Below are 109,725 nucleotides of genomic sequence, written 5' to 3' on the forward strand. Positions count from 1 at the left end.
CAGTTCCTGGTGATGCTGGTGCTGGGCGTGATGTACGGCCTCGGCCTGTGGGCGGTCGGGCTCGACCTGGGCATCCTGATCGGCCTGATCGCCGGCCTGCTGACCTTCGTGCCGTACCTCGGCCCGGCCAGCGGCATCATCCTGGGCGTGATCGCCGCGCTGGTGCAGTACGGCGACTGGCAACACGTCGCCGGAGTGCTGGTGGTGTTCGGCGTCGGCCAGGTCATCGAGAGCTACGTGCTGACGCCCAAGCTGGTCGGAGACCGCATCGGCCTGCACCCGGTGGCGGTGATCTTCGCGGTGCTGGCCGGCGGCCAACTGTTCGGCTTCCTCGGCATGCTGTTGGCGTTGCCGGTGGCGGCGGTGGCCAACGTGCTGCTGCGCTATGCACAGGAGCGCTACCGCCACAGCAGGCTCTACGTCGGCGAGCATCCCGGAGCGCCTGATCCGCTGGCCGATCCGCATCTGGCGCCGCCGGTGGAGCCCAAGTCGGAGTGAGGTTGCAGTGAGTGTTCCGCAGCTGCCGCTGTCACTGCGTTATCCGCCGGACCAGCGACTCGATACCTTTGTCGGCGCGCCGCCCGGCGCGCTCGCGCAATTGCGTGCGCTGGCGACGCGGTCCGGTGGCGACAACGTGTACCTGGCCGGTCCGGCCGGCGTCGGCAAGACCCATCTGCTGCTGGCGACCTGCGCCGCGGCCGAGTCCGCCGGCCGGCGTGCCGCCTACTTGCCACTGATCGCGGCGGCGGGGCGTCTGCGCGAAGCCCTGGAGGCGCTGGAAGGCAACGATCTGCTCGCACTCGACGGCCTCGATGCGATTGCCGGTGACCGCGAGGACGAGGTCGCGTTGTTCGACGCCCACAACCGCGCCCGCCAGGCCGGCGCTACCCTGGTCTACGCGGCGCGGGATATTCCCGACGCGATCGGCCTGGGCCTGCCCGACCTGCGCTCGCGCCTGGGGCAGTGCACGCGCATCACGTTGCTCGCGCTCGACGACGACGGTCGCGGCGAAGTGCTGCGCCAACGGGCGCAGCGACGCGGGCTGATTCTCGAAGCGGCCGCACTGGATTGGCTGCTCAGGCGCGTCGATCGCGACCTGGCCGGCCTCACTGCGTTGCTCGACCAGCTCGATCGCGCCTCTCTGGCGGCGCAGCGGCGGATCACGGTGCCATTCCTGCGACAGACGCTTGGCGCGGACTGAACGGGTGCGCGGCACGCACGTTTACGGACAGAAGTAAAAGCAGAGCCTGTTTTCGCGGGAATGACGTTCGATGTTCTGGGAAGTCGACGAAACCCGTTGCTGGAGTCGTCGGATCGTTCAGGACTGGGAATCGCGCAGCTCCGCATCCAGCGTCGCCAACCGCTGCGGCGTGCCGACGTCGGTCCAGCGGCCGCGGTGGTGCTCGCCGGTGATGCGGTCGTCGGGCATCAACGCCTTGAGGATCGGCGCGAGCCGGAAACGCGGCGGATCGCCGTTGGCACCGGGCTCCTCCCCGGCGATGTCGCGCCAGTGCGCCAGCAGCTGCGGTCGGTAGACGCCGAGTCCGGCGTAGGTCAGCCGGTTCGCACCGTCGGCGCGCACGTAACCGTCGCCATCCAGCGCGAAGTCGCCGTGGGTAGCGTGCTCGGGGCGGTCGACCATGACCAGGTGCGCCAGACCCTCGGGCTCGTGCGGCAGTCGCGCGAAGTCGTAGTCGGTCCAGATATCGCCGTTGACCAGCAGAAACGGGTCCGGACCCAGCAGCGGCAGCGCGTGCAGCATGCCGCCGCCGGTTTCCAGCGGCGTCGGCCCCTCGAAGGAGTAGTGCAGGCGCAGTCCCCACGGTGCGCCGTCGCCGAGGGTCTGCGGAAACTGCTCGGCCAGCCAGCTGGTGTTGATCACGACCTCGTGCACGCCGAGCGCGGCCAGTTTTTCCAGGTGCCAGACGATCAGCGGCTTGCCGCCGGCGACCAGCAACGGCTTGGGGGTGTGATGGGTCAACGGTCGCATGCGCTCGCCGAGGCCGGCGGCGAAGATCAGGGCTTTCAAACGAGACTCCGATGGTTGTCTGCGGCTGTCACCCCGAGCGCAGCGAGGGGCGATGAGGCCCGCTTGCGAGCCACTGCCTCGCGGGCTGAAGAGCGCCCTTGTGCTATGCGCAAGGGCCGGGAGTATCGCAACAAAAGCAGGTCCCTCACTGTGTTCGGGACGGCAAGACAAGGATCGCCGGGCGGATGCGCGCATCGAGCAGATCGCGCAACGGTGACAGCTCCGGGTAGCGCGGCAGCATTTCGTCCAGGTAGGCGATGAAGCGCGGTGCGTCGGGCAGGTACTTGGACTTGCCGTCGCGGTAGTGCAGGCGCGCGAAGATTCCGAGGATCTTCAGGTGGCGCTGCACGCCGAGCCAGTCGGCATCGCGGCGGAATGCGTCCAGCGGTGGCACCGGTAGGCCGGCCGCCGCGGCGCGCGCGTGGTAACGCGCCAGCCAGCTGTCGACGCGCGCCAGCGGCCAGCTCAGGAACGCGTCCTTGAACAGGCTGATCGGGTCGTAGGCGATCGGACCGATCACGCAGTCCTGGAAATCGAGTACCGCCGGGCCGTCGGCAACATGCCCGCCTGGAGCCGGCATCAGGTTGCGCGGCATGAAGTCGCGGTGGGTCAGCACACGCGGCTGCGCCAGCGCGTTGTCCATCAGCCGGCGCTGCACCAGTTGCAGCTGTTCGGCTTCCTCGCAATCCAGCGCCAGGCCGAGGTGGCGGCGCAGGAACCATTCCTCGAACACACCGGCGTCGCGCTGCAGCAGGGCCTCACCGAATTCGCCCATGCCGGGCGGTGGCGCGATTGCCTGCAGGCGCAGCAGCTGTTCGATCGCGGCATCGAAATGCGCGTCGGCGTTGTCGGCGTCGAGGATCTGGGCGAGCGTCGGGCCGCCGAGGTCTTCGAGCAGTAGAAATCCGGCCTCGACGTCCTGCACCAGCACCTGCGGCACGCGCACGCCGCCTTTATCCAGTAATTCGTGCATGCGCAGCCACGGCCGCACGTCCTCCAGGTCCGGCGGCGAATCCATGACGATCACGCTGGCGGGCGTCGGGCCGCCTGCGGCGGGGTGCGCGCGCCAGTAGCTGCGGAAACCGGCATCGACGGACGCACGCTGCAATTGCAACGCGGCATCACCGGTTGCGGCGCACGCCCAGGCCAGGCGCGCGGCGTCGCGGTCGATGGATTCAACGGGGTGGGGCATGCAGTCTCCGCGCGGCGTCGGCCGCAGGCGCACAGGGTAGCGGCCCGGTGCGCGTCGGGGAATGCAGGGTGCGGAGTGTCGGAACGCCGTCAGTCCGGTCGGCCCGGACTGACGGGAATTGTTCAGGCGGCGACGGCTTCGCGCTCCAGCGACGCCAGCCATTCGTCGTCGGAGCCGTCGGCCACGCCCTCGAACAGGAACGTCGACAGGTAGCGCTCGCCGGTGTCGGGCAGCACCGCCAGCAGCACCGAGCCTTCCGGCGCGCGCTCGGCCACATTCAGCGCCGCGGCCACGGTGGCGCCAGCGGAAATGCCGACAAACACGCCTTCCTCGGCGGCCAGCCGGCGCGCGGTGTCGCGCGCGAGCACGTCATCGACCGGCAGCACCTCGTCGGCGATGGTGCGGCTGAGCACGGCCGGCAGGAAGTCCGGGGTCCAGCCCTGGATCTTGTGCGGCTGCCACTCCTTGCCCGACAGCAGTGCGGCGCCGGCCGGCTCGCTGGCGATGACCTTGAGGTCGGGGCGGGCGAGCTTGAGCACCTCGCCGGCCCCCGTAATCGTGCCGCCGGTGCCCCAGCCGCTGACGAAGTAGTCCAGGCGTTTGCCGGCGAAGTCGCGCAGGATTTCCGGGCCGGTGGTGCTGCGGTGATAGGCCGGATTGGCCTCGTTCTCGAATTGGCGAGCGAGGAACCAGCCGTGCTTCCCGGCCAGCTCGGCCGCCTTGCGCACCATGCCGCTGCCACGCTCGGCGGCTGGGGTCAGGATCACCTTGGCGCCGTACGCGCGCATCAGCTTGCGGCGCTCGACCGAGAACGTTTCGGTCATCACCGCGACGAACGGATAACCGCGTGCGGCGGCGACCAGCGCCAGGGCGATGCCGGTGTTGCCGGAGGTCGCTTCTACTATGGTCTGGCCGGGCTTGAGCAGGCCGCGGCGTTCGGCATCGAGCACGATCGCCAGCGCCAGACGGTCCTTGACCGAACCGCCAGGGTTGAACGCCTCGACCTTGGCGTAGAGCGTGACGTGCGCCGGTGCGATGCGGTGGAGTTTGACGATTGGCGTACTGCCGATGGTGTCGAGGATGCTGTCGTAGAGGGCCATGGTCGTACTCCGGGTCGGAATGGCTGGGTGTATGTCGTCATCCCCGCGAAGGCGGGGACGAGGTACCGCTGCTTGCGAGCCATAGGCTCGCGCGGCGCAGAGCGCCATTGGGCTGTGCCCGATGGCCGGGGATCGGAGATCCAGCGTCTGGGCGGCTAACCAAAGGCGCTGGGTTCCCGCCTTCGCGGGAATGACACGGTCTGGGAGGTGGTGGCAGTCGATACGTCATGCCGCTTCGGCCAGCGTCGTCGCTGCACCCAGCGGCTTGTCGCCGAACCAATGCAGTGTCTCCGCCAACGCCGCCACCTCGCCGACGATCAACAGTGCCGGCGACTGCACCGCGTGCACCCGCGCGCGTTCGCCCAGCTGCGCCAGCGTGCCAGTGATGACGCGCTGCTGCGCACGCGAGCCGTTCTCGACCAGCGCGAACGGTGTCGACGCGGCGCGGCCGTGCGCGATCAGCTTCGCGCTCAATGCGTCCAGCCCGGCCACGCCCATGTAGAACGCCAGCGTCTGCCGTTCGGCGGCAAGCGCGCGCCAGTCGAGCGTGTCGGACGAGTCCTTGCAGTGCGCGGTGACGAAACGCACCGACTGCGCGTGCTCGCGGTGGGTCAGCGGCACGCCGGCGTAGGCGGCGCAGGCCACCGCGGCGGTGATGCCGGGCACCACCTCGTAGCCGATGCCGTGTGCATGCAGCACTTCCAGCTCCTCGCCACCGCGGCCGAACACGAACGGGTCGCCGCCCTTGAGCCGCACCACGCGCTTGCCGGCGCGGGCGTGTTCGAGCATCAGCGCGTGGATCTGCGCCTGCGTGGTGTGGTGGTCCGATACCTGGTTGGAGCCAGCGACCTGCTTGCCGACCGCGATGCGCTGCGCGTCGCGGCGCACGAGCTGCAGCACCTCGGCGCTGACCAGGCGGTCGTGCAGGATCACGTCGGCCTCGTTGAGCACGCGCAGGGCGCGCAGGGTCAGCAGGCCGGGATCGCCCGGGCCGGCACCGACCAGCGCGACCGAGCCCGGCGCCGGCGCCGCGCCGTCGTCGGCCAGCGCCACGGCGAGGGCGCGCTCTGCCGCCAGCGTCTGGCCCTGTCGCAGCAACTGCGGCAGCGGGCCGGCGAGCAGGCGTTCGAAGAAACGCCGGCGCTCGCCGAGTTGCGGATAGCGCTGGCGGATGCGTTTGCGCTCGCGGGTGAGCAGCTCGGCCAGGGCGCCGAGCGATTCGTCGAGCTGTACTTCCAGTTGCTCGCGCAGGTGCCGTGCCAGCATCGGCGCGCCGCCGCCGCTGGAAATGGCGATCTGCAGCGGGCCGCGCTCGATCCGCGCCGGCACGTGGATGCTGGAGGCCTGCGCGTCGTCGACGACATTGATCCACACCCGCCGTGCCTCGCCGGCGACGGCGACAGCGCGGTTGATGGCCTCGTCGTCGGTGGCGGCGATGGCCAGCCAGACGTCGTCGAGCCAGTGCGGCTCGAATCCACCGTCGAGGTGCTCGACCCGGCCGGCTTCGACCAATCGCGCCAGCTCCGGATTCAGCCGCGGCGCCCCGACGCGGACCTGGGCCCCGGCTTCCAGCAGCGCCGCGACCTTGCGCTGCGCCACGCCGCCGCCGCCGACCACCAGCACGGCGCGGCCGCGCAGGTCGGCGAAGACGGGGAACAGGGGACTTGCAGCCGGCGGGCTGGCCATGGCGTGTGAACGTGGGTGTCGGGCGGTACCGTGAACCTAGCGAGCGGCCGGCGGCCACGGAAATGACGCCCCCGCCTGGCGATATGCCCGATAGGAATGACGTGGCGCCGGGCTGGACACGGCGGCGATGGCGGGGTAGTTTTCATCCATCCCTTTATTCGTATTGAGCGATATATATGAAGCGCGCCTGTTGCCGGATGCCGCTGAACCCGGCCGTCCACATCCGCACGCCCGCATCGCCATCGCCACGGATCGTCCCGCCATGACCCTTACCCAACTGCGCTACCTGGTCGCGATCGCCGACTCCGGGCTCAACATCACCCTGGCCGCCGAGCGCGTGCACGCGACCCAGCCGGGCCTGTCCAAGCAGCTCAAGCAGCTCGAGGACGAGCTCGGCTTCCAGTTGTTCACCCGCAAGGGCCGCAGCCTGGAAGCGGTCGCGCCGGCCGGCGAGCGCGTGCTCGCGCATGCGCGCCGCATCCTCGACGAGGCCAGCAACATCCGCGCCTATGCCGCCAACGAGCGCGGCCAGCACAGCGGCCGGCTGGTCCTGGCCACCACCCACACCCAGGCGCGTTACGTGCTGCCGACGGTGATCGCCGCGGTCAAGCGCGACTTCCCGCAGGTCAGCGTGCACCTGCAGGCCGCGGCCGACGGCGAGGTGCTGGAGCAACTGGTCCACGGCCACGCCGACCTTGCCGTGATCAGCACCGCCGGCGCCGCGCCCGAAGGCGGTGTCGCGGTGCCGCTGTACCGCTGGCGTCGCATCGTGCTGGTGCCGCGTTCGCACCCGCTGGCGTCGCTGGATCGCGCGCCGACCCTGGCCGAACTCGCCGCGCAGCCGCTGGTCAGCTACGAGTCCTCGACCCGCGCCGAGTCCTCGCTGCGCCGCGCCTTCCTCGCCGGCGGCGTCGAGCCGCAGCTGGCGATGACCGCGCGTGATGCCGACCTGATCAAGACCTACGTGCGCGCCGGCCTCGGCGTCGGCGTGCTCGCCGAGATGGCGGTCGGTATCCGCGACGACGACCTCAAGGCGTTGCCGGCACCGGCCGCGTTGCCCGAGTGCATCACCTGGGCGGTGATCCCGCGTGCGCGGGTGCTGCGCGAGTACGCACTGGCGTTGCTGCACGGCATCGCGCCGCAGCTGGACCGACGCGACCTGCGCCGCGTGCTGGAAGGCAACCTCGAGGCGAGCTGGCCGCCGGCGCCGAGCTGGCATGAGCTGAGCCAGCCGATCACGACGTGAGCGCCGCCGCTCAATCCTTCGGCAGCACCAGCAACCAGTCGACAAATGCCTGTGCGGCGGGCCGCAGGCGGCGGTGCGCCGGGTACACCGCGTAATAGCCCCAGCGGGCGGTCAGGGCCGGGCCTGGCAGGCGTAGCAAGCGGCCGTCGGCGAGGTAAGGCACGACGATGCGCGCGCGCGCCAGGGCGACGCCGAGGCCGTGCGCGGCCGCGTTCATCGCATCGGTGGTGTCGCTGAAGCTGTGGCGCTCGTCGAGTCGCGCGCCGTGCACGTTGGCGGCGCGGAACCAGTCGTGCCAGCCCTGGCGCGCGTGGTCGGAGATCAGCGGCAGGCGCGCGATGTGCGCGGCCTCGGTGATGTCGCGCACACCGGGGTATGACGGCGAGATCACCGGGAACAGGGCGTCGTCCATCAGGAAGTGTGCGGTCAGTCCCGGCCAATGCCCCGGGCCGTGGCGGATGCCCAGGTCGGGGCCGCCCTCGTCGAAACGGGTCAGGGCGATCTCGGTGTCGACGCTCAGCCGCAGCTGCGGGTGCGTCGCGGTGAAGTCGGGCAGGCGCGGCAGCAGCCAGGTGTAGGCCAGCGAGTGCAGGGTGGTGACACGCACGCGGTCGTTGTCCTCGCGCGCGGCGTGCAGGCTGCGCAGCACGCCATCGACATCGGCCAGCGCGCTGCCGGCGGCGTCCGCCAGTTGCCGGCCTTCGGCGGTGAGCGCGACGCCGCGGGCGTGACGCTGGAACAGGGCCACGCCCAGGCGCGCCTCGAGCTTGCGCACGTGGTGGCTGACCGCGCTGGCGGTCAGGTGCAGTTCTTCCGCCGCGTGGGCGAAGTTCTGGTGGCGGGCGGCGGATTCGAACGCCGTCAGTGCCGGGAGCCAGTCCGCGCGCAGGGCCATGTCGAGCCTCAAATCTGGTTTGTGCCTGTCAGCGAAAGTATGCGCTTGTCTGGGCTGCAGGCGACCCCAGAATGTGCATCTGGCAAAAGCCAGATTGTCGAAAGCGGCCGGTCGCCGCGGAGGAGTGGGGCGATGGGGCAATGGCAAGGCACGAAGGAGCTGTCTGCGGTGCAGGCGCTGCCGGTCGACGAATGGTCGCCGATCCAGGTCGGTCAGGGCTGCACGCGCCGCGACCTGCCGTCGGTGCGCGGTGTGCGCGTCTGGGTCGTCGACATGGCGCCCGGTGCGCAGTGGCCGAGCATCGATCACCACGAAACCGGCGAGTCGTACTACGTCATCAGCGGTGAGGTGATCGAGGGCGACGCCCGCTACGGCGCCGGCACCTACGTCTCCTTCGCCCCCGACAGCCGCCACCAGCCACGCACCGAAACCGGCGTGCGGCTGATCGGCCTCAACCTGGGCACCGCGGCCTTTCTCGCCGCCGGCGGCAGCTCTGAATCGATCACGCACTGCTACCACCCCACCCAGGGCTGACCCGACGCCGGGTTGGTTCGACATCCTCCCCCACGAGGTTCCAATGAACAGTGTTGCCAGCGCCACCCTTTCCGACACGCGCGAGCGCGGCTGGATGACCCCGCTCGAACTGGCCGTGCTCGGCGCCATCTGGGGCGCCTCGTTTCTGTTCATGCGGGTATCGGCCCGCGACTTCGGCGCGATCCCGCTGGTCGAGGTGCGGCTGGCGCTGGGCTCGCTGGTGCTGCTGCCGTTCCTGTGGCGTGCGCGCGCGCAGTTTCCGGCCAGGCTGTGGCCGAAGATCGCGCTGATCGGCGCGATCAATTCGGCGGTGCCGTTCGTATTGTTCGCCTGGGCCGCGCAACGTGCGCCGGCCGGCATCGGTGCGATCGCCAATGCGATGACGGTGCTGTTCACCGCGCTGGTCGGCTTCCTGTTCTTCGGCGAGAAGATCGGCGCACGCCGCGCGATCGCGTTGCTGGCCGGCTTTGCCGGCGTGGTGGTGCTGGCCAGCGGCAAGACCGCCGGTGCCAGCGTCGGCTGGGCAGTGGCGGCGGGTGCGGCGGCCGCGTTCCTGTACGGCATCGGCATCAACCTGGTGCGCCGTCACCTGACCGGCCTGCCGCCGGCGGCGGTGGCCTCGGCCACGCTGGGTACCTCGGCCTTGCTGACACTGCCGTTCGCGCTGGCGAACTGGCCGACGCAGGCGATCCCCGCTGCATCGTGGTTCTCCGCGGCGATGCTCGGGGTGCTCTGCACCGGCCTGGCCTTCGTCATGTACTACCGCCTGATCGCCCGCATTGGCGCCAGTCGTGCTTCGACCGTGACCTACCTGGTCCCGGTGTTCGGCGTGGCCTGGGCCTGGATGCTGCTGGACGAGCCGTTGACGCTGACGATGGGCATTGCCGGCGCGCTGATCCTCGGCAGCGTCGCGTTGAGCCAGCGAGTGGGAAAGTAAGCCATGGACGATGAGGCCGCAGTGCAGAAGCGCGTCGTCTTCGACTTCGAGATCGAGTTCAGCAACGGCGGCGGCCTGAAAGGCCGGGACTTCCGCCTCGACCTGCATCCCGATGAGCGCGGGGGCGACGACATCGACGATGCCGCGCTCGCGGCTTACATCGTCCGTGACCTGCGCCTGTTGATGGTTGGCCAGGTGCGCATCGACAACAAACGCATCATCGTCGAGGCGCACAAGCGCCCGCGCATCGAACCGATCGCGTTTGATGACGAGGTGGCAGCGCTGCTGGTGGCCGCCGACCTGCCGGTCGCCGATCTTGGCGGGACGGCCTCGCCGGCGCACCTGTTCGGCCTGCGCCGCAACGGCGTGCTGGTCGGCGTGGTCGGTCTCGAGCATTACGGGCGTGTCGCGCTGCTGCGCTCGCTGGCGGTGGCCGGTGCACGTCGCCATGGCGGTAGCGGCGGCGAGCTGCTGCGCCATGCCGAGAACTGGGCGGCGCGTTCGGGCGTGCAGCAGTTGTACCTGCTGACCACGACGGCGGCGGGTTTCTTCGCCCGTCACGGCTATCGCGACTGCATGCGTGACGCGGCGCCGGAGGCGATTGCCGCCACCGCGCAATTCGCCGGACTGTGCCCGGCGTCATCGGCGTTCATGCACAGGACGCTGGTTACGAGCGATCCGGGCGCTGCTGATCAGATTCGCGGTCAGGCTCCGGCAGAGGTCCGGTAGTGCTCCGCCATGTGCTCCACGAAGGCCCGGACCTTGAGCGACAAATGTCTTGAATGCGGGTACACGGCGTAATAGTGGCGTGCGCCCAACGTGTGGCTCGGCAGTATCCGGATCAATCGGCCGCGCGCGAGATCGGTTTCCACCGTCTTGAGGGTGAAGGCGGCGATGCCCAGGCCGGCCATCACAGCCGCATGCAGGGCCACGATCGTGTCGACCTTGAGCCACGTGTTGATCGCGATGCGTACCGAGTCGCCACGCGCCGGAACGAGGGTGAGTTCGCGCGCGGCATTACGCGTCGAATAGTTAAGGAAACGATGCCGGCCAAGCTCGGACGCCCTGCGCGGAAGCCCGTGCCGGGTTATGTAGGCGGGCGCTGCGACCAGGACCAGGTCCGACACCGCGAGCGTCCTGGTGACCAGCGAGGTATCTGCCAATGGTTCGCTGATGCGCAGGGCGACATCGAACCGGTTGCCGATCAGGTCGACGAAACGGTCATCGCAGGACAGATCGATGCGAACGTCCGGATAGCGCTTCTGGAACGCGGGAAGCCAGTTCTCGAGTTCCAGTGTGCCAATCGCCAAGGGAGCACTGATCCGCAAGATCCCGCTCGGCTGCTTGCCTTCTTCGGCGATGGCGTACATGGCGTGGTCGACGCGATCGAGTATCTCCACGAACAAGGCAAGGCAACGCTCGCCGGTGCCGGTCAGTGTCAGGTTGCGCGTGTTGCGGTTGATCAGGCGCGCACCGAGCTCCGTCTCCAACTGCTTGATCTGACGGGACACCGACGAGTGGGTGGTGTCCAGGCGTTCGGCGGCGGCGGAAAAGCCATTGGCCTCCACCACCGCCCGAAACGCCCGCATGGCCTGAAGTTTGTCCATGCAGCCTCAGCGCCAGTGCACGCCGCGCAGGGCGAATGAGGTGGGGTTATCGCAGCGGCAGCGACACGATCTGCGAAACAGTAAGCACATCGCCAAAGGTGTCCTCGATCTCCGCAAGGGAGGATCGGTGCAGTGTGTCCTGGTCAATGGTATCGCCATTCGCGCGGGTGATGGTGCGGGTAGCCGATGCATCGGATGCGACGATCACCTGCAAGCCATTGGGCACGGCGTCGCGGGCGGCGCCGGCCACGCAGGCATGTGTCATCAGCCCGGCGATGATCACCGTCTTGATATGGACGGTCTTGAGTTGCTCGGCCAGATCGGTGCCGGCGAACACGCTGACTGTCTGCTTCTGTACCACGGCATCGCCCGGCCGCGGTTGCATGTCTGGATGAAACTTTACCGTCTCGCCGTCGATTGCAAATACCGGCGAGCCGGCCGGCGCCACGTGCTGCACGTGATACACGGGGATGTCGGCCTTGTCCGCGAATGTAATCAGACGTCGGGTGTTGGCCAGTGCAGCAGCGCCATCCGAAATCGGCATCGCACCGGTGAAGTACTCGTTCTGGAAATCAATCACGATGAGCGCGGTCGCCTTCGGGTCGATGTGATCGGCTATAACGGCGCCCGCCATCGAACGGATGGTCGGGTGTGGGCCAGACGTGCTGGCGCCAGCGATGCTGGTTGCGGTGATGGCAAGCGCGGCAATGAGACTGGGGACGATCTTCATGATGCAGCTCTCTGCAGTAGTGTCGGGGCGCGCAGGATAGGAGGCCGGTCGTGCACGAACCACGCCGGAGCGGTTACAGGTCCTGTGCGCGAATCGCACAGACGCCTGCTGCGGATGTGCCGATAAGCGAACAGACTGTCCCGGCCCGTGCCCCCACGCGGAGTTCGCCCATGAACATTGTCCTGATTGGCGCCACCGGCGTTGTCGGCTCGGCCTGCTCAACGAAGGCCGTCGGCGCCGACGGCGACGCGCTCGAAACAGTCGGGTGACGGCTCAGCCGCTCAGCCGTTGGATCAGCGCCATCGCCGCGGCCGGGTTGCGCTCCTTCGCGGCGCTGATGAAATAGACGAACACGTCGCGGTGCGCAGCCGTCGGCATGGCCGGCGGCGCCAGCCGGGACAGGTCGTCGGGCTCGCCACCGTGCGCCCAGAGCTTGGCGCGTGCGACCCATTGCGCCAGGGCATCGCCGCTGTAGCCGGTCGCGATAGTGCTGTGTGAGCGCATCAGCCGCGCATAGACGAAGTCGGCGGTGACATCGGCGAACGACGGGTAGTCCATCGAGTCAGTGAACACCGTGGCCATGCCGTGCTGGCGCGCGAGCGCGAGGTAGTCGGCATCGACGAAGGCCGGGTCGCGCACGTCCAGCACATGGCGCTGGACGCGAGCATCCAGCGTCTTCGGCAATAGATCCAGGAACGCGGAGAAATCGTCGCGGTCAATCCGTAGGCCGGCATCGAACTGCCACACGATCGGCCCAAGGCGATCGCCGAGCGCGGCGATGCCGCCGAGAAAATCGTCGACCTGGCCGCCGGTTTTGGCAAGCGAGCGCGACTGCATGATCCGCATCGGCGCCTTGGCCGAGAACACGAAACCGGCCGGAGTCTCCGCGGCCCACTTGGCGTAGGTGGCCGGCTTCTGCGCGCCGTAGTAGGTGCCGTTGATCTCGATGCTGGTGAGCTGACGGCTGGCGAACTCCAGCTCGCGCCGCTGTACCAGGCCCTTGGGGTAGAAGTTGTCGCGCCACGGCGCGTAAGTCCAACCGCCGATGCCGACGCGGATGCCGTCAATGGGCTGGGGAGCATTGGAGAACAGGTCCATCGATCAGTCCTTTGTGCTTCCCTTTGTTTACGGAAACCCGATGCGCGGCACAACCAGTCGATCATGGCGGGGCATCGCGGTGGCTCAGGGTCGGGATCACGGTGCTGCCCTGCCGTGGTGAGCTGCAGGCATGGCAGTGTCCTGCGGCGGGAGCGGTGCAAGAATAACGTGGTCAGGTTAAGACGCAGTCGCTGCGGCACAATGGCCCGTAGCTACCAGAGGAAGACGGACATGGCGCATTACACCGGCGGTTGTCATTGCGGACGCGTGGCTTTCGAGGTTGATGGCGAGATCGAGCAGGTGCTCGACTGCAATTGTTCGCTGTGCCTCAAGCGTGGCGGCCTGCTGTGGTTCGTGCCACGCGAGGCATTCACGCTGAAGACGCCGGAGTCGAACCACGGCACCTACCGCTTCAACACGCACCGGCTTGCACACCATTTCTGCCCCGAGTGCGGCGTCGCCTCCTTCAGCGAGGGCAGCAAGCCCGACGGTTCGCCGATGGTCGCGATCAACGTGCGCAGCCTCGACGGCATCGATCTTGGCACGTTGCAGGTGGTGCCATTCGATGGACGCAGCAGGTAACTCGATCGCTCTCTCCGTCATTCCCGCATAGGCGGGGATCCAGAGGCTTTGCTTCTCTCGCGAGCGACAGCAACGCTCCTGGATCCCCGCCTTAGCGGGGTGACGCAGTAGCAAAGGCACTGGATCTGACGATCCCCGGCCATCACGCATGGCGCGATGGCGCTCAGTGCCGCGCGAGCCAATGGCTCGCAAAGCGGCTCTTCGCCCCCCGCCTTAGCGGGGGGATGACGATCTGACAAAGCCACGCGCCTTGTGCGTGGGTCAGATCGTCACTTGATCGGCTCGTCCAGCATCATCTCGCGGACGAAGCGCACCGGCGGCGCGCCGTAGGACAGCACCTGATCGTGGTAGGCCTTGGAGTTGAACTTGTCGCCCAGCTTGGCTTCCACCGCCTTGCGCATGTCGAAGAACTCCTGTGCGCCGACGAAGTAGGTCGGCAGCTGCGCCGAACTCAGCTGCGCGCGCACCCACTTGCCGGCAGCTTCGCGCTCCTGCTGGAACGCCTGCTGGGTCATCAGTTCCATCGCCTGCTCGCGCGTCCAGTTGTCGACGTGCACGCCCTGGTCGAGGATCGCGTTGGCGATCGTGCGCAGGTAGAACTTCAGCTGCACCAGGCGGAACAGCGGGTCGTTGTCCAGGTAGCCGGCGTCGGCGAGCATATCCTCGGTGTAGACCGCCCAGCCTTCGGCGAACAGGCCCGAGCGCAGCACCGAGCGCAGCGTCGAATGCGACTTCACCGAATGCGCGCCTTCCAGATAATGCCCCGGCATCGCCTCGTGGATCGACAGCAGGTGGATCATGCGGTCGTTGTACTCGCGCAGGAACGAATCGACCTGTTCCTTGGACCAGTCGTCCGGGATCGGCGAGATCGCGTAGTAGGTGTCCAGGCCCTTGTCGAGCGGGCCGGGCGAGTCGCAATAAGCCACCGCCACGCCGCGCTGGAACTCCGGCATCAGGATGATCTTGACCGGGTCGTTCGGCACGGTGACCAGGTCGTGCTTGCGGGTGAACTCGGTCGCGTCGGCCAGGGTCTGCTTGGCGAAATCGACCACCTGATCGCGCGCCGGCTTGTCGGCATAGGCCAGCTCCAGCGCGGCCTCGATCGCCTTCTGCTGCTGCGCAGGCTGAGGGCTGGTCGGAAGTTCCGGCGCATTCGGCTTGTCCTTGAGCACCGTCTGCGCGATGGCGTACATCTCGTCGCGCACGCGCTTGAGTTCGGATTCGGCGCGCTGCTTGATCTCCGCGCGCGACAGCGACGAGTTCAACGAGAACTGCAGCTTCTCGTCATACAAGGTCTGGCCGATGCGGAAGTTGCCCTTGGCATTGGGCACCAGGGTCTTGTCGAGCCACTCCTGCTGCTCGGCCACGGCCTTGCGCAGGCCGGCCACGGCGGCGTCGAGCTGCTTGCGCTCCTCGCCCTTGAGCTGGCCGGCGTTGGGCACGATGAAGGTGTCGATCAGGCTGAGCACGCCGGCGTTCTGCTTGGCGACGGTTTCGGCGTGAATCTTCGGCACACGCGCCGGGTCGAGGTTCTCGCGCATCTGCGCGTAGATCGCCGGGATCTTCTGCATGCGCGCGGTCGCCGACTTCAGCCGCTGCGGCATCGGCGCGAAGTCGCGCGCCATCAGGTTGTAGATCGCGCCACCGGCCAGGCCGCTGTACACCTGCGGATCCCACGCCCAGCCCTGCAAGGTCTCGATGTTCCAGATATCGCCGCGCAGCTGGTTGCGCAGGATCGCCGCATCGATCTGGTTCTCGCGCGAGAGCTTGCCGGTGTCGATCGCGTCGAGCTCGCCCTGCAGCTTCTTGCTGAAGTCGACCAGCTTCTGCCGGCCGGCGGCGCTGAGGTCGTCGACCTCGCGGTCGTAGTCGTGCTTGCCAATCTGGGTGGCGGCGATCGGGTTGAGCTGCAGCCAGCCGTCGAGCCAGCGCTGCGAGAGTTCGGTGAGGCTGGCGTCGAGCGCCGGGTCCGACGCGGCGGTCGTGGTCGCCGAAGGTTCGGCGGCGGTCGGGGCAGGCGTCGTCTGCGGCTGGCAGGCGGCGAGGCTGACGCCGAGCACGGCGATGGCAAGCAGGGAGGGGCGCAACGAACGCATGGCAGATCTCGAAACAGGCGGCAGGCCGCGACCCTGCGAGGATATCGTCTCGCCCGCCCTGGCCGCATGGGCCGTTGGTTGAGTCCGGCGGCGATTGTTCTTGCCGATCTTGTCCGACTGTCTTGTCAAAGACCGCGTCGGCCGCGGCATGCCGTCAGGCAATGCGCTGCGGATGGCTGTACACGTTCAGCGAATCGCCACGGGCGAAGGCAGCCAGGGTCAGTCCGGCGCGGTCGGCGGTGCGGATCGCCAGGTCGGTCGGCGCCGAGATCGCCACGACCAGGCCAATGCCGGCGGTCGCGGCCTTGTGCACGATTTCGTAGGAGGCGCGCGAGGTGATCACCAGGAAGCCGCTGTCGGGGCGAATCGCCGGGTCGTGGCTGGCGAGCGCGCCGATCAGTTTATCCAGCGCGTTGTGGCGGCCGACGTCCTCGCGCACCAGCAGCCCACCAGCGTGAGCGAAGCCGGCGGCGTGCACGCCGCCGCTGAGCGCGTTCAAGGGCTGCTGCTGCGCCAGTGCCGTGAGTGCATCGCGAATGCGCTCTGTCGACACGGCCGGTGATGCGCCCACGTTCGGCACCGGTCGCATCGCTGCCTGCAGCGATTCGATGCCACACAGGCCGCAGCCGCTGCGTCCTTCCAGACCACGGCGTCGCGCCTGCAGTGCATCGAAGCGGGCCTGCGGGATCGCCGCGTGCAGGGCGATGCCGTCATCCACGTGCACGGTATCGACCAGGCGGAACTCCTCGCGCGCGGCGACGATGCCCTCGCTGAGGGCGAAGCCCAGCGCGAAGTCTTCCAGTGATTCGGGCGTGGCCATCATCACCGCGAACGGCTCGCCGTTGTAGAGCAGCGCGACCGGCGCCTCGACGATCACGCGGTCGTCGTGCTCGCTGTGTGCCGCGCCACGGATGCGCAGCGTTCGCACCGCGCGCAAGGCATCGTTCACGTCTTCGTTCACGTCGTCCGACATAGCTGCTTGCCCTTGTCGGTCAGCCACAGCCGCTGGAGCTCGCCGTCACGGCGTTGCTCGACCAGATCGAGGCCGTCGTAGCGCGGGTCGGTGCCCAGCGCGGTCAGCAGGCGCTGCAGCTCGCTCACGCCCAGTCCGAGCCGCTTGGCGATGCGGTGGAGCGACTGGCCGTCTTCCTGCGCCAGCAACCGCAGCAGGGCCAGCGCCGTTTCATCGCTCATCGGCGCTGCTGCGGGTCAGGCGCACCGGGATCGCCTTCGATGCCGGCGTGCGCGCGCGTTCGGCGTGGTGGCCAAGCGGCACCAGCGCATTGGTTTCGGGGAAGTAACTGGCCAGGCAGCCCGGCGGGATGTCGTACTCGACCAGGCGAAAGCCGCGCACGCTGCGTTCGCCGTCGTCCCAGACCGAGGTGATGTCGACCTGCTCGCCGTCGCGCAGCCCCAGGCATTGCAGGTCGTGCGCGCTGATGAAGCAGACCTTGCGCAGCCCGTGCACGCCGCGGTAGCGGTCGTCGAAGCCGTACACGGTGGTGTTGTACTGGTCGTGCGAGCGCACCGTCATCAACTGTAGGAGCGGCTTTAGCCGCGAGCTTTCATTGCCTTCAGGAGGTGAACTCGCGGCTAAAGCCGCTCCTACGGGATGCGCCAGGGGGTGCACGTAGAACGTTGCCTTGCCGCTGGCGGTCGGGAACACGCGCTCGCGGCCCGGGTGGTGCAGGTGGAACCCGCCGGGTACGCGCACCCGCGCATTGAAATCCTCGAAGCCGTCGATCACCTGCGCGATGCGCGCGCGGACGCGGTCGTAATCCTCGATCAACCACCGCCACGGCGTCTTGCTGCGCGGCAACGTCGCCGCGGCCAGGCACGCGACGATGGCCGGTTCCGACAGCAGCTGCGTCGAGGCTGGCGGGTTCATGCCCGACGACAGGTGCACCATGCTCATCGAATCCTCGACCGTCACCGCCTGCGGCCCGCCGGTTTGCAGATCGATCTCGGTGCGGCCCAGACACGGCAGGATCAGTGCGTCGCGGCCGTGTACCAGGTGCGAGCGGTTGAGCTTGGTGCTGACGTGCACGGTCAGCGCACAGCGGCGCAGCGCCTCGTGCACCTGCGCGCTGTCGGGCGTGGCCGCGGCGAAGTTGCCGCCCATCGCGAAGAACACCGTGGCACGGCCGTCGCGCATCGCCTCGATCGCGGCGATGGTGTCGTAGCCGGGCGCGCGCGGCGGCTGGAAGTCGAAGGCCACACCGAGCTTGTCGAGAAAGGCCGGCGCGGGCTGCTCGTAGATGCCCATCGTGCGGTCGCCCTGCACGTTGGAATGGCCGCGCACCGGGCAGGGGCCGGCACCTGGCTTGCCGATGTTGCCGCGCAACAGCAGCAGATTGGCCAGCATCTGGATGGTGGCGACGCTGCGCGGGTGCTGGGTGATGCCCATGCCCCAGCACAGGATCGTGGCGCGGCTGTCGATGTAGGTCTGCGCGACACGCTCAAGCTGCTCGCGGCCCAGGCCCGATTCGCGCTCCAGCTCGCTCCACGGCGTCGCGCGCAGTGCCTCGGCGAAGGCGTCGAAGCCGCGCGTGTGGGCGGCGATGAACATTCTGTCCAAGGTCGGGCGATCGACGGCGTCGCGTTCGACCACGACCTTGGCCAGCGCCGTCGCCACGGCGAGGTCGCCGCCGATGCGTGGCTGCAGGTAGTCCGAGGTGATCTGCGTGCTGCTGCCGCCGAGCATCTCGGCCGGCGATTGCGGGTTGGCGAAGCGCTCCAGGCCGCGCTCGCGCAGCGGGTTGAAGGCGACGATGCGGCAGCCGCGCCTGGCGGCATTGCGCAACTCGCCGAGCATGCGCGGGTGGTTGGTGCCGGGGTTCTGGCCGAAGATGAAGATCGCGTCGGCGTGCTCAAAGTCCTCCAGTGTGACCGAGCCCTTGCCGCTGCCGAGCTGCTCGGTCAACGCCACACCCGACGGCTCGTGGCACATGTTCGAGCAGTCGGGCAGGTTGTTGGTGCCGTATTCGCGCACGAACAACTGGTAGAGGAAGGCGGCCTCGTTGGAGGTGCGGCCGGAGGTGTAGAAGATCGCTTCGTCCGGCGAGGCCAGCGCCTTCAATGCCGCGGCGATCCGGGCGAACGCCTCGTCCCAGCCGATCGGCACGTAGCGGTCGCTGGCGGCATCAAAGGCCATCGGCTCGGTGAGGCGGCCCTGCACTTCGAGAGTGTGGTCGTCCAGCGCGGCCAGCCAGCTCACCGTGTGCTCGGCGAAGAACTCGCGCGTCACGCGTTTGGAAGTGGCCTCGTTGGCCACCGCCTTGACCCCGTTCTCGCAGAACTCGAAGGTCGAGTGCGGGTTGCGGTCGGGCCAGGCGCAGCCCGGGCAGTCGAAGCCTTTGGGCTGGTTGGCGCGCAGCAGGGTGTTGGCGCCCTTGAGCAGCACCTCCTGCTCGCGCAGCGCCTGCCAGGAGCTCTTCAGCGCATCCCAACCGCCGGCGGGCTTGTCGTAGCGGTGGACGGTCTTGTCGTCGGACATGGCGATGGCAGCGGTGCGTCAGCCGCCATGATAGGCCGATCGCATGGGCTTAGAACCGACGGTTATGTGGGCATGGCCGCCGGTCAGTTGCCGCGTCGCTATTGCAATGCACAAATAGCCGGGTCGCCGTTTGGCGGCGCCAGCCCACTGCCCGCGTGATTCCGTCGCATCGCCAGAACCTGTGTCGCAGCCACCGCCGAATGCCCGGCGCCCGCTGCCTGTGTCGTCTCGCGACAACTGCTGCCTGACACCCTCGTTCTGTAACCATCACGCCCGAAGTCCTGCCGCCATGATCCGCTCCGCCCGCGACACCACCGTGGACGCCCTTCCCGCATCCGCCACCGAAGCCCGCCGCCTGCGCTGGCTGCAGATCGCCGGTCGCTATCCGTGTACGCCGCGGGCGATGCCCTGCCTGGGCTGAGCCTGCTCTCCGTTCATCCGTTCGGATCGGCACGCGCGTCGAAGCCACGCCGGCTTTGCGTCTGTCTCCCTCCCACGTGACTGGACTCGGTGTGCGCCGCGAGGCGTGCCGTTCCGGACGGACCTTTCTTTTCTTTCCGTTTCTCTCCCCCGGAGTTGCCCGATGTCGTCCTTCGTTGCTTCGTTGTCTCCCGCCGGCGCGCAGCGCCGGGTGCGTTACCGACGTCTGAGCCTGGCCCTGGCGGCCGTGCTGACCGCGCCGCTGGCGGCCGAGGCCGATGCGTCCGCCGATGACGCCGCCGCGGCCGATGCCGGCGTCACCCTCGATGCCGTGCAGGTCACCGGCACCCACCTCAAGCGCAGCGACGAGGCCGGCGTGAATCCGGTACTGGTGCTCGACCGCGCGCAGATCGAGCAAAGCGGCAAGGTCACCGTCGCCGACCTGCTGCGCAGCCTCACCGTCAACAGCGGTAACAGCTTCAACGAGCAGTACACCGGCAGCTTCGCCAACGGCTCGGCCGGTGTATCACTGCGCGGCCTGAGCCAGAAGAACACGCTGGTGCTGGTCAACGGCCAGCGCGTGGCCGCGTATGGCTTCGCCCAGAACACCCAGGACAACTTCGTCGACCTCAATGCGTTGCCGTTGGGCGCAGTCGAGCGCGTGGAGATCCTCAAGGACGGCGCGTCGGCGTTGTACGGCTCCGATGCAATCGCTGGCGTGGTCAACATCCTCTTGCGTCGCAAGATCGAAGGCGTCGAGCTCGATGCCAGTTACGGTGCGGCCACCGAAGGCGGCACCGACCAGACCACCGTGGGCGTGCGCGCCGGTCGCGGCGACCCCGACCGCGACGGCTACAGCGTGCGTTTCAGCCTCGACGTGTTCAACCGCGATCGCCTCGACGCCGACGAGCGCGACCTCACCCGCGACGGCGACTACCGCGATCAGCCCGGTGGGCGCCTGGCCGGCTGGTCGACGCAGGGCGGTGCCTACCTGCGCAATCCGCGCGCGCCGGTGCATTTCGATCCGTGCCAGCCGGGCACGACGCTGCGGCCGTACGCCGACTTCGGCAGCCCGCTGCCGGGCGACGCCTGCGCGTTCAACACGCAGCCGTTCCGCACCCTGCTGCCGGCGACCGAGCGTTACCAGGCGTCACTGGCCGGTGATGTCTGGTTCAACGACAACGTGCAGGGCTTTGCCGAGCTGCTGTACAGCCACGGCCACAACGGCACCTACTTCGGCGCGCCGCTGACGGTCGGTCCGGGCCTGCGCGCGTACGACGCCAGCACCGGCGGTCTGGTCGACATTCCGGTGGTGCTGCCGCTCGGCAACCCGTCCAATCCGTATGCGACGCCGGCGCCGTTCGAGTACACCTTCCTCGACCTCGGCGCGCGCTACAAGATCAACCAGTCGCAGTTCAGTCGCGCGCTGTTCGGCCTGCGTGGCCGCGGCGAGGTCTGGGACTGGGAGGTCGCGGGCAACTACTCGGAAAGCGTGCAGCGCGAGTTCACCCGCAACTTCGTCAACCGCTACGTGTTCCAGCAGATCCTCGCCGACGGCAGCTACGACTTCCTCGATCCGGCCAGTACGCCGGGGTCGCTGGACGCGCTGCGCCTGGCCACGCGTCGGCCCGGTTCGTACCACCTGGCCTCGGTCAACGCCAAGGTGTCCGGTTTCCCGTGGCAGCTGTGGGCCGGTGATGTCGGCGTCGCCGCCGGTGTCGAATTCCGCCACGAGTCGCAGAACGCCGGCACCAGCCCGCAGGTGCTGTCGGGCACCGAGCTGCGCCCGGCGATAAACCTGATCGACGGCGAGCGTAACGTCTCGGCGGCGTTCGTCGAGTTCAGCCTGAAGCCGGCCGAGCAGGTCGAAGTGCAGCTGGCCGGACGCGGCGACCACTACGACGACTTCGGCAGTGCGTTCTCGCCCAAGCTTGGCGTGCGCTGGCAGCCCTCCGACGCCTGGCTGGTGCGGTTCAACGCCTCGCGCGGCTTCCGCGCGCCGTCGTTCCCGGAGAACGCGCAGAGCACCACGATCAGCTACGGCTCGGTGATCGACCCTTACGATCCGGTGCAGCCCGGCAGTTCGCGCGGCGTCACGGTGCTGCGCGCGGGCAACCCCGACCTCAAGCCGGAGCGCTCCAGCAACCTCAACCTCGGCGTGCTGTGGTCGCCCGATGCCGACAGCAGCCTCGGTATCGATCTGTACCGCATTGAGCAGAAGGACCTGATCAGCCCCGACAACGTGCAGGCGATCGTCTCCAACCCCGACCTGTACCCGGACCGGGTGACGCGCGACGCGCAGGGCCGCCTGCAGCTGGTCGAGAACCGTTACGCCAACCAGGGCACGCTGACCACCACCGGCTTCGACCTGGAGGGCCGCAAGGTCTGGCATGCCGGCGACGCCGACTGGACGTTGGATGGCACCTGGACGCGCCTGCTCAGCTACGAGCAGCCACAGGTCGCCGGCGAAGCTGCGCGGGAAGGCGCCGGCGGCAACCGTTTCGGCGCGCTGCCGAAATGGCGCGGCATCACCTCGCTGGGCTATGCGCGCGGCGACTGGAGCGCGCAGCTGTCATGGCGTTACATCGGTGGCTACACGCAGCAGGTGGTGACGGCGAGCAGCAACCCGGGATTGGCGACGAACATCGACGACAGCAACCGCTTCGACCTGTACGTCGGTTACGAAGGTCTGCGCGACACCACGCTGTACCTGTCGGTGCAGAACCTGGCCGACGCCGATCCGCCGTTCGATCCGGCCGGCGGTGCATTGCCGTACGACATCAGCCAATACGACGCGCTCGGCCGCTTCGTCACGGTCGGGGTCAAGTACGTGTTCTGATCGACGCGGCATCCGCGCCGTCCGCCCCGGTGGCGCGGGTGCCGTGCCCACGGCTGGTCGTGGCCGACGGCGTGATGGCATAGTCGCCTCCGATCCTTGGACAGGAAAGGCGATGCGAAATCCGACCGTGGCCGTCATGGCCCTTGTGGTGGTTGCCGCGTTGACGGCGTGCGGCGGCGGCAGCCCGCAGCAGGCGATGGAGTCGGCCGGCTCCGGCGCGGCTGCGCCGGTGGCGCATCGCCCCGGGGCGATGCTGGCGTACGAGCACCATGCGCAGGTCGCGTTGCCGGCCGAACGCATCGTGCAGCGCCTGCAGCAGGTACAGGCCGCCTGCAACGACAACCGCTTCGGGGCCTGCACGGTGCTCGACGTGAGCCAGCAGGGCGGTGACCATCCCAGTGCGAGCCTGAGCGTGCGCGTCGTTCCGGCCGGGGTCGATCCGCTGATCGCGCTGGCCGGCAAGGACGGCGAGATCGGCAGTCGTCGCACCCACGCCGAGGATCTGGCTGTGGTCGTGCGCGACAACAACCTGGCGCAGCAACGGCTGCAGAACGAGCGCACGCAGTTGCTCGCGTTCCAGCAGCGCCGTGACCTGGCGGTGGCCGACATGATCGCGTTGTCGCAGCAGCTGGCGCAGGTCGAGGCGCAACTGCAGGCCGCCGAGCAGGAGGGCGCGCAGCACCGCCTGCGCATCGACACGCAGAAACTCACGATCCGTTTTGAACCTCCGCGTGGGCAGAGCGGACGCAGCGAGATCGGCCAGGCCGTGCGCGATTTCGGCCGCACCCTGTCCGCGGGCACCGCCTGGACGATCCGCGCGGCGGCGTTCCTGATTCCGGTGGCGGCGGTGCTGCTGATCGTGGTGCTGGTGATCCGGCGCCTGCGTCGCCGTCGTGGAGGGCGCTGACATGCGGCGCCTGGCCATGTTGTCGCTCGCGCTGTTGGCCGCGCCGGTGTTCGCCGGGCCATGCCCGCCCGCAGGCTGGACCAGCGAATCACTGGCGACGCTGAAGCAGTCGCAATTCGTGCTGCCCGATACGGCGGCGCAGCCGACCCTGGCGTTGGGCCTGCTCGAATGTCTCGGCGATCCCGATCCCACCCTGCGCGACGGCATTGCTTACGACGCACTGGCAGCGTGGATGCGCAAGGGTGAGTTGCCCGTGGAAACGCTGCGCACCGTGCGCGATCGCCTGTACGCGACGCTCGCCCAGCCGGACAAGAACGGCCTGCGCTGGCCGTTTGCTGCGCTGGTGCTGGCCGAGGTCGCGCGCACTGACCGCATCGCGCCGTGGATGACGCCGGCCGAGCGCGCCACGATGGTGTTGCGCGCGGTGACCTATGTCGAATCAGTGCGCGACTACCGCGGCTACGACCCGCGCGAAGGCTGGCGCCACGGCGTCGCCCACGGCGCCGACTGGCTGATGCAGCTGACCCTGAACCCGGCGCTGGACGTGCCACAGCTGTCGCGCGTGGTCGAGGCGGCCGCCGCCCAAGCCGTGCCGAAAGCCGGTCACGCCTACGTCTTCGGTGAGCCACAACGGCTGGCCGCGCCGGTGCTGTATGCGGCGCAACGCGGCCTGTACGACGAGGCCGGCTGGACCGCCTGGTTCGCCGCACTGGTGCCGCGCCTGGGCGACCCCGCGCTGGCCTGGCGCGACAGCGCCTGGCTGGCACGGCGCCACGATCTGATTGCCTTCCTGCAGGCGGTCTACGTCGAGGCCGACAACTCCGACGACGCGCGCCTGAAGGTGCTGTTGCCGGGCGTGGTCGCCGCGCTCAAGACGATGCCCTGAGGCCTAAGGTCAGTCGTCGCTCTCGAACTCGACCAGCACGTCGAGATCGAACGCCAGCGCTTCCACCGCCTCGCGCACCTTGTTGGCGGTGGACAGGTTGGGGGCCTCGATTTCCAACTCGTGCGTGCCCGGGCCGCGGTCGTCGGGCAGGCCGGCCGAACTGGAATCGGCGTCGTCCATGCGCGGCATCAGGTCGGCGACTTCTTCGACGTGCTCGATACCGTCGATGCTGACCAGCAGGTTGCCGATGGCGCGGGCATCGTCATCGCTGCCGGTCACGCGCAAGCGCAGCAGGGGCATGGCGCTACCACCTTTCTGTGTGGGATGACACGAGGCTATGCAGCGCCGGGCTAAGGCGGCGTGATGGCGGATACGGCCTGCCTCTCGACGTCATTGCGATGGAGTAGGGTGTCAGCATGGATACGACCATCCCTGTCGGCATCACCTTGCGTCCGCTCGAGCGCGGCGACCTGCATTTCGTTCATGTGCTCAACAACAACCGCAGCGTGATGGGCTACTGGTTCGAGGAGCCGTACGAATCCTTCGTCGAGCTGGAAGAGCTCTATCGCAAGCACATCCACGACCAGTCCGAGCGCCGCTTCATCGTCGAGGACGGCGGCCACGAGCGCGTCGGCCTGGTCGAGCTGGTCGAGATCGATCACCTGCACCGGCGCGCCGAATTCCTGATCATGATCTCGCCCGAGCAGCAGGGCCGCGGCTACGCCAAGGCCGCCACCCGGCTGGCGATCCATTACGCCTTCCGCGTGCTCAACCTGTACAAGCTGTACCTGCTGGTCGACGTCGACAACGTGCGCGCGATCCGCATCTACGAGGATGCTGGTTTCCAGCGTGAGGGCGTGCTGATCGACGAGTTCTTCAGCGACGGCCGCTACCACGACGTGGTGCGGATGTGCCTGTTCCAGCATCAGGTGCTGGGGCGTGGTAGCGATCCGGATTGAGGCGTCGCACAGCCGCGTAGGATGGGTTGAGCCGGAGGCGAAACCCATCGTTGCCATGATGGAATGGCTGTCCCCGTTGGCCTGCGTTGATGGGTTTCGCTTCGCCCTACCCATCCTACGTGCTTGCATGTCTAGACTATGGCCGCGCGGTTATGGACTTAGCCCCCAATTGTTCTCGTAGCGGGCGAGCGGCTCACGGTTGAGCTTGGCAAAGGACACGTCCCTGTTGTGTGGGTCTTTTCTGGTGGGGAGAGGCTTATTGCCGAACTCTCTTGCGACCGAGAAAGGAACTACCCAGGAGCGAACGGCGACATTGACTGGTAAGAACAGAAAAACAAGCCAGTCACACTCAAGCCGCTCATCAAAGATGAACCAGCTGCCGGCTTTCCAACTGGCTGTCTCGCTGCGGGTTTTGACGCTTACACGCACCAGCCCCTGGCCGGACTCGACCGCGAGGTCATAGCCGGTCCAGCCATCGGGCATTTTTGATGCGGGCTTGCCGGCAAAGGTGAACTGGCTGAGCGCGTAGTGCTCGCCCGCGTCTCCCAACATCTTTGTGGTGACGTTGCCTCCGGCTGCCGACATGTTTGCTCCTTGGCCAAACTGCACAAACGACACAGGATCGGCCGTGCTCCGGTCGAAGCCGGCGACCTTACTTGCGTGCCTTCTTCCCCTTCGCTGACGGTGCCTTCTGGGCCTGCGCTGGTGCCACCGGCGGCGCCCGCGTCGGCAACGGCACGTTGCATAGATCGATATGCCCGGCCATGTGCTTGTACCAGTCGTCGCGGCGGTTGCGGCGTGCTTCGACCAGTTCGGCGAACGCCGGCGTGCCGGTGCGCAGCACCTCGATCGCGGTGCGCTCCTTCTTCGGCACGTCGGCGGCCAGGCGGATCGCCTGGATCGGGGTGCGTTGCGTGGGCTGCACGTAGAAACCGAGCGGGCCGGTGCCGCGCGGCAGCACCGACAGCAGCTCGATGCCCTGGACGACGCGGCCGACTACGGTGATGTTGCGGTCAAGCTGGCGCGGTGACTGGCCGGTGACGACATACAGTTCGGTGCCGTTGCTGGAATCGGCGGCGACGTCGCGGCCGGCGCCGACGGTGCCGTAGCAATGCGCCATCCAGGCGGTCTTGGCGGCGGGGTCGCGCGCGGCGGGGAAACCGTCGACGAAGCCGACCTCCGGCGCCCAGCCGTCCGCATCGGGCAGCCGGTCGAACACCAGGCCGTCGCTCTTGCGCGCGAACTCGGCCGGCAGCTTGGCCTTGGCGCCGCGGCCGAGCGGCTTGCGGTCCTTGTCGTCCTCGGCCGGGTCGCCCCATTGCACGACGAAGTTGTCCTGCGAGCGGTTGATGCTCAGGCCGTTCCAGTAGCCGCTCTTGGCCAGGGCGCGGATGTTGGCGACATGGGCCGGCGCGAACGCCGGGGCCAGTTCGATGACGACGCGGCCGTTGGCCAGATCCAGGTACAGCGTGTTCTTCGGGTCGAGCGTGCGCCAGTCACCGGCTTGGGTGGCGTCGAGGATTTCCTGCATCGAACGCAGCTTGGCTGCAGGCGTCGCAGGATCCTGGCCGCCGGCATGAGCGGCGGAAAAGGCGATCAGCAGGGCGGGTGACAACAGGACGGACGACCACAGGCGTGGTTTCGACACGGCGGAATTCCCCAGGCGGATGATCGGGCGATTCTGGCCCAGCGCCGCGGCGACGACCAGTCCGGCCTGCGTGCGGGATCACAGGCGAGCGCCGTCGCCGCCGTGCCTGGTGTTGCCTGCGGTCCGGGCGACCTTGCGCGCCGTCTTGGTGGCGGCCTTCTTGGCGGCTTTGCGGGCCGTCTTCTTCGCGATCTTTTTGGCCGGGCGCTTGGCGGCTTTCTTCACGGTTTTCTTGGCCGTCTTGCGGGTGGTTTTACGCACGGTCTTGCTGGCGGTCTTCTTGGTCGCTTTCCTGGCGGCCTTGCTGACCGTTTTCTTTGCGACCTTCGTGGTCGCCTTCCTGGCGGTTTTTTTCGTGCTCTTGCGGGCGGTCTTGCTGGTTTTCTTCGCCGTCTTGCTGGCACCACGGCCCGATCCGGACTTCTTGCCGCCGCCGTCGCGCTTGTTGACCGTGGCCCAGGCGATGCGCTCGGCGTCCTCTTCCGAGCGGCCCTGTTCGCGCTCGCTGTCTTCGATGTGTTCGGCCTGGCGTTTTTGCTTCTCGGTGTAGGCGGATTTGTCGCCGCGTGGCATGTCGGGTCTCCTCGCTGCGAGGGATATCGCTGCGCGGGTCGTCTTAGCAGGTCGGGGGTCGACGCCATGAAAATGCAGGGCGGATGACTAATGGCAGGGTCGGTATATCGAAGTTAGTACTACCTTGGCGTCGAGACAGCCAGACCCGCCATGACCGACCTCGACAGCCACCTGCGGAAATTCCAGAAGGAACTCAGCGCCGGCACCGTGTCGCTGGCGTTGCTGGCCGTGCTGGGCGCCGCCAAGGAGCCGATGTACGGCTACCAGATCGCCAAGCGGCTGGAGCGCGAGGGCGAAGGCGTGCTCAGCGGCAAGCAAAGCGCGCTGTATCCGGTGCTGCGCAACCTCAGCGCGGCCGGCCTGCTCGACAGCCACGTCGAGCCCTCCCTGTCCGGCCCACCGCGCCGCTACTACCGCATCACCGACGCAGGCCGCGAGGTCCTGCGCGAATGGAGCGCCGCCTGGCGCGCCACCCGTGATTCCGTCGATTCCGTCCTTGAAGGACTGCCCAAATGAACGCGTCGAACACTTTCAACGCTGCCCTGCCGACCACGATCCCCGACTACCTCGAACGGCTGCGCAAGTCGCTGGCCGGCGCCGATCCGGCGCTGGTGCAGGACGCGCTGTACGACGCCGAGGAGTACCTGCGCTCGGAGCTGGCAGAGAATCCCGGCAAGAGCGAGGCCGAGGTGATCGCCGCGGTCGCCGGCAGTTACGGTGCCCCAGACGAGGTCGCCGACATCTACCGCGACACCGAGGTGACGGTGCAGACCGCACTGCGGCCGCCGCCGCCGCGGCCACGCGAATCCCTGCTGGGCCGATTCTTCGGTGTCGCCGCCGAACCGCGCACCTATGCCGCGCTGTTCTACATGTTGCTGTCGCTGGCGACCGGCATCTTCTACTTCACCTGGGTGGTGTTCGGCATCAGCTTCTCGGCGGGCATGTCGGTGCTGATCGTCGGCATTCCGGTGTTGATCCTGTACTTCGGCTCGGTGCGGATCCTGTCGTTGGTCGAGGGCCGCATCGTCGAGGTCATGCTCGGCGAGCGCATGCCGCGGCGACCGCTGTACAGCGAGCGCGGCAAGCCGTGGCTGGAGCGGATCAAGGACATGTTCATCGACCCGCGCACCTGGTCGACGCAGCTGTATTTCCTGCTGATGCTGCCGCTGGGTGTCGCCTACTTCGTGCTGGCGGTGATCGGCCTGAGCCTCTCTCTGTCGCTGATTGTCGCGCCGGTGGCGCTGCTGTTCGGCGCGTCCGGGTATTTCGAGCTGGACGGCATCAACCTGGTCATGCAGCACCAGCCCTGGGCCTGGCCGCTGGTCTTCATCGCCGGCGTGCTGCTGTTGTTCTGCACCTTGCATGTGGCACGCGCCATCGGCGCGCTGCACGGCCAGCTGGCCAAGCACATGCTGGTGAAATCGGCCCAGTACTACTGAGCCGACGGCCGGCGCGATGCGCGGCAGGAATGCGGCCGGGTTAACAGTACCGTCGCGCCGCCTGGCCTACCTTGCGGACGCGGGAAGTTTGCCGCGCTCATCCAAGGAGAAAGGGCATGCGTCGTATCCGGATCTTGGCAGTGGCTTTGGCGGTAGGTGTGATGGCAGCCGCGTCGTTCAGTGCGATGGCGAACTGGCAGGGCACCTGGAGGTACTACGACGAGGAAGGCGCGCTGGTCGGTTCGTGGACTGCCGGTTGCGGTGCGGCCGACGGCCGTTGGGGCGTGGCGACTGGCAACAGGGTGTTCATCCAGGGCTGCAATACCGCCACCGAGTAAGGGACGGTCTGGGTAACTGTCGAGAAGCCCCGCCGATTGGCGGGGCTTCTGGCTTCACGTCTATCGCCTCAGAAATCGAAAAGCTCGCCGAGCAGGTTCTTTTTCTTCTTGTACTTGTAATGGTCCGAATGTCCGCCGTGATGACCGCGCGTGTCGTATTGCGGCGGAGGCGGAGGGCTCTGGGGGCGTGGAGCGGCAGGCGGCGCGGCCTCGCTGGAGGCGCGCTCGATCAGCTTGTCCAGCTCGCCGCGGTCCAGCCAGACGCCGCGGCATTGCGGGCAATAGTCGATCTCGATGCCTTGGCGATCGGTCATCGCCAGTTTGACGTCGCGGCAGACGGGGCAATCCATCGGGAGTTCCTCAGGTTGAAGGACGGGAACCAAGAAGGTCTGGGCGTGACGCCGAAGAATCAAGCACCCGTGGTCGAGGCGGCCTCGGCATGGCGGGCGATGAAATCGCGCACCTGCGGATACACTTGGGTGCGCCAGCGGCGACCGCTGAAGATGCCGTAGTGACCGGCGCCGGGGACCGTGAGGTGTTCACGGTCGGCCTGGGCGATGCCACTGCACAGTGCGTGCGCGGCGCGGGTCTGGCCCTGGCCGGAGATGTCGTCGAGCTCGCCCTCGATGGTCAGCAGCGCGGTGCCGTGGATCTGCGACGGGTCGACGCGCTCGCCGTTGACCTCCCACAGCCCGCGCGGCAGCAGGTGCTCCTGGAACACGATGCGCACGGTGTCGAGGTAGTACTCGGCAGGCATGTCGAGCACAGCGTTGTACTCGTCGTAGAAGCGGCGGTGCGCGTCGGCGTCCTCGAGGTCGCCCTTGACCAGGTCCTGGTAGAAGTCCCAGTGCGACTGGAAGTGGCGCTCGGGGTTCATCGCCATGAAGCCACCGTGCTGCAGGAACCCCGGGTAGACGCGGCGGCCGTGGCCCGGGTAACTCGTCGGCACCGGGTGGATCAAATTGCCCTCGAACCACCACAGCGGCTTGTGCGTGGCCAGGTCGTTGACCGGGGTCGGGCTCTCGCGCGTGTCGATCGGTCCGCCCATCATCACCAGCGAGCGCGGCGTGGCCTCGCCACGCGCGGCCATCAGCGACACCGCCGCCAGTACCGGCACGGTCGGCTGGCACACGCTGATCACGTGCAGGGTGTCGGCGCCGATCAGGCGGATGAACTCCTCGATGTAGGCGACGTAGTCGTCCAGCGTGAACGCGCCTTCCTCGAGCGGCACCATGCGCGCATCGACCCAATCGGTGATGTAGACCTTGTGGTCGCGCAGCAGCGTCTTCACTGTGTCGCGTAGCAGCGTGCTGTGGTGGCCTGACAGCGGGGCGACCACCAGCACCGGCGGGTCGTTCTTGAGCTCGCGCAGGTTGCCGGCATCGTCGGCATAGCGCTTGAAGCGCAGCAACCGGCAGAACGGCTTGTGCAGCATCTCGCGTTCGACCACCGGGTAGGCGACGCCGTCGATCTCGAGTGAGTGGATGCCGAACTCGGGTTTTTCGTAATCCTTGCCGATGCGATACATCAGCTCGCAACCGGCGGCCAGCTGCGCGGCGCCGGGCGTGCTCGACAACCAGCTGCCGGGCGCGGAGAACATCTTGGCGCTCGCCTCGGCCCAGTAGGTCATCGGCGCCATCCAGGCGCGGCCGAGTTCGTGCATCTGGTAAAGAAACATTGCGTCGGAATCCATCTGGGCCCGCACGGGGCGACATGTTGCGGCGCAGCATAGCGGAAGGTGCCGGTGCCAACGTGAATCGGCAACAGGCCCCGTATGTGTGCCTTTCAGCCCAGCCGTTCGAGCGCGGCCAGGCCGTCGCGCCGATGCGGTGCCAGCCACAGGTGCGAACCGAGCGCGGTGAAGTCCAGCGCTTGCAGCCGCTGCCGGTAGAACTTCGCCGGCCGCCGCTTGAAGCCATCGTCGTCGCCGTCGGTCTCGTCCTCGCGGGTGTAGGTTTCGAGGAAGGCGACGCCGCCACACAACTCGGCCAAGGCCGGCAGGCCGCGGTCGAGTTCGCGCGTGTCCAGGTAATGCAGCACGTCGCTGCACACCAGCAGGTCGACCGGCGGGCACGGGCGCAGGTGCTCGAAGTCGCCGAACCGTGCGTAGCGCAGGTTGCGGCGCGCACCGTAGCGGTTGATCGCGTACTCGCTGCTGTCGAAACCCAGGTACTGCAGCTTGGGGCGCAGCTTCAGCAACGGCGCGCGCCAAGCGCCTTCGCCGCAACCGATGTCGAGCACGCTGCGGATCGGGCGCTCCAGGTGGTACTCGGCCGAAGCCACGGCCAAGGCGACCTTGCGCGCCAGCCGGGCCTTGCCGCCGATGGCGAGCTGCTTGAGCGCGGGATCGCGGTACCAGCGTTCGAAATAGGCGTGGTCGTACTGTTTGGAGATCATGAAAAATCCGTTCGCCCTGAGCGTAGCCGCGTAGCGGCGAAAGCCTGCTCTGAGCTTGTCGAAGGGTCGAAGGGCATGCCGTGACTGCCCGTGCTTCGACTTCGCGACGCTGCGCATCGCTACGCTCAACACGAACGGTGAAGGATAGGAGGGGGAACGTGGCATCCTATCGCGCTAAGACCTCATCATGCATCGAAGGGCCTCACCCGATGACCGCCTATCTCTGGACCAAGACCGCCCACCTCGTGTTCGTGATCGCGTGGATGGCCGCGGTGTTCTACCTGCCGCGGATCCTGGTCAACCTGGCCGAGGCCGGCAACGAACAGGCCGTGCGGGCGCGCCTGCTGCTGATGGGGCGGCGCCTGTACCGCTTCGGCCACATCATGTTCGGCTTCGCCTTCGTGCTCGGCCTGGTGCTGTGGTGGGGCTACAAGCTCGTGTCCGGTTTCCCGACGATGGTGGCGCCGGGCAGCGGCTGGCTGCACGCCAAGCTCGCCCTGGTCGCGCTGCTGCTGGCGTACTACATCGTCAGCGGGCGCTGGCTCAAGGGCGTCGAGGCCGGCCGCGCGCTGCCGTCGTCGAAGACGCTGCGCTGGTTCAACGAATTGCCCGTGCTGCTGCTGGTGGCGGTGGTTTACCTGGTGCTGGCCAAGCCGTTCTGACGCCACCGCCGGGGATGCACCCGGCGGGACTGCCGTTGATTCAACGCAGCCAGCCCTTGCGCTTGATGTAGATCAGCGGCAACAACGCGGCGACCAGGGTCAGCACGATCGACATCGCGAAACCGTGCTTCCAGCTCAGCTCGGGCATCACCGAGAAATTCATGCCGTAGAACGTGGCCACCAGGGTCGGCGGCAGGAACACCGCGGTGATGATGGTGAATACCTTCACGATCTGGTTCTGCTTGATGTTGAGCAGGCCGACCACCGAGTTCTGCAGATAGCGCACCTTGTCGTGCTCGAAGGCGGCGTGCTCCTTGACGCCGTTGACGTCGGCGATCAGTTCCTTGACCAGTCCCTGCAGGTCAGGATCCTTGCGCGGATCGACCTCGCCGTTGAGGTAGCGCACCACGCGTGCGAGTGCGAGCTGGCTTTCCAGGCAGTTCGAGATCAGCTCCTCGCTGTCGTTGAGCTCCAGCAGTGTTTCGGTGAGATCGCTGACGCCCAGTTCACGGCCGTCCGTGCCGGTCTCGTTGGACAGCCGTGCGATGGTGTCAGCGGTCTGCTCCAGCGCCTCGGCAATGGCTTCGATCACCTGACTGGTGCCGTCGTTGATTCCGGCCAGGATCATGCGCAATAGCGACTTGGCGTCAGTGGCCTGCTGCGGCCGCCGTGCCAGGCGCTGCATGGCGCGATTGAGCGGGGTGAACTCGGCAGTGTCGTGCAGGGTCACCAGCACGCGGTCGCCGAGCACGAAGGTGACCTTGTGGAACTCCGGCTCGCGGCGCTCGTCCATCGCCACGATCTCGGCGAACAGGTACAGGTACTCCTCGTCCTCGTGGACGCTGGTGTGCGCGAGCTGCGGATCGACGTTGTAACGGACGCGCAGTTCGGCCAGCGTGTCGGCATCGGACTGGCCGACGTCGATCCAGAGGAAGCCGCCTTCGACCGGCAGTTCGGCGATGCCGGCGCGGGTCTCGATCTTGTCGTGGTTGCGGTGGATGGAACGGATCATCGCGGGCTCCTCAATTCTTGTTCTTGTCTGCTGCAGTGGTATCGGCGGCTGTCTTCGCGTTCGGGGCGGCAGGTGCCTTCCGCACGGGCTCACCATGTGACGGCGAGGTTGAAGACGTCACCGTCTCGGTACCGCTCGGCATCGCGAAATGGATCGCCAGCAGGGCGCCGGACAACAGCAGGTACAGGATCACCACGGCGAGGATCACCTCGTTCTCCAGCCGCGACTTCTTCGCGGCGCTGCGTTCGCGCTTGATGTTCATGGGAAGTTTCCTGGAGTGCTCAGTTCGGTAGCAGGACGTTGAGGCCGACGGTCAGCCAGGGCGCGTGTTTCATGCCGTCCTGGTGGCCCAACATCAGATCGAGGCTGGCGCGGTCGTTGAGGGCGCGGCGCACGCCGAGTTGCGCGGTGAATCCGCCGCGGTGGTCGCCAAAGGCCTCGGCCAACAGCGTCCACTCCGCGGCGAGCACGTGCTCGATGCCAAGGCCGCCGGTCAGTGCGTCGGGGCCGTTGCGCGGTTCGCTCCAGCCCAGATTGGCGTGCAGCACGGTGCGTCGCTGCGGATCGAGCGCGACGCTGGCCGGGACGTTTAGCGCCCAGCCCTCGCCGTGGTTGTGCGCGCCGTTCCAGGTCGTGGCGAGCGAGACGCCGAGGCCCCAGTCGTGAGTGTCGAAGTCGCGCAACAGGTGCTTGAGCCCCAGGCTGGCAATCGGGCCGTGCGAGGGATGGGCGTACTGGCTGAGGCCGAGGCCGAATTCGGTACCGGCCAGGTTGCAGGCCGGCACCGCGGTGAGTTCCTGGCCGGGGGCATAGGCGCGCGCCCAGGCTTCGACCTGGCAGTGGCCGGCCGGCGTGATGGCTGCGTCATCGACGAGCAGACTGGCGCCTGCCCGTGCGTCGCCGACGGGTGTGGTGATCAACGCCATCACGATGGCGAACGGAAACTTCAAGGGCATTGGCAATCTCCGGACAAACGGAAATGCCAAAGACCTCCCTCTCGGGGTCTTTACCGAACCAGCGTTGCTTGTGTGGAGATTCGAGGCTCGAACCTGGCGGCTCGAACGATTCGGCTCCGTCCTGCGCGGACGGCGCCGACCTGGGACTTATCCAGACCTGATGCGTTCCGTCAGCGCGTGGGCTGCAGCGAAGGTCTAGATCGACTGTCCAAGGTGAGTGGCCTCTGGGCGGGTTGAGTGCGGCGCGCATGATCGACCCGTGCGCCGCCCGGGTCAACCCCAATGCGGATGTTTTTATTCAGAAGTTACGCGCGGCGCATGTCGATTGCGCCGCGCAGATGCTGCGCGGCTCAGCCTTGCTTGAATTTCTCGGGCTTCGGCAATTCCACCGGCACGCCGTTGCGATCGCAATCGCCGGCCTCGCACAACGTGGCGCGCAGCTGCGGCATCGCCTGCAGCAGAAAGTGGAAGATCGTGTTCTGTTCGACGCTGCCGCGCACCGCTTCGCTGCCGGGGCCACGCGCCCAGATGCCGACATCGTCGCCGCCGTGCGATTCGGCGCTGGTCGGGACCAGCGCTTCCTGCAGGAAATCCGGATGCTCCGTGTCGACCTTGCTCAGGTCGGGGCGGCCGTGCTCGGCCACCTGCGTGCCGCTGGCGTGGTGCGGGAAGCGCTTGGGGCCTTCCGGCTGTTGCGCACTGGCGCCGACGTAGCCAGGGCCGTTGCTGTAGTTGAGGGTGGTGTAGGGCAGGCCGAGCGCGTCGCGCGCGTATTGCGTGGGGTCGCCGTCCTCGCCGCTGCCACCGCGCACCTTGCCGAGCATCGGATTGCCACGCACCGGATAGCCGACGAAGCTCAGCGTGTGGGCGTGGTCGGCGGTGACCAGGATCAGGGTGTCGTCGGCGGAGGTGAGTTCGTTGGCGGCCTGCACCGCCTCGCTCAGCGCGATGGTGTCGGTGAGCGCGCGGTAGGCGTTGCCCTGGTGGTGGGCGTGGTCGATGCGGCCGCCTTCGACCAGCAGCACGTAGCCGTTCGGGTTCTTGTGCAGGCGCGTGATCGCGGCACGGGTCATCTCGGCCAGCGTCGGCTCGCCGGCGCCGTCCTGCGGCCGGTCGTGCGAGTACTGCATGTGGTCGGGCTCGAACAGCGCCAGCAACGGCGCATCGGCCGGTGCGGCGGCGAGCTGCTGGGCATTCCACGCATAGGCGCCGTTGGGGTGACGCTGCTTCCAGTCGGCGATCAGGTCGCGGCCGTCGAGGCGCTGGCCGACCTTGTCGTCGTACTCGGGGTCGCGCTGCTCGACCGTCATGAAGTTGCCGCGGCCGCCGCCCATCAGCACGTCGGGGCCATGACCGAACGGCGATTCGATCATCTGCCGGGCGATATCGGCGCAGCCGGCGGCCTTGGCGTCTTCGGGCAGGTCGGTGTCGTTCTCCCAGTTGCGGTCGGCCGAGTGGCTGAAGGTCGCGCCGGGCGTGGCGTGGGTGACGCGGGTGGTGGTGACCACGCCGGTGGCGAAGCCGCGGCTGGCGGCCAGCTCCCACAGGGTCAGGATCGGCGTGGCCTGGGCCTGCGCGCAATTGCCGCGCGCGGCCTGCTGACCGATGCTGAGCACGCCGGCACGGGTCTTCACGCCGGTCGCCATCGCGCTCATCGTGCCGGCCGAGTCGGGCGTCTGCGAGTCGGTGTTGTAGGTCTTGCTCAGCGCGGTCGCCGGGAAACGCTCCCAGCTCAGCCGGTTCTCCTCGCCCGGGCCGCCCTTGCGCTGGCCGTCGAGGATGCGCGCGGCGGCGACCGTGGTCAGGCTCATGCCGTCGCCGACGAACAGGATCACGTTCTTCGCCTTGCCGGCCATCGCGCCGCGCTGCGCGGCCTGGGCGGCGCCGTCGCGGAACCACCACGCCGGGGTTTCCGCGTCGGGGTGGCGGATCAGCGGCACGTCGACCTGCAGGGCGGAGCCAGTCGCATCGGTGCGCACCGGCGCGGTGCCGGCGCAGGCGCTGGCGAGCAGCGTGGTGGCGAGGGCGAGGGCGAGGCTGACGCTGGGCAGTCGTGACATCGGCAAGGCTTCAGATCGGGTAAACCGCGATTATGCCGTGTGTTATTGCAACCAATAGGACACCGGTGTTGCATTGACGGGGTCGTCGGCGCGTCCCGGCTCGGCTATCGTGCAAACTCGACAGAATAGGTAAACCCCTGAGGTCTCGATGAAGCTGGTTTCGGCCTGGTTGCGCATTCCGTTCTGGCAACGCGTGCTGGCGGGCTTCGTGCTCGGAGCCCTGGCGGGCTGGTTGTTCGGGCACTCGGCCGAGACCTGGTTCGGACCGCTCGGCACGATCTACGTCACCCTGATCAAGATGATCGCGGTGCCGCTGGTGTTCTTCGCGGTGATGAACGCGATCGGCAGCCTGCATGGGCAGAAATCGGTCGCCGCGCTTGGCGGCCGCACCTTCGTCTGGTTCGCCATCACCGCCGCGTTGGCGGTGGGGGTCGGCCTGCTCGTGGGCTGGGTGCTGCAACCTGGCAAAGGCCTCACCGGCCTGACCATGGCGCCGGACTACAGCGTGCGCCAGCTGCCATCGCCGTTGCAGGTACTGCTCGACGTGGTGCCGGGCAATCCGTTCAAGGCACTCAGTGAAGGCAAGATCCTGCAGGTGATCGTGTTCGCCGGCCTGGTCGGCTTCGCCCTGGTCAAGCTCGGCGAAAAAACCGCCGGCCTGCGCAAACTGGTCGGCGAGGCCAGCGACACGATGGTGCAGGTCACCCGCTTCGTGCTGGAAATGACCCCGCTGGGGACCTTCGGCCTGATCGCCTCGCTGGTCGGCGCCTACGGCTTCGAGAAGCTGCTGCCGCTGGGCACGTTCGTGTTCGCGCTGTACCTGGCCTGCGCGATCCATATCGTCTTCGTCTACGGCAGCCTGGTCGCGTTGCACGGGCTCAACCCGCTGAAGTTCTTCCGTGGCGCGGCGCCGGGCATGCAGGTGGCGTTCGTGGCCTCGTCGAGTTTCGCGGCGATGCCGGTGGCGATCCGCTCGGTCACCCACAACCTCGGCGTCGATCGCGACTACGCCGCGTTCGCGGTGCCACTGGGCGCCAGCATCAAGATGGACGGCTGCGGCGCGATCTATCCGGCGCTGACCTCGATGTTCGTCGCCCAGTACTTTGGCCTGCAGCTGGAGCCGAGCCAGTACTTCACCATCCTGATCGCGTCGGTGCTCGGCAGCTTCGGCACCGCCGGCGTGCCCGGCACTGCCATCGTGATGGTGACGCTGGTGCTGTCGGCAGCCGGCCTGCCGCTGGAAGGCATCGGCTATCTGGTCGCGATCGACCGCGTGCTCGACATGATGCGCACCATGACGAATGTGACGGGGCAGATGCTGGTGCCGGTGCTGGTGGCCAAGGAGACCGGCCTGCTCGACCGTGAGGTCTACGAGGCCGCATCCAGCAATGTCGGCATTGCCGAGGGCGAGCGGGCCGAGATCGGGCCGGTCAAGGACGTAGCCTGAGTGACCGCCGCTGGTGCCGACGCCATCGAGTTGCTCGAGCGCTTTCCCGGTGTCGACGACTACTGCCGGTTGCGTGTCGAGGCCGGCATGTCGGCACGTAGTGTCGAGGCCGCCGCGCGTGGCCTGCCCCATACGCTGTATGGCGTGAGCCTGCTGCACCAGGGCCGGGTGATCGGCATGGGCCGCATCATTGGCGATGGCGGCTGTTTCTTTACCGTGGTCGACATCGCCGTGGCACCGCAGCATCAGGGTCGTGGCCTGGGCAAGCGCATCATGACCACGCTCGATGCCTGGCTGCGCGCCAACGCGCCGGTGTCCTCGGTGGTGTCACTGGTCGCCGATGGCGACGCCAGGCACCTGTATGCCCAATACGGTTTTGTCGAGAGCGCACCATACGCGGTCAACATGGAGTACCGGGTCGGCCCTGCATCATCGTAGTGAGCTGCGGCATACTCCGGCGAACTCAACGGAAGGGGATGGCATGAGGCCGCTGGTCATTGCTTTGGGCATCGTGATGCTTGCGGGTTGCGCAATCACCCCGGTGATGCAGGATGATCCTTCACGCGCCGGCAATGTCGGCGTCACCGACATCACCCGCTTCGTACCAGCCAACGCGCGCATCGTGCTGGCCGAGAACGAAACCTTCCTGGTGGCGATCGACGACGCCGCCAACGCGCCTCCCGTCTATCCAGAAGCACTGCTGGCGCGCCAACTCCCGCCACGTACGGTCTGCCTGAGCGTCGGCATCGCCGAGGACGGGCAGGTCATCTCGTCCACACCGGTGGATCAATCGCCGGACTGCCCCGGCCCAGACGCCGTGGAAGCAGCATTCTTCGCTGCAGCGGCACAGGCAGTGCAGGGTTGGCGTTACGACCCGGCCCTGCGCTGTGTATTCCCGGACGCCATGACCAAGGCCGACGCCAATGCCAGTTGCAGCGGCGGTCGCGAAGTCGCGCAGGCGGTGAGCCTGGCCTATCGCTTTGTGTTCGAGCAGCGCGACGGGCGTGGCTCGGTGCGGATGTCGCAGTAAGCATCCGATGACCATCGGGGACATGCGGCACCGCGCGTTGTTGGTCGATTTCGACGGCGTGCTGCGGCATTGGCCCGACAACGACCATGCGATCGAGCGCGAGCATGGTCTGGAGGCCGGCGCGATCCGTCGGGTAGCGTTCGATCCAGACTTGCTGGCACGCGTCGTCTCGGGAGGTCTGTCGGATACGGCCTGGCGTAAGGCCATCGTCGACAGGTTGTCTGGGGATTACTCGGATGCCAACGTCCAAGTTGCGGTTGAGCAGTGGTCGCGTCCCGTGGGCGTGTTGGATGAGGACGTTCTGGCGTTGCTGATTCGAGCGCGGCGGCGCGTGCGCGTGGTGTTGGTCACGAATGCCTCGACGCGACTCGATGCGGACCTGCGTGCACTGCGGCTGGACAACACCTTCTACGCGGTGGTTAATTCCAGCCAGGTCGGCGTGGCCAAACCTGATCCGGCGTTCTTCGAGGTGGCCTTGTCACAAGCGGGAGTCGCTGCAGAGCGCGCGCTTTATGTCGACGATGCAATCACCAACGTCGCGGTCGCTCGCGAGCTTGGCATCACGTCGAAGGTTCATGATGATGCTGAATCGCTGCACGCCTTCCTGCTCGAGCATGGCGCACTCGTGATCGAGCCTTAGCGAGTCATAGCCTCGAGTACGACCACGACACCATGCGTCCGTCGCGGTACGGCATCACGCCGTGGAACGGGCGCGGGTCGTCGTCGAACACCAGCGGCAGGAAGTTGCGGTCACCTTCCCACATCGGCAGCTCATGCAGGCGCTCCAGTGGCACCCATTCCAGCGTTCCCTCCGGATTGCTGGCGAACGGCGTGCCGTGGAAGCGGGTGATCACGAACACGAAGCCGAGCCAGTCCTCGCCGTGCTTGCCGAAGCCGGGCCAGCTGATCGTGCCGCGCAGGGTCAGCTCCTCGCAGTCGATGCCGGCCTCCTCATGGATCTCGCGGCGCATGCCGGCGAGCACGTCCTCGTCCGGCTCGAGCTTGCCGCCGAGGCCGTTGTACTTGCCGACCTGGTGGTCGTCCGGGCGCGCGTTGCGGTGGACCATCAGCACCTCGCGGCCGTCGGGCGAGAGCACGTAGCCGAGCGTGGCGACGATCGGTGTGTACGGCATCAGCGCTTGTCTCCGCGCTGCTTGCTCAGTTGCGCGTCGAACGCTTTTTCAGCGCGCTCGGCGTAAGTGCTGCAGGTCATCGGCGACTTGTGCGGTGCCGCCGTATTGGCCGGCGTCCAGCCGCTGGCGTCGGGGTGTGGCGTCAGCAGCAGGTCACAGGGCAGCGTGCGCACGGCGGCGAAGCCGCGGCGGTAGTCGTCGACGATGTGCGGGTAGCGCGGGTTGTCGATCAGCTGGTAGTCCGGCGCGCTGAGGCTGTCGGTGTAGGCGATGCGCAGCGGCTTGCCATCCTTCCGGTCAGTCCAGGTCCAGCTGATGCTGCCGGGTGTGTGCGCCGGGGTGAAGTGCGCGGTGAAGTGCAGGCCGCCGAGCTCAACCGTTTCGCCATCCATGACCAGGCGATCGACGCGCGGCGCCGGATACAGCAGGCCGTCGCCGTAATGCAGGTCGTTGCTGCCGCCGCGCGCCAGCAATGCGGCCGATTCGGCGTTGCTGAGCAACTGCGCACCGGTGGCGCGTTGCACTGCCGCCAGCGGGCCGGCGTGGTCGGCGTGGGCGTGGCTGTGCAGGATCAGCTTGAGTTCGGAGGGGGCGATGCCGAGTTCGCGCATCCGCGTGAGCAGCATGTCCGCGGCCTGCGGCATGCCGCCATCGATCAGCACCGCGCCGGCGTCGGTCTTGATCAACAGTGCGCTGAGACCCTCGGTGCCGATGTACCAGCTGCGGTCCGCGATCGCGAACGGTGCGACCGGTTGCCGCCAACTGTCGCGCACTTCGTACGCCTGCAACTGCGGCAGCACGGGTTCGGCGGCGTGGACGGGCGCGGGGCTGGCGATGGTGGCAGCGACCAGCAGGGCGACCGCGAGGGCAGGTGTACGCAGCGACAGCATCGGCAACGGCTCGCACAGGGCGGCACAGTGTCGGCGATCCATGCCGATGCGGCCAGTCTCGCGGAATGCAGATGCGGCAGGTGCAGCCGCGCGGCTCAGAGCCGCGGCAGCGTGGTGCGCCGGTACACCAGCCTGACCGCCACCAGCGCGACCGGGATTGGTAGCAGCAGACCAATGATCGCCAGCCAGGTCGGGTGCGGCACTTTCATGATCATGCCGACCACGCCCGACATCACCACCAGTGCGACCAGCAGCGCGGCTGCGGTCTGATGGCGCGCGATCCGGGCGGCGGCCAGTGCGCCGACGAAGCTGCCGAGTGTCCACGCCAGCGCCAGCATGGCCTTGCCCGCGAACGGCATCGCCGCGACGAACTTGGCGAACGCGGCCTCGTGCACCGGGTTCAACGGGTCGAGTCCGGCCGGTGGTGGGTAGAAGCGGTGGCCGACGGCTTCCACGGCCACGATCACGGCGATCGCGACCACTACGCCGACCAGCATGCCCAGGATCGTTCGCCCCATCGGTGGTCTCTCCCGCTGTCGTAGTGCGGGAGCATCGCGCGTGCCGCGGGATGCGACAAGCGCCCATGCGTGCGCATAATCGGGAGCCGCCATGGAGAACTGCATGACCGCTCCCGCTCCCCGCCTGCTGGCCTTCGCCGGCGCCTTGCGCCAGGGCTCCTACAACCGCCGCCTGATCCACGTGCTGGCTGACGGTGCCCGCACCGCCGGCGCGCAGGTGACCCTGATCGAATTGCGCGACTACCCGTTGCCGGTCTACGACGGCGACATCGAGGCCGCGGGCATGCCCGACGCGGTGCGCGCGCTGCAGCAGCTGATGCGCGAGCACGACGGCCTGCTGATCAGCACGCCCGAATACAACGGCTCGATGCCGGCGCTGGTGAAGAACACCCTGGACTGGATCTCGCGGCCGACGGCCGACGGCCGCTCCGGCGTGGCCCTGTTCCAGGACAAGGTGGCCGGGATCGTTTCCGCTTCACCGGGACCGCTGGGCGGGCTGCGGTCGCTGCTGGTGCTGCGCGACGCGCTGGCCAAGCTCGGCCTGATCGTGGTGCCGCAGCAGGTCGCGGTCGGCCAGGCGGCCGACAAGCTCACCGATTACGGCGTGCTCAACGATGACCGCATGAAAACCAATGTGCATGGCGTCGCCGCGGCGGTGGTCAGGCACGTCACGATGCGGGTGGGAGTGGCGGCATGAGCGGACAACAGCGCGAACTGAACCTGCGGTTCCTGGCCGAGCCGACCGACGTCAATTACGGTGGCAAGGTCCACGGCGGCATGGTGATGAAGTGGATCGACCAGGCCGGCTACGCCGCCGCGGTCGGCTGGAGTGGCAAGTACAGCGTCACCGTCGCGGTCGGCGGCATCCGCTTCGTCGCCCCGATCCGGATCTCCGACCTGGTCACCGTCCACACCAAGCTGGTGCATACCGGTACCACCAGCATGCACTTTGCCGTCGACGTGAAGGCGCGCGACCCCATGGAGGACCCGACCGAGGACCGGCTGTGCACGCACTGCGTGATCGTGTTCGTCGCCCTCGATGCGGTCGAAGGCAAGCCGACGCCGGTGCCGGTGTGGACGCCGGTCAACGACGATGACAAGCACCTGGCCGAGTACGCACTCAAGGTGATGGAGCTGAGCAAGGGCATCGAGCAAACGGTCGAGCGCCTCGCCGCGCTCAATGACGGTGCTTGAACCGGGCCCTGAAACGACGCAGGCCGCCTTGCGGCGGCCTGGGCGGGTGGCGATGACGCGACGGCTCAGATGCCGTCGACGCGCCGCGCCTGCATGAACTTGTTGCTCCAGTAGCCGGTGTCCAGGCTCGACACCTGCACGTCCTTGCCACGGCTGGGCGCGTGCACGAAGCGGCCCTCGCCAACATAGATGCCGACGTGGTCGACGCGGCCTCGGCGGCCGAAGAACACCAGGTCGCCGGCGTTGAGCTTGGCGCGGTCGGTGACCAGCTCGCCGCTCTTGGCCATCTCGCGCGAGACGCGCGGCAGCTCGATGCCGAGCGCGTTGCGGAACACGTAACCGACCAGGCCGCTGCAGTCGAAGCCCTTGTCCGGGTCGGTGCCGCCCCAGCGGTACGGGGTGCCCAGCAGGGCCAGGGCGCGTTGCAACACGGTCTTGATCTTGCCCTGTTCGGCCGCCGGCAGACTGGCTGCCGCCACGGCATCGATGGCGCCCGGGGCGAGCAGGCGGTTGAGGTCGGTGGCGAGCAGCAGGGCGCGGTCGGACAGGTTCATCGACTCGGGCAGCATGGCCCGGGTCACCGGCGCCGGGGCGTCGGCGGAATCGCCGGCCAGCGAGGAGCTGGGCATCTGCTGCGCGAACGCAGGCAGGGCCAGGGCGGCCAGGGCGATTGCGAAAAAGAGACGGGAAACAGCCCGGGGCGGGCGGGAATAAGCAGCGGCGGCTGGGCGGCCTGAGCGGGGCGGGTTGAGCGTCACGCGGTCATCACGAAGTCGTCGACCGCGGGATCATGCCTGCCGAATGGGTAAGGCAGGTTCATATTTCGTTATTTATTCGTTAATCATGACGCGAAATGTCACAAATCCGGCGCCGCCTCATTTCAGCACGCGCTTGGCGCCGCTGTAGTGATCGCGCCAGTACGGGCCGTCGAGGTGGTCGAGGCGGACCGTGCCACCGCTGCTTGGTGCATGCACGAAGCGGCCTTCGCCGACGTAGATGCCGACGTGACTGACGTTGCCGGAGCTGCCGAAGAACACCAGGTCGGCGGCGGCCAGCCGCTCCGCGGCGATCTTCGGCCCCTGGAAGCCGGCCAGGTCGCGCGAGGTGCGCGGCAGGCGCAGGTCGAGCGTGTCGTGGTAGACGTAATTGACCAGCCCGCTGCAGTCGAAGCCGCCATCGGGGGTGTTGCCGCCGTAACGGTAGGGCGTGCCGACCAGGCTGATGGCGCGCATCAGCACGGCGTTGGCCGCGACCGGGTCCTGCGCTGCGACCACCGGCCATTGCCGGCCCGCAGGCGGCGACTGGCGCACGGCCTCGCGTCCGCCGCCGCAACCGACGAGAACGGCGCACAGCAGCGTCAGCAAAGGGAGGGCGCCGCGCGCTGGCGCGGGGGCGGGCTTGCCGGGATAATGCGCGGCCTTCGTCACGGCCGACAGCTTGGCCGTTCGCGTCGCCGGCGGCAACCCGTCGCTCCTTCCCTTGCTGCCCATCGGCGGCAACCAGCCGAGTCCTGCAATGAAAATCGAGAAAGATCGCGTTGTCCGCTTCCACTACACCGTGTCCGAGCAAGGCCAGGAGCCGCTCGAGAGCTCGGAAGGCCGCGATCCGCTGGCGATCCTGATCGGCCACGGCAACATCATCCCGGGCCTGGAAAAGGCGATGGACGGCCGCGAGGCCGGCGAGAAGTTCGAGGTCGACGTGGCCGCCGCCGATGCCTACGGCGTGCGCCAGGACGGCCTGACCCAGCGCGTGCCGAAGAAGCACTTCCAGGGTGCACGCCTGGAGCCGGGCATGCAGGCGGTGCTGCCGACCAACTTCGGTCCGCGCGCGGTGACCATCCAGAAGGTCGGCATGAGCGTGGTCGATGTCGACCTCAACCATCCGATGGCCGGCAAGGACCTGCACTTCGCGATCGAGTTGGTCGAGGTGCGCGAAGCCAGCGCGGAAGAGCTCGAGCACGGCCACGTGCACGGCGAGGGCGGCCACCAGCACTGAGTGCTGCGCCCCTGTGCGGTTGATGCGACGGCCCGCGCGAGCGGGCCGTCGCCGTTTGCGGCCGTGTCGGGTCGTCGCTGCCATCGTCGCCGCCAGCGGTCATGGCGATGCTGGTCAAGTCGCTTTTACTCGTCATTCCCGCGAAGGCGGGGCCTTTGGGCAGCCATCCGGTTGCCCAGGCGTGGAGGAGGTTGGCTGCGGGACCGGCTCCCGCCGGCCGCACGACACTGATCAATTACCCGATGCAATCGATGGTCGGCCGGTGTTCTACGACTGCGGTCTCGGCCTTCATCTATTGGCGGTGGCCGCCGATGCGGCGCGCGGCCGTGCCGGCCACGTAAACTGGCCGCCATGAAACAACACGAAGATGTGGTGATCGTCGGCGCCGGCGTAATCGGTCTGGCCAGTGCCTTGTCCCTGCTCGAAGCCGGTCGCCGGGTACGCGTGATCGACGCCGGCCGCATCGGCGGCGGCAGCTCGCACGGCAACTGCGGCACCATCACGCCGAGCCATGCCACGCCGCTGGCCGCCCCGGGGGTGATCGTCCAGGCGCTGCGTTGGATGCTGACGCCGGATGCGCCGCTGTACGTGCACCCCAAGCTCGATCCGCAGCTGTGGAGCTGGCTGCTGCGTTTCGCCGCGCGCTGCAACCAGCGCGACTGGCGCGCCAGCGCGCAGGCCAAGTCGGCCCTGCTCAACGATTCGCGCGCGCGCCTGGAGGGCTGGGTCGAGCGTTATGGCCTGGTCTGCGAATTCGACACGGCCGGCGTCGACTACGTGTTCCGCGACAGAAAGGCGTTCGAGAGCGGCCAGTTCGAACTCGACCTGCTGCGCGAGTTCGGCATCAACGTGGCGGTGCTCGACGGTGCCGCCTACGAGGCCCAGGACCCGGCGTTCAAGCCGGGCGTCGCCGGTGCGATCCGCTTCGATCACGACGCCGTGCTGCGCCCCGATCGCTATGTCGCCGAACTGGCGCGCACGGTGCGCGAGCGCGGCGGCGAGTTCACCGAGCAGTGCGCGCTGCGCAACCTCCGCTGCGATGCTGCTGGCGTCGAACTCGATACCAGCCTCGGCCCGCTGCACGCGCGCGAGGTCGTGGTGGCGCTGGGCGCGTGGACGCCGAAGCTGTCCGCCGCGATCGGCCTGCCGTCGCTGCAACGCGCCATGCAGCCCGGCAAGGGCTATTCGATCACCTACGACCGTCCGCCGGTGACGCCGCGTCGGCCGGTGGTGCTGCGCGAGCGCAAGGTCTGCGTGACGATGTGGGACAGCGGCTTCCGCCTCGGCAGCACCATGGAGTTTTCCGGTTACGACGAGAGCCTCAACCCGCGCCGGCTGGCGGCGCTGGAGCGCGGCGCCGCCGAGTACCTGCACCACCCGGTCGGCCCGGCCGAGCGCGAACGCTGGTACGGCTGGCGGCCGATGAGTGTCGACGACGTGCCGCTGATCGGCCGCGTGCCCGGCTGCGACGGTCTCTGGCTGGCCACCGGCCACGGCATGATGGGGGTGAGCATGAGCGCCGGTACCGGCCAACTGGTCGCCGACCTGATCAGCGGGCGTGCGACCGCCATCGACCCGCATCCCTACCGGCCGGAGCGTTTCGTGTGAGCACGCCGAGCGGCAAGCCCGATGCCAAGGCGCATTTCGACCTGGTCGTCATTGGTGGCGGCTCCGGTGGCCTGGCCGGCGCGTTCCGTGCGGCCGAGCACGGCGCGCGCGTGGCGCTGCTGGAGCCGCACCTGCTCGGCGGCACCTGCGTCAACGTCGGTTGCGTGCCGAAGAAGGCCATGTGGCTCGCCGCCGAGGCGGCCACCAGGCTGCAGTTCGCGCCGACCCTGGGTTTCCCGGTCGCGCCCGCGCCGCTCGACTGGGCCGAGTTCATCGTCCATCGCGAGCGCTACATCGCCAACATCCACGCCAGTTACCGCCGCCGTCTCGACGCGGCCGGCATCGCGGTGCTGCCGGCGTGGGCGCGATTGCTCGACGCGCGCACCGTCGAGTGCGAGAACGGTGTGCGCCTGCACGCCGATCGCATCCTGATCGCGACCGGCGGTCGTCCGCTGCGCCCGGCCATTGCCGGTGCCGAGCTGGGCGGCGTCTCCGACGACTTCTTCCAATGGCGTGCGGCACCGGCGCGCGTGGCCGTGGTCGGCGCCGGTTACATCGCAGTGGAACTGGCCGGGTTGTTGCAGGCGCTGGGCAGCCAGGTCGAACTGTTCGTGCGCGGCGACCGCCTGCTCAAGGAGTTCGACCACGAGCTGACCACGCAACTGGCCGAGGACTACCGCCAGTCCGGCGTGCGCCTGCATTTCGGCCATCACCTCACCGCGGTCGAAGCGGCCGGCGAGGGCGTGCGCCTGCGTGACGGCGATGGCGCGCTGGGCGAGCGTTTCGATGCGCTGCTGTTCGCGACCGGACGCCAGCCAAACAGCGACCGCCTGAATCTGGACGCGGCCGGCGTCGCCGTTGATGCGGCCGGCCATATCGTCGTCGACGAGCGCCACGCCACCAGCGTCGAGGACCTGTACGCGGTCGGTGACTGCACCGCCAACGCGGCGCTGACGCCGGTCGCGATCGCCGCCGCCCGCCGCTTGATGGACCGCCTCTACGGCGGACGTGAGGCCGTGCTCGACCAGCGCGACATCCCGACCGTGGTGTTCTCGCACCCGCCGATCGGCCAAGTCGGCTTGACCGAGGCGCAGGCGCGCGCCCTGCATGGTGATGCGCTCGTGCATGTCTACCGTGCCGGCTTCCGGCCGATGCTGTACGCGTTGGCCGACATGCCGCAGCGCAGTGTTTTCAAGCTGGTCTGCCTCGGTGACGAACGCCGCGTGATCGGCATCCACCTGATGGGCGAGGCCGCCGACGAGATCCTGCAGGGCTTCGCTGTAGCGCTCAAGCGCGGCATCACCCTCGACGACCTGCGCGACACGGTCGCAATCCACCCGACCAGCGCCGAAGAAGTGGTGCTGATGCGATGAATACTGTCATCCCGAGCGGAGCGAGGGATCTGCTTTTTTCAGTTGATGTCAGCGAAAGCAGATTCCTCACTGCGTTCGGAACGACAACGCCATGAGCATGGACATCTACACCCTGCACCGCGGCGATGCGCCGCTGTTGATCAGCCTGCCGCACGACGGCAGCGCCATCCCGCCGGAACTGGCCGCGCGCATGACGCCGGAAGCCCGGCGTGCGCCGGACACCGATTGGCACGTATCGCGCTTGTACGCGTTCGCGCGCGAACTGGGCGCCTCGATCATTGCCCCACGCCATTCGCGCTACGTCGTCGACCTCAATCGTCCGCCGGACGACACCTCGCTGTATCCGGGCCAGAACACCACCGGCCTGTGCCCGGCGGTGCGCTTCAGCGGTGATCCGGTGTACCTGGACGGCCAGGCGCCGAGGCCCGACGAGATCGCCAGCCGCGTCGAACGCTACTGGCGGCCGTACCACCATGCGCTGCGCGACGAGATCGAGCGCATCCAGGCCGCACACGGCCGGGTGGTACTGTGGGAAGGCCATTCGATCAAGGGCAGCGAGCTGCCGTTCCTGTTCGAAGGCCGCCTGCCGGACTTGAACCTCGGCACTTCGAGCGGCACCAGTTGCTCGCCCGCGCTGCAGTCGCGACTGCAAGCGGTGCTCGGCGGGCAGGGCGACTACGATTTCGTCGTCAACGGCCGCTTCAAGGGCGGCTACATCACCCGCCATTACGGCGCGCCGGCACAGGGCATTGGCGCGGTGCAACTGGAGATCAGCCAGCGCAACTACATGGACGAGGGCAGCTTCTCCTATGACGACACCAAGGCCGCGCGGCTGCAGGCGGTGATTTCACAATTGCTGCGGGCGGCCTTGGAGGGTGCGGCCCGCGGCGCATGAGCGACACGCGCGCGCTCAGTCAGACGCAGGCGCGCGCGCTGCATCTGGCCGCACAGGGCTTGCTGTTGCGGCCGCGGCGGCGGGCACGCAAGGCCGATGTGCTGGCCGCCATCGTGCGCATGCAGCTGCTGCAGATCGATTCGATCCATGTGGTCGCGCGCAGCCCCTACCTGGTGCTGTTCTCGCGCGTCGGCGCCTTTGCGCCGCAATGGCTGGACGAACTGCTCGCGCAGCGGGCGATCTTCGAAGTGTGGGCGCACGAGGCCTGCTTCGCGCCGATCGAGGACTACGTCCTGCACCACAGTGCTCCCGAGCGGCGTGCGCACCACTGGGCAATGCGCAATGCGCTGAAGCACCGCCACGAAATCAATCAGCTGCTCGCGCATGTGCGCAGCCGCGGCCCGGTGAAGGCATCCGACTTCGAGCGTGCTGCCGGCAGCAGCAATGGCTGGTGGGAGTGGAAGCAGGAAAAAATCTGGCTCGAGAGCGCTTTCGCACTGGGCGAGCTGATGGTGGCGCGGCGCGAGAACTTCCAGCGCGTCTACGATCTGGCCGAACGCGTGATCGGCGCGGTGCGCAGCGACTGGAACAGCACGCGATTGACGCAAGCGCAGGCATGGCGTGCCACCGTCCTGAAATCGGTGCATGCGCTCGGCATCACCCAGGCGCGCTGGATCGCCGATTACTACCGCAGCCGGCCGCGGCTGCGCGACGCTGATCTCGACGGTCTGGTCGCAGAAGGCATTTTGCTGCGCGTGCGTGTCAAGGGTTGGGACGTGCCGGGCTATGTCCACTGCGATTTGGCGCCGCTGCTTGCGCAGGCTGAGGCTGGCCGCCTGCGCGCGACTCACGCGACGCTGCTGTCGCCGTTCGATCCCATGGTGTGGGATCGCGAACGCGCCCGCGAGCTGTTTGGCTTCGACTACACCCTGGAGTGCTACACGCCGGAAGCCAAGCGCCGATACGGCTACTTCGTGCTGCCGATCCTGACGCGCGGCCGCCTGGTCGGGCGCCTGGACGCCAAGGCGCACCGTCGGCAGGGCGTGTTCGAGGTCAAGGCGCTGTACCTGGAGGAGGGCGTCGTGGCGAACGAGGTGCTGGCCGCGGACGTCGCCCGCGCCATCGACGACTGTGCGCGCTGGCATGGCACGCCCACGGTGGAGCTGGGGCGTTGCCGTCCCGCCGGGTTCACCAAACCCCTGAGGGCCGAACTCACTGCACTGCAACTAGACTAGCGTGCAGCGATCAGCAACGAGATCACCAAGGCGCCGATCAATGGCAAGGCGTTGAGCGCCAGTGCCGGTAGTGCGATCCGCCTGTTCTCGCCCCGTGCCAACGCGATGCCGGCCAGCACCATGCCACCCAGCCAGGCACCAAGGCTGATCAACACTGTGTATAGGAAGCAGTCTAGGCCCCAGGTACCGCACTGCCCTTCTGGCACCGCGGCCCATACGCCCAAATGGGCGATCAAGGGGCCAAACAGCAGGGCGCACCAGGACAGTGCGCCTAACCGGGCGCGACGTGGGAATTGCGTGGGGTCGGCGTTCGCTGCCCGGGAAGGCCCAGCAGGCATCACACCTCCAACGTCGCCAGATCGCCCTTGGTTTCCAGCCACTGCTTGCGGTCGCCAGCACGCTTCTTCGCCAGCAGCATGTCCATCAGCGAATGGGTGCCGGCGCTGTCGTCGACGGTCAGTTGCACCAGGCGGCGGGTGTCGGGGTGGATGGTCGACTCGCGTAGCTGCGAGGCGTTCATCTCGCCCAGGCCCTTGAAGCGGGTCACGTTGACCGCGCCACTGAAGCCTTTCTTGCGGTCGCCCTTCTCGCGCTCGATCTTCTCCAGCAGGATGCGTTTTTCTTCCTCGTCGAGTGCGTAGAACACCTGCTTGCCGACGTCGACGCGGAACAGCGGCGGCATCGCCACGAAGATGTGGCCGGCCGCGACCAGCGCCGGGAAATGCTTGAGGAACAACGCCGTCAGCAAGGTCGCGATGTGCAGGCCGTCGGAGTCGGCATCGGCCAGCACGATGACCTTGCCGTAGCGCAGGCCGCTGATGTCGTCCTTGCCCGGGTCGCAGCCTATCGCCACCGCCAGGTCATGCACTTCCTGCGAGGCAAGCACGCTGCCCGAGGCGACCTCCCAGGTGTTGAGGATCTTGCCGCGCAACGGCAGGATCGCCTGGAAGTCCTTGTCGCGGGCCTGGCGCGCGCTGCCGCCGGCGGAGTCGCCTTCGACCAGGAATAATTCGGTGCGCGACAAGTCCTGGCTGCTGCAGTCGGCGAGCTTGCCGGGCAGGGCCGGGCCCTGGGTGATCTTCTTGCGGGTGATCTGCTTCTCGGTCTTCAGGCGGGCCGAGGCGCGCTCGATCGCCAGCTGCGCGATCTTCTCGCCCATCTCGGTGTGCTGGTTGAGCCACAGCGAGAACGCATCGTGCGCGGCGCCTTCGACGAAGCCGGCGGCCTGGCGCGAACTCAGGCGCTCCTTGGTCTGGCCGCTGAACTGCGGGTCGGTCAGCTTGATGCTGAGCACGAAGGCGACGCGGTCCCAGACGTCTTCCGGCGCCAGCTTGACGCCGCGCGGCAGCAGGTTGCGGAAGTCGCAGAACTCGCGCAGCGCATCGGTGAAGCCGGTGCGCAGGCCGTTGACGTGGGTGCCGTGCTGCGCGGTCGGGATCAGGTTGACGTAGCTTTCCTGCACCAGCTCGCCGTCCGGGACCCAGGCCACCGCCCAGTCGGCGGTCTCGGTGTCCTTGCTCAACTTGCCGACGAACAAATCCGGCGGCAGCAACTCGCGTTCGGCTAGTTCGCCGCGCAGGTAGTCGCGCAGGCCGTCCTCGTAGTACCACTCCAGCCGCTCACCGCTGGCCACGTCGAACAGCTTCACGTTCAGGCCCGGGCACAGTACGGCCTTGGCGCGCAGCAAATGTTTCAGCGAGCGCAGGTTGAACTTGGCGGTGTCGAAGTACTTCGGGTCGGGCCAGAAGTGCACGCGCGTGCCGGTGTTCTTCTTGCCGACGTTGCCGACCACTTCCAGCGGGGTGGCGCGGTCGCCGTCGCGGAAGGTCATCCGGTACTCGTTGCCGTCGCGCTTGATGTAGACCTCGACCAGGGTCGACAGTGCATTGACCACACTGACGCCGACGCCGTGCAAACCGCCGGAGAAGGTGTAGTTCTTGTTGCTGAACTTGCCGCCCGCGTGCAGGCGCGTGAGGATCAGCTCGACGCCGGGGATCTTCTCCTCCGGGTGGATGTCGACCGGCATGCCGCGGCCGTCGTCGGACACCTCGCAGCTGCCGTCGGCGTGCAGGGTGACCTCGATGCTGCGCGCGTGCCCGGCCAGCGCCTCGTCGACTGCGTTGTCGATGACCTCCTGCGCCAGGTGGTTCGGGCGCGTGGTGTCGGTGTACATGCCGGGGCGGCGTTTGACCGGGTCCAGCCCGGAGAGGACTTCGATGTCGGCAGCGTTGTAGCGGGAACTCATTCGGTGCACGCAAGCGGGATACGAGCGGCGATGGTCGGCGGGCGGCGCCGGAAATTCAACCGCGGCGTTGCCCGGCGCGAGCGTGAAGGCGCGGCCACGGGCGCAAATGGGCGGCGGCCAGCCAGCCGGATGTGGCGGCGATGTTTGCCGGCACAGGCTTCCAGAGGCAGCGTCTGGCGCAAGGCGTGACTCCGGTCGCGGACATGTCCTGCGTGTGGTGCTGACGGCTTTGCCGGTTGAATTGCGGGCGGTGCGTCCGCAATTCTGTGACTGATGGCCGTTCGACCCCGGTGTTCAGGCGCGAGCAGGACGACGGGGGCTACGGTCGGCCCCGCCGCCGGGTGCCCAGTGGCACTGCGCCGTCGGTTCCGTTTCTGTCCCAGGAGGTCACCGTATGAATACCCGCACGCTTCTGCTCCCGAGCCTCATCGCTTCGATGCTGGCCGCGCCGCTGGCGTTCGCGCAGCAAGACACCGCGCAGGCCGCGGCGAAGGCCACGCAGCAGACAGCCGAGTCGGTCCAGGCCCAGGCTGCCCAGAAGGCCGCCGACGCCAAGGCCAAGCAGGCCGAGGAAGCCAAGGCCAAGGCGAAGAAGAAGGACAAGGCGTCCGCCCCGACCCGCGAACCGGAGGAAGAGGACGACCGCTGAGTCGCCTCCTGTTTACGTCATGACCAGCGCCCCGGCTTTGCCCGGGGCGCTGCTATTTCGGCGCAAGGCCCGTGCGGCAACGTTTTCAGGGTGTATCTGGCGATCGCGCCAATGCCGAAACGGACCGTTTTTGACACAGCGACGACTCGCCGCGAAGGGGCGCAGCCGGTAGACTATGGCTTTCCAGCGGTAGCAAAACCATGACTCCCCTGATTTTCGTCACCGGCGGCGTGGTGTCCTCGCTTGGCAAGGGCATTGCGGCAGCCTCGCTGGCGGCCATCCTCGAAGCGCGCGGCCTGCGCGTGACGATGATGAAGCTCGACCCCTACATCAACGTCGACCCGGGCACGATGAGCCCGTTCCAGCACGGTGAGGTCTACGTCACCGACGACGGCGCCGAGACCGACCTGGACCTGGGTCACTACGAGCGCTACCTGCGCACGCGCCTGTCCCGCAAGAACTCGATCACCACCGGCCGCATCTACGACAACGTGATCCGCAAGGAGCGCCGCGGCGACTACCTTGGCGGCACCGTGCAGGTGATCCCGCACATCACCGATGAGATCAAGCGCTGCATCATCGAGGCCACCGAAGGCTACGACGTGGCCCTGGTCGAGATCGGCGGCACTGTCGGCGACATCGAGTCGCTGCCGTTCCTGGAGGCGATCCGCCAGATCCGCAGCGAGCGCGGCCCCGAGGGCGCGCTGTTCATGCACCTGACCCTGGTGCCGTGGATCGCCGCGGCGGGCGAGCTGAAGACCAAGCCGACCCAGCACTCGGTGAAGGAGCTGCGCTCGATCGGTATCCAACCCGACGTGCTGCTGTGCCGCAGCGAGCAGCCGCTGCCCGACAGCGAGCGCCGCAAGATCGCGCTGTTCACCAACGTGCCCGAGCGCGCGGTGATCTCGGCGGTCGACCTCGACAACATCTACAAGATGCCGCGCCGCTTCCACGAGCAGGGCCTGGACGCGATCGTCCTCGACCGCCTGCGCATCCAGGCCGGCCCCGCCAACCTCGCCGAGTGGGACGAGGTGGTCGACGCCAGCGAGCACCCGGTCGACGAGGTTCGCATCGCGGTGGTCGGCAAGTACATCGACCACCAGGACGCCTACAAGTCGGTGGCCGAGGCGCTCAAGCACGGCGGCCTGCGCCAGCGCACCAAGGTCAAGCTGGTCTGGCTCGAGTCCAGCGACATCGAGCGTGAGGGCACCGCCGCACTGGACGGCATCGATGGCATCCTCGTGCCCGGCGGCTTCGGCGACCGCGGCTTCGAGGGCAAGGTGCTGACCGCCCAGTACGCGCGCGAGCACGGCATTCCCTATTTCGGCATCTGCTACGGCATGCAGGCGGCCGTGGTCGACACCGCCCGCCATCTGGCCGGCCTGGACGGCGCCAACAGCACCGAGAACGACAAGGCCAGCCCGCACCCGGTGATCGGCCTGATCACCGAATGGCGCACCGCCAGCGGCGAGCTCGAGCGCCGCGACGAGGGTTCCGACCTGGGCGGCACCATGCGCCTGGGCCTGCAGGAGCAGCGCCTCAAGCCCGGCACGCTGGCGCGCGAGCTGTACGGCAAGGACGTGGTCGGCGAGCGTCATCGCCACCGTTACGAGTTCAACAACCGCTACCGCACCCAGCTCGAGGACGCAGGCCTGGTCATCAGCGCCAAGTCGATGGACGACCTGCTGGTCGAGATGGTCGAGCTGCCGCGTAGCACGCATCCGTGGTTCCTGGCCTGCCAGGCGCACCCGGAGTTTTTGTCCACGCCGCGCGACGGCCACCCGCTGTTCGTCGGTTTCATCCGTGCCGCACGCGAGGCCAAGGCCGGCGGCAAATTGCTCAAGGAGGCCAGTGCATGAAGCTGTGTGGTTTCGAGGTCGGACTCGACCAGCCGTTCTTCCTGATCGCCGGGCCGTGCGTGATCGAGTCGATGCAGTTGCAGCTTGATGTCGCCGGCACGCTCAAGGAGATCACCTCCGAGTTGGGCATCAACTTCATCTTCAAGTCGAGCTTCGACAAGGCCAACCGCACCTCCGGCACCAGCTTCCGCGGCCCGGGCCTGGAAGAGGGCCTGAAGGTGCTGGCCGAGGTGAAGCGCCAGATCGGCGTGCCGGTGCTGACCGACGTGCATGAGTACACACCGATGAACGAGGTCGCCGCCGTCGTCGACGTGCTGCAGACGCCGGCGTTCCTGTGCCGGCAGACTGATTTCATCCAGAACGTGGCCCGTGCCGGCAAGCCGGTCAACATCAAGAAGGGCCAGTTCCTGTCGCCGTGGGAAATGAAGCACGTCACCGACAAGGCCCGCGCCACCGGCAACGAGCAGATCATGGCCTGCGAACGCGGCGTCAGCTTCGGCTACAACAACCTGGTGTCGGACATGCGCTCGCTGAGCGTGATGCGTGACACCGGCTGCCCGGTCGTGTTCGACGCCACCCATTCGGTGCAGTTGCCCGGCGGCGCCGGCGGCAAGAGCGGCGGCCAGCGCGAGTTCGTGCCGGTGCTGTCGCGCGCGGCGATGGCAGTCGGCATCGATGGCATCTTCATGGAAACCCATCCGGTGCCGGATGAGGCACTCTCCGACGGCCCCAACGCCTGGCCGCTACCGAAGATGCGCGCGTTGCTGGAAACCCTCAAACAGCTCGACGAGATCACCAAGCGCAACGGTTTCCTGGAACAGCAGGTCTGACTCCTGCCGATCGGGTGCGGGCGTCGCGCCCGAACTCGGCTATCGTTCGTCCTGCCATTCCTCCATCGACCCCTCATTGACGACATGACCACTAGCCCGATTGCCAAAGTCCACGCCCGCGAAATCCTCGACAGCCGTGGCAATCCCACCCTCGAAGCCGAAGTTACCCTGAGCGACGGCAGCTTCGGGCGCGCCATGGTGCCGTCCGGCGCCTCGACCGGTACCAAGGAAGCGGTCGAGCTGCGCGACGGCGACAAGACCCGCTACCTGGGCAAGGGTGTGCGTAAGGCAGTGGAGAACGTCAACACCACCATCGCCTCGGCGCTGATCGGTTTCGACGCCGCCGACCAGATCGGCCTCGACCGTCGCCTGATCGACCTGGACGGCACCGAGAACAAGGGCCGCCTGGGTGCCAACGCGCTGCTGGGCGTGTCGTTGGCCAATGCGCATGCCGTGGCTGCCTCGAAGAAAATGCCGCTGTGGCAGCACCTGGCCAACGGCCGCGAGCCGGTGTTGCCGGTGCCGATGATGAACATCATCAACGGCGGTGCGCACGCCGACAACAACGTCGACCTGCAGGAATTCATGGTGCTGCCGGTTGGCTTTGACACCTTCGCCGAGTCGCTGCGCGCCGGCACCGAGGTGTTCCATGCGCTCAAGTCGGTGCTCAAGGGCCGTGGCCTGAGCACCTCGGTCGGCGACGAGGGCGGTTTCGCCCCGGACCTGCGCAGCAACGAGGAAGCACTGGAAACCATCCTCGAAGCGATCGGCAAGGCCGGTTACAAGGCCGGAGAAGACATCCTGCTCGGCCTCGACGTGGCGTCGAGCGAGTTCTTCGAGAACGGCAAGTACAACCTCACCGGTGAAGGCAAGCGCCTGACCAGCGAGCAGTTCGTCGATTTCCTCGCCAACTGGGCCGCGCAGTACCCGATCATCACCATCGAGGACGGCATGGGCGAGCACGACTGGGCCGGCTGGAAGCTGCTCACCGACAGGATCGGCAGCAAGGTGCAACTGGTTGGCGACGACCTGTTCGTCACCAATCCGAAGATCTTCAAGGAAGGCATCGAGCAGGGCGTGGCCAACGCGATCCTGATCAAGGTCAACCAGATCGGCACGCTCAGCGAGACGCTGGAGGCCATCGCCATGGCCGATGCGGCCAAGTACGCGGCGGTCGTCTCGCATCGTTCGGGCGAGACCGAGGACACCACCATCGCCGACATCGCGGTGGCCACCACGGCCACCCAGATCAAGACCGGCTCGCTGTCCCGCAGTGACCGCGTCGCCAAGTACAACCAGTTGCTGCGCATCGAGGAGCAGTTGGGCAAGGCGGCCAAGTACGCCGGACGCGACGCCTTCGTCTCGCTCAAGCGCTGAGCCGGACGCGACGCGCATGCGTTGGTTGCGACTGCTGCTGGTGGTTTTGGCCGGGTTGCTGGCGTTCTTCCAGTACCGGCTGTGGGTGGGCGAGGGCGGCAGCCGCTCGGTTGCCCGCCTGGAGCAGCAGGTGCAACAGCAGACCCGCGAAAACACGGGTCTGCAGCAGCGTAACGACGCGCTTGCCGCCGAGGTCGAGGACCTCAAGTCCGGCGAAGCCGCGGTCGAGGAGCGTGCACGCAGCGAGCTGGGCATGATCAAACCCGGCGAAACCTTCTATCGGGTGGTCGAGCCCGAAGGCAGCGCGCCGGTAGCGCAGCCCGAGGGCGATGTTGCCGCGGCGGAGCCCGTGGAAAACCCGGCACCGTGAGCGCGACCCGCCTGTGGGCCGTGATTCCCGCCGCTGGCCGCGGCACCCGCTTCGGCAGTGAGGTGCCCAAGCAGTACCTGGAAGTCGCGGGCCGGACGTTGATTGCGCACGCGCTCGAAGCGCTGCTCGCGCACCCGCGTGTGGCCGGCGCGATGGTGGCGCTGTCGGCCGACGACGCGCATTGGTCCGGCTGCAGCGAGCTGCACGGCAAGCCGGTGCTGCGTTGCGCCGGCGGCGGCGAACGTGCCGATTCGGTGTTGGCCGCTTTGCACGCGCTGCCGGCCGAGGTCAGCGACGACACGCTGGTGCTGGTGCACGATGCCGCCCGACCCAATTTGCGTGGCGAGGACCTGGATCGCCTGATCGCAGCGGCCGAGGCGCAGGCCGACGGTGCGATCCTGGCCGCGCCTGTGCGTGACACGCTCAAGCGCGCCGATGCCGTCGCGCATATCGTTGCGACCGAGCCGCGTGAAGGCCTGTGGCGCGCGCTCACTCCGCAGGCGTTCCGGCGCGGGTCGCTGACCGCCGCGCTGGAGGCCGCACGCGCAGCCGGCGTCGCCGTCACCGATGAGGCGATGGCGATGGAACGAATGGGCGCCAGGCCGGCGCTGGTGGAAGGACGCGAGGACAATCTGAAGGTGACCACGCCTGCAGACCTGGCGTTGGTTGAGTACCTGTTGAACCTTCGTCTGTCGTCCCGAACGCAGTGAGGGACCTGCTTTTTCTCTTGTTCGTGCAGAAAGCAGATCCCTCGCTTTGCCCGGGATGACATTCTGTGAAGTGGAACATGACCGAGCACGCTGAAGGAAGAAATGCATGAACATCCGCATCGGCCAGGGTTTCGACGTGCACGCTTTCGGCGACGGTGACCACGTCGTGCTGGGCGGCGTGCGCGTGCCGCACGATCGCGGCGTCGTCGCGCATTCCGACGGTGACGTGGTGATCCACGCCCTGTGTGATGCCATGCTCGGCGCCCTGGCGCTGGGCGACATCGGGCAGCATTTCCCGCCCAGCGATCCGCAGTGGAAAGGCGCCGACAGCCGCGCCTTCCTGCGTCATTGCCGGGGGCTGATCCATGAGCGCGGCTGGCAACTTGGCAACGCCGACATCACCGTGATCTGCGAGCGCCCCAAGGTCGGTCCGCACGCGGCGGCGATGCGGCAGCGGCTGGCTGACGACCTGGGCCTGGCGCTGGACGCGGTCAGCATCAAGGCCACCACCAGCGAGAAGCTCGGCTTCACCGGCCGCGGCGAAGGCATTGCGGCGATGGCGGTGTGCCTGTTGGTGCAGTCTTGAGCGAGCACGATCCCGGTTTGCCGAAAGCGCACGGCGCGGCAGTGCTGAGCGCGCAGATGCGCACGTCGCCGGAAGACTTTTTCGTCGAGGAGTTGCCCGGCTTCGAGCCCAGCGGCAGCGGCGAGCACCTGCTGCTGACCGTCGAAAAACGTGGCATGAACACCGCCTTCGCCGCCAAGCACCTGGCCGACTGGGCCGGCGTCGGCGACGTCGCGATCGGTTACGCCGGTTTGAAGGACCGGCATGCGGTGACACGGCAACGCTTCAGCGTTCACCTGCCCAAGCGCATCGCGCCGGATCTGGCGGCGTTGTCGGTCGAAGGCGAGGGCGCCGAGTCGCTGCGCGTGATCGAGCACACCTGGCACGCGAAGAAGCTGCCGCGCGGGGCCTTGGCCGGTAACCGCTTCGTGCTGGTGTTGCGCGAGGTGGCGGGCACGCGCGAGGCGATCGAGGCGCGCCTGCAGGCGATCGCAGCCCAGGGCGTACCCAACTATTTCGGCGAGCAGCGCTTCGGTCGCGACGGCGACAACGTCGCCAATGCACGGGCGATGTTCGCCGGCCGCCGTATGCGGCGGGAACAGCGCACGCTGCTGTTGTCGGCGGCGCGCTCGGAGTTGTTCAACCGCGTGTTGGCGGCACGTGTCCAGGCCGGCTGTTGGGACACGCCGCTGGAAGGCGACGTGTGGATGCTCGACGGCAGCCGCAGCGTGTTCGGCCCCGAGCCGTTCGACGCGGCGCTGGCGCAACGGCTGGCGGCGTTCGATATCCACCCGACCGGGCCGTTGTGGGGGCGTGGCGAGTTGCGCAGCACCGCCGCCGCGGCGCAGTTGGAGCGGGCCGTGCTCGCGGGTGAGGAAGCTGCCGCACTGCGTGCCGGCCTGGAAGCCGAAGGGCTGAAACAGGAGCGTCGCTCCCTGCGCCTGCGGCCGGAGGGGCTGGCCTGGCGTTGGCTGGGCGACGCGGAGCTGGAGCTGGATTTCCAACTGCCGCCGGGCACCTACGCGACCGTGGTGATGGCCGAGCTGGGCGCAGTGCGCAACGCCGGTCGCGGCGGCTGAAACCGCCCGCCGACCGTTCGTCGGGAGCTATTTGACGGCACTGGTGGCGCCGGGGCGCCGGCGTATAAGCCTGATTACACGGGGCTTTCGAGCCGCGCGTTGCCCGTCCATTCGGAAGGGCAGGCCGTATGTCATGGAGATGCTGTCATGAACGCATCGTGTCGCATGGCTGTGTTGTCGCTGGTATCCGTACTGGGGCTGGCGGCCTGCGCCGGCACCCAGCAAATGACCGTTGCTGATCCACCGGGCGTGCAGATCGTATCGATGGACGACGATGCCGCTTATGTGGCCCGCGTCGAGCAGCTTGCCCGTCGCCGTGGCGTCGAGGTGGTGTGGGTCAATCCGCCGCGGCAGGCATTGGCTGTCCAGGATGAGGGCGAGTAAAGGGCCGGCGCCGGACGATTTGCGCTCGGTGCCGCGTGTAAACCGTGCCATTCAACGGAGAACCGTCGTGAATACTTCCTTGCGTGTGGTTGTTCTGGCGCTGTCGGTTGCGGGGGTTGCTGCGTGCGCGAGCACGGGAACGGCGTCCCACAGCCCGTCCAGCTACCCGAGCGTCCGCTTCGAGCAGGACACCGCCTACATCCAGGAATACGAAAGGACGGCCCAGCGCCGCTCGTTCGTGCACGTGAACTGGGTCAACCCGCCGATGAAGCGGATCGAGGTCGAAAACTGAACCTGCTCAGCGCCGCTTGGGTGGCGCGAGCAGCACCAGCACCGCTCCGGTGCCGCCCTGCGTGGGCGGTGCCGAGTGGAAGGCAAGAACGTCTGCGCGATGCCGCAGCAGGCGATCCACCAGGTTCTTCAGCACCGGCGCGCCGCCGCTTGCGATCGAGGCGCGGCCGTGCCGCCCTTTCCCGTGGATGATGCGCACGCAGCCGACCCCGTGCTGGCGGGCATCGTTCATGAAGGCACGCAGCAACAGCTCGGCTTCGCGCGCGTCAGCACCATGCAGGTCGAGTTCTTCCTGCACCGCGATCTCGCCGCGCTTGAGTCGCTGCAGCACGCGCGGCGGCAGCTCGTCACGGCGGTAGGCAAGGGCGTCGCCGGCTTCGAGCAGGTCGGCCTCCAGCGCATGGCGGAATTGCTCGCGGGCGTCGGCCTCGTCGCGCTCGGCCATGCGCGCACGCGGTTTCGGTTTCGGCTTGTCCGGCGGCGGCGCGGTGTCGCGCAGACGCCGCACCGGGCCGATCGCGGTGCGGAACAGGGCGGCTTCGTCGTCGTCGCGATCATCGACCATGTGCAAAGCCTAGCAGGGTGTTGTCCAACACCCGGCTGGCGCGGACATGGATGGCTGCGTCGGCGGAGCAAGCGCATAAGCGCTTGATTTGCCGTGAGCGAATCCGGGCGGACACCGGACTGACGACTTGAAAAAGCGCACCGGACGTGCGTTTTCTTCACCAGCCTGCTGATACGACGGGCTTGCAGCGCAAGCCATGGGGCCGCAATCGCCATCGGCTATCATGTGCCTTCGTCGACACGGCGCCAGAAGTGCCGGTCGACGTATCGATTCGATTCTGGCAACTGTTCTGCAAGGGAGTCCATGCGAGTACTGGTCAGCAACGACGACGGCGTCGACGCCCCCGGCATCCGCGTCCTCGCCGAGGGCCTGCGTACCGCCGGCCATGAGGTGCTGGTGGTCGCGCCCGACCGCGACCGTTCCGGTGCCAGCAACTCGCTGACGCTCGATGCGCCGGTGCGCGTGCTGCAGCTCGACGCGGCCACCTGGCGCGTCTACGGCACGCCGACCGACTGCGTGCACGTGGCAATCACCGGCATGCTCGAGCTCGAGCCCGACCTGGTCGTGTCCGGCATCAACAACACCGCCAACCTCGGCGACGACGTGATCTATTCCGGCACCGTCGCCGCGGCGATGGAGGGGCGTTTCCTCGGCTTGCCGGCCGTGGCGATGTCGCTGCAGACGGTCGATCACATCGGCAAGCATTACGAGACCGCCGCACGCGCCGCGGTCGAGATCATCGCCCGACTCAGGATCGATCCGTTGCCGGCCGACACCATCCTCAACGTCAACGTGCCGGATTTGCCCTGGGAGCAGGTGCGCGGCTTCGAGGTCACCCGCCTGGGCAACCGCCACCGTGCCGAGGCCTGCATCCCGCAGCGCGACCCGCGCGGGCGTCAGTGGTGGTGGATCGGCGCCGCCGGTGCCGAGCAGGACGCCGGCCCAGGCACCGATTTCCACGCGTTGCGCACCGGGCATATCTCGATCACGCCGATCCATGTCGACCTGACCCGTTACCAGGCACTCGACCAGGTCGCCAGCTGGGTCGACGGCCTGGCGGTGTCGCTGGGGCATTCGCCGGAGCGCGGCGCATGACCCTGCGGATGCGTTTGCAGCCCGAGGCGATCGGTTCGGGCATGACCTCGCAGCGGGTGCGCGATCGTCTGGTCGAGCGCCTGCGCGAGAACGGCATCCGCGACGAGCGCGTGCTCAACGCGATCCGCACCGTGCCGCGTCACCTGTTCGTCGACGAAGCACTGGCCACGCGCGCCTACGAGGACACCGCGTTGCCGATCGGCCACGGCCAGACCATCTCGCAGCCGTGGGTGGTGGCGAAGATGACCGAGGCGTTGCTGGACCGCGACACCCTGCCGGCCAAGGTGCTGGAAATCGGCACGGGCTCGGGCTACCAGGCCGCGGTCCTGGCCGCGCTCGGCCTGGAGGTGCACACGGTCGAGCGCATCGGCGAGCTGCTGCGCACCGCGCGCAAGCGCTTCCGCCAACTTGGCATGAACATCCGCAGCAAGCACGACGACGGCCGCATCGGCTGGCCGGAGAACGGTCCGTTCGACGCGATCATCGTCACCGCCGCGGCACCGGCGCTGGTCGAGGCGTTGACCGCGCAGCTGGCCGCGGGCGGCACGTTGATCGCCCCGGTCGGCGGTGCCTCGTCGCAGTCGCTGCTGAGGCTCGACAAGGATGCCGATGGCGTGGTCACGCAACAGACGCTGGCACCGGTGGTGTTTGTGCCGCTGCTGTCCGGGATGATCGATTGAGCGCCGCATTGACCACCACCGCACGCGACAGGGGCCCGTTTTGAAGATTTTTGGTCCGCTCTACGAGCGCACGCTGGCGTGGGCTCGGCACCGTCACGCACCGGCTTATCTCACCGGACTGAGCTTCATCGAGGCCATCATCTTTCCGGTCATGCCCGAGGTGATGCTCGCGCCGATGAGCGTGGCCAAGCCGCAGCGCGCCTTCTGGTTCGCCACGCTGAGCCTGGCCGGTTCGATGGTGGGCGCGCTGGTGGGCTACGCGCTGGGCCATTACGCGTTCGAGGCGCTCAAGCCGGTGTTCGCCGCGATGGGCATGCTGCACAGCATCGAATCCGGCATCGCGGTCGTCCAGGCCAAGATGGCGGAGTCGCCGTGGGCCGTCTTCACCTTCCTGGTGCTGGGCGGGTTCATGCCGATCCCGATGAAGGTGTTCACCTGGGCGTCGGGCATCGTCGGCGTGCCGATGCTGCAATACGTCCTGAGCATGGCCATCGGCCGCGGCAAGCGGGTCTATCTGCTGGCCGCGGCGATCCGCATCGGCGGCCCGCGCGCCGAGACGGCGCTGCGTCGCTACATCGAGCCGATCGGCTGGGCGGCAACGCTGCTGCTGGCTGCACTGGTGGCCTGGCTGGTCTGGAAGGCCAAGTTCGCAGGATGAGACAACGCATGACCGCCCCCCCGCGCATCCTCGTCGCCACGCTGCTGGTCGCCGCCCTCGCGGCCTGTTCGAGCTCCCGGGTCATCCGCGAGCCGGGCACCGGCGCAGCCGCATCGAGACCGTCGGTGCCCAAGTACGGCGCGACCGCCACCGTCCAGCGCGGCGACACCCTATACCGGGTCGCCTCCAGCAACGGTATCCGCGCCCAGGACCTCGCGGCCTGGAACGGCATCGCGGCGCCTTACACCATCTACCCGGGCCAGCGGCTGCGCCTGTACCCGCAAGGCAGCGCCAACAGCCAGGCCACCGCCCGGCCAGCCACCGCGTCGACGGCAAAGCCGCCGGCGGCGACCTCGCGTCCCGCCACGCCGCCACCGGCCAGCACGCCGCCTGCCGCTCCGGTCGCCAGTGGCATTGGCTGGCGCTGGCCCGCCGACGGGCAGCTGATCGGCCGCTTCGTCAACGGCGAGCCGACCAAGCAGGGCATCGACCTTGCCGGCAGCAGCGGCGCACCGGTGCGCGCGGCCGGTGATGGCGTGGTGGTGTATTCGGGGTCGGGCCTGGTCGGCTACGGCGAGCTGATCATCGTCAAGCACAACGAGCAGTGGCTGTCGGCCTACGGCCACAACCGCAACCGCCTGGTCAACGAAGGCCAGCTGGTCAAGGCCGGCCAGCAGATCGCCGAGATGGGCCGCAGCGGCGCCGCGCGCGACATGCTGCACTTCGAGGTGCGTTACAACGGCAAGCCGGTCGATCCGCTGCTGTACTTGCCGAAGAGGTAGGTCGGGTTCAGCCCGCCAGGAATTGCGTCGACAACTGCGGTGGATTGAAGCCCGACCTACGGATTCAGGATGAACCCGGCGACCACGTGCCGGCCTTCGCCGGCCAGGACGTTGAACGTGCGCGCGGCAGCGGCGTTGGTCATCGCCTCCAGACCGACGCCCCGGCTCAGACAGGCTGCCAGCGCGGTCGCCGGTGGGAATTTCTGGGCCGCGCCGGTGCCGAGCAGGATCACTTCCGGCGCCAGTGCCAGCAGCGGTTCCAGGTCCTGCGGTGTCAGCGCGGTCGCCTCGCGCACGCCCCAGCCCTCGATCACCTGGTCAGGTGCCACGATGAAACTGGCTTCGAGCCGGCGCTCGTTGACCAGCGCCGCCGTGCCGTCGGCGCCGCGCAGGAAAAACTGGTGATCGGGACGTTCGAGATTGAGCAGCATGGCCTTGGGAGGTAAAGCGGGGCGATGCGGGGTGGACTTACGCGCGCGGCAGCACGATCTGCCGCTTGTCCTTGCTCTGCCGGTACAGCACCGCGGTGTGGCCGATGCGCTGCACCAGGGCGGCGTCGGTGCGCTGGGCGAGGTCATCGATCATGGCGTCGCGGGCGTCACGGTCCTCGGCGCCAACCTTCACCTTGATCAGCTCGTGGTGCTCCAGGGCCAGGTCGATCTCGGCCACCAGCGAGTCGGTAACGCCCTTGCCGCCGACCTGCAGCATCGCCTTGAGATCATGGGCCTGGCCGCGCAGGAAACGGGTCTGGGCGGCGGTCAGGACGGTCGGCATCGGGGCACACAAACGAAGTCAGGGGAGGCGCGCAGGGTATCATGGCCGCCCCCACGTCACCGCCGACGCCCGCGCCCATGGCGACCCGCAGCAAATCCAGCCAGCGCTGGCTCAAAGAGCACCATTCCGACCCCTTCGTGAAGAAGGCCCGGGCGGAAGGACTACGCTCGCGCGCCGCCTACAAGCTCGAGGAGCTGGTCGAGCGCGATCGCCTGCTCAAGCCGGGCATGGTCGTGGTCGACCTCGGCGCCGCTCCGGGCGGCTGGTCGCAATGGGTCCGGCAGGCGCTGGGCGACAGTGGCCGGGTCATCGCCCTGGACATCCTGGAGATGCCGACCCTGGCCGGGGTCGAATTCCTTCATGGGGATTTCAGGGAGGATGCGGTCCTATCGCAACTGGTGGGCGCGCTGGGCGGTCAGCCGGTGGACCTTGTCCTGTCGGATATGGCCCCCAATAAGAGCGGTGTGGATGCGGTCGACATGCCGCGGGCGATGTACCTGTCCGAGCTGGCGATGGACTTCGCCGACCAGCACCTGCGTACCGGCGGCGCGTTCCTGATCAAGCTGTTCCAGGGCGTGGGCTTCGACGAGTACGTCAAGGAGCTGCGCCGGCGTTACGACAAGGTTGTCATCCGCAAGCCGGAGGCCTCGCGCAAGCGGTCGCCCGAGGTCTACGCGCTGGCACAGGGCAAGCGCGCAGTAATGAAGTAAGGTGCAGAAACAAGCCGCAATCGGGCGCTGAATGCGCCCCCGCTGCAACAACGCCACGAGGGCGACAGGTAAAAATAGATGAACGATTTGGCCAAGAATCTGCTGCTCTGGGTGATCGTCGCCGTCGTGCTGATGGTGGTGTTCCAGGCGTTTGGGCCGCGCGCGGCCGGCAGCGAGACGCTGGCGTACGACCAGTTCGTGCAGCAGGTCCAGCAGGACCGGGTCAAGCAGGTCAAGATTGCCGACGACCGCACCACGATCTCCGGCGAGCGCAAGGACGGCAGCAAGTTCACCACCTACAGCCCCGGCGACAAGGATCTGGTCAACGACCTGATCAACCACAAGGTCGCCATCGAGCAGGCCCCGCCGCAGAGCGGCCCCGGCCTGCTGTACGTCATCATCAACGTGCTGCCGTGGCTGCTGTTCATCGGCATCTGGGTGTATTTCATGCGCCAGATGCAGCAGGGCGGCAGCAAGGGCGCGATGAGCTTCGGCCGCTCGCGCGCCAAGTTGCAGGGCGAGGACCAGGTCAAGGTAACCCTGGCCGACGTCGCCGGTTGCGACGAGGCCAAGGAGGAGGTCGGCGAACTGGTCGAGTTCCTGCGCGACCCGTCCAAGTTCCAGAAGCTCGGCGGCAAGATCCCGCGCGGCGTGCTGATGGTGGGCCCGCCGGGCACCGGCAAGACCCTGCTCGCGCGCGCCATCGCCGGCGAGGCCAAGGTGCCGTTCTTCAGCATTTCCGGTTCCGACTTCGTCGAGATGTTCGTCGGTGTCGGCGCCAGCCGCGTGCGCGACATGTTCGAGCAGGCCAAGAAGCACGCGCCGTGCATCATCTTCATCGACGAAATCGACGCGGTCGGCCGCCATCGCGGCGCCGGCCTCGGCGGCGGTCACGACGAGCGCGAGCAGACCCTCAACCAGTTGCTGGTCGAGATGGACGGCTTCGAAGGCGGTGAGGGCGTCATTGTCATCGCCGCGACCAACCGTCCCGACGTGCTCGACCCGGCGCTGCTGCGTCCGGGTCGCTTCGACCGCCAGGTCGTGGTCGGCCTGCCGGACGTCAAGGGCCGCGAGCAGATCCTGCGCGTGCACATGCGCAAGCTGCCGCTGCATGACGACGTCGAGCCGATGACGATCGCGCGCGGCACCCCGGGTTTCTCCGGCGCCGACCTGGCCAACCTCTGCAACGAGGCGGCCCTGTTCGCGGCGCGCGAGAACGCCAAGGACGTGCGCATGGAGCACTTCGACAAGGCGCGCGACAAGATCCTGATGGGCGCCGAGCGCCGCTCGATGGCGATGAGCGAGGACGAGAAGAAGCTCACCGCCTACCACGAGGCCGGTCACGCCATCGTTGGTCGCGTCGTGCCCGAGCACGATCCGGTCTACAAGGTCACGATCATCCCGCGCGGTCGCGCGCTGGGCGTGACGATGTACCTGCCCGAAGGCGACAAGTACAGCTACAACCGCACCGCGATCGAGTCGCAGCTTTGCTCGCTGTACGGTGGTCGCGTCGCCGAGGAGCTGATCTTCGGCGTCGACAAGGTCACCACCGGTGCGTCCAACGACATCGAGCGCGCGACCAAGATGGCGCGCAACATGGTCACCAAGTGGGGCCTGAGCGACGAGATGGGACCGATCGCCTACAGCGAGGACGAGGACGAGGTGTTCCTCGGCCGTTCGGTCACGCAGCACAAGAACGTGTCCAACGAGACCGCGCGCAAGATCGACGAGGTCGTCCGCGGCATCCTCGACAAGGCCTACGGCCGCAGCACGCAGATACTCAAGGACAACCTCGACAAGCTGCACGCGATGGCCGAGGCGCTGCTGCTGTACGAGACCATCGACGCGCACCAGATCGACGACATCATGGCCGGCCGCGTGCCGGGCCCGCCGGCGGACTGGTCGAAGGCGGGCAAGACCGCCAAGGACGACGGCGAGCGTCCGGGTGCGATCGGCGGGCCTGCGGCGCAGACCTGATCCGTGGGATAGCGATCAACAGAAAGGGCCGGGTGAATCCGGCCCTTTTTTGTTGGTGGGTTGGATGCGGCCAGTACGGCCGATGCCTTCCTCCCGCCACTCCACCGGGCTACCCTGCGCCAGCATCGACCTGGAAGCCTGCGTATGTTCGACACCTCCCTCACCCTCGACTGCAACGGCCGTCCACTGGTGCTCGACCGCGCGCGCGTAATGGGCATCGTCAACGTCACGCCGGACTCGTTCTCCGACGGCGGCGTGCACGACCAGCTCGACGCGGCCGTCGCGCACGGACTGCGGCTGGCGGAGGAGGGTGCCGACATCCTCGACATCGGCGGCGAGTCCACGCGTCCTGGTGCCGCCGAGGTACCGCTGGAGGAAGAGCTGAGCCGCACCGTTGCCGTGATCGAGCGCCTCGCGCGCGAAACTGCGCTGCCTATCAGCATCGACACCTCCAAACCCGAGGTCATGCGCGCTGCGGTCGCTGCCGGCGCCGGCATGATCAACGACGTCTATGCGCTGCGTCGCGAGGGCGCGCTGGATGCCGCTGCCGCGCTCGCCGTGCCGGTGGTGCTGATGCACATGCAAGGCGAACCGCGCAGCATGCAGTCCGCGCCGGACTACGACGATGTCGTCGCGCAGGTGCATCGCTTTCTCGCCGAACGTCTCTTTGCCGCCGAGATGGCCGGCATCGCCAAGAAACGGATCGTGGTCGATCCCGGTTTCGGTTTCGGCAAGAACACGCAGCACAACCTCACCCTGCTCGCACAGCTCGAACGGTTCACCGAACTCGGCGTGCCGGTGCTGGCCGGCCTGTCGCGCAAGCGCAGCATCGGCGAGTTGACCGGACGCGAGGATCCACGTGAGCGCGTATACGGATCCGTCGCTGCGCATCTGGTCGCCGTGCAACGCGGCGCCACGATCGTGCGCGTGCACGACGTGGCCGCAACCGTCGATGCCTTGAAGGTGTGGAATGCACTGGGCGCGCAATCGATGCCGCGCCGTTCGCCTTCACCGTCGATGCCGAAATGGCCGGACGACGAGTAAGTCAAGCGTTTTGTCTGGTCAAATTTTGGCCAATGTTGCTGCGGGCCGCGCCGCTATTGGCCTGCAGCATTCTCTGCACACTGCTGTCCGCAGGCTTGTCCACAGCCGCTGTGGAAATCGTCCGTGACGTCGGCATCGTGTCATCGTGATGTGATGAGTGGGTGATGCCGATCCGGCACGTCGAGTCAAGCGAATGCGCTGGTCAATTTATCGCCATGTTCGGGGCGGGCCTTGCGGGGCATGGCTTTGCGCGTGGTCCACTCGCGACTGTCCGCAGCCTTGTCCACAGGCTTTGTGGACAGTCGAGCAGGCCTGGTCAAAAAATCGCCAAACATGCCGTGGGCCTTGCCGCGTCTGGGCTGCAGGTGTTTATCAACAGGCTTGCCCCAGCGGTTCTCCACAACGCTTGTGGAAAGCACGATAGCGCTGCAATCGCAGGCCTGGGGCCAATCGCGTGCGCAAGGTTTCGGGAAGCCCGGGCGTGTGCGAGGCTAGCCCCCCGTTCTGCCGCCCCTGCCATGTCTGCCGATCCGCGCCCCATCGCGATAGCCCTGATGGGCCCGACCGCCTCGGGCAAGACCGCGCTCGCGCTGGAGTGGGCGCAACGCTTCGACGGCGAAATCGTCAGCGTCGATTCGGCGCTGGTCTACCGCGGCCTCGACATCGGCGCGGCCAAGCCCAGTGCCGCCGAACGCGCGCAGGTGCCGCACCACCTGATCGACCTGCGCGAGCCGTGGCAGCCGTATTCGGCGGCCGAGTTCGCCGTCGATGCCCGTCGCGCACTCGACGGTATCGTCGCGCGCGGCAAACTGCCGATCCTGGCCGGCGGGACCGGCCTGTATTTCCATGCCCTGCTGCACGGCCTGTCGCCGATGCCCGAGGCCGACCCGGCGATGCGCGCACGGATCGAGGCCGAGGCCGGCGAACACGGCTGGGCGGCATTGCATGCGCAGTTGGCTGCGGTCGATCCGGAGGCCGCGGCCCGCATCCACGCGACCGATGCGCAACGCATCCAGCGCGCGCTCGAAGTGCACCGCCTGTCCGGCCGCAGCATCAGCCAATGGCGGCGCGAGGCGACACAGTTGCCGCGGCTGCCGCTGCGTGTGATGAAGCTGGTGCTGGCACCGGATGACCGGGCCGAGCTGCACGGTCGCATCGAGCACCGCTTCGAGCAGATGCTGCAGGCGGGGTTTCTCGACGAGGTGCGACGGTTGCGCGCGCTGCCCGAGCTGCAGGCGCACCCGCGCCCGCTGGAGCTGCCGGCCCTGCGCGCGGTCGGCTACCGCCAGGCCTGGGAGCACCTCGACGGCGCCACCGACGCCGCCGGGTTCCGCGACCGCGGTGTCTTCGCCACCCGCCAGCTCGCCAAGCGCCAGCTGACCTGGCTGCGCGGACAGCTCGACGCGCAGTGGTTCGACCCCCTGCGCGAACGCCCGGCCCTGGAGGCGGCGCGGGCACTGTTCATGGACGGCGCGGGGCCGGCATCCCTGTAAGCGTGGCGAATGCGGTGCGGGTGCCGCGCGCCCAGTTGCGCTAACATCGGCCGGTCGCCGCTGTGGGGACAGCTACCGGCGACGCGGCCGGGCCACGGCCAGCCGCCCTATAACTAGAACTAGCTGGGGAAATTACGATGTCCAAGGGGCAATCTTTGCAGGATCCTTTCCTGAATGCGCTACGTCGCGAGCGCGTGCCGGTCTCGGTGTACCTTGTCAACGGCATCAAGCTGCAAGGCACGATCGAGTCCTTCGACCAGTTCGTGGTGCTGCTGCGCAACACCGTGAGCCAGATGGTCTACAAGCACGCAATCTCGACCGTGGTGCCGGCGCGCAACGTGCGCGTGGGACCGGGTGGTGGCTACGTCCAGTCGGGCGAGGGCAACGGTGACGAAGACGGCGACGAAGCCGAATGATCAGATGAGAGGCATGACCCGCTTTGTTTGAACGATCCCGCAAGGGCGAGCATGCCTTGTTGATCCAGCCTCACGCCGGCGGACCGCCGGATGAGGATCTGCTGGAAGAGTTTGCCGATCTGGCCCGTTCGGCCGGTGCGACCGTGGCCGCCGTGCTGACCGCGCGCATCGACCGCCCGAATGCGGCCATGCTGATCGGCAGCGGCAAGCTGGAAGAGGTCAAGGCCGCGGCCGATGCCAGCGGCGCCGACCTGATCCTGGTCAACCATCCGCTGTCGCCGGGCCAGGAGCGCAACCTCGAGCGCCTGCTCGAGCGCCGCGTGGTCGACCGCACCGGTCTCATCCTCGACATCTTCTCGCAGCGCGCGCACAGCGCCGAAGGCAAGCTGCAGGTCGAGCTGGCCCAACTCAAGCACATGGCCACGCGCCTGGTGCGCGGCTGGACCCACCTGGAGCGCCAGCGCGGCGGCTCCATCGGCCTGCGCGGTCCCGGCGAGACGCAGCTCGAAACCGACCGCCGCCTGCTGCAGAAACGCCTGGAGCAATTGCAGAAGCGTCTGGACAAGGTCGAGGTGCAACGCACCCAGATGCGCCGTGCGCGCGTGCGCAGCGAGCTGCCGCGCGTGGCCCTGGTCGGCTACACCAACGCCGGCAAGTCGACCCTGTTCAATGCGCTGACCGGTGCGGAGGCCTACGCCGCCGACCAGCTGTTTGCCACGCTCGATCCCACCGTGCGCCGCATCGAACTGTCCGGCGGCGGCGTGGTTCTGGCCGACACCGTCGGTTTCGTCCGCGACCTGCCGCACGAACTGGTGGCCGCGTTCCGTTCGACCCTGTCGGAATCGCGCGAGGCCGACCTGCTGCTGCATGTCGTCGATGCCGCCGACCCGTTGCGCGACGAGCGTATTGCCCAGGTCGACGCCGTGCTCCACGAGATCGGCGCCGGCGACATCCCGCAGCTGCTGGTGTTCAACAAGATCGACAAGGTCGAGGGCGCGCAGCCGCGCCACGACCGCCCGGCCGAAGGCCGCATGCGGGTATGGGTGTCCGCACGCGACGGCCAGGGCCTGGACGTGCTCCGCGCCGCGATCGCCGAAGCCCTGCAGCTGCGCCATGTCAGCGGCGAGTTGCGGTTGCCACCGCAAGCCGCGCGCCTGCGCGCACGCCTGCATGCGCTGGGCGCGGTCAAGGCCGAGTCCCACGACGAGGCCGGCTGGCTGTTGACCGTCGACCTGGCCGTGGCCGATGCCCAGCGCCTGTTCGTACAGGCCCACGGCGAGGCCCTGCGGCCTTTGCTGGAAACGGTGATTACCGACCTCGATTCCCAGTGAGACGGTGGCACCTTGCTTGAGGCCGTGAGGGCCCCCACCTAGAATCGACGGATGCCCGCCTGAACGCGGGTGCGTTTCCCATCTTGGAGCAGGCATGGCCTGGAACACCCCCGGCAGTGACAATTCCGGCGGTTCCGACCCCAACGGTCGGTCGCCGCGGCAGCGCAAACCCAATGGCCGCGGCCTGGATGCATTGCTCGATCCCTTGCGCAACCTGTTCGGCAGCCTCGGCGGCGGTGCGGGTGGTGGCAACAGCATCCTGCGCTGGATCGCGCTCGTGTTCGGCCTGTGGCTGGTATTCAACTGCTTCGTGCTGGTGACCGAGCAGGAGCGCGGCGTGGTGCTGCGCTTCGGCCAGTTCGCGCGCGTGCTGCAGCCGGGCCCGCACCTCAAGGCGCCGTGGCCGATCGAGCGCGTGATCAAGGTCAACGCCACCCAGATCAAGACCTTCAGCGACAACGTGCCGGTGCTCACCGCCGACGAGAACATCGTGCAGGTCGAAATCAACGTGCAGTACCGCGTCAGCGACCCGCGCCGTTACGTGTTCGGCACTCGCGACGGCGACCAGATGCTGCAGCAGGCGGCGCTGAGCACCGTGCGCGAGCAGGTCGGCCGCTCCACGCTCGACACCGTGCTGGGCGCCCGCAGCGCGCTGGCGGTGTCGGCGCGCGTGCAGCTGCAGAAATCGCTGGACGCCTACCGCACCGGCCTGGTCGTCACCGAACTCAACCTGCCCAACGCGCGCCCGCCGGAAGAGGTCAAGCCGGCCTTCGACGACGTCAACAGCGCCCAGCAGGACAAGGACCGCCTGATCAGCGAGGCCCGCGCCTACGCCGCGCAGGTGGTGCCGGAAGCCCGCGGCCAGGCCGCGCGCGTGCGCACCGTCGCCGAGGGTTACAAGACCGCCACGGTCGCGCGCGCCCAGGGCGACGCCGACCGCTTCTCGCTGCTGGTCGACCAGTACAAGCTGGCGCCGGAAGTCACCCGCAAGCGCCTGTGGCTGGAGTCGGTGCAGGAAGTGCTCACCGACAACCGCAAGATCGTCGGTGGCGATTCGCGCCAGCTGATCTACGTGCCGATGCAGAACAAGGGTGGCGCGAGCAGCGGGGGGGGCACGTCCGGGTTGTTGCCGGAAAGCCTGGCGCCGACCGTCACCGCCATCGAACAACAACAGGCCGAGCAGGCCGGCCGCACTGGCCGCACGCCACGTCCGACTGGCCGTGAGGAGGTCACCCGATGAGATTCTCGTTCTGGATCGCGACCGTGGTAGCGGTCTTGCTGGCCCTGCTGGGCTCGGTCTTCGTGGTGCGTGAAGGCCAGACCGCGATGGTGCTCAACCTGGGTCGCGTCTCGCGCAGCGACATCGGTGCCGGCCTGCACTTCAAGTGGCCATTGGTCGAGACCGCGCGCGTGTTCGACCGCCGCCTGCAGGTGCTCGACGCCGAACCCGAGCGCTACCTGACCTCCGAGCGCAAGGACGTCAGCGTCGACTTCTTCGCCGTGGGCATGATCAAGGACGTGCGCGCGTTCTACCGCGCCACCGGCGGTGACGAATCCGTCGCCGTGCAGCGCCTGGCGCCGATCATCAAGGACTCGCTGCGCAACGAGATCAACGCGCGCACGCTGTCGCAGGTGGTGTCGGGCTCGCGCACCGAGGTGATCGGCCCGCAGCTCACGTCGATCAACGAGGGTGCCGCGACCATGGGCGTGCAGATCATCGACCTGCGCATCAAGCAGATCGACCTGCCCACCGACAGCCAGGTCATCCAGGACGTCTACCGTCGCATGCGCGCGCAGCGCCAGCAGGTGGCCAGCCGCCTGCGTGCGGAAGGCGCCGAGCAGGCGCAGACCGTGCGTGCCCAGGCCGACCGCGAGCAGGCGGTGATCGTGGCCGAGGCCGAGCGCGACGCCCAGCGCCTGCGCGGTGAGGGCGATGCCACCGCCGCGCGCGCCTACGCCCAGGCGGCGAACAAGGACCCGGCGTTCTACGCGTTCCAGCGCAGCCTCGAGGCCTACCGCAAGTCGTTCGCCGACGGCGAGGGCGTGATCGTGCTCGACCGCGACGACCCGTTCCTGCAGTACCTCAAGTCCGACCGCTGAGCATGGCGCTGGAGCTGGTCTCGGCACTGTGCCTGGTCGCGGTGCTGGAGGGGCTGTTCCTGTTCGTGGCGCCAGGCGGCTGGAAGCGCGCGATCGAACAGATGCACGCGATGCCCAACCGGCAGCTGCGCGTGGTCGGTGCGGTCGTGGCCGGCCTCGGTCTGGTCTCGCTGTGGTGGGTGCGCCAGTAGCCGGCTCTCGCACACATGAACAATCTCGCGCCGTCATCCCCGCGAAGGCGGGGACCCAGCGACGTTTGTCTGGGCCGCCGGCAGCGATCACCCGCGTGCCGGTGGCCGGGTTCGGCATGCCGCGGCGGGCGCGGCTGAGCCGAATCTGTCCGCTCACCACGCCGGGGTGGTTACACCCCCCTAAAACCCGGATAATGCACAAAAGCCGGAGGGGCCGTCCCTTCGGCTTTTTCCGTGTCAGGGCTCCGTAGGAGCGGCTTCAGCCGCGACCCACGGCGTCGCACGGGTCGCGGCTGAAGCCGCTCCTACGATATGCAGCTGGAGTAAAGCGTAATGGGTCAGTCAGTCGTCGTTCTCGGTGCCCAATGGGGCGATGAAGGCAAGGGCAAGATCGTCGATCTGCTGACCGAGGAAATCGGTGCGGTCGTGCGCTTCCAGGGCGGCCACAACGCCGGCCACACCCTGGTCATCAACGGCAAGAAGACCGTCCTGCACCTGATCCCGTCCGGCATCCTGCGCGACGACGCGCTGTGCCTGATCGGCAACGGCGTGGTGCTCAGCCCGGCCGCGCTCAAGAAGGAAATCGCCGAGCTCGAAGCCACCGGCGTCGACGTGCGTTCGCGCCTGAAGATCAGCCCGGCCACACCGCTGATCATGCCGTACCACATCGCCCTGGATCAGGCCCGCGAGAAGGCCGCCGGCGGCAAGGCCATCGGCACCACCGGCCGTGGCATCGGCCCGGCCTACGAAGACAAGGTCGCCCGTCGCGGCATCCGCGTCGCCGACCTGCATTACCCCAAGCAGCTCGAAGAACTGCTGCGCACCGCGCTGGACTACCACAACTTCGTGCTGACCAAGTACCTGGGCGCCGACGCCGTCGACTTCCAGCAGACCTTTGACGAGGCGCTGGAATTCGGCGAGTACGTGCAGCCGATGAAGTCCGACGTCGCCGGCATCCTTCATGACCTGCGCAAGCAGGGCAAGCGCGTGCTGTTCGAAGGCGCGCAGGGCGCGCTGCTCGATATCGACCACGGCACCTATCCGTACGTCACGTCCAGCAACACCACCGTCGGCGGCGCGCTCGCCGGCACCGGCGTCGGCGTCGAGGCGATCGACTACGTGCTTGGCATCTGCAAGGCCTACGCCACCCGCGTCGGCGGCGGCCCGTTCCCGACCGAACTCAACGACGAGATCGGCCAGGGCATCCGCGACCGCGGCGCCGAGTACGGCGCCTCCACCGGCCGCCCGCGCCGCTGCGGCTGGATCGACATCGTCGCGCTCAAGCGCGCCGTCGCGATCAACGGCATCAACGGCCTGTGCATCACCAAGCTCGACATCCTCGACGGCATGCCGTCGCTGAAGATGTGCGTGGCCTACAAGTACCACGGCAAGCAGAGCGAGTACGCCCCGCTCGACGCCCAGGGCTGGGACGAGTGCGAGCCGGTGTACCTGGAGTTCCCGGGCTGGGAGGAATCCACCGCCGGCATCACCGAATGGGACAAGCTGCCCGCCGCCGCCCGCGCCTACCTGCGCGCGCTGGAAGAACTCTCGGGCTGCCCGCTGGCGATGGTCTCCACCGGCCCCGGCCGCGAAGCGACGATGACCCTGCGCGATCCCTGGGCGTAAGCGCCCTCGCGCGTCATCCCCGCGCGAAAGCGGGGATGACGCGCCTATCAAAAGGCCCCGCGATGCGGGGCCTTTTCGTTTGCCGGCCAGCAGGACGATGACGCGCCGTGGCCCTTTTTCTGTAGGAGCGGCTTCAGCCGCGAGCTTCCGCATGCCATTCCCGGCCAGGCCGCATTACCCCGACACCCAACGTAGAGCTCGCGGCTGAAGCTGCTCCTGCATCGTCCTCCCACCAGGAGAAGATGGCGCGAAGCGCCGGAAGCGGGTCATGACGGGTCAGGTGCCGGCCAGCAGGACGACGATGGACCGCGGCCCTTATGTAGGAGCGGCTTCAGCCGCGAGCCTCCGTATGCCATTCCCGGCCAGGCCGCATTACCTCGACATCCAACGTAGAGCTCGCGGCTGAAGCCGCTCCTACATCCAGCGCCGACCTCGCCGCCATGAGCGGCGACGCGGTCCCCCGACACGGCAGCGATGCCGCCTTCGATGGGCGCGCGTGTCGCTTTTTTCGCCATCGTTGCCGCCATGAGCGGCAAGGGCGCCGCTCATGGTGGCAACACCGTCGCTTGTTTCGGCCGCGCAGCAGCGCCGACCGGCATGCGCGCCGTCACCCGTGGCAACCCCGCCGCATTTTCTGGCATCCGAAAAGCAAAAAGCCGCATCGCTGCGGCTTTTTGCCCTTCAAGCCCCTCTCCCGATGGGAGAGGGGTTGGGGAGAGGGCCAACGAAGCCAGAAACCTGCAGTCCCCCTACCTGCCAACCGCGCTGACGATCACCCCGACACCGGCGCCACCGGCCGCGGCGCCTTGGCGAACCGCGACGACAGTTCCTTGCGCAGCCCCTCCAGGCCCTGGTTCCTGCCCGACACCTTGAGCAGCGCATAGCCCTCCAGCGCGCAGCTCATCACGTCGCTGCCCAGCGCGATCTCGGTGTCGTTGGCGCGCTCGGTCAGTCGCTGCAACCGCTGCAGGCGCGGGCGCAGCACGTCGATCGCGGCCAGGTCGGCCTGCGCCTCGGCCAGGTCCAGGCTGGGCGGCACCACCTGCGGGTTCTGCGCCAGCACGTTGAGCGCCTGCCGGCAGAAGGCCTCGGACTTGTCGCCCATGCGCGCCAGGCTGCGCCGCTCGTCGCCGTCCAGCGAGATCAATCCCGCCAGCTGGGTTTCGAGTGCGGCCAGGGCCTGGTCGATCGCCATCAGCTGGTCGCCGGTCAGGGTGAGGGATAGAAGGTTTTGGCTCACTGCAATCTCCTTTGCGTTCCGTGTGAGAGGCCGGCGTGCCCGCCATCGCGAGCCTGCAACCGACCGGTGATGCCCCGCCGCGTTCCCTGTGGCGTGTGGTCCGTGACCGACCGCAGGCCGGCGACTGGAGCGGGGTGGAGTTTGCCAGATTTGGCGGTTGGGGCGAGCCCCGGCTCGGCGCGCTCCCCCTTGGTTGCCGGACCACAGCCCCGCATCAGGTCGCGTGCCGGGCGTTGGCGCCGTGACCGCCTGTCGTATCCTGCCAACTCGCTGTGATTAGGGGAGCGACGTGTGCCGCTGAGCTGGAACGAGATCAAGACCCGCGCCATCGCCTTTTCCAAGGAGTGGGAGGGCGAGTCGTCCGAAGACGCCGAAGCCAAGACCTTCTGGGACGCCTTCTTCGAGGTGTTCGGGGTCAATCGCCGGCGCATCGCCAGCTTCGAGGTGCCGGTCAAGCGCAACGACGGCAGTGGCGGCTTCATCGACCTGCTGTGGAAGGGCATCCTGCTGGTCGAGCACAAATCGCGCGGCAAGGATCTCGACCGCGCCGCCTCGCAGGCGCGCGACTATTTCCCCGGTTTGAAGGACCGCGACCTGCCGCGCTACGTGCTGGTCTCCGACTTCGCCCGCTTCCGTCTCTACGACCTGGAATCCGGCGAGCAGCACGACTTCCCGCTGAAGGAGCTGCACCGCCACGTGCGTCTGTTCGGCTTCATCGCCGGCTACCAGAGCCGCGCGTTCAAGGACGAGGACCCGGCCAACATCAAGGCCGCCGAGCGCATGGGCAAGCTGCACGATGCGCTCAAGAGCAGTGGCTACAGCGGCCATACACTGGAGATGCTGCTGGTGCGCGTGCTGTTCTGCCTGTTCGCTGAAGACACCGGCATCTTCGAGCCGCGTCGCCGCTTCCAGGACTTCATCGAGCAACGCACCGCCGACGATGGTAGCGATCTGGGCGCGCAGCTCAGCGCGCTGTTCCATGTGCTCAACACTGCCGAGGACGCGCGCCAGAAGACCCTGGACGAGCAACTGGCCGGCTTCCCCTACGTCAACGGCAAGTTGTTCGCCGAACCGCTGCCGCCGGCCGCGTTCGACGCCACCATGCGCGAGCGCCTGCTCGATGCCGCCGGGCTGGACTGGAGCGAGATCAGCCCGGCCATCTTCGGCGCGCTGTTCCAGTCGATCATGGACGAGAAGGCGCGGCGCAACCTGGGCGCGCACTACACCAGCGAGAAGAACATCCTCAAACTGATCGGGCCGCTGTTCCTCGACGGGCTGCGGGCCGAGTTCGCCAAGGTGAAAAACAGCCGCGCCAAGCTGCACGAGTTCCACGAGAAGCTGGCGGCGCTGACCTTCCTCGACCCGGCCTGCGGCTGCGGCAACTTCCTTGTCATTGCCTACCGCGAACTGCGCCTGCTCGAACTCGACGTGATCCTGGCCTTGTACGAGAAGGACCAGGAAGCCGGCCAGATCACCGACCCGCGCCTGCTGATCAAGTGCAACGTCGACCAGTTCTACGGCATCGAGATCGAGGAGTTCCCCGCACAGATCGCCCAGCTGGCGCTGTGGCTGGTGGACCATCAGGTCAATCTGCGTGTCAGCGAACTGTTCGGCAACCCGTTCGAGCGCCTGCCGCTGAAGAAGTCGGCGACGATCGTGCACGGCAATGCGTTGCGGATTGATTGGAATGACGTGGTGCCGGCGGCGGAGCTGGATTACATCCTCGGCAATCCGCCGTTCGTGGGGAAGAAGGAACAGAGCGCCGCGCAGAAGGCAGATATGGCGCGAGTATTTGCGGGCGTGAAAGGCGCGGGCGTGTTGGACTTCGTCGCGGCCTGGTATCTCAAAGCTGCTGAGATTACGGGGGGGGGATACTGCCGATGCGCCTTTGTGTCAACAAATTCGATCACGCAAGGTGAACAAGTCGGTGTGCTTTGGACCGAGCTGTATCGGCGCGGAATGCACATCCAGTTTGCGCATCAGACTTTCAAGTGGAGCAACGAGGCGCGAAAGAATGCTGCGGTTCATTGCGTGATCATCGGGTTCGCATCGCTAGCTCCGGAGCGGGCCCGTCTTTTTGTTTACGCGAATCAGTCGGGAGAACCACTTGAGCTCTCCGCAGCCCGCATTAATGCGTACTTGCAGGATGGCCCCGAGGTGGTGATTACGCGTCGAATCCGGCCGTTGTCTCGGGTCCCCGAGATCACTAAAGGTAGTGAAGCGACTGACTTCGGATATTTGTTCTTAAATGGCGAAGAACGTTCCGATCTTCTTCGTAGTTGCCCTGCAGCGAGTAAATGGACAAAACGGGTTTACGGTTCCGAAGAATTGATCAACGGCAATGAACGTTGGTGTTTATGGCTGGAAGGGATATCACCAATGGAGCTGCGTGCTATGCCGCCAGTGCTCGAGCGCGTCGAACGCGTGAGGCACGGGCGAGCTGCGAGCGACAAGGCGCGTACAAAAGAGTGGGCCGCCCGCCCGTCCGTTTTCTCTGAGAACCGGCAGCCAACAGCCTCGTACTTGGCTATACCCAAGGTGTCCTCGGAAAGACGGGACTATCTACCCATCGGATTTCTCACGGCGGATGACATTGCGACAGGCAGCTTGCAGGTAGTTCCCGATGCCGGGCTTTATCACTTCGGAGTTTTGAGTTCCGTCATGCACATGGCTTGGATGCGGGCTACAGGTGGACGCATGAAAAGCGACTATCAGTATTCCAACACCATCGTCTACAACAACTTCCCTTGGCCTGACTCGCCCAGCGACAAGCAAGGCGAAGCGATTGAGCAAGACGCCCAGGCCGTGCTCGACGCGCGTGCCGCATTCCCCGGCAGCACCCTGGCCGACCTCTACGACCCGACCACGATGCCGCCGGCGCTGGTCAAGGCCCACCAGGCGCTCGACCGCGCGGTCGATGCCGCCTACGGCAAGCGCGTGTTCAAGACCGACGCTGAACGCGTCGCCTTCCTGTTCGAGCGCTACCAGAAGCTGACCTCGTTGCTGCCCGCGGTCAAGCCAAAGGCGGCACGCAGACCGCGCACCCCGGCCTCGCCCTGACCGGCCTGTACAACGTACACGGGATGGCTGTCCCGCCTGCGCGATGGCTGCCGACGCACAAGCGGGCCGCTGGATGTGACCCGTTTCAAATTTTGTGGGGCATCAGCGCCGACACCGGTGGCCAGGGACCATGTGCACATGACCGGCACAGCGATGGTCTGGCAAGGTGCATGGGGGAGGGCGGTTGCGCCTGATTCCATTGACTGGCCGATGGGGAACATCGGCCTCCGGCCCGAGGGCCATCGACTATGAGGGGGCGTCATGCGTCGTTTACTGGTTTCTGCCATTGCTCTGGTTCTGGCCGGTGGTTGCGTGACCGCCGTGGCCGGGACAACGGCCCCTGCGGCCGGCTCTGCCGCGCTGCCCACCACGCAGCTGCCGCGCAGCGTGCGGCCCGTGCACTACGACGTGGCAGTGGTGCCGAATGCGCAATCGATGAGTTTTGATGGCCACGTGGCGATCACCCTGGAGGTGCTGCAGCCGACGACGTCGATCACCCTGCACGCGGTTGACATGGCCTTCGCCAACACGTCATTGGCCGCCGCGGGCTCGCGCGCCGTGCCGATGGCGCCGAAGGTGTCCACCGATGCCAAGACGCAGACCGCGACCTTCGCCTTCGAGCGGGCGCTGGCTCCGGGCCGCTACACGCTGGCCACCGATTACACGGGAAAGATCGGCACGCAGGCCAACGGCCTGTTCGCGATCGACTACGACAGCAAGGCCGGCAAGAAGCGCGCGCTGTACACGCAGTTCGAGAACTCCGACGCGCGCAAGTTCGTGCCGTCGTGGGACGAGCCCAGCTACAAGGCGACCTTCGCCCTGACCGCGACCGTGCCGTCGAGCCAGATGACGGTGAGCAACATGCCGGTGGTGGAGACCACCGACCTGGGCAACGGCAGCAAGCGCGTCAAGTTCGCGCAGTCGCCCAGGATGTCCACCTACCTGCTGTTCTTCAGCCTCGGTGATTTCGAGCGCGCGACGCTGCAGGCCGGAGCCACCGAGGTCGGCGTCGTCGCCCAGACCGGATTGATCGACCAGGCCAAGTTCGCGCTGGAGTCCACGGTCGATGTGCTGCGCGAGTACAACGACTACTTCGGCGTCCCGTATCCGCTGCCCAAGCTCGACAACGTGGCCTCGCCGGGCAGCAGCCAGTTCTTCGGCGCGATGGAGAACTGGGGCGCGATCTTCACCTTCGAGCACACGCTGCTGCTCGATCCAAGCATCTCCACGCAATCGGACAAGCAGCGCGTGTACGCGGTCGCCGCGCACGAGATCGCGCACCAGTGGTTTGGCAACCTGGTGACGATGAGCTGGTGGGACGACCTGTGGCTCAACGAGGGTTTCGCCACCTGGATGGCGGGTCGCACCACGGCCAAGCTGCACCCGGAATGGAACACGCAGCTCAACGCGGTGGGCGGGCGCGAGGCCGCGATGGGTCGCGATGCGGTCGCTTCCACGCACCCGGTGGTGCAGCACGTGGAAACGGTGGAGCAGGCCAGCCAGGCCTTCGACGCGATCACCTATTCCAAGGGAGGCGCGGTCATCCGCATGCTCGAGGGTTTCGTCGGCGAGGACGCCTGGCGCGAGGGCGTGCGTCGTTACATGAAAGAACATGCGTACGGCAACACCGTGTCGGACGATCTGTGGCGGCAGGTGCAGGCCGCGGCGGGCAAACCAATCCTCGATATCGCCCACGACTTCACCCTGCAGCCGGGCGTTCCGCTGATCCGCGTGGAATCGGCAACCTGCAATGCCGGCAAGACCACGTTGAAGCTGAGCCAGGGCGAGTTCACCAAAGACCGTCCTGACAAGCAGCCATTGACGTGGCGCGTGCCGGTGATTGCGCAGGTCGCGGGCAGCGCGCCGGCGCGCACGGTGGTGGAGGGCGGCGCCGGTGTGCTCGACGTTGCCGGTTGCGGCCCGGTGATCGTCAATGCCGGCCAGAGCGGTTACTACCGCACGCTGTACGCGCAGCCGCAGTTCGATGCGATCCGCGACGGCTTCGCCACGCTCGCGCCGATCGACCAGCTCGGCCTGATGGGCGATGCCTGGGCACTGGGCATGGCCGGCCTGCGGCCGGCGTCGGATTACCTGGACCTCGCCGCGGCCACGCCGCTCGATGCTGACCCGAAGCTATGGGGCGGCATTGCCGACAACCTGCAGGGCCTCGACGCCTATTACCGGGGCGATGCCGCGCGCCAGGCCCGGTTTCGCAAGTTCGCGGTGGCTACGCTGGCGCCGGCATTCGCGCGGGTGGGTTGGGAGGCGAAGGCCGATGAGGCCGGCCCGGTCGCGATCCTGCGCATGCAACTGATCGACGCGTTGTCGTCGTTGGGCGACCGCGCGGTCGTCGCCGAGGCGCAACGGCGTTATGCGGCCAGCGCGAACGACGCCGCTGCTATGCCGGCGGCGCTGCGCAAGACCATCCTGGGCGTGGTGGCGGCACACGCCGACGCCGCGACCTGGGAGCGACTGCACGCCGCGGCGAAGGCCGAGAAGACCCCACTGGTGAAGGACCAGTACTACGCACTGCTGTCATCGGCGGAAGACCCGAAGCTGGCGCGACGCGCGTTGGAGCTGGCGCTGACCGCGGAACCCGGCGAGACCAACAGCGCCCGCATGATCTCGGCGGTCGCCTGGCACCATCCCGACCTGGCATTCGACTACGCCGTGGCGCACCGCGAGCAAGTCGACACCAAGGTCGACACCACCTCGCTGAGCCGCTACTACCCGGGGCTGGCTGGAAATTCGCTGGATGCGGCGATGATCGACAAGATCACCGCCTACGCCGATGCGCATATCGCCGCCGGTTCGCGCCGCGCTGCCGACACGGCAATCGCCAACATCGTCTATCGCCGCAAGGTGCGTGACGAGCAGCTGCCGGAAATAGATATGTGGCTGAAGAAGAACCGCGGCTGAGGTGATCCGGCCCGCTGCACGAAACAAAAGGCTCCTGTTCGGAGCCTTTTGTTTCTGCGAGCTTGATCGACGGGCACGGTCGACAGCAAGGCCCACGCCGACAAGGCCGTCGCGGTCGCCACGAAGATCAAGGGCGTGAAGAACGTTGACGCAACCGCGTTGCTGGTCGCCGGCAAGTGAATGAGGCAATAGCGCAGCTATGCATGTACGCCAGAAGACAGCCCGCAATGCGGAACCTTTTTCATGGAGTGCTCGCGTCCGTGATGCAACGGCCAGCAAGTTGTTGACCCGCAGATGCCCTAGCCGGGCGACAGCAGCACCACCGCGATCAGGGTGTTGATCACCATACCCAGTATCAGCACCAGCAGGGTCGCGCTGACCGCACGCCACCATGGCAGCTGCAGGATCAGGCGGAACCTGTGTGCCTGCACGCACACATACCAGAGGCAGGCCACCGCCATGATGAAAAGGCCGGCCAACTGCGTCGTCGGGTCCTTTAGGCGCACGAACACCGTGCCGCTGGACAGGGCGATCGCGAATGGCGCGGCCAGGTAGCACTGCACGTAGAACGGACGCCGCATGGTCTCGCGGTCGAGCGGCGTGCGAGTGCGGTGGAGCAGGTACACGGTAGCGATCAGCGGCCAGATGCCGAAGGTGATCGCACGGTAGATCAGCAGGTTCTGCTGCGAGCCGAACACTGTGCGGGACAGTTCGTTGACGGTCACCGGCATCGTTGCATGCATGGCGATCTCAAGGGCATGCGCCAACAGCACCGCCAGCACCAGGAACAGCGGTGGACTGAGCGCGTCGCTGAACTGGCTGCGCAGCGGGTCGCCCAGTTCGTCGTCGGCATAGCGCGCCATCCGTTGCGGATGGCGGACCACCCGCCACAGGGTCCGAGGAAAGAACACCAGCCAAGTCACGGCCTCGTAGAGGAATTCCTCGAACGACTTCATGATCTTCAAGAAGTCCATGCGTCATCGCTGCGAAGAGGGCGGATGGGAGGGACAGTAGCAGAGTGATCGCAACGGGTGTTCACGAGCAGAGCGAACGTCCATGGATCTTCGATCCCTGGCCACCGGGCATAGCCCGATGGCGCTCAGCGCCGCGCGAACCAGTGGCTCGCAAGCAGCGGCACATCGCCCCCGCCTACGCGGGATGACGGACAAAAAAAGGGCCCCGCAATCGCGGGGCCTCTTCTGGGTCGATCGCGCGGTGCTTACGCCTCGACGGGGTCGTCCTTGTATGCATCCACCGGGATGCAGGCGCACATGACGTTTTTATCGCCATAGACGTTGTCGACGCGGGCGACCGGCGGCCAGTACTTCTGCTGCTTGAGGCTCGGCAGCGGGAAGGCGGCCAGCTCGCGCGGGTAGGCGTGGGTCCACTCACTGGCGCTGACCGCGGTGGCGGTGTGCGGGGCGTGCTTGAGCGGGTTGTCCTCGCGGTCGAGCTTGCCGTCCTCGATCGCGCGGATCTCGTCGCGGATCTGGATCATCGCGTCGATGAAACGGTCGAGTTCGTGCAGCGACTCGCTCTCGGTCGGCTCCACCATCAGTGTGCCGGCGACCGGGAAGCTCAGCGTCGGGGCGTGGAAGCCGAAGTCGATCAGGCGCTTGGCCACGTCCTCGGCACCGATGCCGGTGGCGTCCTTGAGCGGGCGCAGATCGAGGATGCACTCGTGCGCGACCAGGCCGTTGCGGCCCGTATAGAGCGTCTCGTAGTGCGGGGCCAGGCGCGTGGCGATGTAGTTGGCGTTGAGCAGGGCCACCTGCGTCGCGCGGCGCAGGCCGGCGCTGCCCATCATCGTGATGTACATCCAGCTGATCGGCAGGATCGAGGCCGAACCGAAGCTGGCCGCGCTGACCATGCCGACCGCACCTTCGCCGCCGAGCGTGCGCGGCAGGAACGGCGCCAGGTGCGACTTCACCGCGCACGGACCAACACCCGGGCCGCCGCCGCCGTGCGGGATGCAGAAGGTCTTGTGCAGGTTGAGGTGCGACACGTCCGAACCCCACTTGCCCGGCTTGGCGACGCCGACGAGGGCGTTCATGTTGGCGCCGTCGGTGTACACCTGGCCACCGTGGGCATGGACGATCTCACAGATCTTGACGATGTCTTCCTCGAACACGCCGTGCGTGGACGGGTAGGTGATCATCAGCGCGGCCAGGCGCGCGCTGTACTTTTCAGCCGCGCGCTGGATGTCTTCGACATCGACGTTGCCGTTGGCGTCGCACTTGGTCACCACGACCTGCATGCCGCACATCTGCGCCGAGGCCGGGTTGGTGCCGTGCGCCGATTCCGGGATCAGACAGATGTCGCGATGGGCCTCGTCGCGCGAGCGATGGTAGGCACGGATCGCGAGCAGGCCGGCGTATTCGCCCTGCGCGCCGGAGTTGGGTTGCAGGCTGACCGCGTCGTAGCCGGTGCACTCGACCAGCATCGCTTCCAGGCCGTCGATCAGCTCCTTGTAGCCCGTCGCCTGCGCGGCCGGCGCCAGCGGATGGATGTTGCCGAACTCCGGCCACGTCACCGGGATCATCTCGGCGGTGGCGTTGAGCTTCATGGTGCAGCTGCCCAGCGGGATCATGGTGCGATCCATCGCCAGGTCCTTGTCGGCCAGCGCACGCATGTAGCGCAGCAACTCGTGCTCGCTGTGGTGGGTGTTGAACACCGGATGGGTCAGGAACGCGCTGGCGCGCTTGAGGCCGGCCGGCAGGGCATCGGTCGTGGCCGAGTCGAGCGCGTCGATGTCGGTGATGGTTGCACCGAACAGCGCGGCGATGGCGACCACGTCTTCGCGCGTGGTGGTTTCATCCAGGCTGATGCCCAGGCTCTTGCCGTCGATGCGGCGCAGGTTGATGCGCGCGGCGACGGCCTGGGCGTGGATGGCGTCGGCGTCGACATCGACCACGTGCAGGGTGTCGAAGAAGTCCGGGCCGACGGTGACGCCGGCCTGGCGCAGCGCGCCGGCCAGGATCGCGGCCAGGCGGTGGGTGCGGCGGGCGATGCGGGTCAGGCCGTCCGGGCCGTGGTAAACGGCGTACATCGATGCCATCACCGCCAACAGCACCTGTGCGGTGCAGATGTTGCTGGTGGCCTTCTCGCGGCGGATGTGCTGCTCGCGCGTCTGCAGCGTCAGGCGGTAGGCCGGCTTGCCTTCGGCATCGACCGAGACGCCGATCAGGCGGCCCGGCATCGAGCGCTTGTAGGCGTCGCGACAGGCCATGAAGGCCGCGTGCGGGCCGCCGAAACCGAACGGCACGCCGAAGCGCTGGGTGTTGCCGACGACGATGTCGGCGCCCCATTCGCCGGGCGCGGCGATCAGGGTCAGCGCGAGCAGGTCGGTGGCGACGGCGACCACGCCGCCGCGGGCGTGCACGGAATCGGTCAGCGCCTGGTAGTCGCCGCCGTTACCGAGTGAGAGCTGGCCGAACGTGTTGGGGTACTGCAGCAGCACGCCGAAGCTGTCGATGCTGGCGGCCTCGCTGTCGTCGGCGATGACCAGCTCGATGCCCAGCGGCTCGGCGCGGGTGCGCAGCAGTTCCAGCGTCTGCGGGTGCACTGCATTGGAGGCGAAGAACACGTTCGACTTCGACTTGGCCGATCGCTTGGCCAGGGTCATCGCCTCGGCAGCGGCGGTGGCCTCGTCGAGCAGCGAGGCGTTGGCGATCTCCATGCCGGTGAGGTCGGCGCACATCGTCTGGAAGTTGATCAGCGCTTCCATGCGGCCCTGCGAGATCTCCGCCTGGTACGGCGTATAGGCGGTGTACCAGGCCGGGTTCTCGAGGATGTTGCGCAGGATCACGTTGGGCGTGTGGGTGCCGTAATAGCCCTGGCCGATGAAGCTGCGGAACACCTGGTTCTTGTCGGCGATGACGCGGATCTTGGCCAGCGCCTCGACCTCGGTCATGGCGGCCGGCAATGCCAGCGGCGCGGCCGACTTGATGCTGCCGGGGACGATGGCGTCGGTCATCGCCTCCAGCGAGTCGTAACCGACCGTGCGCAGCATCTGCGCGACTTCGGCGTCGTTGGGGCCGATGTGGCGCTCGATGAAAGCGTCGTGGTGCTCGAGAGCGCGCAGGGAAGGCGTGGCATTGGTCATGGCTGGAGCGTCCAAAAGTGACGTGCGTGCCGCACGTAGGGCGCCCCTCTGTCCTTTTGCCTGAGAGTTTGGAAGCGCGGGGGGAGGGAGATTGCTCTCGCTGCGCGCTTCGTGCCCCTTCGGCGCCGGTTCGCCATGAAGGCCGCCGGTCTCTCCAGAGTTGTTAGGCACGCGGCGGTTATGGGGCCTGAGCGATTACGGGCGGTTGCGCCTTCGGCAGCGGTCATGCCGTTGCCGGCCGACCGCTTCTCCCACCGCGTGCTTGACCCGGCAATTATAGCCGCAGGCCAGACCGATGCCGCTTGCGGCTGAGGGGCGGAGAGGAGCCGGTGAGGCCATTCAGATTCGGCCGGTCGGCCCGTACCATGGAGCGCACGAGAGGCGCACATCAGGGGGCACGCAATGAATGTCGAGACGGACCCGAGCCCGCCCGTGATCGAGGGCGCATCGGCCGCGGCCCCGGCCGGCGCCCCTGCGGCAAGGAGCCCGGGCATTCCCGTGGTGATCCGGATCGGGCGGCGGCTGCTGCGAGAGCCCAGCCTGATGGTGACCCTGGCCTATGTCTTCGTGTCTTTCATCGGGTTGTGGTCGAGCTATTGGTTCTATCGCGGCTTCAACCTGCCCATCCTCGAATACATGCAGGCCGGCGATTACCTGGTCGCCGGTCTTCGCGACCCGGTCTACGCGATCCTGTTGTTCACCTCAGTGGCGATTGCGCTGCTGGTGTCGTGGCCGGAAACCCATCGCCGTGACCATCCCGAGCGCGTGGAGGAGTACCGCCGCAAATGGTGGGGGCGGCTGGTCTTCAGCAACTTTCGGGGGTTTCGCTGGAAGGGGCTCGGCATGGCCCACGAAACCGGCATCGTCTTCGCGGTGCTATGGGGCTTGGTCGCGGCCTCGGCGGCTTACGTCGACATGAAGGCCGGGCAGATTCGCGAAGACCGCGCCGGGGCCCGCGTGCAGGTCACATTGACTGGCGATGCCGCGCCGCAGCCCAATGCGGCGCGCCTGCTCGGCAGCAGCAGTGCGTTCGTGTTCCTGTGGTGGCCCGACCGGAAGGTCGCCGAGGCGGTGCCGATCGAAAGCATCGGCCGCCTGACGACCGTACCGGCCGTGCATAACAAGGTGCGGCCGACCCCTGCAGCCCCTTCGGCCAAGGCAGCGCGCTGATCGCCCAGGCCGGCACAGTGCCGACGGCGCGTTGTGGCAGTTTCGTACCAGTGCGGGGCGTATCCTTGTCGCCCCGGATCGATGCAGGATGCATGGCATGAGCGCGCCCCCGTTCCAGTTGCTGCAGCTCGATCACGTCGTGCTGCGCGTGCGCGATGTCGCCGGCATGGTTGGCTTTTACTGCGGCGTGCTTGGCTGCCGCGTCGAACGCCGACAGGACGGGATCGGTCTGGTGCAGCTGCGTGCCGGTCATTCACTGATCGACCTGGTCGACGTCAACGGCAAGATCGGCCGCCACGGCGGCGCGGCACCGGGGGCGGAGGCGCACAACATGGACCACCTGTGCCTGCGCGCCGAGCCGTTCGATCGCGAGGCGATCCTTGCGCACCTGCAAGCCCACGGCGTGCGCGTCGGCGAATTCGGTGCGCGCTACGGCGCCGAAGGCGAAGGGCCGTCGCAGTATCTCTATGACCCGGAAGGCAATCTGGTGGAGTTGAAGGGGCCGCCGGATGTGCCTGCCGATGCGTGTGCCATGACCTGACAAGGCCTTCTGTTGCGCAGTGGCCGCCCTGCTTTTTTGCTCGTCATTCCCGCGCAGGCGGGAATCCAAGGACGCACGGTCGTCAAGGCCAGGCAACGTCCATGGATCCCCGCCTACGCGGGGATGACGATTCTCTTCGTACCGTATTGACCGTCGCGGCCTAATAATGTCGACATCCGCCAAACCACCCACGCTCTCCATCTCCATCCGCCGCCTGGCCCTGCTGCTCGGCGGCCTGGCGATGTTCGGGCCGTTCTCGATCGACACGATCTTTCCGGCCTTCCCGGCGATCGGCGCGCAGTTCGGCGCCGACAAGCTGGCGATGCAGCAGACCATCAGCGTGTACCTGGTGGCTTACGCGGCGATGAGCATTGTCCACGGCCCGCTGTCGGACGCCATTGGCCGCCGCAAGGTGATCCTCGGCGGGCTCATCGTGTTCGCTGCCGCATCGGTCGGTTGTGCGCTGGCGAAAGACCTGCCGACGCTGCTGACGTTCCGCGCCCTGCAGGGCCTGTCCTCCGGCGTCGGCCTGATCGTCGGCCGTGCGGTGATCCGTGACGTGCTGCACGGCGACGATGCGCAGCGGTTGATGAGCCAGGTGTCGATGATCTTCGGCGTCGCACCGGCGGTGGCCCCGGTGATCGGCGGCTGGATCCTCGGTTGGAGCCACTGGCCGGCGATCTTCTGGTTCCTGGTGGTGTTCGCGGTGGTGCTGCTGGTCGCGGTCTGGCGCGTGCTGCCGGAAACGCACCTGCCCGAAGCTCGCCTGCCGCTGGTACCGCGTCGCCTGTTGCGCGACTACGTTGCCATCGTCATCAATCCGCGCTTCCAACGGTTGGCTGCGGCAAGTGCATTCAATTTCGCCGCGCTGTGGGTCTATATCTCGTCGGCGCCGGCGTTCGTGCTCGACATACTCAAGCTCAGCGAGCGCGAGTTCGGCTGGTTCTTCGTGCCGATGATCAGCGGCATGGTGCTGGGCGCGTTCGTGTCGGGCCGCAGCGCCGGCAAGGTCAGCGGCGAGAAGCTGGTGTCGATCGGCTTTGCCTGCTCGGCGTTGGCGATGGCACTCAACCTGGGCTACAACCTGTGGACGGATGTGCCGCAGGTGCCGTGGGCGGTGTTGCCGATGGCGCTCAACGCATTCGGCATCGCCCTGGTGTTTCCGATCGTGACCCTGTCGATCCTCGACATGTACCCGCGCCAGCGCGGCTCGGCCTCATCGCTGCAGGCCTTCACCAGCCTGGTGCTCAACGCGTTCATTGCCGGCGTGCTGTCGCCGTGGATCAGCGATCATTCGCTGTGGCTGGTCGGCGTGGCGATCGCATTCCTGGCGCTGGGCTGGATGTTCTGGCGCTGGGAGGCGCACGTCTCGCACACGGCTGCCGCGTGCAGCGGCGAGTCGACCACGGTGCCGGGCGAGACGCTCTAGCGCCGCTTCCGTGCGGCAGGCACCGGCCGGCTAGCTCACGGCTTGGCCTTGGCCGCCGCCTGCTGTGCGGCGACGCGCTTGGCCACGTCGGCGAGCATCGCATCCAGATCGGCGCGGTCATGGACCTGGCCCTTCAGCACGACGGTGTCGATCTTGCGCGTGGCGTTGATGTCGCTCAGCGGGTCGGCGGTCAGCAGTACCAGGTCGGCGGCCTTGCCGACGGCCAGCGAGCCATAGCGGTCGTCGTGGCCGAGGAAGCGGGCGCCGTTGATCGTCGCCGCCTGCAGGGTCTGCAGCGGGGTCAGGCCGTAGCGCACGAACAGCGCCATCTCCTGATGCAGGCCGATGCCCGGGTAGTTGTAGGAGTTGAGAAAACCGGCGTCGGTGCCGGCGAGCAGGGTCACGCCGGCCTGCTGCAGCAGCGGCAGGATCGCGGCGTTCTTCTCGAAGCGCTCGTGGCGGCGGGCGATCGCGGCGGCGGCGTCCTTGGCCGCGCGCTCCACGCGCCAGCTGTAGGTCGCCTGCAGGCCGGGGCCGATGTACTTGAGGTAATCGTCGTGCTTGTGGTCGTCCTGGTCGAGGTAGCTGGTGACCTGGCTGCCGTTGAGGGTCGGGGTGACCGCGGTGCCGCGTTGCGCCAGGCGCGCGTAGGCGGCCTTGGCGGTGGCCTCGTCGAAGCTGGCATTCAACTGCGTCCAGGCGTCGCGGCTGCTCAGCTCGCCGCGCGCGACGGCGGCACCAAGTTCGCGTTCCTTCGGCGAGCCGGCCTTGAAGGCGTAGTCGATGTGTTCGATCGAACTCAACCCGGCGGCGCTGACCTCGTCGATGGTCAGTGCGAACGGCACGTGCGCGGAGGTCTTCAGTCCGCGCCGCTTGGCTTCCTTGACCGCGTCCAGGAACAACTCGGTCGACAGGGTGTTGTCGGTGATCTTGACGAAGTCGACCTTCCAGGCCTGCAGCTTGTCGAGAGCTTCGTTCAGTTCCTTGACCGAACCGATCTCGAGATCGCCCGGCCAGATCGACTTGTAGCCTTCGAGCTTCGGCCCGGAGGTGAAGATGGTCGGGCCGAGCAACGCATTGGATGCGGTCGCCGCGCGCCATTCGAACACGCTCGGGCTGAGATCGCCGGCGGCGTCGCGCACCGCGGTGATGCCGTGCGCCACGTACAGCGGCAGCAGGTTCTTGTTCTCCTCGATCAGCGCCTCGCCGCCGCCGAAGTGGACGTGCATGTCCCACAGGCCGGGGATCGCGTACTTGCCCTTGGCGTCGAGCGTCTGCGTGGCCTCGTATCGCTTCGCGGCGCGGTCGGCGACGATCGCGACGATGCGGTCGCCACGCACGGCGATGGCCTGGTGCGGGTGGCGCTGGCCGTCGATGACATCGATTACGGTGGCATCGCGCACCAGCAGGTCGACGCGTTCGGCGGCGTGTGCGTTGCCGCCGGCCAGCAGTACGCCCAAGGTGAGAAAGAGCAGTGACTTGTTCATGACCAATTGTATCGCCTGTAGCTGAGACAGCAGCGCCGGATGACCGCGGGATACGGCTGCAGACGTAATCCCGGGAATCACACGCCATTGTGCTCCAAGGCAGTTTCACCGTCCCGCAACGGGGGATGGGAAACAGTAGGCGTTCGCCATCATGACTGTCGCCCGAGGATGGAGCCATGGCCCGCCCGATCTGGACCGGCACGTTGTCGTTCGGTCTGCTGAATATCCCGGTCAAGCTGATGACCGGCGAGCGCCGCGTCGACCTGCACTTCCGCATGCTCGACAGCCGCGACAACGCGCCGATCCGTTACGAGCGCGTTAACGCCGAAACCGGCGAGGAAGTGCCGTGGAAGGAGATCGTCAAGGCCTTCGAGTACGACAAGGGCAGCTACGTCGTGCTCGAAGAGGCCGACATCGCCGCGGCGGCGCCCGACCACAAGGAGACGGTCGACATCGACGCCTTCATCGATGCCGACGCAGTCGGGCCGGAGTACTTCGAGAAACCCTACGTGCTCGAGCCCGGCAAGAAAGCCGAGAAGGGCTACGTGCTGCTGCGCGAAGTGCTCAAGCGTACCGGCAAGATCGGCGTCGGCCGCGTGGTGATCCGCACCCGCGAGTACCTCGCCGCGGTCATCCCCAAGGGCGACGCGCTGCTGCTGGTGATCCTGCGCTTTGCACAGGAGCTGGTCGACCCCGAGGACTACAAGCTGCCCGAGGGCAAGCTGGACAAGTGGAAGATCAGCGCGCGCGAGGTCGACATGGCCAAGCAGCTGATCGAATCGATGAGCTCGCAGTGGAACCCGGACTCCTACAAGGACGATTTCCGCGAGCGCCTGACCAAGGTCATCGAGCAGCGCGTCAAATCCAGGAAGACCGTGCGCCCGCCGGGCGTCGAAGAAGAAACGGTGCCGGAGAACGCCGCTACCAACATCATCGATTTTGCCGAGTTGCTCAAGCGCAGCCTGGAGAAGAAGGGCAGCAAGGCGCCGGCCAAGGCGAGCGCGCGCAAGGCCCCGGCCAAGAAGGCGCCGGCCAAGAAAGCCGCCAGCAAGAAACGGACGACGCGGAAGTCCGCCTGACATGCGTTGGCACCGATGAGCCTGCGCGATTACGCGCGCAAGCGCCGCCTGGGCGAGACACCGGAACCCGGTGATGCCACGCGCAAGCCGCGGGCGCGTGGCAAGCCGCCGCCGATCTTCGTGGTGCAGCTGCATCATGCCCGCGCACGTCATTACGACTTCCGCCTGGAGGCCGATGGCGTGCTCAAGAGCTGGGCGGTACCGAAAGGGCCATCGCTGCGGCCCGGAGAGAAGCGCCTCGCGATCGAGGTCGAAGACCACCCGCTGGCCTACGCCGGTTTCCAGGGCGACATTCCCGAAGGCCATTACGGTGCTGGTCACGTCGACATTTTCGATCGCGGCACCTGGTCCACGTCGGACGATCCGTTGGCCCAGATCGCCGCCGGAAAACTCGATTTCGAACTCGATGGCGAAAAACTCAAGGGCAGCTTCCACATGGTGCGCACCCGCCCGAGCGGGCGGCAACCGCAATGGCTGCTGATCAAGCGCAACGACCGTTATGCGCGCGATGCCGATGCCGATGCGTTGCTCATTGAGTCTGCACCCAAAGCGCCGCGCGCGGCAAAAGCGGGCCAGGTCGCCTCTGAGAGAAACAAGGCCGTGCCGCGACGCCCGGCAGCGGCAGCACGCGGCGGTTGGAAGGCCCGCGCCGTGCAGATCGCCGGGCGCGCAGCGGCCAAGCCCATGCCGGAAGAAGTCGAACTGCAGCTGACCACCCTGCGCGAGACACCGCCCGCGACCGGCGACTGGCTGCACGAGGTCAAGTGGGACGGTTACCGCATGCTCGCCTACAAGCAGCGCGGCAAGGTGCGCCTGCAGTCGCGCAAGGGCCTGGACTGGACTGGCGATTTCCCGGAGCTGGTCGCCGCGCTGGGGTCGCTGCCGGTGGACTCGCTGATCGTCGACGGCGAGCTGGTCGCGCTCGATCGCGACGGCCGCAGCGATTTCGCTGCGCTGCAGCGCCAGCTCGAAGCCGGGAGTGTGGCGTCACTGCGTCTGGTCGTGTTCGACCTACTGTACCTGGACGGCATCGACCTGCGCGATGCACCGCAACGCGCGCGTCGCGACCTGCTGCGCGACATCCTGGCGACGACTCCGGCACCGGAGCTGGCGTTCAGCGGACATGTCGAGGGGCCCGGCGCGAAGGTGTTCGAGGCCAGCGTCGAGGCCGGCCTGGAAGGCATCGTCAGCAAGCGCGCCGACGCGCCGTACCGAGGCGGCCGCAGCCAGAACTGGATCAAGGTCAAGCACGCCGACAGCGACGAGTTCGTCGTGGTCGGTTACACCCTGCCGCGCGGCAGCCGGCACGGTTTCGGTTCGCTGTTGCTGGCCACCCGCGAGGCCGGACGCTGGCGTTATGCCGGCCGTGTCGGCAGCGGCTTCAGCGATGACATGCTGCGTACGTTGAGCAAGCGCCTGGAGACGTTGCGCACGGACCAGACGGCAGTCGAGCTGCCTGAGCACGTGCCGTTTTCCGTGCGCAGCGTGCGCTGGGTGAAGCCGATCATCGTGGTCGAGGTGCATCTGCGCGGGCGCGGCAAGGAAGGCCTGGTGCGTCAGGCCAGTTTCCTGCGCCTTCGCGACGACAAGCCCCTGCAGGATGTGGAGCCCGCCATGGCCAAACCCGCCGCCAAGCTCACCAGTCCCGACCGCGTCGTGTTTCCCGATGACAGCATCAGCAAGGGCGAGGTCGCGGCGTACTACCAGGGCGTCGCGCGCTGGTTGCTGCCGGAGCTGATCAAGCGACCGCTGTCGCTGGTGCGCTGCCCGGCCGGCATCGCCGTGACCTGTTTCTTCCAGAAGCACCACAACGCATCTTTCGGCCCCAAGGTGTTCGCGATCGAACTGCGCGAGTCCGATGGCCGTGGCGAGTACCTGTACGTCAAGGACATCGATGGCGTGCTGGCGCTGGTGCAGATGAACACGCTCGAATTCCATCCCTGGGGTGCGCGTGTCGATGCACCGGACAAGCCCGACCGGCTGGTGTTCGACCTAGATCCGGCCGAAGGCATCGCCTGGACTGACATCAAGGCCGCGGCCCGCGAGGTCCACGACCGCCTGGTGCAGGTCAAGCTGCGCAGCTGGGTGAGGCTGTCCGGTGGCAAGGGATTGCACGTGGTCGTGCCGATCCGGCGCGGCCCCGACTGGGCGCAGGCCAAGGCCTTCTGCGAAGCATTCGCCGAGACGATGGTGGCGCAGGCACCGCTGCATTACGTCGCCACGGCATCGAAAGTGGCGCGCAAGGGCCGTATCTTCATCGACTGGCTGCGCAATACGCGCGGCGCCACCAGTGTCTGCAGCTGGTCGTTGCGCGCGCGGCCCGGTGCGACGGTGGCCATGCCGTTGAGCTGGGACGAATTGGGGCGCACGCGCAGCGCGGCCACCTATGACCTGAAAAAAGCACTGCGCCGCGCGCGGACGCTGACGGACGATCCCTGGCAGGGATTCAGCCAGGTGCGGCAGGCATTGCCGAAGTTCTAGTGGGACGTAAAAAAGAAGGCCGACTTGCGCCGGCCTTCCTGTCCCTCTTCGGTTCAACCCTGCTTCGGCGGTGTCGCCTTGGCCGGCGTGGCCGCGGTTGCGACCGACGCCTGCCAGCCGCAGGTCTTGCCCTCGTTCTGCTGCTTCAGCCACGTCTGCAGCGGGGCGAAGTATTCCAGTACCGCCGAGGCATCCATCTTCTCGCCGCCGGTCAGCTCCTTCATCGTCTGCTGCCACGGTTGGCTGGCGCCCTTGTCCAGCATCGCCTGGAACTTGGCGCCGGCTGCCTTGTTGCCGTAGTAGCTGCACTCGTACAGCGGGCCCTTGTGCCCGGCCGTGTCGCACAGCGCCTTGTAGAACTGGAACTGCAGCACGTGCGAGAGGAAGTAGCGCGTGTACGGGGTGTTGCCCGGCACGTGGTACTTGGCACCGGCGTCGAAATGGTCCTCGCCGCGCGCAGCAACCGGGGCGATGCCCTGGTACTTGGCCTTCAGTTCCCACCAGGCCTTGTTGTAGTCGCCCGGCTTGATCGAGCCGTCGAACACGCCCCAGCGCCAGCGGTCGATCATCAGGCCGAACGGCAGGAACGACACCTTGGCCAGCGCCATGCGCATCTGCGCGTTGATCAGCGCCTCGTTGCTCTGCTGCTGCTCGCCGACCAGACCGATCGATTGCAGGTACTTGGGTGTCATCGCCAGCACGATGGTGTCGCCGATGGCCTCGTGGAAGCCGTCGTGCGCGCCCTGCTGGAAGAGCGGCGGCTGCTTGTTGTAGGCCAGGTCGTAATAGATGTGGCCGAGCTCGTGGTAGATGGTGGTGAAGTCTTCCTCGTTTGGCTTGATGCACATCTTGGTGCGCACGTCGCCGGCCATGTTCATGTCCCAGGCGCTGGCGTGGCAGACCACGTCGCGGTCGCGCGGCTTGATGAACTGGGTCTTGGACCAGTAGCTCTCCGGAAGCTTCTGCATTCCCAGCGAGGTGTAGAAGTCCTGCGCTCGCTCGGTCATCAGCTTGGCGTTGGCGAGCTTGGCGTCCTGCTCGATCTGCGCCAGGTCGGCCGGCGAGCGTTGGCCGGCATGCTTGGCCAACTGCGCGTCGTAGCTGGCGCGGTATTGCGATTCCAGCGCGCCGGTGATGTCGAGGCTGCCGGCATTCTGGTAAGGCGCCAGCATGTCCCAGAGGTTGCCCCAGTCCTGCTGCCACATGTTGCCCATCAGGTGCGCGGGCAGCATGTTGCCGGTGACGTGGCCCTTGTCGGCGCCGTACTTGCTCTCCAGGCGGGTGCGGGCGTAGCAGTGCAGCTGCTCATACAGCGGCTTGACCTGGCCCCACAGGCGGTCGGTCTCGGCGGCGATTTCGGCTGGGGTCATGTCGTAGCCGGAGCGCCACATCTCGCCGGTGTCGGCGAAGCCCATGTCGTGGGCGCCTTCGTTGACCAGTTCGACGAAGCGCGTGTAGTCCTTGCGCATCGGCTGGGCGATGGTGTGCCAGCCCTGCCAGGCATCAAGCTGGACGTCGTAGTCACGGCTGCTGCGCAGCACGTCCTCGAGTTCGCCGAGCTGGCGGCACGACTTGGCTTCGCCTTCGCCGGTGCAGTAGCTGCCGGCGCCGTACATGCCTTCCATCTTGGTGGCGATCCGGGTCAGCTCTTCGAGCTTGGCCGGATCCTTCGGTGGCGGCATCGAGGTGCCGAGCTTGAGCAGTTGGATCGCGCGCGCGGTCTGCGGCGACATCTTCTGGCCTTCGAACTTCTTGGCCTGGTCGATCCAGCTGTTGAGCTGTGCGAGGTAGCGTTCGTTGGCCTTGGCCGACAGCAACTGGCTGTCGTCGTTGATGTAGGTCGATGACAGCCACTGCGCGGCGGTCATCTCCGGGAACATCTTGCGGTATTCGTCGTTGACGCGGGCGATGAACTGGTCGGCGGTTTCGCCCTCGGGCGCGGCGACCGGGGTGACGCCGGCGGGGCTGGTCGGGCTCGGTTCCTTCTTGCAGGCCGAAAGCGAGAGCAGGCTCGCGGCGACGGCCAGCGAGAGCAGGAGATGGCGATGACTCACGGAATGCATCCTCGGCGGGCGCCAAGCCTGGCGCGTTGAGAGCGCAGGCTAGTGGCGCAGAGCGAAGGTGGCAAGTTGCGGGTGCAGCATCCGCGGTGTTTGATCTGCACGCTGGCCAGGTACGTCGCCAATGTGACCCGATATCGTCAACAGCCGATGCCGCGGGCCGTCCGTAGCAGCCGATCAGGGGCAGCAGGCGGGTACGACTGCCTTGTTGGCAAGGAGGACGCGACGCTCGCGATCGACCAGACCGCGCTCGTGCAGCCAGTGCCAGGCGTTGTCGGCGTCGTGTTCGAAATAGGCCCGGGCCGAGCCCAGGCGGAAGGTGTAGCCCCAGCCGTCCATGTCGGCGAGCACACGATCGCGGCCGACGCCGGGCAGGGCATCGCCGAGCAGCGCCTGCAGCACGCAGACGGCGTCCTCTTCCTCGACCGAGTCGGTGGCGTCGGTGTGCACCGCGGCGCGGCGCTCCGGCGGCAGCACGATCAGGTGCGCGGCTTCGTGCAGCAGCGAGTGCACTGGCGTGTCACCACGCGCATACACGGTGCAGCCGATCAGGCCGGCCTCGCACTCGCCCCAGTAGCTGCCCGGGATCGGTTCGCCGTCGTCCACCCGCTGCAGCAGCAGGTCGTAGCGGGCGAGCAGGGCGGCAGCGTCGTCGAAGCAGACGTCGGCTAGTGTCAACATGCGTCGGGACTCGCGCCGTCATTCCGGTTGAACCGGAATGACGGAACGCAGGATCAGGCTTGTGCGGAGCTCTCGGGCAAGGCGACCGAGATGTCGAGCACCTTGTTGTCGCCCTCGTCGATCAGGTCGACCTTGACCGCCTCGGCATCGACGTTGATGTACTTGCGGATCACCTCGAGCAGCTCGCGCTGCAGCATTGGCAGGTAATCCGGGCTGGTGCCGCCGCGGCCAGCGCGCTCGTGCGCGACGATGATGCGCAGCCGGTCCTTGGCGATCGTGGCGGTCTGCTTCTTGGCCAGCAGGAAATCGAACAGACCCATCATCAACCTCCGAAGATCTTGCTGAAGAAGCCCTTCTTTTCAGCGGTTACGTAGCGCATCGGGCGGGTATCGCCGAGCAGGCGGGCGACGGCATCGTCGTAGGCCTGGGCGGCGTCGGACTCGGTCTCCAGGATCACCGGCTCGCCCTTGTTGGAGGCATTGAGGACGTCACCGGATTCGGGGATCACGCCGACGGTCTTGAGACCGAGGATTTCCTCGACATCGCCGACGCTGAGCATCTCGCCGGTCTCCACGCGCTTGGGGCTGTAGCGGGTCAGCAGCAGGTGCTCCTTGACGCGCTCGCCGTTCTCGGCGCGGCGGGTCTTGGAGGCCAGCAGGCCGAGGATGCGGTCGGAGTCGCGCACCGACGACACTTCCGGATTGACCACCACCAGCGCCTGGTCGGCGAAGTACATCGCCAGGTACGCGCCCTTCTCGATGCCGGCCGGGGAGTCGCAGACGATGTAGTCGAAGCCGTCGGCGACGATATCGTCGAGCACCTTCTGTACGCCTTCCTTAGTCAGCGCGTCCTTGTCGCGGGTCTGCGAGGCGGCCAGCACGAACAGGTTGTCGAAACGCTTGTCCTTGATCAGAGCCTGCTTCAGCGAGGCCTCGCCATTGACGACATTGACGAAGTCGTACACCACGCGGCGCTCGCAGCCCATGATCAGGTCGAGGTTGCGCAGGCCGACGTCGAAGTCGATCACCGCAACTTTGTGGCCGCGGCGCGCGAGGCCGCAGGCGAGACTGGCGCTGCTGGTGGTCTTGCCGACGCCGCCCTTGCCCGAGGTGACTACGATGATTTCGGCCAAGTTCAAATCCTCCTGAGTGGGTGAGCGGCACCGGTGGATACCGACGCGGCACCGCATGGGCGGTGCCGCGGGATCCGGGCCCGGCTGGGCCGGATGTGTATGTCCGCGAACCTTGGCAGCATGCCCGGTTTCGCGCCCATCATGGGTCCAGTGCCGCGATTTTTAGTTGTTCGTCTTCCAGCCAGACCTGCACGGCCTTGCCGCGCAGCTCCTTGGGAATGTCTTCCAGCACTTTGTAATGCCCGGCGATCGCGACGAGTTCGGCATGGAACTCGCGACAGAAAATCCGGGCCTGTTCGTTGCCCTGGGCGCCGGCAAGGGCGCGGCCGCGCAACGGACCGTAAATATGCACCGAGCCGTCGGCAATGACTTCGGCACCGGCGCCGACCGTTGTGAGTACGGTCAGGTCGCGGTTGTCGGCGTAGATCTGCTGGCCCGAACGCACCGGCTTGGCCTGGATCAGTCCCGGCGAGGCGGTCGCGGGCGCGGCCACCGGTTGTGGCGGCGCCGCCGCCGCCGCCGGTTCGCGGCGCGGTGGCGGTGATGGCTCCGCAGGCGCAGCGCCGTCGACGCGCTCGTAGGAGGCGCGGAACTTGGCCAGCAACGGCAGGCCCAGCGCTTCGGCCAGGCGTTCGGTCTCGCTGGTGCCGTAGGCGAGCGCGACCGGCAGCACCCCGGCGTCGCGCAGGCCGTCGAGCAGCGCGCGTGCGCTGGCGGTGTCGGGGGTCTGGCTCAGTCCGCCGAAATCGATCACCACCGCGGCGCGGGCAAACAGCTTGGGCGCGCGCTGCACGCGGCCGCGCATCTCATCGACGAGGCGGGCGACATCGAGGGTGCGCACGCGCAGGTTGGCGATGCCGACCTGGCCGATCTTGAGTTCGCCGGCCTGTTCGTAATCCACCGCCACGCTCACGGGCAGGTCCCGGTCGGCCGCTGCGCGAGCGCAGCGGAGGCCGCGGCGGTGCGCGGCGGGGTCACCCACGGCACCTTCGGCAGCGCCTCGCCATAGGTTTCTTGGACCCAGGCGTAGCTGCACAGCTGCTTCATCAGCATGGCCGCACGCACGTCGACCTCGGCCATCACGTGCTGGCCGACTTCGCGGAAGCCGAAGCTGCCGTGAAACAGCAGGGCCGGGTCGTTGGCACCTTCCAGGAACACCTCGCAGGCCATCTGCGGGTAGCGCAGCTCGGCGTAACTCTGCGCATCGGCGTAGAACGCACGGCCGACACCGCCGCCACGGCGGCGACTGGCGACGACGATGCGGTCGATGTAGAAGAAGTCCGGGTAGCGCTCGCGGAACCAGTGGAAGTTGCTGCTGTCGTGCTCGGCGCGGCTGCCCACGCCGATCAGGAAACCGGCCAGGGTGCCGTCGCGTTCGGCGACGCGGAAGTACTCGGCGGTCTCGAAGAAGTGGCGCAGTCTGGCCGCATCCAGCGGCAGGATCGCGGGTCCGGCAGCGTTGTTCAGGGCAAGGACGGAATCCAGCTCGTGCTCGCGCACGTCGCGGACGACGATCGACATTCCGGGCTCCAATATCTCGAAAACCGGCCGCATGGCGCGACCGGCCGGGCGATTATCGCATGGCCGTCCGGCCGCGGCGACCGCCGCCAACGTCAGGGCCGGGGCTTAAAGCATGACTTTCGGACGGCTCAGCAGGCCCTTGATGCCGTTAGCATGCGGACATGCTGGCCCGTCTGAACCATACCCGTCTGCTGCGTTATGCCGGCCTGTTCACCTGGGCCACGGTCGGACTGTGGCTGATCAACGTCTGGATCGACCCTTCGCTGCTCGAGCCGCAGCCAGGCGGCTCGCCGATCCTGCAGGTACTGCGCTGGCTGGCGGCGTACCTGGCGTTCGGTGCGGTGTACTGGTGGATCACCCACCAGCTCGGCCAGCGCCGCCCCGGCGTGGTCGACCACCTGCTGCTGCTGGTGTTGACCGCCTGCGCGATCGGTGTCGGTTATTTCTCCGGCACCGGCTTGAGCAGCATCCTGCTGATGGTGGTGGCGGGCCTGTTGCCCTGGTTGATGCCGGTGCGTTACGGCCTGCTGTGGCTGATCTGCGGCAACGTGGCGACGATCCCGGTGTTCGTCGGCGCGGTGGACTTCCCGCCGATGCTGGCAGTGCTGCAATCGCTGGCCTATATGGGTTTTTCCAGCCTGGTCTTCGTCACCGCGCTGGTCGCCCGCCAGCAGGCCGAGGCGCGCGAGGAGCAGCGTCGGCTCAATGCCGAGCTGCGCGCGACGCGGGCCCTGCTCGGCGAAAGCGTGCGCGTCAACGAGCGCACCCGCATCTCGCGCGAGCTGCACGACCTGCTCGGTCACCATCTGACCGCGCTGAGCCTCAACCTCGAGGTCGCCGGCCACCTGTCCGAAGGCCGCGTCAAGGAGCACGTGCAGCAGGCGCACACGCTGGCGCGGCTGCTGCTGACCGACGTGCGCGAGGCGGTCAGCCAGCTGCGCGAGGGCGGTGCGATCGACCTGTCGGCGGCGCTGCTGCCACTGGCCGAGAACGTGCCGGCGCTCGACATCCACATGGACATCGAGGCGCCGCTGATGCTCGACGAGCCCGAGCGCGCCCACGTGCTGCTGCGCTGCACCCAGGAAATCATCACCAACGCCGTGCGCCATGCCGGTGCGCGCAACCTGTGGATCAACGCGCGCCGTCAGAACGACTGCATCACCATGCACGCGCGCGACGACGGCCACGGTGCCGCCAACCTCGTCACCGGCAACGGACTGCGCGGCATGCGCGAGCGCCTGGCCCAGCACGGTGGCGACCTCAAAATTGAAACCCGGCCGCAGGCAGGCTTCAGCCTGCAACTGACGTTGCCGGCCTCGGCGGCTGCGGCCGCTGCCTGTGAAGGAGTCATCGCATGATCCGCGTGTTGATAGTCGACGATCAGACCTTGGTGCGGCAGGGTGTTCGCTCGCTGCTGGCCCTGGCCGAGGGCATCGAGGTGGTGGCCGAGGCCGGCGACGGCCGCCAGGCGATCGAGATGATTCCGCAGTTCCAGCCCGACGTGGTGCTGATGGACATGCGCATGCCGGTGATGTCCGGGTTGGAGGCCTTGCAGGCGCTGGCGCGCACCAACAGCCTGCCGCCGACCATCATCCTCACAACCTTCGACGACGACCAACTGGTGCTGGCCGGGCTCAAGGCCGGCGCCAAGGGCTATCTGCTCAAGGACGTCTCGCTGGAGCAACTGGTCGGGGCCATCCAGACCGTGTCCCAGGGCGGCTCGCTGGTGCAGCCGGCGGTGACCCAGCGCCTGCTGTCGGGGCTGGAACACATGCGCAACGACTTCGTCAGCCTCGACCGCCCGGACCCGTTGACCGAGCGCGAGACCGAAATCCTGCGGCTGATGGCCGGGGGCTTCTCCAACAAGGAAATCGCCAATTCGCTGGGCGTGGCCGAGGGCACGATCAAGAACCACGTGTCCAACATCCTGTCCAAGCTCGGCGTACGCGATCGCACCCGCGCGGTGCTCAAGGCCTTCGAGCTGCAACTGGTCTGATCGACAGGATGCCCCGCCCGGCGCAGCGCGCCGGGCGTTCGCGGCCGCGCGAGCCGGGGGCTCGCAAGCAAGCGGCCGCTCACCCTGTCCAAGCCGGGCGTGCGTGATCGCACCCGCGCGGTGCTCAAGGCCTTCGAGTTGCAACTGGTCTGATCCTTCGACTTCGGCGCTGCGCGCCTACGCTCAGGACGATCGGCCGGGGCTCCTGCCCGGCGCCGGGCCCGCTTGCCGCGCAAGACTTCGGGGCTGGGCACGCTGACCCAGCGTGCCCAGCCGTCCTGAGGCATCGCGCCATAAGGGACTGCGCGAATTGGCCTGATCCGGTTGGTTGTGGATTGTTACTCGGGATGGCTGCCCCGATCGCGGCTTCCTTGATACGATTGCCGGTCTGCGCCCCGGCCCGACCGGGTCCCGGCCCTGGAGAACCTGAATGACCCGTTTGATCGAGATCCTGATTTCCCTGGCGATCGTCGCCGCGCTGTTCCTCATCGTGGCTGTCGTGCTGCCGTCCAGCCGTCATCTGCAGCATTCGGTTGAAACCAACCGCAAAATGACGATCGTGTACGACACCTTGAACAGCCTGCGCCGTTTCAAGGATTGGAACCCGCTGGTGCTGCGCGACCCGGCCATGCAGCTGAAGCTGTCGGGTCCGGACTCCGGTGTCGGCGCGCGCCTCGACTACGACTCCAAGGAAAAGGGCCTGCGCCAGGGCAGCTGGGAGATCACCGCCAGCGAGCCGGGCAAGCGCGTCGCCTATGCGTTGACCGACATCGAGCCGGGCAAGAACAAGCGCACCGAGTTCACCTTCAAGCCGACCGGCCGTAACAACCGCAACGTCGAGATCACCCAGACCTACGACATCGACTACGGCTGGAACCTGATCGGCCGCTACGCCGGCCTGTACGTCAGCAGCAACGTCGGCGAAGACATGAAGATGGGCCTGTCGCGCCTGAGCAACATGCTCGCCGCGGTGCCGAACTACGACTATGCCGAGCTGAGCAAGGACGACCCGACCAAGGCGCCGAAGCTGGTCCAGCGTGACGCCGAGAACCTGCTGGTGGTGACCGCGGCGGTCGAGCGCGACAACGCCAAGGTCATGGGCCAGATGAACAGCAACATCGAGTGGATCAAGAAGGTCATGGCCGCCAACGGCCTCGAAGCCGCCGGTCCAGTGCGCATCATCACCAACGAGTTCGGCGCCGAGACCTATTCGTTCGACGTCGCCCAGCCGGTGCGCAAGATCGGTGCAGCGGGTCCGGCGACCAAGCTCGACATCAAGCTCGAAGGCCCGGTGACGGCGGTGTTCAACGAGCCGGCCAAGGTCGCGGTGGTGTCCTCGTTCAAGGGCCACATGGCCAACCTGACGCGCGTGCGCGACGCCCTGCGCGGCTGGGCCCTGACCCACGGCTACGAAACCGTCGAGCGCCCGTACGAGGCCTGGAAGGCCGGCATCGACAAGGGCTTCACCGAGGAAGGCGAGTACGACGTGTACTGGGCGGTCAAGTAAGCAACACGCGTTCGCCCGCACCGTACCGACATGCTGTACCCGAAGCGCGCCGCGGATTTCCGCGGCGCGTTTTGTTTTGGCCGTCGCGTGGTTCTGGCCGCGCCAGCGGGCTGATATCGTGGCGTCGCATCGCCTTCGCATCTGGACGCCCATCGCATGGCCCATCGTCTGATTTCACCGTCCGCCGTCCGTGGCCTGACCGCAGGCGGTGCCGTACTGGCCGCGGTGGCGGTCGCCTTGTCGGCTTATGCCGCACACGTGACCGATGGCGAAGCCCAGTCCCGCCTGCAGTTGGCAGCCCTGTTCGGCTTTGGCCACGGCGTCGCGCTCGCCGCGCTGGCGCCGCAGGCGGTACGGCGCCTGGGCCTGGTCGCCCTGGCCGCGTTGCTGATCGGCGTGCTGCTGTTTGCCGGCAGCCTGACGGCGGCGTATTTCCTCGGCACGTCGACGCGGTTTCTGCCATTCGGCGGCGGCCTGATGATCCTGGCCTGGTTGCTGTACGCGGCCGACGCGGTGAGGCGCTGACGGTGCCGCGGCATGCCCGGGGATTCGACACCGACGCGGCGTATGCGCACCTGGCCAAGCGTGATCGCAAGCTGGGCGCATGGATGAAGAAGCTCGGGCCGATCGCACCGGACCCGCGCTGGCGCAAGTCGTTCGATCCGGTCGATGCCCTGGCCCGCGCGATCCTCTACCAGCAGCTCAGTGGCAAGGCCGCGGCGACGATCGTCGGCCGGGTCGAGGCTGCGATCGCCAGCGACCGTTTCCATTGCGACACCCTCGGCCGCTGCGACGACGCGACGATCCGCGCCTGCGGCGTGTCCGGCAACAAGCTGCTGGCGCTGCGCGACCTCGCCCAACGCGAAGCGTGCGGCGAGATTCCCGACCTGCGCCGCATGAGCACGATGGACAACGACGCCATCGTCGCGGCCCTGGTGCCGGTGCGCGGCATCGGCCGCTGGACGGTCGAGATGATGCTGATGTTCCGCCTTGGTCGGCCCGACGTGCTACCGGTCGATGACCTGGGCATCCGCAAGGGCGCGCAGGCTGTCGATAAGCTCGAAGCCATGCCGGCACCCAAGGCGCTGGCCGAGAGCGGCGAACGCTGGGGCCCATACCGCACCTATGCCAGCCTGTACCTGTGGCGGATCGCCGACGCGACGGTGCAGACCAAGGCCCCGACCAAACGTTCGCAGGACTGACGCGCCCGATACGCCCGATCGCATCAAGGCGAATCAGGCTAGGCTAGGTGCGTGCTTCGGCACGGGCCGCGCAGAGGCGCGGTATTCCAACCAACCTGGGGGTGTGGCATGCGTCAGCGTGATCGTCGTTGGGGTGCGGTGCTGTGGGTGGCGTTGCTCGGCCTGGTGTTGTCCGTGGCCACTGCCGTGGCCAGTCCCTCCAACAAGTGGCGGATCAAGATCAACCACAACGCACGCAGTGACGGTGCGATCGTGCTTACGGTGACGCCGAAGGACGAAGCGGCGACGACCGTCACCGTGCAGGTGCCCAAGGGCACCGGCGAGGACCGTATTGCCCACCTGGTGCGCGATGCACTGCGTGCGCAACTCGGCGAGCACTATCACGTCGAAGTCGATGACGGCGAGGATGTGCTGGTGAAGAAGCACCTGGGCGAGCCGAACATCGATGTGGCGCTGGCGCAGAACACCGTCAAGGGCGTCACGGTCAAATTCCATCGCGAATGACCGCCGGCGCCCGCCCGCGCGGGCTTGCACCCGCTGCCTGCCAGCCGATCAGGCCGGCAGGTAGCGGTCGCAGAGGCGATTGTGGAAACGCCAGTGGGGATCAAGGGTCAGGTGCGCGTCGGAGCGGCAAAGGCCGCTAAGGGATCTGCAGGCGCCAGTGCCACGGCTCGTAGACGATGCCGTGCGGGTTGTCGCGCGGGTAGCTCATGACGAAGCCGTGGCCGCCGGCGTGGTCGCGTAGCCAGGCGAAGGCGGTGGTACGCTCGAACGATTCTTCGGCCGGCGGCTCGTCGGGTGCGCTGATGTCGAGGGCGAGACCGGAGTGGTGCTCGCTGTAGCCGGGCGCGGCGTTGACGTTGAGGATCTCCGCCACGCTCTGGCCGCGGGCCAGCTTGCGCTCGAAAATGCCGAGCTGGTAATCGTGGCTGCGGTAGCCGGAGATGGCTTCGAGCACGAGGCCATCGCGCTGCGCAGCCTCGCGCAGGTGCGTCCAGGCGCGTGCGGCGGCCGGGTGCAGCCACAGCGGGCGGCGGTAGCGGTCGAAACCGGCCAGCGCGAGCCAATCGGGTTCGGCGACCAGCGCCAAGCCGGTGCGTTCGCCGTAACCGTCGTCCAGCCCGAGCGCATGCAGGCGTTCTTCCAGGCGATCCAGCGGCAACTCGCCGACGTGCTCGATGCCGGCCCGCAGGTGCGCAGGATGCGCATCGAGCGCGTCCAGGGCCGCCTCAAGTCCGGGCTCGCGGCGCAGGCGGGGTACCAGCGCGAGCAGGCCTTCGGGCAGGTCGGCGGCGAGGAAGCGGCCGTCGCGCTTGCGTCGCAGCACATGGCGGGCGCGGGACAGGGCGCGCGCGTCGTGGTTGCTGCGCGCGCGCAGCAGGCCGCCGGGCCAGAGTTCGATCTCCGGTGTATTGATCAGGATCTGGGGCTGGCCGCGCATGCGCTCAGGTTAGCCGGCTGCGCTGCGTGGTGCCATGCGCCCGCGCCGACAACAGTTCGGGCCGTCCCGACTGCGAAAACAGGCGCTTCACGCTTCCTTCTTCATCACCACGCGCACCTGGTCAAACGGTGTCACCGGCATGACGCCGACCAGCTCCCAGCCGTCCGCGCCGCGCCGGTCGAGTTCATCCTGCAGGCGTTCGCTGACCGGGGGGCCCAGCATGCTCGGAGTGATTTCGAAAATCTGGTAGGTCCAGTGCCGGTTCATCGGGATGCGTCCTCTTCGGGATGGGGCTGGTGGCCGGCAGGCGTCCGGCCGGGTTCAGCACTCAGGGTCTGATGCGATAGAGCGGGGCGGGCACGAACTCGCCGGTGGCGTACAGGCTGCGACCGTCGCGGCTCCAGCCCAGCGCTTCGGCCTGCGGCAGCCAGGGCAGCAGGCGGATCTGCGGCGGCTGCGCCACCGCCTGGGCCCAGTCCTGATCCGGCTGGCGCGGGTACAGCAGCAGCCAGCGATAGGTCATGACCGCCAGGGTGCGGCCGTCGGGCGACACGTCGGCGGCGGTGACCTGGCCGTTGAGGCGGGCGCGCTGTGGATCGCGGCGCAGGGTGTCGGCATCCGGCGCTGGCACGCCGGTGAGGGTACCGAGCTTGCGGGCCGTCAGCAGGCCACGGCCGGTCGGTTGCAGCGGCAGCGAGAACAGCTCCGGCGGTTGCCGCTTCTTCGAGAGCAGCAGGATGCGGCCGCGTGCGGCGTCGACTGCCACCGCTTCGCAGTCGCGCGCGCCGTCGGGCCAGCGGAACGCGATCGACCAGGCCGGCCGCAGTCGCGCGTTTTCCAGCTTGGCCGGCTCCTCGATCACGTGCAGTTGCAGGCTGCGGCGCAGGCCGCCGTTGTCGCCGGTGTCGGCGACGAGCAGGTAAGGGCGGCCGTCGAGCTCGAACGCGGCCATGTCCTCCCAATCGGTCTTGGTGACGCCCTCGAGCCGGAACGTCGCCCTCCGTGCGCCGTCGGTGCGGACCGCGAACAAGCGCTCCGGGTTGCCGCCGTCGTCGTGCATCCACAGCACGTCGCGGTGACGGCGCGAGGCGGCCAGGCCGCTGATCTCGCTGAGCTGGGTGTCGAGCAGCATGCCGGTCAACCGGGTGCCGCGCTCGTCGCGATCCTCGCGCGCGCAAGCGGCCACGGCGGCCAGCAGGGTGACGGCGAGCACGAGGCGGTGGCGGCGTGAAGCGGCGGGATCCGGCATGGTCGAAGGATCGCATGCACGCTGCGTGCCGCCATAGCCCGGCGACGCGGGCGGGTGGCCGGACGTTTAAACTGGTAACCATCCCCCCGTCGCGGAATGCGCATGATCACGCTCGGCACACCCCTGTCCCCGTACGCCTACCGCGTGCTCCTGCTCGGCTCGGGCGAACTGGGCAAGGAGGTGGCGATCGAGCTGCAGCGCTTCGGGGTCGAGGTGATCGCCGCCGACCGTTACGCCGATGCGCCGGCGATGCAGGTCGCGCACCGCAGCCACGTGCTCGACATGCTAGACGGCAACGCGGTGCGTGCACTGATCGCGCTGGAGCGCCCGCACCTGATCGTGCCGGAGATCGAGGCGATCCATACCCAGACCCTGGTCGAGCTGGAGCACGAGTTCGCCGAACGCGGCACGCAGACGCGGGTGATCCCGACCGCACGTGCGGCGCGATTGACCATGGACCGCGAAGGCATCCGTCGCCTCGCCGCTGAGACTCTGGGGCTGCCGACCTCGGACTACCGTTTCGTCGACACGCTGGAGGACTACCGCGCCGCGGTCGCGCAGATCGGCCTGCCGTGCGTGGTCAAGCCGGTGATGTCGTCCTCGGGCAAGGGCCAGAGCCTGGTGCGTGGCGCCGACGATGTCGACGCGGCCTGGGATTACGCCCAGACCGGCGGCCGCGCCGGTGCCGGTCGCGTCATCGTCGAGGGTTTCATCGACTTCGATTACGAGATCACGTTGTTGACCGTGCGCCACGTCGGCGGCACCACCTTCTGTGCGCCGATCGGCCACCTGCAACGCGACGGCGACTACCGCGAGAGCTGGCAGCCGCAGCCGATGTCGACCAAGGCGCTGGCGCGCGCGCAGGGCATCGCGCGCAGCATCACCGACGACCTCGGCGGTTGGGGCGTGTTCGGCGTCGAGTTGTTCGTCAAGGGCGACGAGGTCTGGTTCAGCGAGGTCTCGCCGCGGCCGCACGACACCGGCCTGGTCACGTTGGTCTCGCAGGACCTGAGCGAGTTCGCGCTGCATGCGCGCGCGATCCTCGGCCTGCCGATTCCTGCGATCCGCGAATACGGCGCCGCCGCGTCCTGCGCCGTGCTCGCGCAGGGGCACGGCGTGCCGGTGTTCAGCGGCGTCGATGCCGCGCTGACGCAGGCCGACACGCAGTTGCGCCTGTTCGGCAAGCCGCGGGTCGAAGGCCAGCGGCGGGTCGCGGTCACGCTGGCGCTGGGCGAGCACATCGACCAGGCCGGTGAGCGCGCGCGCCGCGCCGCGGCCGAGCTGCACATCGAATTGCGCTGATGCGCGCTACTCTCGACGCAGACCCAACGAGCCGGACGGACGCACACCATGCTGGATGAGACCCAAGGCTATGCCGTGTTCTTCTTCCCGCAGGCGCTGGAGGTGCTGGGCGAGGCGATCAAACCTTACCTGCACGACGGGCCGACCGGTCCGCACATGCTGTGCCAGTCGATCGACACCGGCGGGGCACTGCTGGAAATGACGATCGAAGGCCGCACGCCCGACGGCCAGTCGGTGGCGATGGAGCTGATGGTGCCGACCAGCATGGTGCGGATGATCGTGTCGGCGCGCAGCGGTGGTGTGTTCGGTTTCGGCCCGCGCATACCGCACGAGGCCGCGGCCGGCCTGCCGCCGGTGGCACTGGCGGCGGCGCCGAAGCCGGTCACGCCGATCGAGCTGCCGGCGCCGTCGATCGAGCCGGCACCGGGCGTGGTCATGGCGCAGACGCCGCCGAAGCGCTGATCGCCTACGGCGACCGCGCGTCGAGGTCGACCCAGACCAGGTGGTGGTCGCTGGCACCGGCGATCGCGGCGTCGGCATCGCCTGCGGTCGGCCAGAACACGCCGCTTCCCTTGACGGCAAAACCCACCGAAGGCAGCACGTAGTCCAGCCGCAGCGTGCCGGCCTTGGGGCCGAAGTCGCCGGTGGCGTGTGCGGGTGAGCCACGACGGACCAGACCG

At 67.6% G+C, this 109,725-nt stretch carries 113 protein-coding genes, 1 pseudogene and 1 riboswitch (2 of these 115 running past the window's edge); of the genes and pseudogenes, 67 read left to right on the plus strand and 47 right to left on the minus strand.

Annotated elements, in window-relative coordinates:
- A protein-coding gene (locus ACFOLC_RS08410; protein WP_386758794.1) for an AI-2E family transporter crosses the window boundary here: on the plus strand, positions 1–498 show its end. It extends 648 nt beyond the left edge of the window; 498 of the gene's 1,146 nt are visible here — the last part of the coding sequence; the start codon falls outside the window, past its left edge; the stop codon is at positions 496–498.
- Between the two features lie 7 nt (positions 499–505).
- The gene (gene hda, locus ACFOLC_RS08415; protein ID WP_386758795.1) at positions 506–1,201 is read left to right on the plus strand and encodes a DnaA regulatory inactivator Hda; all 696 of its coding nucleotides are present in this window, start codon (positions 506–508) and stop codon (positions 1,199–1,201) included.
- Positions 1,202–1,318: 117 nt separating this feature from the next.
- Here the strand turns inward: hda and murU are convergent, their stop codons facing one another.
- From murU to cysG, 4 genes are all read right to left on the minus strand, one after another.
- Positions 1,319–2,029 carry an N-acetylmuramate alpha-1-phosphate uridylyltransferase MurU gene (murU, locus tag ACFOLC_RS08420; protein WP_386758796.1) on the minus strand — a complete coding sequence of 237 codons (711 nt, stop codon included), beginning with the start codon at positions 2,027–2,029 and terminating at the stop codon, positions 1,319–1,321.
- Between the two features lie 145 nt (positions 2,030–2,174).
- On the minus strand, positions 2,175–3,221 hold the full coding sequence (locus ACFOLC_RS08425) for an aminoglycoside phosphotransferase family protein (protein ID WP_386758797.1): 1,047 nt from the start codon (positions 3,219–3,221) through the stop codon (positions 2,175–2,177).
- Between the two features lie 122 nt (positions 3,222–3,343).
- Positions 3,344–4,321 (minus strand): cysteine synthase A, encoded by a 978-nt coding sequence (gene cysK, locus ACFOLC_RS08430; RefSeq protein ID WP_386758798.1) that lies wholly within the window; start codon positions 4,319–4,321, stop codon positions 3,344–3,346.
- A gap of 225 nt (positions 4,322–4,546) precedes the next feature.
- A complete protein-coding gene (gene cysG / locus ACFOLC_RS08435; protein WP_386758799.1) occupies positions 4,547–6,007 on the minus strand; it encodes a siroheme synthase CysG in 1,461 nt (486 codons plus the stop codon).
- Positions 6,008–6,269: 262 nt separating this feature from the next.
- On the opposite strand from cysG, the gene ACFOLC_RS08440 reads away from it, so the two are divergent.
- Positions 6,270–7,253, plus strand: a complete 984-nt coding sequence (locus ACFOLC_RS08440; RefSeq protein WP_386758800.1) for a LysR family transcriptional regulator — start codon at positions 6,270–6,272, stop codon at positions 7,251–7,253.
- A gap of 10 nt (positions 7,254–7,263) precedes the next feature.
- Here ACFOLC_RS08440 and ACFOLC_RS08445 read toward each other — a convergent pair whose 3' ends face one another.
- Positions 7,264–8,148 (minus strand): LysR substrate-binding domain-containing protein, encoded by an 885-nt coding sequence (locus ACFOLC_RS08445; RefSeq protein WP_386758801.1) that lies wholly within the window; start codon positions 8,146–8,148, stop codon positions 7,264–7,266.
- A gap of 132 nt (positions 8,149–8,280) precedes the next feature.
- Here ACFOLC_RS08445 and ACFOLC_RS08450 point away from each other — a divergent pair, with 132 nt between their 5' ends.
- Genes ACFOLC_RS08450 through arsN2 form a run of 3 tightly spaced genes read left to right on the plus strand, consistent with a single transcriptional unit; the run spans position 8,281 to position 10,348 of the window.
- Positions 8,281–8,682, plus strand: coding sequence for a cupin domain-containing protein (locus tag ACFOLC_RS08450; RefSeq protein ID WP_386758802.1), 402 nt, complete (start codon positions 8,281–8,283; stop codon positions 8,680–8,682).
- Between the two features lie 43 nt (positions 8,683–8,725).
- Entirely contained in the window at positions 8,726–9,619 is an 894-nt protein-coding gene (locus ACFOLC_RS08455) for a DMT family transporter (RefSeq protein ID WP_386758803.1), read from the plus strand.
- Between the two features lie 3 nt (positions 9,620–9,622).
- Positions 9,623–10,348 (plus strand): arsenic resistance N-acetyltransferase ArsN2, encoded by a 726-nt coding sequence (gene arsN2 / locus ACFOLC_RS08460; protein ID WP_386758804.1) that lies wholly within the window; start codon positions 9,623–9,625, stop codon positions 10,346–10,348.
- Here the strand turns inward: arsN2 and ACFOLC_RS08465 are convergent.
- From ACFOLC_RS08465 to ACFOLC_RS08475, 3 genes are all read right to left on the minus strand, one after another.
- Entirely contained in the window at positions 10,324–11,226 is a 903-nt protein-coding gene (locus ACFOLC_RS08465) for a LysR family transcriptional regulator (RefSeq protein WP_386758805.1), read from the minus strand. The two genes, arsN2 and ACFOLC_RS08465, sit on opposite strands and share 25 nt — an antisense overlap.
- 46 nt (positions 11,227–11,272) lie before the next feature.
- On the minus strand, positions 11,273–11,956 hold the full coding sequence (locus tag ACFOLC_RS08470) for a cysteine hydrolase family protein (protein WP_386758806.1): 684 nt from the start codon (positions 11,954–11,956) through the stop codon (positions 11,273–11,275).
- 273 nt (positions 11,957–12,229) lie between these two features.
- Positions 12,230–13,054, minus strand: a complete 825-nt coding sequence (locus ACFOLC_RS08475; protein WP_386758807.1) for a DUF72 domain-containing protein — start codon at positions 13,052–13,054, stop codon at positions 12,230–12,232.
- 231 nt (positions 13,055–13,285) lie between these two features.
- On the opposite strand from ACFOLC_RS08475, the gene ACFOLC_RS08480 reads away from it, so the two are divergent.
- Positions 13,286–13,636, plus strand: a complete 351-nt coding sequence (locus ACFOLC_RS08480; protein ID WP_386758808.1) for a GFA family protein — start codon at positions 13,286–13,288, stop codon at positions 13,634–13,636.
- Positions 13,637–13,905: 269 nt separating this feature from the next.
- Here the strand turns inward: ACFOLC_RS08480 and ACFOLC_RS08485 are convergent, their stop codons facing one another.
- The 4 genes from ACFOLC_RS08485 to ACFOLC_RS08500 form a co-directional block, all read right to left on the minus strand.
- Positions 13,906–15,723 carry a DUF885 family protein gene (locus ACFOLC_RS08485; protein WP_386759032.1) on the minus strand — a complete coding sequence of 606 codons (1,818 nt, stop codon included), beginning with the start codon at positions 15,721–15,723 and terminating at the stop codon, positions 13,906–13,908.
- A gap of 163 nt (positions 15,724–15,886) precedes the next feature.
- Positions 15,887–16,705, minus strand: a complete 819-nt coding sequence (gene fdhD, locus ACFOLC_RS08490; protein WP_386758809.1) for a formate dehydrogenase accessory sulfurtransferase FdhD — start codon at positions 16,703–16,705, stop codon at positions 15,887–15,889.
- Positions 16,690–16,926: a helix-turn-helix domain-containing protein gene (locus tag ACFOLC_RS08495; protein ID WP_386758810.1), complete on the minus strand. Its 237-nt coding sequence runs from the start codon at positions 16,924–16,926 to the stop codon at positions 16,690–16,692. Before ACFOLC_RS08495 ends, fdhD begins: the two co-directional genes overlap by 16 nt.
- Complete coding sequence (locus tag ACFOLC_RS08500) at positions 16,916–19,228, minus strand: FdhF/YdeP family oxidoreductase (RefSeq protein ID WP_386758811.1); 2,313 nt, start codon at positions 19,226–19,228, stop codon at positions 16,916–16,918. The genes ACFOLC_RS08495 and ACFOLC_RS08500 overlap by 11 nt, the downstream gene beginning before the upstream one ends.
- Before the next feature lie 289 nt (positions 19,229–19,517).
- On the opposite strand from ACFOLC_RS08500, the gene ACFOLC_RS08505 reads away from it, so the two are divergent.
- From ACFOLC_RS08505 to ACFOLC_RS08520, 4 genes are all read left to right on the plus strand, one after another.
- Positions 19,518–19,649 (plus strand): hypothetical protein, encoded by a 132-nt coding sequence (locus ACFOLC_RS08505; RefSeq protein ID WP_386758812.1) that lies wholly within the window; start codon positions 19,518–19,520, stop codon positions 19,647–19,649.
- Between the two features lie 162 nt (positions 19,650–19,811).
- Complete coding sequence (locus ACFOLC_RS08510) at positions 19,812–22,487, plus strand: TonB-dependent receptor (RefSeq protein WP_386758813.1); 2,676 nt, start codon at positions 19,812–19,814, stop codon at positions 22,485–22,487.
- Between the two features lie 112 nt (positions 22,488–22,599).
- On the plus strand, positions 22,600–23,394 hold the full coding sequence (locus ACFOLC_RS08515; protein ID WP_386758814.1) for a DUF4349 domain-containing protein: 795 nt from the start codon (positions 22,600–22,602) through the stop codon (positions 23,392–23,394).
- Position 23,395: 1 nt separating this feature from the next.
- Positions 23,396–24,280, plus strand: coding sequence for a DUF2785 domain-containing protein (locus tag ACFOLC_RS08520; protein WP_386758815.1), 885 nt, complete (start codon positions 23,396–23,398; stop codon positions 24,278–24,280).
- 9 nt (positions 24,281–24,289) lie between these two features.
- Here ACFOLC_RS08520 and ACFOLC_RS08525 read toward each other — a convergent pair whose 3' ends face one another.
- Positions 24,290–24,580 carry a hypothetical protein gene (locus ACFOLC_RS08525; RefSeq protein ID WP_386758816.1) on the minus strand — a complete coding sequence of 97 codons (291 nt, stop codon included), beginning with the start codon at positions 24,578–24,580 and terminating at the stop codon, positions 24,290–24,292.
- A gap of 116 nt (positions 24,581–24,696) precedes the next feature.
- Between ACFOLC_RS08525 and speG the strand changes: the two genes are divergently transcribed.
- Positions 24,697–25,239, plus strand: a complete 543-nt coding sequence (gene speG, locus ACFOLC_RS08530; RefSeq protein WP_386758817.1) for a spermidine N1-acetyltransferase — start codon at positions 24,697–24,699, stop codon at positions 25,237–25,239.
- Positions 25,240–25,389: 150 nt separating this feature from the next.
- On the opposite strand, the gene ACFOLC_RS08535 is transcribed toward speG, so the two are convergent.
- The 3 genes from ACFOLC_RS08535 to ACFOLC_RS08545 all read right to left on the minus strand — a co-directional run bounded on the left by ACFOLC_RS08535 (position 25,390) and on the right by ACFOLC_RS08545 (position 27,460).
- Entirely contained in the window at positions 25,390–25,824 is a 435-nt protein-coding gene (locus tag ACFOLC_RS08535) for a hypothetical protein (RefSeq protein WP_386758818.1), read from the minus strand.
- 67 nt (positions 25,825–25,891) lie between these two features.
- The gene (locus ACFOLC_RS08540; protein WP_386759033.1) at positions 25,892–26,770 is read right to left on the minus strand and encodes a peptidylprolyl isomerase; all 879 of its coding nucleotides are present in this window, start codon (positions 26,768–26,770) and stop codon (positions 25,892–25,894) included.
- 195 nt (positions 26,771–26,965) lie between these two features.
- The gene (locus ACFOLC_RS08545) at positions 26,966–27,460 is read right to left on the minus strand and encodes a HupB (protein WP_386758819.1); all 495 of its coding nucleotides are present in this window, start codon (positions 27,458–27,460) and stop codon (positions 26,966–26,968) included.
- A gap of 150 nt (positions 27,461–27,610) precedes the next feature.
- On the opposite strand from ACFOLC_RS08545, the gene ACFOLC_RS08550 reads away from it, so the two are divergent.
- The 3 genes from ACFOLC_RS08550 (at position 27,611) to ACFOLC_RS08560 (ending at position 29,237) form a co-directional block, all read left to right on the plus strand.
- Positions 27,611–27,976 carry a PadR family transcriptional regulator gene (locus ACFOLC_RS08550; RefSeq protein WP_386758820.1) on the plus strand — a complete coding sequence of 122 codons (366 nt, stop codon included), beginning with the start codon at positions 27,611–27,613 and terminating at the stop codon, positions 27,974–27,976.
- Positions 27,973–28,899 carry a sensor domain-containing protein gene (locus tag ACFOLC_RS08555; RefSeq protein ID WP_386758821.1) on the plus strand — a complete coding sequence of 309 codons (927 nt, stop codon included), beginning with the start codon at positions 27,973–27,975 and terminating at the stop codon, positions 28,897–28,899. Before ACFOLC_RS08550 ends, ACFOLC_RS08555 begins: the two co-directional genes overlap by 4 nt.
- Positions 28,900–29,060: 161 nt before the next feature.
- The gene (locus tag ACFOLC_RS08560; protein WP_386758822.1) at positions 29,061–29,237 is read left to right on the plus strand and encodes a DUF6289 family protein; all 177 of its coding nucleotides are present in this window, start codon (positions 29,061–29,063) and stop codon (positions 29,235–29,237) included.
- Positions 29,238–29,305: 68 nt separating this feature from the next.
- Here the strand turns inward: ACFOLC_RS08560 and ACFOLC_RS08565 are convergent, their stop codons facing one another.
- The 3 genes from ACFOLC_RS08565 to ACFOLC_RS08575 all read right to left on the minus strand — a co-directional run bounded on the left by ACFOLC_RS08565 (position 29,306) and on the right by ACFOLC_RS08575 (position 31,631).
- Positions 29,306–29,587 (minus strand): TFIIB-type zinc ribbon-containing protein, encoded by a 282-nt coding sequence (locus ACFOLC_RS08565; RefSeq protein WP_386758823.1) that lies wholly within the window; start codon positions 29,585–29,587, stop codon positions 29,306–29,308.
- Positions 29,588–29,646: 59 nt separating this feature from the next.
- Complete coding sequence (locus ACFOLC_RS08570) at positions 29,647–30,915, minus strand: polyhydroxyalkanoate depolymerase (RefSeq protein WP_386758824.1); 1,269 nt, start codon at positions 30,913–30,915, stop codon at positions 29,647–29,649.
- Between the two features lie 107 nt (positions 30,916–31,022).
- Complete coding sequence (locus ACFOLC_RS08575; protein ID WP_386759034.1) at positions 31,023–31,631, minus strand: class I SAM-dependent methyltransferase; 609 nt, start codon at positions 31,629–31,631, stop codon at positions 31,023–31,025.
- Positions 31,632–31,843: 212 nt separating this feature from the next.
- Between ACFOLC_RS08575 and ACFOLC_RS08580 the strand changes: the two genes are divergently transcribed.
- Positions 31,844–32,296, plus strand: coding sequence for a CopD family protein (locus tag ACFOLC_RS08580; RefSeq protein WP_386758825.1), 453 nt, complete (start codon positions 31,844–31,846; stop codon positions 32,294–32,296).
- A gap of 40 nt (positions 32,297–32,336) precedes the next feature.
- Here ACFOLC_RS08580 and ACFOLC_RS08585 read toward each other — a convergent pair whose 3' ends face one another.
- The 4 genes from ACFOLC_RS08585 to ACFOLC_RS08600 all read right to left on the minus strand — a co-directional run bounded on the left by ACFOLC_RS08585 (position 32,337) and on the right by ACFOLC_RS08600 (position 36,324).
- Entirely contained in the window at positions 32,337–33,308 is a 972-nt protein-coding gene (locus tag ACFOLC_RS08585; protein WP_386758826.1) for a CorA family divalent cation transporter, read from the minus strand.
- Between the two features lie 10 nt (positions 33,309–33,318).
- Positions 33,319–33,570: a hypothetical protein gene (locus ACFOLC_RS08590; RefSeq protein ID WP_386758827.1), complete on the minus strand. Its 252-nt coding sequence runs from the start codon at positions 33,568–33,570 to the stop codon at positions 33,319–33,321.
- Between the two features lie 19 nt (positions 33,571–33,589).
- A complete protein-coding gene (locus tag ACFOLC_RS08595) occupies positions 33,590–34,264 on the minus strand; it encodes a hypothetical protein (RefSeq protein WP_386758828.1) in 675 nt (224 codons plus the stop codon).
- A 350-nt stretch (positions 34,265–34,614) separates the two neighbouring features.
- Complete coding sequence (locus ACFOLC_RS08600; protein WP_386758829.1) at positions 34,615–36,324, minus strand: alkaline phosphatase; 1,710 nt, start codon at positions 36,322–36,324, stop codon at positions 34,615–34,617.
- A gap of 148 nt (positions 36,325–36,472) precedes the next feature.
- On the opposite strand from ACFOLC_RS08600, the gene ACFOLC_RS08605 reads away from it, so the two are divergent.
- From ACFOLC_RS08605 to ACFOLC_RS08620, 4 genes are all read left to right on the plus strand, one after another.
- Complete coding sequence (locus tag ACFOLC_RS08605; RefSeq protein ID WP_386758830.1) at positions 36,473–37,771, plus strand: dicarboxylate/amino acid:cation symporter; 1,299 nt, start codon at positions 36,473–36,475, stop codon at positions 37,769–37,771.
- 87 nt (positions 37,772–37,858) lie between these two features.
- Complete coding sequence (locus tag ACFOLC_RS08610; RefSeq protein ID WP_386759035.1) at positions 37,859–38,209, plus strand: GNAT family N-acetyltransferase; 351 nt, start codon at positions 37,859–37,861, stop codon at positions 38,207–38,209.
- A gap of 43 nt (positions 38,210–38,252) precedes the next feature.
- Positions 38,253–38,801 (plus strand): hypothetical protein, encoded by a 549-nt coding sequence (locus tag ACFOLC_RS08615; protein WP_386758831.1) that lies wholly within the window; start codon positions 38,253–38,255, stop codon positions 38,799–38,801.
- Positions 38,802–38,808: 7 nt separating this feature from the next.
- Positions 38,809–39,441, plus strand: coding sequence for an HAD family hydrolase (locus ACFOLC_RS08620; RefSeq protein WP_386758832.1), 633 nt, complete (start codon positions 38,809–38,811; stop codon positions 39,439–39,441).
- Positions 39,442–39,445: 4 nt separating this feature from the next.
- On the opposite strand, the gene ACFOLC_RS08625 is transcribed toward ACFOLC_RS08620, so the two are convergent.
- The 3 genes from ACFOLC_RS08625 to ACFOLC_RS08635 all read right to left on the minus strand — a co-directional run bounded on the left by ACFOLC_RS08625 (position 39,446) and on the right by ACFOLC_RS08635 (position 41,342).
- Positions 39,446–39,934 (minus strand): NUDIX hydrolase, encoded by a 489-nt coding sequence (locus tag ACFOLC_RS08625; RefSeq protein ID WP_386758833.1) that lies wholly within the window; start codon positions 39,932–39,934, stop codon positions 39,446–39,448.
- Positions 39,934–40,815: a subclass B3 metallo-beta-lactamase gene (gene bla, locus ACFOLC_RS08630; protein WP_386759036.1), complete on the minus strand. Its 882-nt coding sequence runs from the start codon at positions 40,813–40,815 to the stop codon at positions 39,934–39,936. The genes ACFOLC_RS08625 and bla overlap by 1 nt, the downstream gene beginning before the upstream one ends.
- Before the next feature lie 104 nt (positions 40,816–40,919).
- Positions 40,920–41,342 (minus strand): hypothetical protein, encoded by a 423-nt coding sequence (locus ACFOLC_RS08635; protein ID WP_386758834.1) that lies wholly within the window; start codon positions 41,340–41,342, stop codon positions 40,920–40,922.
- A 103-nt stretch (positions 41,343–41,445) separates the two neighbouring features.
- On the opposite strand from ACFOLC_RS08635, the gene ACFOLC_RS08640 reads away from it, so the two are divergent.
- Together ACFOLC_RS08640 and ACFOLC_RS08645 are read left to right on the plus strand one after the other, a co-directional pair.
- Positions 41,446–42,039 (plus strand): NADPH-dependent FMN reductase, encoded by a 594-nt coding sequence (locus tag ACFOLC_RS08640; RefSeq protein ID WP_386758835.1) that lies wholly within the window; start codon positions 41,446–41,448, stop codon positions 42,037–42,039.
- Positions 42,036–42,536 (plus strand): acyl-CoA thioesterase, encoded by a 501-nt coding sequence (locus tag ACFOLC_RS08645; RefSeq protein WP_386758836.1) that lies wholly within the window; start codon positions 42,036–42,038, stop codon positions 42,534–42,536. Before ACFOLC_RS08640 ends, ACFOLC_RS08645 begins: the two co-directional genes overlap by 4 nt.
- Positions 42,537–42,601: 65 nt before the next feature.
- On the opposite strand, the gene ACFOLC_RS08650 is transcribed toward ACFOLC_RS08645, so the two are convergent.
- Both ACFOLC_RS08650 and ACFOLC_RS08655 read right to left on the minus strand, forming a co-directional pair.
- Positions 42,602–43,165, minus strand: coding sequence for a C40 family peptidase (locus ACFOLC_RS08650; RefSeq protein WP_386758837.1), 564 nt, complete (start codon positions 43,163–43,165; stop codon positions 42,602–42,604).
- Positions 43,166–43,411: 246 nt separating this feature from the next.
- Positions 43,412–44,026, minus strand: a complete 615-nt coding sequence (locus tag ACFOLC_RS08655) for a C40 family peptidase (protein WP_386758838.1) — start codon at positions 44,024–44,026, stop codon at positions 43,412–43,414.
- A 25-nt stretch (positions 44,027–44,051) separates the two neighbouring features.
- Between ACFOLC_RS08655 and ACFOLC_RS08660 the strand changes: the two genes are divergently transcribed.
- The 5 genes from ACFOLC_RS08660 (at position 44,052) to ACFOLC_RS08680 (ending at position 49,642) form a co-directional block, all read left to right on the plus strand.
- A complete protein-coding gene (locus tag ACFOLC_RS08660) occupies positions 44,052–44,531 on the plus strand; it encodes an FKBP-type peptidyl-prolyl cis-trans isomerase (RefSeq protein ID WP_386758839.1) in 480 nt (159 codons plus the stop codon).
- A gap of 351 nt (positions 44,532–44,882) precedes the next feature.
- Positions 44,883–46,139, plus strand: a complete 1,257-nt coding sequence (locus ACFOLC_RS08665) for an NAD(P)/FAD-dependent oxidoreductase (protein WP_386758840.1) — start codon at positions 44,883–44,885, stop codon at positions 46,137–46,139.
- Positions 46,136–47,512 carry a glutathione-disulfide reductase gene (gorA, locus tag ACFOLC_RS08670; RefSeq protein WP_386758841.1) on the plus strand — a complete coding sequence of 459 codons (1,377 nt, stop codon included), beginning with the start codon at positions 46,136–46,138 and terminating at the stop codon, positions 47,510–47,512. The genes ACFOLC_RS08665 and gorA overlap by 4 nt, the downstream gene beginning before the upstream one ends.
- Positions 47,513–47,609: 97 nt before the next feature.
- Entirely contained in the window at positions 47,610–48,407 is a 798-nt protein-coding gene (hutG, locus tag ACFOLC_RS08675; RefSeq protein ID WP_386759037.1) for an N-formylglutamate deformylase, read from the plus strand.
- Positions 48,404–49,642 carry a winged helix-turn-helix domain-containing protein gene (locus ACFOLC_RS08680; RefSeq protein WP_386758842.1) on the plus strand — a complete coding sequence of 413 codons (1,239 nt, stop codon included), beginning with the start codon at positions 48,404–48,406 and terminating at the stop codon, positions 49,640–49,642. The genes hutG and ACFOLC_RS08680 overlap by 4 nt, the downstream gene beginning before the upstream one ends.
- On the opposite strand, the gene ACFOLC_RS08685 is transcribed toward ACFOLC_RS08680, so the two are convergent.
- Both ACFOLC_RS08685 and parE read right to left on the minus strand, forming a co-directional pair.
- A complete protein-coding gene (locus ACFOLC_RS08685; protein ID WP_386758843.1) occupies positions 49,639–49,797 on the minus strand; it encodes a hypothetical protein in 159 nt (52 codons plus the stop codon). The two genes, ACFOLC_RS08680 and ACFOLC_RS08685, sit on opposite strands and share 4 nt — an antisense overlap.
- A gap of 182 nt (positions 49,798–49,979) precedes the next feature.
- A complete protein-coding gene (gene parE, locus ACFOLC_RS08690) occupies positions 49,980–51,887 on the minus strand; it encodes a DNA topoisomerase IV subunit B (protein WP_386758844.1) in 1,908 nt (635 codons plus the stop codon).
- Positions 51,888–52,281: 394 nt separating this feature from the next.
- Here parE and ACFOLC_RS08695 point away from each other — a divergent pair, with 394 nt between their 5' ends.
- The 10 genes from ACFOLC_RS08695 (at position 52,282) to ACFOLC_RS08740 (ending at position 60,002) form a co-directional block, all read left to right on the plus strand.
- Positions 52,282–52,536 carry a hypothetical protein gene (locus ACFOLC_RS08695; RefSeq protein ID WP_386758845.1) on the plus strand — a complete coding sequence of 85 codons (255 nt, stop codon included), beginning with the start codon at positions 52,282–52,284 and terminating at the stop codon, positions 52,534–52,536.
- A 200-nt stretch (positions 52,537–52,736) separates the two neighbouring features.
- Entirely contained in the window at positions 52,737–54,395 is a 1,659-nt protein-coding gene (locus tag ACFOLC_RS08700; protein ID WP_386758846.1) for a CTP synthase, read from the plus strand.
- Positions 54,392–55,225 carry a 3-deoxy-8-phosphooctulonate synthase gene (kdsA, locus tag ACFOLC_RS08705; protein ID WP_386758847.1) on the plus strand — a complete coding sequence of 278 codons (834 nt, stop codon included), beginning with the start codon at positions 54,392–54,394 and terminating at the stop codon, positions 55,223–55,225. Before ACFOLC_RS08700 ends, kdsA begins: the two co-directional genes overlap by 4 nt.
- Before the next feature lie 84 nt (positions 55,226–55,309).
- Complete coding sequence (gene eno / locus ACFOLC_RS08710) at positions 55,310–56,602, plus strand: phosphopyruvate hydratase (RefSeq protein WP_386758848.1); 1,293 nt, start codon at positions 55,310–55,312, stop codon at positions 56,600–56,602.
- Between the two features lie 16 nt (positions 56,603–56,618).
- A complete protein-coding gene (ftsB, locus tag ACFOLC_RS08715) occupies positions 56,619–56,972 on the plus strand; it encodes a cell division protein FtsB (protein ID WP_386758849.1) in 354 nt (117 codons plus the stop codon).
- The gene (ispD, locus tag ACFOLC_RS08720; protein WP_386758850.1) at positions 56,969–57,682 is read left to right on the plus strand and encodes a 2-C-methyl-D-erythritol 4-phosphate cytidylyltransferase; all 714 of its coding nucleotides are present in this window, start codon (positions 56,969–56,971) and stop codon (positions 57,680–57,682) included. Before ftsB ends, ispD begins: the two co-directional genes overlap by 4 nt.
- A gap of 106 nt (positions 57,683–57,788) precedes the next feature.
- A complete protein-coding gene (gene ispF, locus ACFOLC_RS08725) occupies positions 57,789–58,268 on the plus strand; it encodes a 2-C-methyl-D-erythritol 2,4-cyclodiphosphate synthase (protein WP_386758851.1) in 480 nt (159 codons plus the stop codon).
- Entirely contained in the window at positions 58,265–59,326 is a 1,062-nt protein-coding gene (gene truD / locus ACFOLC_RS08730) for a tRNA pseudouridine(13) synthase TruD (protein WP_386758852.1), read from the plus strand. Before ispF ends, truD begins: the two co-directional genes overlap by 4 nt.
- A 147-nt stretch (positions 59,327–59,473) precedes the next feature.
- On the plus strand, positions 59,474–59,710 hold the full coding sequence (locus ACFOLC_RS08735) for a hypothetical protein (protein ID WP_386758853.1): 237 nt from the start codon (positions 59,474–59,476) through the stop codon (positions 59,708–59,710).
- Positions 59,711–59,777: 67 nt separating this feature from the next.
- Positions 59,778–60,002, plus strand: coding sequence for a hypothetical protein (locus ACFOLC_RS08740; RefSeq protein ID WP_386758854.1), 225 nt, complete (start codon positions 59,778–59,780; stop codon positions 60,000–60,002).
- Between the two features lie 6 nt (positions 60,003–60,008).
- On the opposite strand, the gene ACFOLC_RS08745 is transcribed toward ACFOLC_RS08740, so the two are convergent.
- Entirely contained in the window at positions 60,009–60,566 is a 558-nt protein-coding gene (locus ACFOLC_RS08745) for a Smr/MutS family protein (RefSeq protein WP_386758855.1), read from the minus strand.
- Positions 60,567–60,869: 303 nt separating this feature from the next.
- Between ACFOLC_RS08745 and surE the strand changes: the two genes are divergently transcribed.
- From surE to ACFOLC_RS08765, 4 genes are read left to right on the plus strand one after another with little or no spacing between them, the layout of a single operon-like run.
- The gene (gene surE / locus ACFOLC_RS08750) at positions 60,870–61,661 is read left to right on the plus strand and encodes a 5'/3'-nucleotidase SurE (protein WP_386758856.1); all 792 of its coding nucleotides are present in this window, start codon (positions 60,870–60,872) and stop codon (positions 61,659–61,661) included.
- Entirely contained in the window at positions 61,658–62,341 is a 684-nt protein-coding gene (locus tag ACFOLC_RS08755; protein ID WP_386758857.1) for a protein-L-isoaspartate(D-aspartate) O-methyltransferase, read from the plus strand. The genes surE and ACFOLC_RS08755 overlap by 4 nt, the downstream gene beginning before the upstream one ends.
- Positions 62,342–62,381: 40 nt before the next feature.
- Positions 62,382–62,999 (plus strand): YqaA family protein, encoded by a 618-nt coding sequence (locus tag ACFOLC_RS08760; protein WP_386758858.1) that lies wholly within the window; start codon positions 62,382–62,384, stop codon positions 62,997–62,999.
- An 8-nt stretch (positions 63,000–63,007) separates the two neighbouring features.
- Positions 63,008–63,781, plus strand: coding sequence for a peptidoglycan DD-metalloendopeptidase family protein (locus ACFOLC_RS08765; RefSeq protein WP_449284293.1), 774 nt, complete (start codon positions 63,008–63,010; stop codon positions 63,779–63,781).
- 56 nt (positions 63,782–63,837) lie between these two features.
- Here ACFOLC_RS08765 and ACFOLC_RS08770 read toward each other — a convergent pair whose 3' ends face one another.
- Together ACFOLC_RS08770 and yhbY are read right to left on the minus strand one after the other, a co-directional pair.
- Positions 63,838–64,212 (minus strand): Mth938-like domain-containing protein, encoded by a 375-nt coding sequence (locus ACFOLC_RS08770; protein ID WP_386758860.1) that lies wholly within the window; start codon positions 64,210–64,212, stop codon positions 63,838–63,840.
- A gap of 37 nt (positions 64,213–64,249) precedes the next feature.
- Entirely contained in the window at positions 64,250–64,555 is a 306-nt protein-coding gene (yhbY, locus tag ACFOLC_RS08775) for a ribosome assembly RNA-binding protein YhbY (protein ID WP_386758861.1), read from the minus strand.
- A gap of 77 nt (positions 64,556–64,632) precedes the next feature.
- Here yhbY and rlmE point away from each other — a divergent pair, with 77 nt between their 5' ends.
- The 10 genes from rlmE (at position 64,633) to ACFOLC_RS08825 (ending at position 75,443) form a co-directional block, all read left to right on the plus strand.
- Positions 64,633–65,265, plus strand: coding sequence for a 23S rRNA (uridine(2552)-2'-O)-methyltransferase RlmE (gene rlmE / locus ACFOLC_RS08780; protein WP_386759038.1), 633 nt, complete (start codon positions 64,633–64,635; stop codon positions 65,263–65,265).
- Positions 65,266–65,343: 78 nt separating this feature from the next.
- Entirely contained in the window at positions 65,344–67,242 is a 1,899-nt protein-coding gene (gene ftsH, locus ACFOLC_RS08785) for an ATP-dependent zinc metalloprotease FtsH (RefSeq protein ID WP_386758862.1), read from the plus strand.
- Positions 67,243–67,386: 144 nt separating this feature from the next.
- Entirely contained in the window at positions 67,387–68,286 is a 900-nt protein-coding gene (gene folP, locus ACFOLC_RS08790) for a dihydropteroate synthase (protein WP_386758863.1), read from the plus strand.
- Positions 68,287–68,804: 518 nt separating this feature from the next.
- Entirely contained in the window at positions 68,805–69,779 is a 975-nt protein-coding gene (gene miaA, locus ACFOLC_RS08795; RefSeq protein ID WP_386758864.1) for a tRNA (adenosine(37)-N6)-dimethylallyltransferase MiaA, read from the plus strand.
- 137 nt (positions 69,780–69,916) lie between these two features.
- Positions 69,917–70,195 carry an RNA chaperone Hfq gene (gene hfq / locus ACFOLC_RS08800; protein WP_386758865.1) on the plus strand — a complete coding sequence of 93 codons (279 nt, stop codon included), beginning with the start codon at positions 69,917–69,919 and terminating at the stop codon, positions 70,193–70,195.
- 23 nt (positions 70,196–70,218) lie between these two features.
- The gene (hflX, locus tag ACFOLC_RS08805; RefSeq protein WP_386758866.1) at positions 70,219–71,526 is read left to right on the plus strand and encodes a ribosome rescue GTPase HflX; all 1,308 of its coding nucleotides are present in this window, start codon (positions 70,219–70,221) and stop codon (positions 71,524–71,526) included.
- Positions 71,527–71,620: 94 nt separating this feature from the next.
- Positions 71,621–72,766 (plus strand): FtsH protease activity modulator HflK, encoded by a 1,146-nt coding sequence (hflK, locus tag ACFOLC_RS08810; RefSeq protein WP_386758867.1) that lies wholly within the window; start codon positions 71,621–71,623, stop codon positions 72,764–72,766.
- Positions 72,763–73,626 (plus strand): protease modulator HflC, encoded by an 864-nt coding sequence (gene hflC / locus ACFOLC_RS08815; RefSeq protein ID WP_386758868.1) that lies wholly within the window; start codon positions 72,763–72,765, stop codon positions 73,624–73,626. Before hflK ends, hflC begins: the two co-directional genes overlap by 4 nt.
- 2 nt (positions 73,627–73,628) lie before the next feature.
- Positions 73,629–73,817, plus strand: a complete 189-nt coding sequence (locus tag ACFOLC_RS08820; RefSeq protein WP_386758869.1) for a DUF2065 domain-containing protein — start codon at positions 73,629–73,631, stop codon at positions 73,815–73,817.
- A gap of 333 nt (positions 73,818–74,150) precedes the next feature.
- The gene (locus ACFOLC_RS08825) at positions 74,151–75,443 is read left to right on the plus strand and encodes an adenylosuccinate synthase (RefSeq protein ID WP_386758870.1); all 1,293 of its coding nucleotides are present in this window, start codon (positions 74,151–74,153) and stop codon (positions 75,441–75,443) included.
- Between the two features lie 772 nt (positions 75,444–76,215).
- On the opposite strand, the gene ACFOLC_RS08830 is transcribed toward ACFOLC_RS08825, so the two are convergent.
- Positions 76,216–76,683 carry a hypothetical protein gene (locus ACFOLC_RS08830; protein ID WP_386758871.1) on the minus strand — a complete coding sequence of 156 codons (468 nt, stop codon included), beginning with the start codon at positions 76,681–76,683 and terminating at the stop codon, positions 76,216–76,218.
- A 291-nt stretch (positions 76,684–76,974) separates the two neighbouring features.
- On the opposite strand from ACFOLC_RS08830, the gene ACFOLC_RS08835 reads away from it, so the two are divergent.
- The 3 genes and pseudogenes from ACFOLC_RS08835 to ACFOLC_RS08845 form a co-directional block, all read left to right on the plus strand.
- Positions 76,975–79,743, plus strand: coding sequence for a class I SAM-dependent DNA methyltransferase (locus ACFOLC_RS08835; protein WP_386758872.1), 2,769 nt, complete (start codon positions 76,975–76,977; stop codon positions 79,741–79,743).
- Between the two features lie 261 nt (positions 79,744–80,004).
- Positions 80,005–82,662: a M1 family metallopeptidase gene (locus ACFOLC_RS08840; RefSeq protein WP_386758873.1), complete on the plus strand. Its 2,658-nt coding sequence runs from the start codon at positions 80,005–80,007 to the stop codon at positions 82,660–82,662.
- Positions 82,663–82,743: 81 nt separating this feature from the next.
- Positions 82,744–82,842: pseudogene (locus ACFOLC_RS08845) on the plus strand (BON domain-containing protein); the annotation flags it as partial.
- 119 nt (positions 82,843–82,961) lie between these two features.
- Here ACFOLC_RS08845 and ACFOLC_RS08850 read toward each other — a convergent pair.
- Together ACFOLC_RS08850 and gcvP are read right to left on the minus strand one after the other, a co-directional pair.
- Positions 82,962–83,636, minus strand: a complete 675-nt coding sequence (locus ACFOLC_RS08850) for a hypothetical protein (RefSeq protein WP_386758874.1) — start codon at positions 83,634–83,636, stop codon at positions 82,962–82,964.
- 245 nt (positions 83,637–83,881) lie between these two features.
- Positions 83,882–86,767, minus strand: coding sequence for an aminomethyl-transferring glycine dehydrogenase (gene gcvP / locus ACFOLC_RS08855; protein WP_386758875.1), 2,886 nt, complete (start codon positions 86,765–86,767; stop codon positions 83,882–83,884).
- Positions 86,768–86,805: 38 nt separating this feature from the next.
- Positions 86,806–86,935: riboswitch (glycine riboswitch) on the minus strand.
- 234 nt (positions 86,936–87,169) lie between these two features.
- On the opposite strand from gcvP, the gene ACFOLC_RS08860 reads away from it, so the two are divergent.
- From ACFOLC_RS08860 to ACFOLC_RS08870, 3 genes are all read left to right on the plus strand, one after another.
- Positions 87,170–87,937: a hypothetical protein gene (locus ACFOLC_RS08860; protein WP_386758876.1), complete on the plus strand. Its 768-nt coding sequence runs from the start codon at positions 87,170–87,172 to the stop codon at positions 87,935–87,937.
- A gap of 97 nt (positions 87,938–88,034) precedes the next feature.
- Positions 88,035–88,478, plus strand: coding sequence for a VOC family protein (locus tag ACFOLC_RS08865; RefSeq protein ID WP_386758877.1), 444 nt, complete (start codon positions 88,035–88,037; stop codon positions 88,476–88,478).
- A 166-nt stretch (positions 88,479–88,644) separates the two neighbouring features.
- Positions 88,645–89,907: a multidrug effflux MFS transporter gene (locus ACFOLC_RS08870; protein WP_386758878.1), complete on the plus strand. Its 1,263-nt coding sequence runs from the start codon at positions 88,645–88,647 to the stop codon at positions 89,905–89,907.
- Between the two features lie 35 nt (positions 89,908–89,942).
- Here the strand turns inward: ACFOLC_RS08870 and ACFOLC_RS08875 are convergent, their stop codons facing one another.
- A complete protein-coding gene (locus ACFOLC_RS08875; protein WP_386758879.1) occupies positions 89,943–91,394 on the minus strand; it encodes an amidohydrolase family protein in 1,452 nt (483 codons plus the stop codon).
- Positions 91,395–91,570: 176 nt separating this feature from the next.
- Here ACFOLC_RS08875 and ku point away from each other — a divergent pair, with 176 nt between their 5' ends.
- Together ku and ligD are read left to right on the plus strand one after the other, a co-directional pair.
- On the plus strand, positions 91,571–92,473 hold the full coding sequence (gene ku / locus ACFOLC_RS08880) for a non-homologous end joining protein Ku (RefSeq protein ID WP_386758880.1): 903 nt from the start codon (positions 91,571–91,573) through the stop codon (positions 92,471–92,473).
- A 15-nt stretch (positions 92,474–92,488) separates the two neighbouring features.
- Positions 92,489–94,954 (plus strand): DNA ligase D, encoded by a 2,466-nt coding sequence (ligD, locus tag ACFOLC_RS08885; protein ID WP_386758881.1) that lies wholly within the window; start codon positions 92,489–92,491, stop codon positions 94,952–94,954.
- Positions 94,955–95,007: 53 nt separating this feature from the next.
- Here the strand turns inward: ligD and ACFOLC_RS08890 are convergent, their stop codons facing one another.
- The 6 genes from ACFOLC_RS08890 to ACFOLC_RS08915 all read right to left on the minus strand — a co-directional run bounded on the left by ACFOLC_RS08890 (position 95,008) and on the right by ACFOLC_RS08915 (position 100,348).
- Positions 95,008–97,008 (minus strand): M2 family metallopeptidase, encoded by a 2,001-nt coding sequence (locus tag ACFOLC_RS08890; RefSeq protein WP_386758882.1) that lies wholly within the window; start codon positions 97,006–97,008, stop codon positions 95,008–95,010.
- Between the two features lie 183 nt (positions 97,009–97,191).
- Positions 97,192–97,695, minus strand: coding sequence for a hypothetical protein (locus ACFOLC_RS08895; protein WP_386758883.1), 504 nt, complete (start codon positions 97,693–97,695; stop codon positions 97,192–97,194).
- 53 nt (positions 97,696–97,748) lie between these two features.
- The gene (minE, locus tag ACFOLC_RS08900) at positions 97,749–98,015 is read right to left on the minus strand and encodes a cell division topological specificity factor MinE (protein ID WP_386758884.1); all 267 of its coding nucleotides are present in this window, start codon (positions 98,013–98,015) and stop codon (positions 97,749–97,751) included.
- Positions 98,016–98,017: 2 nt separating this feature from the next.
- Complete coding sequence (gene minD / locus ACFOLC_RS08905) at positions 98,018–98,827, minus strand: septum site-determining protein MinD (protein WP_386758885.1); 810 nt, start codon at positions 98,825–98,827, stop codon at positions 98,018–98,020.
- Positions 98,828–98,966: 139 nt separating this feature from the next.
- Complete coding sequence (gene minC / locus ACFOLC_RS08910; protein WP_386758886.1) at positions 98,967–99,740, minus strand: septum site-determining protein MinC; 774 nt, start codon at positions 99,738–99,740, stop codon at positions 98,967–98,969.
- The gene (locus tag ACFOLC_RS08915; protein ID WP_386758887.1) at positions 99,737–100,348 is read right to left on the minus strand and encodes a GNAT family N-acetyltransferase; all 612 of its coding nucleotides are present in this window, start codon (positions 100,346–100,348) and stop codon (positions 99,737–99,739) included. Before ACFOLC_RS08915 ends, minC begins: the two co-directional genes overlap by 4 nt.
- 161 nt (positions 100,349–100,509) lie before the next feature.
- Between ACFOLC_RS08915 and ACFOLC_RS08920 the strand changes: the two genes are divergently transcribed.
- The 6 genes from ACFOLC_RS08920 (at position 100,510) to ACFOLC_RS08945 (ending at position 105,557) form a co-directional block, all read left to right on the plus strand.
- The gene (locus ACFOLC_RS08920; protein WP_386758888.1) at positions 100,510–101,706 is read left to right on the plus strand and encodes a sensor histidine kinase; all 1,197 of its coding nucleotides are present in this window, start codon (positions 100,510–100,512) and stop codon (positions 101,704–101,706) included.
- Positions 101,703–102,344, plus strand: a complete 642-nt coding sequence (locus ACFOLC_RS08925; RefSeq protein WP_386758889.1) for a response regulator — start codon at positions 101,703–101,705, stop codon at positions 102,342–102,344. Before ACFOLC_RS08920 ends, ACFOLC_RS08925 begins: the two co-directional genes overlap by 4 nt.
- A 430-nt stretch (positions 102,345–102,774) precedes the next feature.
- Entirely contained in the window at positions 102,775–103,851 is a 1,077-nt protein-coding gene (locus ACFOLC_RS08930) for an SRPBCC family protein (protein ID WP_386758890.1), read from the plus strand.
- Between the two features lie 156 nt (positions 103,852–104,007).
- Complete coding sequence (locus ACFOLC_RS08935; RefSeq protein ID WP_386758891.1) at positions 104,008–104,376, plus strand: DUF423 domain-containing protein; 369 nt, start codon at positions 104,008–104,010, stop codon at positions 104,374–104,376.
- Between the two features lie 2 nt (positions 104,377–104,378).
- Positions 104,379–105,053 carry a DNA-3-methyladenine glycosylase family protein gene (locus ACFOLC_RS08940; RefSeq protein WP_386758892.1) on the plus strand — a complete coding sequence of 225 codons (675 nt, stop codon included), beginning with the start codon at positions 104,379–104,381 and terminating at the stop codon, positions 105,051–105,053.
- Positions 105,054–105,161: 108 nt separating this feature from the next.
- Entirely contained in the window at positions 105,162–105,557 is a 396-nt protein-coding gene (locus ACFOLC_RS08945; protein ID WP_386758893.1) for a hypothetical protein, read from the plus strand.
- 136 nt (positions 105,558–105,693) lie between these two features.
- On the opposite strand, the gene ACFOLC_RS08950 is transcribed toward ACFOLC_RS08945, so the two are convergent.
- The 3 genes from ACFOLC_RS08950 to ACFOLC_RS08960 form a co-directional block, all read right to left on the minus strand.
- Complete coding sequence (locus tag ACFOLC_RS08950; RefSeq protein WP_386758894.1) at positions 105,694–106,494, minus strand: M15 family metallopeptidase; 801 nt, start codon at positions 106,492–106,494, stop codon at positions 105,694–105,696.
- Between the two features lie 87 nt (positions 106,495–106,581).
- Positions 106,582–106,761 (minus strand): DUF4177 domain-containing protein, encoded by a 180-nt coding sequence (locus tag ACFOLC_RS08955; RefSeq protein ID WP_386758895.1) that lies wholly within the window; start codon positions 106,759–106,761, stop codon positions 106,582–106,584.
- Between the two features lie 61 nt (positions 106,762–106,822).
- Entirely contained in the window at positions 106,823–107,743 is a 921-nt protein-coding gene (locus tag ACFOLC_RS08960) for a hypothetical protein (RefSeq protein WP_386758896.1), read from the minus strand.
- Positions 107,744–107,845: 102 nt separating this feature from the next.
- Here ACFOLC_RS08960 and purT point away from each other — a divergent pair, with 102 nt between their 5' ends.
- Positions 107,846–109,045, plus strand: coding sequence for a formate-dependent phosphoribosylglycinamide formyltransferase (gene purT / locus ACFOLC_RS08965; protein WP_386758897.1), 1,200 nt, complete (start codon positions 107,846–107,848; stop codon positions 109,043–109,045).
- A 48-nt stretch (positions 109,046–109,093) separates the two neighbouring features.
- Positions 109,094–109,507 carry a hypothetical protein gene (locus tag ACFOLC_RS08970; protein WP_386758898.1) on the plus strand — a complete coding sequence of 138 codons (414 nt, stop codon included), beginning with the start codon at positions 109,094–109,096 and terminating at the stop codon, positions 109,505–109,507.
- A gap of 4 nt (positions 109,508–109,511) precedes the next feature.
- On the opposite strand, the gene ACFOLC_RS08975 is transcribed toward ACFOLC_RS08970, so the two are convergent.
- A protein-coding gene (locus tag ACFOLC_RS08975; protein WP_386758899.1) for an endonuclease/exonuclease/phosphatase family protein crosses the window boundary here: on the minus strand, positions 109,512–109,725 show its final stretch. Its footprint extends 1,109 nt past the window's final position; the window shows 214 of its 1,323 coding nt (coding positions 1,110–1,323); its start codon lies beyond the right edge, outside the window; the stop codon is at positions 109,512–109,514.

The sequence above is a fragment of the Lysobacter cavernae genome, assembly GCF_042648505.1.
Lineage (GTDB): Bacteria > Pseudomonadota > Gammaproteobacteria > Xanthomonadales > Xanthomonadaceae > Lysobacter_L > Lysobacter_L cavernae.

Bases quoted from the DNA above. Each gene is read 5' to 3' on its own strand.
- ACFOLC_RS08620 (WP_386758832.1), top strand. From the start codon at position 38,809: ATGACCATCGGGGACATGCGGCACCGCGCGTTGTTGGTCGATTTCGAC.
- ACFOLC_RS08735 (WP_386758853.1), top strand. From the start codon at position 59,474: ATGAACGCATCGTGTCGCATGGCTGTGTTGTCGCTGGTATCCGTACTG.
- ACFOLC_RS08555 (WP_386758821.1), top strand. From the start codon at position 27,973: ATGAACGCGTCGAACACTTTCAACGCTGCCCTGCCGACCACGATCCCC.
- ACFOLC_RS08640 (WP_386758835.1), top strand. From the start codon at position 41,446: ATGACCGCTCCCGCTCCCCGCCTGCTGGCCTTCGCCGGCGCCTTGCGC.
- ACFOLC_RS08665 (WP_386758840.1), top strand. From the start codon at position 44,883: ATGAAACAACACGAAGATGTGGTGATCGTCGGCGCCGGCGTAATCGGT.
- ACFOLC_RS08585 (WP_386758826.1), bottom strand. From the start codon at position 33,308: ATGATCCGTTCCATCCACCGCAACCACGACAAGATCGAGACCCGCGCC.
- ACFOLC_RS08600 (WP_386758829.1), bottom strand. From the start codon at position 36,324: ATGTCACGACTGCCCAGCGTCAGCCTCGCCCTCGCCCTCGCCACCACG.
- ACFOLC_RS08865 (WP_386758877.1), top strand. From the start codon at position 88,035: ATGAGCGCGCCCCCGTTCCAGTTGCTGCAGCTCGATCACGTCGTGCTG.
- rlmE (WP_386759038.1), top strand. From the start codon at position 64,633: ATGGCGACCCGCAGCAAATCCAGCCAGCGCTGGCTCAAAGAGCACCAT.
- ACFOLC_RS08960 (WP_386758896.1), bottom strand. From the start codon at position 107,743: ATGCCGGATCCCGCCGCTTCACGCCGCCACCGCCTCGTGCTCGCCGTC.
- ACFOLC_RS08645 (WP_386758836.1), top strand. From the start codon at position 42,036: ATGAGCGGACAACAGCGCGAACTGAACCTGCGGTTCCTGGCCGAGCCG.
- ACFOLC_RS08480 (WP_386758808.1), top strand. From the start codon at position 13,286: ATGGCGCATTACACCGGCGGTTGTCATTGCGGACGCGTGGCTTTCGAG.
- ACFOLC_RS08580 (WP_386758825.1), top strand. From the start codon at position 31,844: ATGACCGCCTATCTCTGGACCAAGACCGCCCACCTCGTGTTCGTGATC.
- ACFOLC_RS08560 (WP_386758822.1), top strand. From the start codon at position 29,061: ATGGCAGCCGCGTCGTTCAGTGCGATGGCGAACTGGCAGGGCACCTGG.
- surE (WP_386758856.1), top strand. From the start codon at position 60,870: ATGCGAGTACTGGTCAGCAACGACGACGGCGTCGACGCCCCCGGCATC.
- ACFOLC_RS08925 (WP_386758889.1), top strand. From the start codon at position 101,703: ATGATCCGCGTGTTGATAGTCGACGATCAGACCTTGGTGCGGCAGGGT.
- hflK (WP_386758867.1), top strand. From the start codon at position 71,621: ATGGCCTGGAACACCCCCGGCAGTGACAATTCCGGCGGTTCCGACCCC.
- ACFOLC_RS08520 (WP_386758815.1), top strand. From the start codon at position 23,396: ATGCGGCGCCTGGCCATGTTGTCGCTCGCGCTGTTGGCCGCGCCGGTG.
- yhbY (WP_386758861.1), bottom strand. From the start codon at position 64,555: ATGCCGACCGTCCTGACCGCCGCCCAGACCCGTTTCCTGCGCGGCCAG.
- ACFOLC_RS08935 (WP_386758891.1), top strand. From the start codon at position 104,008: ATGGCCCATCGTCTGATTTCACCGTCCGCCGTCCGTGGCCTGACCGCA.
- ku (WP_386758880.1), top strand. From the start codon at position 91,571: ATGGCCCGCCCGATCTGGACCGGCACGTTGTCGTTCGGTCTGCTGAAT.
- ACFOLC_RS08860 (WP_386758876.1), top strand. From the start codon at position 87,170: ATGAATGTCGAGACGGACCCGAGCCCGCCCGTGATCGAGGGCGCATCG.
- parE (WP_386758844.1), bottom strand. From the start codon at position 51,887: ATGAGTTCCCGCTACAACGCTGCCGACATCGAAGTCCTCTCCGGGCTG.
- ACFOLC_RS08765 (WP_449284293.1), top strand. From the start codon at position 63,008: ATGACCGCCCCCCCGCGCATCCTCGTCGCCACGCTGCTGGTCGCCGCC.
- ACFOLC_RS08535 (WP_386758818.1), bottom strand. From the start codon at position 25,824: ATGTCGGCAGCCGGAGGCAACGTCACCACAAAGATGTTGGGAGACGCG.
- ACFOLC_RS08950 (WP_386758894.1), bottom strand. From the start codon at position 106,494: ATGCGCGGCCAGCCCCAGATCCTGATCAATACACCGGAGATCGAACTC.
- ACFOLC_RS08755 (WP_386758857.1), top strand. From the start codon at position 61,658: ATGACCCTGCGGATGCGTTTGCAGCCCGAGGCGATCGGTTCGGGCATG.
- ACFOLC_RS08625 (WP_386758833.1), bottom strand. From the start codon at position 39,934: ATGCCGTACACACCGATCGTCGCCACGCTCGGCTACGTGCTCTCGCCC.
- ACFOLC_RS08655 (WP_386758838.1), bottom strand. From the start codon at position 44,026: ATGGGCAGCAAGGGAAGGAGCGACGGGTTGCCGCCGGCGACGCGAACG.
- cysG (WP_386758799.1), bottom strand. From the start codon at position 6,007: ATGGCCAGCCCGCCGGCTGCAAGTCCCCTGTTCCCCGTCTTCGCCGAC.
- ACFOLC_RS08465 (WP_386758805.1), bottom strand. From the start codon at position 11,226: ATGGACAAACTTCAGGCCATGCGGGCGTTTCGGGCGGTGGTGGAGGCC.
- ACFOLC_RS08500 (WP_386758811.1), bottom strand. From the start codon at position 19,228: ATGTCCGACGACAAGACCGTCCACCGCTACGACAAGCCCGCCGGCGGT.
- ACFOLC_RS08870 (WP_386758878.1), top strand. From the start codon at position 88,645: ATGTCGACATCCGCCAAACCACCCACGCTCTCCATCTCCATCCGCCGC.
- hfq (WP_386758865.1), top strand. From the start codon at position 69,917: ATGTCCAAGGGGCAATCTTTGCAGGATCCTTTCCTGAATGCGCTACGT.
- ACFOLC_RS08545 (WP_386758819.1), bottom strand. From the start codon at position 27,460: ATGCCACGCGGCGACAAATCCGCCTACACCGAGAAGCAAAAACGCCAG.
- fdhD (WP_386758809.1), bottom strand. From the start codon at position 16,705: ATGTCGGACGACGTGAACGAAGACGTGAACGATGCCTTGCGCGCGGTG.
- ACFOLC_RS08610 (WP_386759035.1), top strand. From the start codon at position 37,859: ATGTCGGCACGTAGTGTCGAGGCCGCCGCGCGTGGCCTGCCCCATACG.
- hflC (WP_386758868.1), top strand. From the start codon at position 72,763: ATGAGATTCTCGTTCTGGATCGCGACCGTGGTAGCGGTCTTGCTGGCC.
- ACFOLC_RS08825 (WP_386758870.1), top strand. From the start codon at position 74,151: ATGGGTCAGTCAGTCGTCGTTCTCGGTGCCCAATGGGGCGATGAAGGC.
- ACFOLC_RS08920 (WP_386758888.1), top strand. From the start codon at position 100,510: ATGCTGGCCCGTCTGAACCATACCCGTCTGCTGCGTTATGCCGGCCTG.
- ACFOLC_RS08700 (WP_386758846.1), top strand. From the start codon at position 52,737: ATGACTCCCCTGATTTTCGTCACCGGCGGCGTGGTGTCCTCGCTTGGC.
- ACFOLC_RS08945 (WP_386758893.1), top strand. From the start codon at position 105,162: ATGCGTCAGCGTGATCGTCGTTGGGGTGCGGTGCTGTGGGTGGCGTTG.
- ACFOLC_RS08445 (WP_386758801.1), bottom strand. From the start codon at position 8,148: ATGGCCCTGCGCGCGGACTGGCTCCCGGCACTGACGGCGTTCGAATCC.
- arsN2 (WP_386758804.1), top strand. From the start codon at position 9,623: ATGGACGATGAGGCCGCAGTGCAGAAGCGCGTCGTCTTCGACTTCGAG.
- ACFOLC_RS08895 (WP_386758883.1), bottom strand. From the start codon at position 97,695: ATGTTGACACTAGCCGACGTCTGCTTCGACGACGCTGCCGCCCTGCTC.
- ispF (WP_386758851.1), top strand. From the start codon at position 57,789: ATGAACATCCGCATCGGCCAGGGTTTCGACGTGCACGCTTTCGGCGAC.
- purT (WP_386758897.1), top strand. From the start codon at position 107,846: ATGATCACGCTCGGCACACCCCTGTCCCCGTACGCCTACCGCGTGCTC.
- gcvP (WP_386758875.1), bottom strand. From the start codon at position 86,767: ATGACCAATGCCACGCCTTCCCTGCGCGCTCTCGAGCACCACGACGCT.
- ACFOLC_RS08505 (WP_386758812.1), top strand. From the start codon at position 19,518: ATGATCCGCTCCGCCCGCGACACCACCGTGGACGCCCTTCCCGCATCC.
- ACFOLC_RS08915 (WP_386758887.1), bottom strand. From the start codon at position 100,348: ATGTCGATCGTCGTCCGCGACGTGCGCGAGCACGAGCTGGATTCCGTC.
- ftsB (WP_386758849.1), top strand. From the start codon at position 56,619: ATGCGTTGGTTGCGACTGCTGCTGGTGGTTTTGGCCGGGTTGCTGGCG.
- miaA (WP_386758864.1), top strand. From the start codon at position 68,805: ATGTCTGCCGATCCGCGCCCCATCGCGATAGCCCTGATGGGCCCGACC.
- ACFOLC_RS08450 (WP_386758802.1), top strand. From the start codon at position 8,281: ATGGGGCAATGGCAAGGCACGAAGGAGCTGTCTGCGGTGCAGGCGCTG.
- ACFOLC_RS08650 (WP_386758837.1), bottom strand. From the start codon at position 43,165: ATGCCCAGCTCCTCGCTGGCCGGCGATTCCGCCGACGCCCCGGCGCCG.
- speG (WP_386758817.1), top strand. From the start codon at position 24,697: ATGGATACGACCATCCCTGTCGGCATCACCTTGCGTCCGCTCGAGCGC.
- ACFOLC_RS08540 (WP_386759033.1), bottom strand. From the start codon at position 26,770: ATGCAGGAAATCCTCGACGCCACCCAAGCCGGTGACTGGCGCACGCTC.
- ACFOLC_RS08515 (WP_386758814.1), top strand. From the start codon at position 22,600: ATGCGAAATCCGACCGTGGCCGTCATGGCCCTTGTGGTGGTTGCCGCG.
- ACFOLC_RS08840 (WP_386758873.1), top strand. From the start codon at position 80,005: ATGCGTCGTTTACTGGTTTCTGCCATTGCTCTGGTTCTGGCCGGTGGT.
- ACFOLC_RS08930 (WP_386758890.1), top strand. From the start codon at position 102,775: ATGACCCGTTTGATCGAGATCCTGATTTCCCTGGCGATCGTCGCCGCG.
- ACFOLC_RS08695 (WP_386758845.1), top strand. From the start codon at position 52,282: ATGAATACCCGCACGCTTCTGCTCCCGAGCCTCATCGCTTCGATGCTG.
- eno (WP_386758848.1), top strand. From the start codon at position 55,310: ATGACCACTAGCCCGATTGCCAAAGTCCACGCCCGCGAAATCCTCGAC.
- ACFOLC_RS08565 (WP_386758823.1), bottom strand. From the start codon at position 29,587: ATGGATTGCCCCGTCTGCCGCGACGTCAAACTGGCGATGACCGATCGC.
- ACFOLC_RS08605 (WP_386758830.1), top strand. From the start codon at position 36,473: ATGAAGCTGGTTTCGGCCTGGTTGCGCATTCCGTTCTGGCAACGCGTG.
- folP (WP_386758863.1), top strand. From the start codon at position 67,387: ATGTTCGACACCTCCCTCACCCTCGACTGCAACGGCCGTCCACTGGTG.
- ACFOLC_RS08970 (WP_386758898.1), top strand. From the start codon at position 109,094: ATGCTGGATGAGACCCAAGGCTATGCCGTGTTCTTCTTCCCGCAGGCG.
- ACFOLC_RS08595 (WP_386758828.1), bottom strand. From the start codon at position 34,264: ATGCCCTTGAAGTTTCCGTTCGCCATCGTGATGGCGTTGATCACCACA.
- ACFOLC_RS08475 (WP_386758807.1), bottom strand. From the start codon at position 13,054: ATGGACCTGTTCTCCAATGCTCCCCAGCCCATTGACGGCATCCGCGTC.
- ACFOLC_RS08850 (WP_386758874.1), bottom strand. From the start codon at position 83,636: ATGGACTTCTTGAAGATCATGAAGTCGTTCGAGGAATTCCTCTACGAG.
- ACFOLC_RS08510 (WP_386758813.1), top strand. From the start codon at position 19,812: ATGTCGTCCTTCGTTGCTTCGTTGTCTCCCGCCGGCGCGCAGCGCCGG.
- ftsH (WP_386758862.1), top strand. From the start codon at position 65,344: ATGAACGATTTGGCCAAGAATCTGCTGCTCTGGGTGATCGTCGCCGTC.
- ACFOLC_RS08425 (WP_386758797.1), bottom strand. From the start codon at position 3,221: ATGCCCCACCCCGTTGAATCCATCGACCGCGACGCCGCGCGCCTGGCC.
- ligD (WP_386758881.1), top strand. From the start codon at position 92,489: ATGAGCCTGCGCGATTACGCGCGCAAGCGCCGCCTGGGCGAGACACCG.
- ACFOLC_RS08660 (WP_386758839.1), top strand. From the start codon at position 44,052: ATGAAAATCGAGAAAGATCGCGTTGTCCGCTTCCACTACACCGTGTCC.
- ACFOLC_RS08615 (WP_386758831.1), top strand. From the start codon at position 38,253: ATGAGGCCGCTGGTCATTGCTTTGGGCATCGTGATGCTTGCGGGTTGC.
- hutG (WP_386759037.1), top strand. From the start codon at position 47,610: ATGGACATCTACACCCTGCACCGCGGCGATGCGCCGCTGTTGATCAGC.
- ACFOLC_RS08525 (WP_386758816.1), bottom strand. From the start codon at position 24,580: ATGCCCCTGCTGCGCTTGCGCGTGACCGGCAGCGATGACGATGCCCGC.
- ACFOLC_RS08455 (WP_386758803.1), top strand. From the start codon at position 8,726: ATGAACAGTGTTGCCAGCGCCACCCTTTCCGACACGCGCGAGCGCGGC.
- cysK (WP_386758798.1), bottom strand. From the start codon at position 4,321: ATGGCCCTCTACGACAGCATCCTCGACACCATCGGCAGTACGCCAATC.
- ACFOLC_RS08440 (WP_386758800.1), top strand. From the start codon at position 6,270: ATGACCCTTACCCAACTGCGCTACCTGGTCGCGATCGCCGACTCCGGG.
- ACFOLC_RS08470 (WP_386758806.1), bottom strand. From the start codon at position 11,956: ATGAAGATCGTCCCCAGTCTCATTGCCGCGCTTGCCATCACCGCAACC.
- ACFOLC_RS08590 (WP_386758827.1), bottom strand. From the start codon at position 33,570: ATGAACATCAAGCGCGAACGCAGCGCCGCGAAGAAGTCGCGGCTGGAG.
- ACFOLC_RS08635 (WP_386758834.1), bottom strand. From the start codon at position 41,342: ATGGGGCGAACGATCCTGGGCATGCTGGTCGGCGTAGTGGTCGCGATC.
- ACFOLC_RS08745 (WP_386758855.1), bottom strand. From the start codon at position 60,566: ATGGTCGATGATCGCGACGACGACGAAGCCGCCCTGTTCCGCACCGCG.
- ACFOLC_RS08570 (WP_386758824.1), bottom strand. From the start codon at position 30,915: ATGTTTCTTTACCAGATGCACGAACTCGGCCGCGCCTGGATGGCGCCG.
- ACFOLC_RS08680 (WP_386758842.1), top strand. From the start codon at position 48,404: ATGAGCGACACGCGCGCGCTCAGTCAGACGCAGGCGCGCGCGCTGCAT.
- ACFOLC_RS08955 (WP_386758895.1), bottom strand. From the start codon at position 106,761: ATGAACCGGCACTGGACCTACCAGATTTTCGAAATCACTCCGAGCATG.
- minE (WP_386758884.1), bottom strand. From the start codon at position 98,015: ATGGGTCTGTTCGATTTCCTGCTGGCCAAGAAGCAGACCGCCACGATC.
- ACFOLC_RS08820 (WP_386758869.1), top strand. From the start codon at position 73,629: ATGGCGCTGGAGCTGGTCTCGGCACTGTGCCTGGTCGCGGTGCTGGAG.
- ACFOLC_RS08875 (WP_386758879.1), bottom strand. From the start codon at position 91,394: ATGAACAAGTCACTGCTCTTTCTCACCTTGGGCGTACTGCTGGCCGGC.
- kdsA (WP_386758847.1), top strand. From the start codon at position 54,392: ATGAAGCTGTGTGGTTTCGAGGTCGGACTCGACCAGCCGTTCTTCCTG.
- ACFOLC_RS08770 (WP_386758860.1), bottom strand. From the start codon at position 64,212: ATGCTGCTCAATCTCGAACGTCCCGATCACCAGTTTTTCCTGCGCGGC.
- ACFOLC_RS08550 (WP_386758820.1), top strand. From the start codon at position 27,611: ATGACCGACCTCGACAGCCACCTGCGGAAATTCCAGAAGGAACTCAGC.
- ACFOLC_RS08495 (WP_386758810.1), bottom strand. From the start codon at position 16,926: ATGAGCGATGAAACGGCGCTGGCCCTGCTGCGGTTGCTGGCGCAGGAA.